The organism is Bacillus sp. N12A5, assembly GCF_026790125.1.
In the GTDB taxonomy this organism is placed as follows: domain Bacteria; phylum Bacillota; class Bacilli; order Bacillales; family Bacillaceae; genus Bacillus.
This window is the reverse complement of the sequence record NZ_JALAMR010000007.1, coordinates 193,705-281,186: the sequence shown is the minus strand read 5'-3', so window position 1 is coordinate 281,186 and position 87,482 is coordinate 193,705. Positions and strand designations below refer to the sequence as shown.

Genomic DNA, 87,482 nt, shown 5'->3' with positions numbered 1-87,482 from the left:
AGAGTAGGACGCCGCCAAGCTTTTATCTTAAATTATATCATCGCGGGGTGGAGCAGTTCGGTAGCTCGTCGGGCTCATAACCCGAAGGTCGCAGGTTCAAATCCTGCCCCCGCAACCAAATATATAAATGAAATAAGGAGTGCCCAAAGGGTGCAACCAAAATCATTTTATACAAATATGGTCCGGTAGTTCAGTTGGTTAGAATGCCTGCCTGTCACGCAGGAGGTCGCGGGTTCGAGTCCCGTCCGGACCGCCATTATTGTAAACGAAACGATCATGTTTTCGTTTTTTTTGTGTTTTCTTTTACTGTATTTTCTGCTTGGTGTCATAGCCAAGCTTTCTTTATATCGGCAGCATCTTGGATATTTCAGCAAAATTCGATACACTAGGAAGAGCAATATAGGCGTAAGTAGGTTGAAAGGAGGTTTTGGTTCATGGATGAATTTGATTTGATACATAGCATTACTCCGCGGACCATTCACCATTCTTCCGTTGATGTAGGAATAGGTGATGATGCAGCGCTCTACACTGCGAAACACGGCGTTCAGGAAATTGTTTGTGTTGATACTATGGTAGAAGACGTGCACTTCAAATTACACTATTCCTCACCTGAAGATATCGGGTATAAGGCGTTAGCCGTTAATATAAGTGATATTGCCGCGATGGGAGGCATTCCGAAATTTTATTTGGTATCAATTGCGGTACCTTCAAAATGGACGGCATCCGAAATCAAGGCGATGTATGAAGGAATGAATGAACTGGCGAAACTATATCAGATGGATCTAATTGGCGGTGATACAGTCTCTACCTCTGACAAATTAGTCGTGACAGTCACTGTAATCGGTGAAGTTGAAAAGGGACGTGCCTGTTTGCGCAGTCTGGCAAGACCGAATGATGTTGTGTTTGTAACCGGTGAAATCGGTTCATCTGCAGCAGGACTTTCTTTATTATTAGAGGAGACTCATCCTCAAAACTCTGCTATTGACACGGATTGCTTTATCAACAGGCATAAACGACCTCAGCCAAGAGTAAGTGTCGGCAGATTATGTTCGAATGTTCAGCGTGCAGCTTTAAATGATATCAGTGACGGCTTAGCTAGTGAACTGAATGAGATTGCTGAAGCCAGCTGTGTTTCAATTGAAATTGATGAAAGCATGCTACCAATTCATTCTGATTTACCTAGGCTTCATCCCAACTGGAAAGATTGGGCTTTGTTTGGCGGAGAGGATTTTGAGTTGACTGGGACGGTTTCACAGGAGGAGTGGGAAGTGTTGAAGCAGGAGTGTGAAATACGTCAACTGCCCATTACAAAGATTGGCCATGTCAGGGAAAAAACGGAATCAAACGTGATCCTAAAAACAGATCAAACATCAATGATTTTAGAGAAAAAAGGATATAATCATTTTAAATAAGACAGGTGACTCGTGTGAAGCAATTAAAGTGGAGAACTGTAAATCCTGAAGAAACAAAAGCGATTGCTAAGCTGACAGCATCGTTTGCTAAACCGGGAGACGTCCTGACATTAGAGGGCGATTTAGGTGCTGGAAAAACGACTTTTACAAAAGGTTTTGCGGAAGGACTTGGAATTACGCGTGTTGTTAACAGTCCGACTTTTACGATTATAAAAGAATATAACGATGGCGTGTTTCCTCTATATCATATGGATGTGTATAGAATGGAAGACGAAAGTGAAGATTTGGGACTTGATGAATATTTTCACGGACAAGGTGTCTGTCTCGTTGAATGGGCCCATTTAATTGAAGAACAGCTGCCGCAGGAGCGACTGCAAATTGTCATCAAAAGAGCTGGTGATGATGAGCGTGAAATCACCTTTACTGCTGTCGGGAACCGGTATGAAATGCTTTGTGAGGAGATAAGTAGACATGACAATATTAGCAATTGATACATCAAATTATACATTGGGCATTGCGCTGCTTCGAGGAGACACCGTCATAGCAGAATACGTTACATACTTGAAAAAAAACCATTCGGTAAGAGCGATGCCAGCTGTTCATTCATTGCTGAATGATTGTGATATGACACCGCAGGATCTTTCTAAAATTGTCGTTGCAAAAGGTCCTGGTTCATACACAGGAGTAAGAATAGGTGTGACGCTCGCTAAAACGCTTGCCTGGTCTTTACACATTCCGATTGCTGCTGTCTCAAGCCTTGAGGCACTTGCGGCAAATGGGCGGCATTTCGACGGTCTGATCAGCCCTATCTTTGATGCAAGACGGGGACAGGTGTATACAGGTCTTTATGAATACAAGAACGGGCTTTTGGAGCAAGTGGTTCATGATCAAAATGTGATGCTGGCAGAATGGCTGGACATGCTAAAAGAAAAGGATCGCCCTGTTTTGTTTTTAGGTCATGATACTTCTATTCACAGGCAGATGATAGAGGAAGAGCTTGGGACAAACGGAATTATTGGAGCTGCTGCTCAGAATAACCCGCGTCCTTCAGAATTGGCTTTTTTAGGCGCCGAAAAGGAAGTAGCTGATGTTCACGGGCTTGTCCCGGATTACTTGCGGCTGGCAGAAGCTGAAGCGAAATGGATTGAAAGTCAAAAGTAGGGTGATAGGATGAAAACAAAAGCAGCGGTCAGAAACATGCGGCTTGATGATATTGATCACGTATACGAAATTGAAACATCCTCCTTTACGTCTCCTTGGACGAAGGATTCGTTTTATCATGAGCTGCTGGAAAATCCGTATGCTCATTATCTCGTGATTGAAAAGGACGGCCATGTTGCTGGGTATTGCGGGATTTGGATCGTAATGGACGATGCCCAAATTACAAATATAGCGATAAAACCGGAGTATCGCGGCCAGTCTTTAGGAGAAACGCTTTTTCGCTCAGCGATTGAATTATGCAAAGAAAAAGACGCAAGGCGGCTTTCGCTTGAAGTAAGGGTTTCTAATCATCCTGCTCAAGGCTTATATAAAAAGTTCGGGATGCAGCCCGGCGGAATTAGAAAGAACTATTATACTGATAACGGGGAAGATGCGTTAATTATGTGGGTGACGATAAATGAGTGAGCAAAAAGCAATTTACATATTAGGGATTGAAACAAGCTGTGACGAGACAGCGGCAGCTATCGTAAAAAACGGGAAAGAAATCATTTCGAACGTAGTGGCCTCTCAAATTGAAAGCCATAAGCGCTTCGGAGGCGTTGTTCCGGAAATTGCTTCCAGACATCATGTTGAGCAAATCACTTTGGTTATAGAAGAGGCGTTTCGTAAAGCTGATATGACGTATAGTGATATTGACGCGATTGCAGTAACCGAAGGGCCGGGACTGGTGGGGGCACTTCTTATCGGAGTGAACGCTGCTAAAGCATTGAGCTTTGCGCATAATATTCCGTTAGTTGGCGTCCATCATATAGCCGGTCATATCTATGCGAATCGTTTGGTAGAAGAAATCGTGTTTCCGGCACTGGCATTGGTCGTTTCAGGAGGCCATACAGAATTGGTGTATATGAGGGAACATGGATCATTTGAAGTCATTGGGGAAACGCTTGATGATGCTGCAGGTGAGGCTTACGACAAAGTGGCGCGGACAATGGGACTGCCGTATCCGGGTGGACCGCAAATTGACAAGCTAGCTGAAAAAGGGAATGACAATATTCCGCTTCCTCGCGCATGGCTCGAAGAAGGCTCTTACAATTTCAGCTTCAGCGGGTTGAAGTCTGCGGTAATCAATACGCTTCATAATGCGTCTCAAAAAGGGCAAGAGATTGCTCCTGAAGATTTATCTGCAAGCTTTCAAAATAGCGTGATTGATGTCTTAGTGACCAAAACAGCGCGTGCGGCAAAGGAATATGGTGTTAAACAGGTCCTATTAGCCGGAGGAGTAGCTGCTAACAAAGGCCTCAGAGCTGCATTAGAAAAGGAATTTGCCCAGCATGAAGAGATTAAGCTTGTCATTCCTCCGTTAGCGTTATGTACTGATAATGCTGCGATGATCGCTGCTGCTGGCACAATTGCTTTTGAGAAGGGCATTCGCGGTGCCTATGATATGAACGGCCAGCCTGGCCTTGAATTGACTTCTTATCAAAGTCTCACGACATAATGGCGTGAGACTTTTTATCTGTTATTAACAGATAATTCACAATTTATCCACACATCTGTGAATAATTATGGAGACATAGATGGATAAAGGACTGAAGACACTGTTAGTAAAGTGGATAAATTCAGAATATTTTGTGGATAATGTGCATAAAGCGCTTACTTTGTTTGCTTGTAAGGTTATTTTCTGTGGATAAAAAGCACCTCTAAAAAAGAGGTGCTTGACTTTTTTAAGCTTCTTCTGTGGATAGTTCTTCCCATTCGGACAAAAGAGATTCCAGCTCCAGATTGAGTTTCTCGTTGTCTGCATGGATGGCTTGTACCTTTTCATGGTCTTGATAGACTTCAGGGTCACATAGCAATTCATCGTTGTGACTGATGTTTTCTTCAATGGTTTGAACAGCGGCTTCTATTTCTTCAATCCGCCGGAGTCGTTGGCGTTCTTTCTTTTTCCATTCTTTTTCTTCTTCATATGAACGTTTGGAGTCGGACTTTACCGCAGCTGGCGTTTTTTCAGTTTCCTCTTGCTGATTCATTTTCTCCAATTCCAACTGCTCTGCTTTTTTCTCGGTATAATAATCGTAATCTCCCAGATACTCCTCTATATGGTTTGGAGAAAGCTCCAATACTCTTGTGGCGATTCTGTTAATAAAATATCTGTCATGTGAGACAAATAACAGTGTGCCTGGATAATCAATCAGCGCGTTTTCGAGAACTTCCTTGCTGTCCAAGTCCAGATGGTTTGTCGGTTCATCAAGGATAAGAAAATTGGCTTTTTGAAGCATCAGCTTAGCAAGGGCCAATCTTGCTTTTTCGCCCCCGCTCAATGAATGGACGGGTTTCAGTACATCATCTCCGGAGAATAAGAAATTTCCGAGACAAGTTCTGATTTCTTTCTCAGGAAGACCGGGGTACTCATCCCACAGCTCATCAAGGACACGCTTAGAAGAAGTTAACTCAGCCTGCTCCTGGTCATAGTAGCCGACACTGACATTTGAGCCGTAAGAAATTGTTCCCTGATCTGGCTTTAGGGTGTCCATTAATGTTTTCAGCAATGTCGATTTACCGATTCCGTTAGGGCCGACAAGCGCAGCGCTTTCTCCTCTTGTGAGCATGAACGATACCTCTGTTAAAAGCGGCGGCTGGTTTTCATAGCTGATTGTGAGATCCTGAACGCGTAGGACCTCATTTCCGCTCTGTTTTGTAATATCAAAATGAAAGCTTGCGGATTTTTCATCGCCGAGCGGTTTTGACATGACTTCCATTCGTTCAAGCTGCTTTCGGCGGCTTTGCGCTCTTTTTGTGGTAGAGGCTCTCGCCAAATTTCGATCCACGAAGTCCTGAAGCTTTGCGATTTCATCCTGCTGCTTTTCATACATTTTCAGATCTTTTTCATACTGCGCGGCTTTTTGGTCGAGATAAGCGCTGTAGTTGCCGTGATACCTTTTGCTTTCGGCTCTGGAAACTTCGTATACTTGGTTCACCACTTTGTCCAAAAAGTAACGGTCATGCGATACGATGAGAATGGCGCCTGAATAGCCTTGCAAATAATGTTCTAGCCAGGTTAGCGTATCAATATCCAGATGGTTTGTCGGCTCATCGAGAATGAGCAAATCAGGCTGTGTTAATAGAAGCTTCCCCAGGGCCAGCCTTGTTTTCTGGCCTCCGCTGAGGCTTTGCACCTGTGTTGAATCGTCAAAATGGCTGAAGCCGAGGCCGTGAAGAACAGATCTGACATCCGCTTCATATTGGTAGCCTCCTTTATCCTTGAATTCCTGCTGAAGCCGGTCGTAGGTTTTCATGATGCTTTCCAATTCACCGGGATCAGCTGCCGCCATGTTTTCTTCCATAGCCCGCATCTCTTTTTCCATTGCTTTTAAGTGGTCAAAAACGGTCAGCAGCTCTTCTTTTATGGTAAGCTTAGAATCCAAGCCCGTATGCTGGGCAAGATATCCCATTGTAATATCTTTCGGTTTAATGATTTCGCCCTTTTCATACGAAAGCTGGCCTGCGATAATTTTAAGAAGCGTGGATTTTCCCGCGCCATTTCTTCCGACAATGGCGATGCGATCACGATTTCTGACTTCCAGCTTTATATTGTTTAAAATAGTATCAGCACCAAATGATTTGGACAGCTGATTAATTTGTAAGATCATCATATTATTTCACCTCTGCTATAATAAGTTAAGTGTAGCTTATGAACCAGAAGTCAGCAAACAATACATTGGCCATATAAGACATAGAGAAGAAAATAGTGTATGATCTGTTTAAGGAGCGTTTTAATATGAATGGATTTTCTCATTTTAATGAACAGGGCAGAGCCCAGATGGTGGATATTAGCGAAAAATCTTCGACTGTCCGTACTGCGGCGGCTGTTTCAAGCGTACACATGAAGAATGAGGTGTACGAGAAAATACAGAGTCACGATATCGGCAAAGGAGATGTACTGGCTGTCGCACAGGTGGCAGGCATTATGGCCGCAAAGCAAACGTCGAATATCATTCCGATGTGCCATCCGCTTTCATTGAGCGGGGTAGATATATCGTTTGACTGGAAAATAAAAGAAGCAGAAGTTATACTTCATATAAAAGCACAGGTCAAAACGAAAGGGAGTACAGGTGTGGAAATGGAAGCGCTCACTTCTGCATCGGTGTGCGCTCTTACCGTTTACGATATGTGCAAGGCCCTTGATAAGGGAATGGTCATCGGCCCTACTTTCTTGCTGGAGAAGACAGGCGGGAAAAACGGTGATTTCAAAAGAGAACTATCCGAGTATAATTTGGAGGACCAAAAATGAATAAGGATCAATCAAAAATTCCGCAGGCGACGGCAAAACGGCTGCCGCTTTACTATCGCTTTTTAAAGAATCTGCATGCGTCAGGAAAACAGCGTGTATCATCCGCTGAACTCAGTGATGCCGTAAAGGTTGATTCTGCCACGATTCGGAGGGATTTTTCCTATTTTGGAGCTCTTGGCAAAAAAGGATACGGATATAATGTGGATTATTTGCTGTCTTTTTTCCGAAAAACCCTTGATCAGGATGAGATGACAGACGTCATCTTGATCGGTGTCGGGAACTTGGGAACGGCATTTCTTCACTACAATTTCACAAAAAATAATAACACAAAAATTTCTATGGCTTTTGATATAAATGAGAGTAAAATAGGAACTGAGGTAGGCGGCGTGCCCGTCTATAACCTTGATGACCTTGAACAACACGTGAAAGATGAATCAGTTGCCATTCTTACAGTGCCAGCAGTTGCCGCTCAATCGATTACAGACAGATTGGTCGCGTTAGGAATCAAGGGCATTCTTAATTTTACGCCGGCCCGTTTGAATGTGCCGGAACACATTCGAATTCATCATATAGATTTAGCAGTTGAGCTTCAGTCACTGGTTTATTTCTTGAAGCATTATTCAGTTTTAGAGGAAATCGAATAGAGGGAAAGGAGGAGCCCACATATGCCGATCGGTCCTGGAAGCCTTGCTGTTATCGCAATCGTTGCTCTGATTATCTTCGGCCCTAAAAAGCTGCCTGAACTGGGGAAAGCTGCGGGAGACACACTTCGTGAATTCAAAAACGCTACTAAAGGATTAACGAGTGATGAAGAGGAAAAAAAGAAAGAAGATCAGTAAGTTAGGATGACTCGAATGAAAGTGAATCAAATGTCGCTGCTGGAGCATATTGCTGAGCTTCGAAAACGGTTGCTGATTGTAGCGCTGGCGTTTGTCGTTTTCTTTATCGCGGGATTCTTTTTAGCGAAGCCGATTATTGTGTATCTGCAAGAAACAGATGAAGCGAAGCAGCTTACGCTTAACGCGTTTAACCTGACAGACCCGCTTTATGTGTTTATGCAGTTTGCGTTTATCATCGGCATTGTCCTGACCTCGCCGGTTATTCTTTATCAGCTTTGGGCTTTTGTGAGCCCGGGCCTCTATGAGAAAGAGCGCAAAGTAACGCTCAGCTACATTCCGATCTCTATTTTGCTGTTTTTAGCGGGCTTATCTTTTTCATATTATATTTTATTTCCTTTTGTTGTTGATTTTATGAAGCGGATCTCTCAGGACTTGAATGTCAATCAGGTGATCGGAATTAATGAATATTTTCATTTTCTGCTGCAGCTGACGATTCCGTTTGGACTGCTGTTTCAAATGCCGGTCATCCTCATGTTTTTGACTAGGCTCGGAATTGTGACACCGATGTTCTTGGCGAAAATCAGAAAGTATGCGTATTTTACGCTCTTGGTGATCGCAGCCCTGATTACACCGCCTGAGCTTCTGTCCCATATGATGGTTACAGTCCCGCTTTTGATTTTATATGAAATCAGTATTCTGATATCGAAGGCCGCCTATCGGAAAGCGCAGAAAAGCAGTACAGCCGATCAGGATGTGTCTTCGGGGCAATAATAAAAAATCCATTTCTCTTGCGAGAAATGGATTCAGCGTATTGACAAACCCCTGCATTCGTTGTCAAGCCTGTGCGTTGGTGCTCACGAATGAAAACATTCGCTCCGCTCCAATGCTCGCCTTTCCTAGACTTCAAGGGTTTTCAATCACGCTGAAAATGACAAAATCCTAAAACGAAAGCCGTTTTAGGATTTAATTTGAATCCATTTCTCATTCAGAAATGGATTTTCTTTATTTTTGGTTCTTTTTGATTTTAAATGAAAAGGCGAACATCTTAAAAGAAATGCTGATGTTGTAAGCGGCGAACACCATCAGCAGGATGGAGTAAAACGACCACATGCTGCCTGGCGAGCTTGCGGCAAGATAAGTAAAGATGCATCCTACGGCAAAGTAGATCATTCCCCAAACTACCGGGTTTCTCATAAAAATAATCCTCCAATAATCAATTGCATTTGTGTGCTCTGCTGTTCAAGGTAATTCCGAACAGGCTCAAGCTGCATGATGACGACGAATGTATTCATCATTAAATGGGCGAAAATCGGCACCCATATCCGTTTTGTTCTCGCATATAAAAATGCAAAGGTAAAGCCCATCGCTGTATATAGAAGAAGATGCTTCAAATCAGCGTGAACAATACCGAAAATAACCGAGCTGATCAGTCCTGCGAAAAAGAAATTCGTTTTTTCGTACAGCGTCCCAAAAATGATTTTTCTGAAGATGATTTCTTCTAATATAGGCCCGACGATGGAAGAAACGATAATCATGAGCGGGACTGCCTGAATGACATCCAGAATCGCTTGTGTATTTTCTGATTCTCTTCCGATGCCAAAAACATAATATTCAATAGAGCCTGCTATTCCTTGAGAGAAAAGGGCAATGAAAAAACCGGCTATCGCCCAAAGGATAGAAAGTCCGATTGAGTCCTTCTGTCCGTTTCGCAGCGTTTCTTTCGGAACGGTTCTCAGAATCAGCAGAACAACAACGAGACAGGCGATAAAGCTGATGACGGACCATAATCCTTGTGCATGCAGCATATTTTCATTTGTAGGCTGTCCTCCGGCATAACCGAATTTAAATAACAAGGGAATCGCGATTAATGCGGAAAACTGCATGATGATATATGTCAAAATAATAAACCAATACTGTTTTCTCAAATGGTATGTACTCCTTTGTTAAGTGGGTTTCGTTCATCTACAGCTATTGTAACATAATCGGTACGGGGGTGAAAAAGCTAACGGAAAAGGGAGCGGAAAAGAATGATGTAAGCGTGAAAAATTTTTTATCTTATCACTTGAAATTGGAAGGGAGATTCTTTATTATAAGAATTGTGTTAGCACTCTTTAGTGCTGAGTGCTAAAATTACATATTCATACTATTGAGGAGGTTATTACATTGTTAAAGCCATTAGGTGATCGCGTTGTCATTGAACTCGTAGAATCTGAAGAAAAAACTGCCAGCGGAATTGTGTTGCCGGATTCTGCAAAAGAAAAACCGCAAGAAGGCAAAATCGTGGCAGCTGGTTCAGGTCGCGTGTTAGAAAGCGGAGAGCGCGTTGCTTTAGAAGTAAAAGAGGGCGACCGCATTATCTTCTCAAAATACGCAGGTACTGAAGTGAAATACGAAGGTACTGAATACTTAATCTTACGTGAAAGCGACATTTTAGCTGTTATCGGCTAATTCTTAAATAAACAATATTTAAAACATTTGAGGAGGTCTTGTAAACATGGCAAAAGAAATTAAGTTTAGTGAAGAAGCTCGCCGCGCAATGCTTCGCGGTGTCGATGCACTTGCTGATGCTGTTAAAGTAACTTTAGGACCAAAAGGACGCAACGTGGTTCTAGAGAAAAAATTCGGTTCTCCGTTAATCACAAATGACGGTGTAACAATCGCTAAAGAAATCGAGCTGGAAGACGCGTTTGAAAACATGGGTGCTAAGCTTGTTGCTGAAGTAGCCAGCAAAACAAACGACGTTGCCGGTGACGGTACAACAACTGCAACAGTTCTTGCGCAAGCAATGATCCGTGAAGGCCTTAAAAACGTAACAGCAGGCGCTAACCCTGTAGGCGTGCGTAAAGGGATGGAACAAGCTGTATCGGTTGCGATCGAAAACTTAAAAGAAATTTCTAAGCCAATCGAAGGAAAAGAGTCTATCGCTCAGGTTGCTGCGATCTCTGCGGCTGATGAGGAAGTCGGAAGCCTTATCGCTGAAGCAATGGAGCGCGTAGGAAACGACGGCGTTATCACAATCGAAGAGTCTAAAGGCTTCACAACTGAGCTTGAAGTTGTTGAAGGTATGCAATTCGACCGCGGATATGCGTCTCCTTACATGGTAACTGACTCTGATAAGATGGAAGCGGTTCTTGACAATCCTTACATCTTAATCACAGACAAAAAAATCACAAACATTCAAGAAATCCTTCCTGTGCTTGAGCAGGTTGTTCAGCAAGGCAAACCATTGCTTCTGATCGCTGAGGATGTTGAAGGCGAAGCACTTGCTACACTTGTTGTGAACAAACTTCGCGGCACATTCAACGCAGTGGCTGTTAAAGCTCCTGGCTTCGGTGACCGCCGTAAAGCAATGCTTGAAGACATCGCTGTCCTTACTGGCGGAGAAGTCATCACAGAAGATCTTGGCCTTGACCTGAAATCTACTCAAATCGCTCAATTGGGACGCGCTTCTAAAGTTGTCGTTACTAAAGAAAACACAACAATCGTTGAAGGCGCTGGCGAAACAGACAAAATTTCTGCCCGCGTGACTCAAATCCGCGCTCAAGTGGAAGAAACAACTTCTGAATTCGACAGAGAAAAATTACAAGAGCGTCTTGCTAAACTTGCTGGCGGCGTAGCTGTCATCAAAGTCGGCGCTGCGACTGAAACTGAACTGAAAGAGCGTAAACTTCGCATCGAAGACGCCCTGAACTCAACTCGCGCAGCTGTTGAAGAAGGCATCGTATCCGGTGGTGGTACAGCGCTTGTAAACGTATATAACAAAGTCGCTGCAGTTGAAGCTGAAGGCGATGCTCAAACAGGTATCAACATCGTGCTTCGCGCGCTTGAAGAGCCAATCCGTCAAATCGCACACAATGCTGGTCTTGAAGGATCTGTCATCGTTGAGCGCCTCAAAAACGAAGAAATCGGCGTAGGCTTCAACGCTGCAACTGGCGAATGGGTAAACATGATCGAAAAAGGTATCGTTGACCCAACGAAAGTTACACGCTCAGCTCTTCAAAACGCTGCGTCTGTAGCTGCAATGTTCTTAACAACTGAAGCCGTTGTCGCTGACAAGCCAGAAGAAAACGCTGGCGGCGGAATGCCTGACATGGGCGGCATGGGCGGTATGGGCGGCATGATGTAATTATTGCCTACTAGAAATAAAAAAAGGCAAACTTCTTTCCTGAATATAACGGATGAATTAGAGGCTTTCCATGAGTTCTTTGAACTGTTGGGAAGTCTTTTCTTCCATATTAGGGGTAATATGGTTTGAATTAATTATTACAGTAAGCCAACAAGCGGTATGAACAAGCAAATTCATCATGAAACAAAGCAATTAATATATTTAGGGGAAAATATAAAATAATCACAAAATTCCCTCTGTAAACCAAAATCTTCTTTAGACAGTAGCCCTTTTTAAATATAATATAGTTTATTTCTCTTTTGCTTTACTTATATTTGGATTATTTGATATTAGGAAATAATTTATGATTAATACATAATTGTAAAAAATAGGAGTGGGAAGATGGGTACTCATAAAGCCAAGGTTATTTCTTTTATCAACTTAAAAGGAGGAGTAGGAAAAACTTCTACAGCTATAAATGTTGCAGATGCTCTTTCACGAGAGGAACATGATGTGTTAGTAATTGACATGGATCCTCAGTTTAATGCTACACAAGCTTTGCTAAACCACCAGTTTAGGCATCACCCCAAAAAAATAGAGGCTACAATGCTAGAGGAGGTTCTCACTGAACTTAATGAGACCTATGATGAAGAAATAAGCCCGAGTTCAGGTCAAGATGAAAATAGAGATCAAGATGATGATCTAAATCAAGATGAAAATTATAGAAAAGAAATATCGTCTCAGTTAATATATAATAGATTAAAGGAAAGAGGAATGACAGTACGAACGTTGTTTACTCAAGAAGGTTTAGTTAATCCATTAGAAAATCCGTCTCTAATTTATAATATAAAAAATAGTTTAGATTTAATTCCTGGAGATTTAGATTTGTTTGAGTCTTTGTACGGAGATACCAGTGGGAAACATAATGTTTTAGAGGATCATTTCGAAACATATGAATTAAGAAAGGATTATGATTATATAATTATTGATTGTCCCCCTAACTGGACTATTTTAACTCAAGCAAGTTTATTTGCTTCTGACTATTACATAATCCCAAGTAAAATTGATTTATTTTCAAGTGTGGGTATTGGATTACTAGAGAATTTAGTTAAATCTACATTTTATGAGAAAAAGTCTGGAATATATAAAATGTATACCATGTATAGAAGAGATTTAGGTCGTAAACATATTGAATCTCTAGGAGTTTTATTTACTTTAACACACGATATGACTATTGCGAGTAAATTAAAAGAAAGACTTCAAAAGAAAATACCACAGTCTTTCTTTGAAACAGAAATACCTTATCATTCATCAGTTCCTTTGAAATTTTCTTTATATGATGAAAGTGGGAGTAAACATGATACTCTAAAAAACTCAGTTACAAGAGTTGTCTCAGAAATAACAGGGAAAATATCATCTTTGGAGGGAGTATATGAAAACAGTTGACAGTAAGAGAGATTTTAAACAAGAGCTAAGTGTAATAAATAAAAACAAATTTACTCTCCAGCAAACTAAAAGTTTGTATCTGGGGCTACTATATGAGTTGATTTCGAGTAGAGAAGTATTTTCGAAAAACAAAGATTTAGAAGATTTCTTAATAAATGTTTTCAAAAAAAAGTACAATAGTTATTTGTTTAAAGCTAGACCTTATCTAGCTTCACGACTATTAAAGGATGTATCTAAAGAGTATGATTCTTTTAGGATATCAGCGTCTATAAAACTAATTATATTGTATCTCGAAGAAAAAGATTTAAACAACCATAATAGTATCCCTAAAGAAAAAAAGTCTTCAACTAGTTTAGAAGATGATGTTATAGGTTGGTTTAATTCTGTTAACAAAGGAAGTAATGGAAATTGATGAGGTTGGAGGATATTTTTCAGCGAGAGTTTGAAAAAATGAAAAAACTAGACGGTATTAAGCAACAATTTTTGTTAACTAATGAAAATAAAATAAAAAAAATTTTTGGGTATATCTTTTCGATTAATTATTTTAAAAATAAAATCGAGACACGAAACTACTTCGGTTCAGAATTCAACATGTCTTTTTCATTACTCCTCGAATCAATATATGCTCTTTTTACAGGACAATGTAGAAGTGCCTTATTGCTACTAAGGTCTGCACAAGAAGCAAACTATAAATTTGTGTTGGAAAGAGAAAGAGAATTTATGTTAAATAATAATTCCTCTATATCATTTGACCCTTTAGATTTCCGATTTGTGGAAACTAAAAGGAAGTTTATCAATGATTTACAATATTGCTTAGATAAAAGTGATTATAAAGAATATTATAATTCGGTTGAGCGAAATTTAACTCTTTATAAACGGCTAAGTGGGATAGTTCATTCTAAATCAAAAAGTTTACCTGTAATGAGCGTTGAGTATTTTTCTAATCTTCATGAAGAAACAATTGTAAATAATGATGAATTCTTTCATTTATATTGTTCTGTGTTAAATGAAATTTTTCTTTTGAATTTCTTTTTAATCCGGGAAAGTTTAAATAAATGGGATTATTATACTCTCTATAATTTATTGAGAATCTTATATGGGGAGAAAAGGACACGAACGCTCATAAGAATTGTAAAGAAAGATAAGTAATTTTATAACTGCTGTATAAAAATCAATCGCAAAATGTGTATTTTAGAAATAGGCAAGTAACTATCCCAGCTCTAAAATGACCATAGTCTTTTTTAGAGCTGGAGTATTTTTAGAAAATGAAAATCAAACGGTAAGAACTCTTATAATACTAGAGTTTGATCGTTTATTTAATTTAAATGCATAAATACATTCTATTAGAAAGGGTTTCTTATCGGTCTGCGATAATAATTGGTGATTTTTTGTTTATAAGGTAAAGCAATAAATTCATTTGTTCCCATAATTCACCCTATATGTTACGACGATGTTTTTTAACTATTTCCTTCAAGCACCATTCTCAGCTGCTCCACCTCTCCCCGAATCCCAATCGCAGGCTCCCACGAATCAATCAAACGAATCGCCTTTTGATTAGATTCTATCGCTTTCGTTTTCTCTCCTTTACGGTACAACAACTGCGCCATCCCATAATAATAATAGATCAGCTCAACCTGATTCGCGTTATGTTTATCATAAAGCATCTGCTCAAAGGCTTCTTCCGCTTTCCCAAACCGACCACACTTCACGTAAGCGACACCCAGATTGAAATAGGCTTCTATCGTTTTTTCGCCGCCGTACGTGGAGCTAATTTCATTTGCCGTTTCGTATAATTGAATGGCTTCTTCATCATGACCTCTCGCAAAGCTTAAGTCACCGCGAACCAGTAGAACCCTGTGTTGAATCGTAGGAGAAATCGGTTGATCTTCGATTTCGTTTAAAATTGCTTCTGCTTTTTCCTGTTGCCCGGCTTTTAAAAACAGCCTTGATTGCAGTGCGAGTCCCCAAACCTTTAGATCGTGAACGTCGTGCTCTGCCGCGTCTGATTGTTCCAGAATCTTCAAGCCAGCTTCAATTTGCTGTAAGGCCCCGTCTAAATCATTGACTTCCATCAGTGCCCAGCCTGCCGTGTCGATCCGAAAGTAAGCTTCCCGCGTGTGTTCGCCTGATTGACGGGCGGCGTCGGCGGCTTTGCATCCGTATTCGATACGCAGGGGCAGGTTGATTCTGCTGAGAAAATGGCTGATGCGGGTGATGAGTTCGATTAGGATTTCTTTTTGATCGGTTTTACTTGCCCATTGGATGACCTTTAAGATGTTTGGCCATTCTTGTTTCATTTGGTCTAAGTTCCGTCCCAGCAGATAGCTCCAATAGATGGAGTTGGGCTGTTCCCGCTTTAAATGGGTTTCGGCATACTCAATATAATAGTGCGCCCAGCGGCTGCGGGCTTCTTTTTCATATTCGTGCTGTTCGGACAAGTGCTGTTCTCCGTAAGCGACAACGGTTTGGTGCGCTAAGTATTGCGTCCTGCCTTCGCTTCGTTCTGGCTGAATCAGCGCATATGACCGCATTTGCTCCATAGCGTAATGAAAACGGCGGGCGTCTAATCCGGCTGCTGCCGCCAGGCTTTTCTCATCTGGCGGCTTGCTGAAAAAGCAAAGCGTCTGCCATAGCTTTCGTGTATCTTCATTGCATCTGTCCCAGGTGCGGCCAAAGAGGAATTCAAACAATTCCAGCAGTGAGTAGCCTGCTTTTCCAAGCTCATGAATCAGCTGCTGAGCGGGAATGTCATCGTCTGACATATAGGCGATGCTGAGTGCCATGGCTTTCGGGTTTCCGGCAGTCGCTGAAATGAATTCGTTCTTCAAGTCAGGTGATAGGTGTAACAGCTGCTCCAGCTTTTCCCGTTTATTTTGAATGTTGCATGTTTGTAAGCATCGGTGCACTTCTTGCTGAAAAAAATCCAAAGCATCTGTTTGGTCAAGGCCGCTCAGCTGAATAGCTGTCATTTCTCCGAAGCTTTCCCGATAGGTTTGCTTTACGTTTTCCCGCGCTGTGAGGAGAACTTTCACGCCTTGCGGAAGGCTGGTGATAAATTCATGAATGTCACGTTCTGCAGTATCAATGCTGTCAACGATCAGCAGGATCGGTTTTTCTCTAGTGTAATTAGCTAACGCATTGCGGACGACGAATCGTTTTTCATTGATTGATTTATCGATTTGTTCTGTGCGTCCGAGCTGATAGGCGATCGTATTTAAAAAATCGCTAAAGCTCAATCCTTTCCAATCAGCGCTGACCCAAATGATACTGTTGAACGCCGGCCAATCTGAAGTATCGTCGACACAGGAATAGGCGGCTTCAAGAGCGATTGTGGTTTTACCCATACCAGCCCAGCCGGTGATTAAACAGACTGGTGACGGAGAAAGCATCCATTGCCGTATCGCTTCCATATCAAAGCTGCGTCCGATAAAGTGTCCGGACCAGCGTGACGGTAGGTTATGCGTGATAGGCTGTTCTGTAAGCGCATTCGTTTCTTGGCTTGGTTTATTAGGAAACAGCCGTTTTACTACTTTTTCAATTTCATCTTCACTTGGAGATCCGAATGGTCCGTCTTTTCTCAGCGTTTTCGCTTTTTTCAAACAAGACGCTGCCCATACAGGCAATGCGGGTTTGATAACAGGGATGGTGGTGGTTTCCAGCAGGTTGGTCAACCACTCGATATCCAAGTCGGTCTTTTCGAGAATGATCCAGATCATCCCGAACAGTTTTCCGTCGTCAATTCTTCCGGGAATGTAGTTTATCCCCATCTGTCCGATCCAGCTTTTGATCGTGTTAGAGGAGACACCCAGCTGGAGTGCGATTTTATCTATATAAGACTGTCCTGTTTTTTCGTTCTTTTTCCTTCTGACTTTATAATCAGGATGGAGCTTGAGCGATTTTACGCCAGGTGCCAGCAGTTGTGCAAATTGTTTCCGGTTTTCAAGTTCAGCCATAAGCCTGCACCTCCTATTAGTACTATTTTATCAATCCAGCGTTTTTTGTATATGAAAAAATAAAAGGACAGTGCCGCTGTCCTTTTATACAGCAGAAAAGGCTGTTGAACGTCTTGAAAAGCAGATAAAATGGGGGCAGTAATAGAGAAAACAAAAATGTATGCACTTACATTTTATTTTCTGAAGAAAGGAATTTGCCAAATGACACACACAGTACCTCAAAACATGAAAGCGGCTGTTATGCACAACACAAGAGAGATCAAAATTGAAACAGTGCCTGTGCCTGACATCAACCATGATGAAGTGTTGATTAAGGTGATGGCTGTCGGAATTTGCGGATCGGATCTGCATTACTATACAAATGGCAGAATTGGCAACTATGTTGTGGAAAAACCATTTATCCTGGGCCATGAATGTGCGGGTGAAATTGCAGCTGTCGGATCGTCTGTCGATCGATTCAAGGTGGGAGACCGCGTCGCTGTTGAGCCGGGTGTCACGTGCGGACGCTGTGAGGCGTGCAAGGAAGGGCGCTATAACCTTTGTCCGGATGTACAGTTTTTGGCTACACCGCCGGTAGACGGTGCGTTTGTTCAATATATCAAAATGCGTCAGGACTTTGTTTTTTTGATTCCAGACTCACTTTCCTATGAAGATGCGGCTTTGATTGAGCCGTTTTCTGTCGGCATTCATGCAGCGGCGAGAACGAAGCTTCAGCCCGGATCAACGATTGCGATTATGGGGATGGGCCCTGTTGGGTTAATGGCTGTTGCCGCAGCTAAAGCATTTGGGGCAGGCACAATTATCGTGACCGACTTAGAGCCGCTGCGGTTAGAGGCTGCGAAAAAAATGGGAGCGACTCATATTATTCATATTCGTGAACAGGATGCGCTTGAAGAGATTAAGACGATCACAAATGAAAGAGGCGTTGATGTTGCTTGGGAAACAGCGGGGAATCCAGCGGCATTGCAAACCGCACTGGCTTCTGTGCGCCGGGGCGGAAAACTGGCGATTGTCGGTTTGCCTTCTCAGAATGAGATTCCGCTCAATGTGCCGTTTATTGCGGACAATGAAATTGATATCTACGGGATCTTCCGTTATGCCAATACGTATCCAAAGGGAATCGAGTTTCTCGCTTCCGGCATTGTGGACACGAAGCATCTTGTAACGGACCAATATTCACTGGAGCAGACACAAGAGGCGATGGAGCGGGCGCTTCAATTTAAGAATGAATGTTTAAAAGTGATGGTGTATCCAAATCGCTGAGTGAACAGGGAGGATCTTTGTATTCTCCCTCTTGTTTACTGGAAATGAAAACGGATTCTTGGGGTGGGAAATGATGATTGAAACAGAAAAAGTAACGGCAATGAAAGTGAAGCAACAGTCAAAATCCAGCACCGGCCTGTCCTGGTTTGAACGAATCGGCTATGGATTCGGCGATATGTCGTATAATATTATCTTTCAGTTTGTAAACGCATACCTATTATTTTATTATACAGACGTCGGCGGCATTCAGCCTGCAGTGATCGCAACTTTGTTTCTTGTTGTGCGGGTGCTGGATGCTATTTTTGACCCGATCATGGGGTTGATTTTAGACAAAACGAATACAAGGTGGGGAAAAGCAAGGCCATATTTGCTGTGGGTGGCATTTCCTTTTGCGTTATTTACATTCTTATGTTTCACGACGCCTCATTTCGGTGAGACCGGGAATATGGTATATGCGTACGTCACCTATATTCTGCTTGGGATGTCCTTTAGTATGCAAACAATCCCGGTGAACAGCTTAACGGGGCGGATGACGAATTCTGTGGAGGAGCGGACGGTTCTGACCACAACCCGGATGATTTTGGTGTATATCGGCATTCTTTTATCTATTTCTTGTGCGACACCGCTTGCAACTGCTATCGGAGGAGAGAATCAGGCGTTTGGGTTTCAGATGACAGCGCTTATCTATGCGGCGGTCAGCATTATTTTGAATTTATTTAGTTTCTTTACTGTACGGGAGCGGATTCAGCCTAAAAAGAGAAAAAAACAAGGGATCAAAAAGACGTTATCCGTTTTATTCCGAAACAAGCCCTTGCTTATGTTAATTTCATCATTTTTGGCTTTTGCGATCGGGTTTAATATTAAGCTCAGCACGATGGTGTACTATTTTACGTATAACGTAAACCATAAAGAGTTCGTGTTTTTGGGTACGGTTTTATTTTTCGGAGCAGCACTGATCAGCAATCTGTTTATCCCTTACTTTTCTGAGAAGTGGGGCAGAAAACAAGTCATGATCATCACGGCAGCTCTATCGCTTATTTCTTATGCCGGCCTGCATTTTACGCCGTATTCTTCCATTACACTCATTTTCATTTGGCTTTTCGTTTCAGGATTTTTCACAACGCCTTTAAACACACTTGCTTGGGGGATGGTTGCCGATTGTGTCGATTATGCGGAATGGAAGACAGGGGTTCGTGCCGACGGAGTAGTGATTTCGAGCATGAGCTTTATCAATAAGCTGGGCGTTGCGTTAGCCGGGTCATTTTCGGCCATCTATTTAGGAATCGCAGGATATGTAGCGAATGCAGACCAGACAGTTACGTCATTGAATGCGATTAAAAACATGAATGCTTTGATTCCGGGATTTTTCATTTTGCTTTCTATTATTCTCATCGCCTTCTATCCTTTAACTGAAAAGAGATATAAGCATATCATTTCAGAGCAGGAGAAAAAGTCTGCAAAATAAATATATGTAAAATTTTTAATATTCAATGTTGTATTTATGGCAGAAAGTAATATACTGAGACTGTAATCTAGACTTTATAAATGAGTGTGATAATATGCGTAGTTATTCTGTTATTTGTATTGGAGAATTGTTAATTGATTTCTTTTGTACCGATGTTGATGTTGATTTAATGGAAGGGCGCCATTTCTTAAAAAGTGCCGGCGGTGCACCGGCGAATGTGTCAGCAGCCATTGCCAAGCTGGGCGGACAAGCTGCTTTCAGCGGAAAAGTAGGCAAGGATCCGTTTGGGTATTTTCTAAAGCAAACATTAGACGCTGTACACGTTGATACCTCTATGCTGGTCATGGATGAGAAAGCGCCTACAACGCTTGCTTTTGTTTCATTAAAGCAAAATGGAGAGCGCGACTTTGTTTTTAATAGAGGCGCGGACGCTTTGTTTACGCTGGAGGACATTGACCAGGAAAAACTAAACGAAGCGAAAATCCTTCATTTCGGCTCTGCAACGGCACTGTTATCAGATCCGTTTTGCTCAGCCTATTTACGGCTTATGTCGATTGCGAAACACAATGGGCAGTTTATTTCGTTTGATCCTAACTATCGTGAAGATTTATGGAAGGGAAGGGTCTCAGAGTTTGTAAGTGTCGCAAAAAAAGCGATCGCTGTAAGTGATTTTGTGAAAGTCAGTGACGAGGAGCTTGAGATTATCAGCGGTGTGAAGAATCATGAAAAGGGCGTTGCGATCCTTCATGAGATCGGGGCCAACATTGTCGCTGTGACACTTGGGAAAAGCGGGACTCTTCTTTCGAATGGGAAAGACCATGAAATCATTCCGAGCATTCCGGTTACATCAATCGACTCAACAGGAGCGGGAGATGCTTTTGTCGGTGCGGCTTTATATCAATTGGCAAACACGGATCACATTCAATCAGTAGAAGCTGATTTTGAGAAGCTGCGTGAAATTGTGGCGTTTGCCAATAAGGTAGGAGCCGTTGTGTGCACTAAAATTGGAGCCATTGATGCACTGCCCAGCATGGATGAGATTGAAGTTACTTTGTAAAGAGCATGGATGTTTCTTGAAAGTCTTTGGACTTTTGGGGGGCATCTTTTTTTATTTGCCTACTCTCGTATAGGCCATTTTCGAGCACCCGCTTGGATAATTCCCAGCAGCAATTGACGACGTTCCTTTATAGAATGGACGGCCATTTGAAATGTTTGCTTTGATAAAGCCGGTATGCCTGATTGTTGAAGCTTTGAGATGTCTGGTTCCGGCGGCGCTTGTTCTGCAGGATGGATATAGGCAGTATGAACGGTATCCAGGTAGTTTTTGATGCTTGAGCGTGCTTCTTTGATATGAAGCTGATTTGGCTGATATTGTTCAGGAATGCCGTATTTGAAAATGGTTAGAGCCTCATCCAATACAGCAACAGCTATAATGGATGATTCCTGATGCTGCGTGCTGTGGTAAAAATGAAGGATGGGGAAGGCGTTATGCTGAGCGGTCAGCTTTCCCAGCTCTGATGAGGCAGTGGCAAGAAGGAAATCAATGTCGTGAAAATCCTTGCCGTTCCATGCGTTCTGGACGATTTCTGTTCCGTCATGCCCTAGACTTAATACACTTTGGGCAAAGGAGCGCTTTTGATTAACTGCACTCAAGACCGAAATCAAATACGTGACAGAAAACGTGATGGTAAGCAATCCTTGAGCTGTTTCAATCACTGTGACAAGCCTCCATAGGCCTCCGTTTGGAGCGAGGTCGCCATTTCCTAATGTAAACATGACATAGCCGGAAAAATAAATTCGGTCTGACCAGGAAGCCGGTTCTTTCGATTGAGTTTCCATCAGTGAGTGAGGGTCGCTCGAGTAAATCAAAACCCACCCGCTCCAAAATAGACTGATCCATATCACTAACGTCAGGCATAGCAGCAGTGGGCCTGCCATACTTAGCACCTTTGCGTGGTCTCCGCTGATTTTGCGGCAGCCTTTCCACAGCCAAGCAGACAGACATCTAGTAATCGGGCCTGCACCGCTCTCTAACCATAACGTGGTCCATAAAAAATCAATCATCCCCGCTGTCAACAATAAAAGGCCTGCAATGACATAAACCTCGTTCAATATTGTTGCCTCCCCTATGCCAGCCATCTTTATTTTCCTTTTCTATTTCCTTTTATCTTGATTCTGAAACAATTGTATATGTTTGATAAAGGGTGATTGCTAAAATTAATAGGAGAAGTTACCCAACACTTACTCATTGTGGCGAAATTAGCAAATAAACAGAAACTCACAGGGATTTTGACTTGATTTACTCATTATTATAAAGAAAAAAGTTCATTTTCCCCTTGAATTGGTGATTTTACTTTTTTTGAGTTGAAAATTTTCAGAAATTTTTATTGACTGAAAGCGCTTTTGTAATTATGATAATATCAGATGTAACAAAAATGTCACTATCATATTACTATAATAGAACTATTAAGTGACTATAAGATAACAATACATCATGTATATGCACAAAGAATTACCCACTGTTCGTTTAGCGATAAATGAAATCGCTTCCAAAGAAATTGACATGCTGGAAAGAAGGGTAGGTTATGAGGCCATTGGAGAAAAACATAATGAACTTTTTTCTGAAGCCTGCTTACGAAATGTGAGGAAGGCAGCAGCCCTGGAATAAGTTTTTGAAATACGCATTGATTGATTTTGAAAAAGACTGGGGGAAACAGTATGAATCAACAAGGCAATCAAATGTCATTTTTACGTACCGTTATTTTAATCTCGACTTTTGGCGGGCTTCTCTTCGGTTATGATACCGGAGTGCTCAATGGCGCGTTGCCATATATGGGAGAGCCGGATCAGCTTAACCTCAATGCCTTCACTGAAGGGCTTGTCACCAGTTCACTTCTTTTTGGAGCTGCGCTGGGTGCTGTGTTTGGCGGCAGGATGTCTGATTTTAACGGCCGCCGCAAAAATATCTTGTTTCTCGCTGTTATATTTTTTATTTCAACGATCGGGTGTACGTTTGCTCCAAATGTAACGATCATGATTATCTCCCGTTTTGTGCTTGGAATTGCTGTCGGGGGAGCATCAGTAACGGTGCCTGCCTATTTAGCAGAGATGTCTCCTGTGGAAAGCAGAGGGCGGATGGTGACGCAGAATGAATTGATGATAGTATCGGGACAGCTTTTGGCCTTTGTTTTTAACGCAATCCTTGGAACAACAATGGGAGACAACTCTCATGTGTGGAGGTTTATGCTGGTCATTGCCTCACTTCCAGCCGTGTTCCTGTTTTTCGGCATGATCAGAATGCCTGAGAGCCCACGCTGGCTTGTTTCTAAAGGAAGAAAAGAAGATGCTTTGCGTGTATTGAAAAAAATCAGGGACGAAAAGCGGGCAGCAGCTGAGCTGCAAGAAATTGAATTCGCTTTCAAAAAAGAAGACCAGCTTGAAAAAGCAACGTTTAAAGATCTTTCAGTCCCATGGGTGCGCCGTATTGTGTTTATTGGGTTAGGAATTGCGATTGTACAGCAAATTACAGGTGTTAACTCCATCATGTATTATGGTACAGAAATTTTGAGAGATTCAGGATTCGAAACGGAAGCTGCGCTGATTGGGAATATTGCCAATGGTGTGATTTCTGTGCTCGCGACATTCGTCGGCATCTGGCTGCTGGGGAGAGTGGGGCGCCGGCCGATGCTGATGACAGGCTTGATCGGTACGACAACGGCATTATTGCTGATTGGGATATTTTCACTTGTACTTCAAGGATCACCGGCGCTTCCATATGTGGTTCTGTCACTAACGGTTACATTCCTAGCTTTCCAGCAGGGGGCGATTTCACCAGTGACCTGGCTGATGCTTTCTGAGATTTTCCCGCTTCGCCTTCGCGGCCTGGGAATGGGCGTCACGGTGTTCTGTCTGTGGATGGTGAATTTTGCAGTCAGTTTCACCTTCCCGATATTGCTGGCCGGCATCGGGCTGTCCACAACGTTCTTTATCTTCGTTGGATTAGGAATTTGCTCTGTTCTATTTGTGAAGAAATTTTTGCCGGAAACGAAAGGTCTTTCGCTTGAGCAGCTTGAGGAAAACTTCCGCTCTTATGATCGCGGCGAGGAGAAGAAAGAGCCCGGTGCTGAAGTGATTGGATAAATAAAAAAAGAATCCGCACCCGAGTGCGGATTCTTTTTGGTTTCAAACTAGTTAGGTCTGACAAGAATTTTGACTTGGTTTTTCTCTTTAATCAGGGCCTCGAAGCCTTCCTCGATCAAATCGTCTAACACGATTTTTTTCGTTACGAGTTTGTCAGCTGAGAAATACCCTTCTTTCATCAATGACAAGACAGCCGGGAAGATGTCACGGTATCCGATAATTCCTTTTACTGTGCGTTCTTTGATGACGATATCGTTCGGATGGATTTCAGCGCCTTTTTCCCAAATGCTGACGATAACGGTTTCACCGGCGATTGTAGTGGATTGGATCGCTTGGCGTAATACCACTGGAACGCCTGTGACTTCGAATGCTACGTCAACACCGCCGCCTGTGCGCTCTGCAATTTCAGCGACTACATCGTCTGTTTTGGACGGATCAACGATAATGGCTCCAAGCTCTTCCGCTTTTTGCTGGCGTTCAGGTGAAAGCTCAACAGCGTAAATATCAGTTGCACCGGCAGCCTTCAGCGCTTCAATGACAAGAAGCCCGATCGGGCCGCAGCCGAATACAGCCGCTTTGTCGCCGGCTTTGATTTTGCTTGAGCGGACAGCATATAAAGCGACCGCAGAAGGTTCAACGAGCGCGCCTTGTTCATATGATAATTCATCAGGCAGTTTGAACAACAGCTCTTCATCCACAGAGACGTATTCAGAGAAACCGCCGCCTCCGCCGGCTAAGCCGAGGAATCCCATTTGTTCATCAAGGTTGTAGGCGCCCTGGTGGCCGTGAGTGGCAAAAATCGGTTCGACCACAACGCGGTCTCCAACTTTATAGTTTTCAACGCCTTCTCCGACTTCAACAACTTCACCGGAGAATTCATGGCCCATTGTGACAGGTGCTGTTTCTTTCGTTAACGGATGCGGTTTGTCAACCGGAATAAAGATCGGGCCGCCCAGATATTCGTGTAAATCACTGCCGCAGATGCCGCACCATTTGACTTTGATCTTTACTTTTCCCGGTTCCGTTTTTGGCTCTTCGATATGTTCAATACGGATATCCTTTTGGTTATGCCATCTTGCTGCCTTCATGGATTACCACTCCTATAACTTTTGATGTGAGTAATTCCGCACCGGTCAATATGAACTGTTCACAAAATCGCCATTTTTAAAACCAAAAAAGAAGTAAAATTTTTATATAATATAATCTACGTTTTTTGAAAAAAGAAACTTTGGAGAAAAAAGAGTCTCGCACACTCTTTTTTCTTTATATGAGAGTATGATTCGTTTACATAGCTATGAATTTGGTTTGAACAATACGGTAATGGTTCGTTCATATTGAATGCGACAACTACTCTATCAACAATTATAACGCTAATACTGCATTTGTAATAGGATAATTTTCCATGGTTTATTTTAGCAAAGGTAACTTTCCTGACTTTGTAACATTACTGTAAGGATATTGAAATAAAAAATCCCTGGTTGATCGTGTATAATCTTCCTAGATGTTAACAAACAGGGGGACGAAATGTTGAAAAAAGTCATTTTAGCCGCTTTTATCTTAGCAGGAAGTACTTTGGGAGCTTTCAGTTTTTCATCAGATGCCAGTGCGAAACATGTGAACGGAAATATTACTTGGTATAATGGAGTCGGGAAAAAAGGCTCTTCAGGTAAGAAACTTGGACATTGGGATTGTGCGACCAAGATCGGATTTGACGTTCCTAAAAACGGAACGAAAATCAGAGCTTATGCAAAAGCGAAACCTAAAAAGGTGATTACGGTTTACAAAAATGATGTTGGCAGAATGCCTAATGCGGTATTGGATGTAAGCCCTAAAGCGTTTAAAGCGCTTGGATACCCATTAAGCAAAGGAAAAGTAGCGGGACATTACAGCTATTAATCTACATATATAATCTGTAAAGCAAGAAGTCACATTCTTGCTTTTTCTATTGGTGGAGATAAGAGATGAAAAAAAGAATCATATTAATGTTAGGAGTTATAATAGCAGCCGCTGCGGCGGGCATTGCATTTTACGTGACAAAGGATAAAGGCCATGAGAGGGCTGCTGATGTTTCAGTCAATACGGAGAGCGGTGATAAGCTGCTGGTTTCAATTACAGATACGGATTTGCTGACGAAGTATTATGAAAATGACAAGGTGATTCATGAGGAGAAGCTGACCAGCTATCCGGCATTTGTCTTGGATCAAAAAAAGCAGGTGCTCTATTATACGGGCAATAATGATCAAAATGAAATGAGGCTTTTTAAGCTGGATCTTAAGTCTCATAAAAAGACGATGCTTTATAAAGGTCCGGAGAGTGCTGACAGCCTGTTTTTATCAAAGGACCGTTCAACCATCTATTTCCGTTTAGGAAAAGCGGACGAAAGCAATTTTCGGATCGCAGCTTTTGATCTGAAAACGAAGAAGTACAAGAACCTTTATCCTGCCGCTAATGATCAGGATGACACCGTCAGCAGCTTCTTTTATAATCGAAAAAACGATTCATTTGCCTTGCTTCATTATTCTGTAGAAGAAGATTACAAGAAAACAGATGAAGCGAACGAAAAGGGAATCGATCCTGAACCGACAACGATTCATTTTGCGGCAGGAAAGCAAAACCAACTTGATGAACTGAAGAGCCTCGACCAGTTCATCAGCGATATTGCTGTTTCTGATGATGATAAACGGATTTTGTTTACATCATATACGCAGAAAGGTACAAACCAAACCGCTTCTATTCAGATGCTCAATGCGGATACGAAAAAATATGAAACCATCATTTCAAATCAAAAAGCATGTAAGCTGTTAATTGACGCACAGCCGCAGTTCTCTAAGGACGGCAAGAACATTTATTTTCTAGCCGAAGCCAAGGGGGCTAAAAAGCTGAAGGATGAAACAGGGCGTGAAGCTAAGGTGCGGACGATTTATTCCTATAATCTTGAAGATAAGACGTTCAAAAAAGTGTGGGAAAATCCAAACGGCATCATTAACAGCTTTTCTGTCATCAACTAATAAAAACCACTCGGCATGGGCTGAGTGGTTTTTTTAATGGACGAGGTGCAGGGCTAATGATCCGAGCCACTTAAAGAAATGAATCAGAGGTATCGATAAAAACAGAAGTTCAACATATGAGTTCATTGCAAGGTTCAGCTTTTTGAACACAGCTCTTTTTTTCAGGTCACTTTGCTGCTGGTTTGAGATCACATTATCAATCCTCTCGCATCCATATTATACCATTGTAAGCAAGAAAAGCCCTAAACATTTACAGTTTTGGGCTTCTTTCTAATTTACGGCCTCTTGCAATCCAGAGGCTTATTCTGAAATATAGAATTTTGTCTCCGTTCGGGGATTGTATGTTTGAAGGAGACTGTATTTGTTATTGGGAAGAACTAGCTTGTTTTCGTTTGGCTGTTGTTTTGGAGATTCACTAATGAACGGATGCCGTCGACCATTTTACTTCCGCACAAAGGGCACAATGGCGTATCACTGCTGGCAAAGTTTTTTCGGGTCCAGCCGTTACAGTCTTCTTTTGTGCATTCCCAAGTACTCACATCTTCTTTTGGCAGCGGTTCTTGATTTCGTTTGTTATAGTAAGACATAAAGTCACTTCTTCCCTCATGTATTTTACTGCACATTTCTTATTGTCTCATACTTTTCCCTAATCTCCTAATTCCTTTTTCTTTATGACTTTCCAATCAGCCCATCTAAAAAGGAGAGGAGGGTGCTGTTAAAAGCGTCCGGTTCTTCTAAAAACGGGCAATGGCTGCTTTTAGAAAAGGTAACGAGCGTCGAGTTTGGAATATGGCTGCGCAAGTGTTCTCCAGCTGCTGTAGAGAAAAATTTTCGGTCTTCCCCGAAACACAGCAATGTCGGCACATTGATGTTTTGGAGGGTGCCGCGGTAATCAGCAGCCGTTTGGTTAAATAAAATCGTGCTTGAAATGGCAGCCGGCTGTTTGAGGATTTCTGCCAGCATCCATTCTGTTTCTGTCTCGGCAGGCGGTTCGGCGAACATATTATGGATGAAGTCCTTGTAGAATGGCAGCGGGTTGGTCTGAATGGCGTGCATTGCCGTTTTTAAGCCGTCAAAATCAAATGGGCCGTGCTCCCAGCCCTCCCATTGATAATCGGAAGCTGATTGATCGATGATCACAGCGGCTTGTATGTTATCATACCCAAATTGATTGAGATAATCCCATACGACGAAAGCGCCCATTGACCAGCCGGCAAGAACGGCGCGATCGAGCTCCATTGTGTTCAGAAATTCCCTTACGTCACGGGCATATTGGGAAATAGTGTGTCCGTGAAGGACCTTGTCGGATTCGCCGTGTCCTCTAAGATCGAGACGAATACACTGATAATTGGCAGAGAGTGCTGAGAGTTGTTTGTGGAAAAACTGTCCGCTCATCAGCACCCCATGTATAAATAGGATCGGTGTACCGCTGCCGTGTGTTTCATAGTATAGGCGCGTCTGATCTTCCAATGTGATGTATGGCATGTTTCTCCTCCTCTAGTTTCCGTCATGAGAATGGCTGGCTGCTGTTGAGCTGATAATGGCAGCTGTCGCGGCTGCCTGCTGTGCCTGGATGGCGGTTTCTATGGCTGTGTACAGTCCTGATTCCATCAGCAGATTTTTCTCCATATGTTCACTGAGATATAGGCTGACAGCGATTTTGAAGTTCAATTCTTTTTTCCATTTGAATTGTTTTTCTTGGTTCAGCTCGTGTGTGATGGCCAGAACGGTTTTGATATCAGGCTCTTCCAGAAATGTGAGCAGGGCCAGATCAGGGTAATGGACATCCTTGGGTTTTTTGTGAGATTCAGTGATGGTTTGAAATAGCTTTCTGCATTGCAAAACAAGCGTTTCAGCGTCTTTTTCGGCATGCAGGGCAAGAATATGGCTGGTTTGGTGTAAATGCTGGCCTTTGCGAAATCCGTCTTTCGACAGCTGCTGGTAACACGCTTCCGCTTTATTCAGCACCTGTAATCCCTTCCCATTCCCGGCCAGCAATACAGCAAGCGGGATATTATGAGTTGACGTGAGGAAATAGTGCTGTTTTTTCATCTGCTGATAAACAGAGAGGCCCAAGCTCATCTGTTCTTTTTGATTGATCGCTTCGGACTTGCCGGTGAGTAGGATAAGAGCGGATAGGTAAGTGAAAATGTCCCGTTTGTATCCAAGCCTCACCATCTCGTTGTATCTGTCGATAAAAGCGAGAAATGCTTGTTTGGCTTCCTGCTGAAAATGAATGTCCAGAAAGGAAGCGACGGTAAAACGATGGTGTGAATTGAGTGTTGAGAAGCTGCCGATGTTTGATTTGATATAGCTGCTAAAATCATAAAAGCGCTGAAAATCAAACTCTCTTTTATTCACAATATATGCAGAAGAAATGAGCATTAATATCTGATCGTGTAAAACTTTCCACTTTAATTTTGATTTTAATTCAGCATAAATGGAAATGTATTGCTTTGTTTTTTCATGTAGGCCGTGTGTCAGCATAACAAGCAGCTCCTTTTTGCTGTTTTTACGTAATACGATAAATAGGGCCAAAAGTTTCATAAAGAAAAACTTGCCTGCAAGAGGCAAGTTTTGTCGGGTTATTTATGAGGATCTATTATATCCATCGGCCTCATCATGTCATAGTCTTCATGCTCAAGAATATGGCAGTGCCATACGTATCGTCCGCTGTACGGCCCGAATGTTGCCGCAATTCTCAGGACTTCACCGGCGTGGGATTGAATGGTGTCTTTCCAGCCCTTTTCATTTGGCGGCGGCGGAACAGCCGGGCCGGTGTAGGACAATTCCCCGCTTTCTTGATAGCGCGCGATATCAAACGGACGCCGGTCTAGCACACGGAAGGAGACCAGGTGCAGGTGGATCGGATGTGTTCCGCGCGTCGGATTGATGATGGACCATATTTCAGTTGTGCCGACTTTTGGTGCTTCTGTGACGGGATCGTGCCAGCGTTTGTTATTGAGGAGGAGGACGGGTCTGCCGTATTCGTCTTGGGTGCCTGCCAGTTTCAGTGTTCTGATGTTTTGTATTCTTTCATTCTGCACTGAAGGGTATGAGGCGAGGTACTTCGGCTTTCTGCTTTCGTCTTTTTGCGTCAATGGTTTTATGACTCTGAATTGCATAATATTCGCATCTGTTTCTGGATTAACGTCACCGTCACAGCCCTCGCTGTTTGCCAAAATGATCGATTGCCCTTCATAGGCTGTGAAGTCAATGATGATGTCATAACGTTCAGCAGGCGCAAGACTGAAAGAGTTCAGTTTAACAGAGCGAGGCAGGAGCCCTCCGTCTGAACCGATCTGAATAAATTCTCCGCCGTTATCTAGTGACAGGTTATAGGTTCTTGTATTGGAGGCATTGATGACGCGGAAGCGGTATTTCCTCGGTTCGACCTCAAAGTATGGCCATACCTTCCCGTTCACGAGTATGGTTTCTCCGCAAAAAGCCGGAACGATTGAAGGGTTAGGCACTGACGAGGAAGGGTTTTCAGGCCCGCTTGGATAAAACAAAGAACCGTCCTCATTGATCGTGCGGTCAGTGATAAGGAGCGGCACATCGTATTCGCCGGAAGGCAGCTTTAGGCGTTTTTCTTTTGGATCATGAATGATATAGGCGCCGACAAGCCCGGCATAGACATTCAGCCTGGTGAGCGCCATGGCATGATCGTGATACCACAAAATCGCACCGCGCTGCTGATTCGGATAGTGATAAACCTCTCGTTTAAAATAAGGGCCTGTTTGTTCAAAGTCTTTAGAGAACCAAGCCTCTGGATACCCGTCACTATCATCTGGCGTGACGCCTCCGTGTAAATGAACGACAGTCTTTACTTCTGGCTCTTCATGCTGGCTGTCACTGTGATGAATGGTGTGATCAATCGGTAGGAAATGCTCTGAAGGAAGGTTATTCATCCATTTCACATAAACGTTTTCATTTCTGTTGGCTTCAATGGTAGGCCCGGGAAATAAGCCGTTGTAGCCCCACAAGCGGGTTGGAGGGAGATCGCGGTGAAGCTGATGGGCGCATTCTTCCATGGTGACTTCGTAGTATGTTTTTTCTTTTGATTGCTGCACTGGCTTTAGTGTATCTGGGATTGGGAGAGCATCCACAAATTTTTCAAGTGTCATTTTCATCTGTCCTTATTTAAATTTTCCAAATTGGTACTATAGTTAATGACAATAAGGACGTGATGGTTACAAAAAAATCTGTGTGCCGCTGCCTGCAGAAGAAATAAAACATCCTAAACGGCAGACCGTTTAGGATGTGATCGGCATTAAGGCAGGATGTCGGGCTGCTGCTGTGTGACTGGTTTGGCTGCTGCTTTCTCCCTCACCTTGCGTTTTCTGAACACAAGGTAAGAAATCAGAACAATGCCCGTGATGACGCCTGTCAGAAGCAGTTCATCCCTCATGGAATCAATAAATGCCATAGATACTAAAATTCCGCAGATGGCGATGATAGTCAAGTAGGTTAGGAAAGGGAAGAGCCACATTTTGATCTTCAATGCTTCCGGGTTTGTTTTTTCGAGTTTTTTTCGCATTCTCAGCTGCGACACAGCGATGACTAGATAGACGAGCAAAGCAATTGCGCCTGATGAATTGACCAAGAATAAAAAGACAGTATCCGGTGAAAAGTAGTTCATTACAACTGCGATATAGGAGAAAAAGGTTCCGGCGACAATTGCCTGTACGGGAACACCTTTTTTGCTCAATTTCATAAAACGGCGCGGCGCCTCGTTTCTTTCTGCGAGTGAATACAGCATTCTGGATGTGGTGTACAAACCTGAATTCAGGCAAGAGAGTACGGCTGTGAGGACGATAAAGTTCATAATCTGCGCTGCGGCCGGCACGCCAATATGCTCAAGTACAGCGACGAAAGGGCTTTCTAATATATTTGCTGAATTCCAAGGCAAAAGTGCCACAACAATGGCGATAGAGCCAACGTAAAAGACGATGATGCGCCATACAACGGATCGGGTCGCTTTTGTCACGGATTCAACCGGGTTGGATGTTTCACCTGCTGCAATGGCGACAATTTCTGTACCCATAAAGGAGAAGATGACAACGACAATCCCGAGCAATACGGAGCCGACGCCTTCCGGAAAAAAACCGCCTTTGCCTGTGATATTTGAAAAACCGACTGGTTCACTGCCAGGAGCAATGCCAAAAATAAAGGCAAAACCAACGATTAAAAAAGCGATGATGGTCACAACTTTAATGAGGGAGAACCAATATTCAAACTCACCGAATGACTTAACAGAGTAGATGTTTGTCAGGGTAAGCACGATCGTCAAAATCAAACTTGTCAGCCACAGCGGAATATCGTGGTACCAGTATTGAATAATGCCGGCGCCGGCGATGGCTTCGATCGCGATGACAATCACCCAGAAAAACCAATACAGCCATCCGATTGTAAATCCTGCCCACGGTCCGATGGCATCATGAGCGTATTGAGAAAACGATCCGCTCGTCGGGTTTACCGCAGACATCTCTCCGAGCATTCTCATGATAAAAATCACTAATAATCCGGCTAACGCGTAAGAAACTATGGCACCGGGCCCGGTCGAGTGAATCACTGAACCGCTGCCTACAAATAGTCCGGCTCCGATTACGCCGGCAATCGAAATCATTGTCATATGGCGGGTCTTTAATTCTTTTTTCAATCCTGGTTGAGTCTGGTTCATAAATTACCTCCTTTAAAAATGTAATCATTACTGAATATTATGATAATTGAAACTCTATCATAAATATACAGTTTGTCGAAAATTCGTGTAAGAAAATATAACATATTATTTCAAATTTGTAGTGTTTTATTGGCGGTATTTTCAGCGAGACGCTGGAATAAAAGAAAAAATGTTCCGTTAATTATTCATTTTTGTGATTTGTCATAATTTTGAAAATATGGAAGATCGTCAGAAGTATTGGTATCATTGAAGTTGAAGCGGTTTTCGGATGAGAAAATAAATTGGCTTAGAGAAAGAGTGTTCTATTGTCACTATTTTTCTGTGGTTGGTGAATCATGTTTCTGTAGACCCACTGCGTTTCAGCTTTGTATCATAATAATAGGAAAACACGAACGGAGAGGAGGTTTTGTATGGAGAGATATGATGAACTGAAAAAGGGAGAATCCGGGGCGCTGGTCAGTATTGCCGCGTATCTTGTTCTGTCCGTGATGAAGCTGATCATCGGTTATCTTTTTCACTCTGAAGCACTGACGGCAGACGGGTTGAATAACACAACTGACATTATTGCTTCTGTTGCTGTACTGATCGGCCTCCGCATCTCACAAAAGCCTCCTGACGAAGATCATCCATACGGCCACTTCCGTGCAGAAACAATTGCATCACTTATTGCATCGTTTATTATGATGGTTGTCGGGCTGCAAGTGCTGTTCAGCGCCGGTGAGTCTATTTTTTCTGCTAAGCAGGAGACACCGGATTTGATTGCGGCTTGGACGGCAGCGGGCGGGGCAGCCCTGATGCTGCTGGTCTACCAATACAATAAAAGGCTGGCCAAAAAGGTGAAGAGTCAAGCGCTCCTTGCGGCGGCCGCTGATAATAAATCAGATGCGTTCGTCAGCATCGGCACATTTATCGGAATTATAGCCGCGCAATTCCACTTGGCTTGGATTGATACGGTAACGGCGTTTGTAATCGGCCTTCTCATTTGCAAAACGGCATGGGATATTTTTAAAGAATCATCTCACTCATTGACAGATGGCTTTGACGTAAAGGACATGTCAGCTTATAAACAGACGATCGAAAAGGTCTCCGGTGTGAGCCGTTTAAAAGACATTAAAGCGAGATACTTGGGCAGTACGGTTTACGTTGATGTGGTGGTTGAGGTATCGGCAGATTTAAATATTACGGAAAGCCACGATATTGCCAATGAAATTGAGCGGAGAATGAAGGAGGAGCATGCGATTGATTATTCACATGTTCATATGGAGCCTTTAGAACACAAATAATAAAGCTTCCTGCCATAGGAAGCTTTTTTGTGTGTTTTGGCCTGCTTTATTGGAAACAATTTGCTAGAATCGTTTTTTTATACAGATTGCTTTTTGTGGTAAAGTTAGGTTACATTATGATGAATTTTGTAGATGACTAGGAGGAAAAGAATGGCATATCAAGAAGACCTGCATCCTTTGCTGGGGAAAGCAGTTGACCATATTAATAGAGTAATGGTTGGAAAGCGAGACATCGCCATACTCAGTTTAGCAGCCATTCTTGCCAAAGGGCATGTGCTGCTTGAGGATGTGCCTGGAGTCGGTAAAACGATGATGGTCCGCGCGCTGGCAAAGTCAATCGGCGCCGACTTCAAAAGAATCCAGTTCACTCCGGATTTGCTGCCATCTGATGTCACAGGCGTATCCATCTATAATGCGAAAACGATGGAATTTGAATACCGTCCCGGCCCGATTATGGGAAACATCGTACTTGCCGATGAAATCAACCGGACCTCTCCGAAGACACAGTCTGCTTTGCTTGAAGCGATGGAAGAGGGAAGTGTAACGGTAGATGGACATACGATGCCGCTTGCCGCTCCGTTTTTTGTGATGGCAACGCAAAACCCGGTCGAATATGAAGGGACCTATCCTTTGCCGGAAGCCCAGCTTGACCGTTTTTTATTTAAGCTTCGCATGGGCTATCCGTCCTTTAATGAGGAGCTGGATGTTTTATCTCTTCAGGAAAAAAGCCATCCGATTGAGACACTTGAGCCGGTTATTACAAGAGAAGACTTCATCCGATTGCAGCAGGAAGTGCAACATGTCCGTGCCGATGACAGCATAAAAGAATATATTGTTGAACTCGTGCAGAAAACGAGACATCATGCCTCTGTTCAATTAGGCGTCAGTCCGCGCGGATCAATCGCTCTGATGAAAGCGGCCCAAGCATACGCGCTGCTGCATCATCGCGACTATGTCATTCCGGATGATATTCAATATTTGGCTCCTTTTGCGCTGCCGCACCGGATGCTGCTGCAGCCGGAGGCGAAATTTGAAGGGGTACAGGCAGAAGCGATAGTACAGGAGATCATGTCCACCGTGAAGGTGCCGGTTCAAAGGTCGTCGATCCGCTGATGAAGAAGAAATGGCAATGGCTCGTTTATGGATGGAAGCTGATTGTATTAACGTTATTGACGGCTGCTGTTTTTTCTTATGCGATGTTTCAGGGCGGCTTTGTCAGCTGGTTTTTGTTTTATGCATTTCTCCCTTTTGTGGTGTATGCCGGGCTGCTTGCGCTGTACCCGCTCCGCTCTTTTCAGGCTTCACGGCAAATGGCCAAAACACAATTGCATGCGGGGGACAGGCTGGCCGTGTTGATTACACTGAGGAGAACGCTGCCGTTTCCCCTGATGTATATGGTGATTGAAGATTGCCTGCCAGAAGGAATCGGGTCATTGAACCGAGGGGAGGCCCCGGGCAAACGGCTCGTTTTTCCTTGGTTTAAACAGAGCATGACGATGTCGTATGAATTAGCTCGGGTACCGCGCGGGGAGCATCATTTTCATGCTGTCAGGGTGCGGACCGGGGATGTTCTTGGCTTGATTGAAAAAACAGCTTTTTATGAGCTGAAAGATACTCTGTTTGTTTATCCGTCTTTTCAGCGTCTTCCTTATCAGGTGAATGAGAGGCATCAGGAAGATGGTGTAAGCGGTTCTTCTCCAGTTCATCAGCACCATTCTGCAGTCGCAGCGAGTGTGCGCAATTATCAGCCGGGAGACAGGTTTGCTGCACTAGACTGGAAGACTTCTGCACGGCGGAGCCAGCTGATGACAAAGGAATTTGAACCGTCTCGAAGCAAAAACCTGTTTCTTCTGATGGACCGTTTTCCCTCTGAAGCATTTGAAGAGGTCATTTCTGTGACAGCTTCGATTCTTCATTCTGTTTTGAAAAACGGCGCGGGGGCAGGCTTGGCCTCAGTCGGAAAGGAAAAAACAATTTTTCCTGTTCAGGAGGGTGAGCAGCATTTTAAGCACATGCTTCATCATTTAGCCGTCGCTCATTGTGATGCGGCTGACCCGGTAAGCCGCTATGTACGTGAGGAGCTGGGGAAACCGTCTGTTCGCCAGGCTGATAGAGTGCTCGTCACGGGGCAGTTCACGGAGGATTTGCTGAACATAGCAGAAATTGGGGGCGGCCGAGTTACAGTGATACTGGCAAAAGAGAAAGATGCTGAGCTTTCTCAAGCTGAAAATGTCATGATCGAACGCATGTTGAAACGCCAAATCAGAGTTCAGGTCATGAGGGGCGGCGGAGTTTCGCGTGTTGTTTAGAAAGAGAGGTGACGGGTGCACATGCCGCACGATGATCAGAAAGGAAGCCGTTTGAGCTTGCTGTTATTTTATTTTTTGGCATTTTTATTGCTGTGGGAGTGGCTCAGGCCGCTTGACAGTTTTACAGATACGAAACATACAGGCTTTTTTATTGTCTTTATCGGCTTGACGTTTCTGCTGACCTTTTTCAGGATGAGGTGGTTTGTCACCGTTCCTTTTTGTGTCTTATTTACGTTGATCTCGATACACATCCTGTTTTATCAAGGATCTCTATTTGACTTGAGCTGGGTCGGCTCTTTTTTGCAGGATGTTTATTTGAATATCATGCTGATTCAAACAGGGCAATGGAATGATATGATTCCTTCGTTTCGGACCCTGCTCTTTTTTGTGCTGCTGTGGCTGCTGGTTTATCTCCTTCATTATTGGGTGATTTACCAGAGAAGAATCTTGTTTTTCTTTATGATGACAGTAGCGTATATTACGATTCTTGATACCTTTACGCCATATGACGCCACTTTTGCCGTCATCCGTATTGTGCTGATCGGCTTTTTTATGCTGGGCCTTTTATACTTAGAACGCATCAGGCTGATGGAAAGAATTACGCTGCCAAAAGCGTCTGTTCTTCCTCTATCTGTATTCATTTTGGCTGCAGTGGGATTCGGACTTGCCGCTCCGAAATCAGATCCGGCTTGGCCTGATCCCGTGCCTTTTCTCAAAAAAATCACCAATCAGGACCGTGTGCCGGCTGGAGAAAGCAAAATCGGATACGGGAACCATGATGAATCGCTCGGCGGCCCGTTTCAGCAGGATGATACCCCTGTTTTTACATGGCAGGGAAAAGAGCGCACGTATTTCCGGGTGGAAACGAAGGATACGTATACAGGAAAAGGCTGGATTGAAACAGACACAGGCATGTCCTATCAGCTTAGCGGAGGAAAAGTTGAAAATCTGTGGTTTGACCACAAGGTTTCGACAGAGCGCAGCACTGTTCGTGTAAAGGTCGATGATCACTACGGATATAACCATGTGATGTATCCGATCGGTGCTGAAGCCATTCAGCCAAAGCGGGCTGTCTCACTCGAGATGAACGGGAATACGGAACAAATTTCTCCGATCAGTGAACAAGCTGGTAAGGTCAGAAATATGGGGAGCTATACAGTATCGTACAACTCCCCGGTCTATAAGCTGGATGAGCTGAGAAAGGTGAAAGTCAGAAATAGTGAGGAATACACATTCAGCGACCGCTATATGCAGCTGCCGGATACACTGCCTGAGCGGGTGAAAACCCTTGCGATCAAGCTGACTCAGGATCACGACAATATGTTTGATAAGGTGAAAGCGGTTGAGGACTATTTAGGATCAGATGAGTTCACATATGAGACCGAAAACGTGACCATCCCAAAGAATGATGAGGATTATGTCGATCAGTTTCTGTTTGAAACAAAGATGGGCTACTGTGATAACTTTTCTTCCTCAATGGTCGTGCTCCTGCGCTCGGCCGGCATTCCGGCCCGCTGGGTAAAGGGTTATACGTCCGGTGAATATAAAGAAGCAGGGAACAAAAACGGCAGCATCTACGAAGTGACAAATAACAACGCCCATTCCTGGGTAGAGGTGTATTTCCCGGAACAGGGCTGGGTCACATTTGAGCCGACTAAAGGGTTTACAAATCCGGCTGAATTTACTTCCTCTAATGACACAAAGGATTCCGGCAGCGAAAGCAGCTCGCAGGAGAAAACGAAGAAAGAACAGAAAGAAGAAAAAAAACAGCCGGAAAAAGAGGAGAAACAAAAGGAAAAACGGGAGCCAGCTGTTTCTAAAAAATCGACCGCTCCACACGCAAATGCCGGTGCAGGCTGGTATGCAGCACTTTCAGTCCTGATAGTCCTCCTGTTAGCAGCGGTATTGCTGTATGTTTTCCGTTCGTTATGGATGCCAGCTTTCGTTGTGAGAAAATTGAAGCGGCGCAGCGATCAGCACGTGTTTTTTGAGGCGTACGGCGCCCTCCTGAAACAGATGAAGAGAAGGGGACTGCCGAAACAAGACAGTGAAACGCTGCGTGATTATGCGAAACGAATCGATGAAAAATACGACATGGAAGACATGTCAAAGCTGACATTACGCTATGAACGGGCGTTGTACAGAAATGAAGATTCAGCGTCGCTTTGGAATGAATCAAGAGAGTTATGGGAAAATTTAATTAAAAGAAGATGGTCTTGACCGCTTATCAACGTGTTGTTAGAATTAGTGAATATTATCGGAGTCTGGGAGCGAGTTGCCTGACTCCGGCAAACGGCCTTGCCAAAGAGGGCGGAGCGTGCTTCATATCTGTCCTCGTTTTTTTCTGTGTCAAAAAACTTAGAGGAGATTAGGTGACAACCATGACAAAGTTAGTGAATGAAATGATTCTTGTCCTTGATTTCGGCAGTCAGTATAACCAGCTGATTACACGCCGTATCCGTGAATTCGGTGTATACAGCGAGCTGCATCCACATACATTGACGGCTGAAGAAATTAAAGAAATGAATCCAAAAGGAATTATTTTATCCGGCGGTCCAAACAGTGTGTATGATGAAAACTCTTTCCGCTGTGACGAGAAAATTTTCGAGCTTGATATTCCTGTTTTGGGAATTTGCTACGGCATGCAGCTGATGACTCATTACCTTGGCGGTAAAGTTGAAGCGGCAAGCCAGCGTGAATACGGAAAAGCAAACATCCGCATCGAAGGCACACCTGATTTGTTCAAAGATCTTCCGAACGAACAAGTGGTTTGGATGAGCCATGGTGATTTGGTTGTAGAAGTTCCTGAAGGCTTCACTGTTGACGCGACAAGCCATCACTGCCCGAATTCAGCGATGAGCAAAGCGGACAAAAAATGGTACGGCGTTCAGTTCCACCCGGAAGTGCGCCACTCTGAATACGGCAATGATCTTCTGAAAAACTTTGTATTCGGCGTTTGCGAATGCGAAGGCGAATGGTCAATGGAGAACTTTATCGAAATTGAAATGCAAAAAATCCGTGAAACGGTCGGAGACAAGCAGGTTCTTTGCGCGCTAAGCGGCGGCGTTGATTCCTCTGTTGTTGCTGTTTTGATTCATAAAGCGATCGGCGACCAGCTGACTTGTATCTTTGTAGATCATGGTCTTCTCCGTAAAGGCGAGGCTGAAGGTGTTATGAAAACATTCAGCGAAGGCTTTAACATGAACGTAATTAAAGTAGACGCGAAAGACAGATTCTTAAATAAACTAAAAGGCGTTTCTGACCCTGAGCAAAAACGCAAAATCATCGGTAATGAATTCATTTACGTGTTCGATGATGAAGCGGACAAGCTCAAAGGCATCGACTACCTTGCCCAAGGAACGCTTTACACGGATATCATCGAGAGCGGTACAGCAACGGCGCAAACGATCAAATCTCACCACAATGTCGGCGGGCTTCCTGAAGACATGCAGTTTGAACTGATCGAACCGTTAAACACGCTCTTCAAAGACGAAGTGCGCGCGCTTGGCACAGAGCTCGGCATTCCGGATGAAATCGTGTGGCGCCAGCCATTCCCAGGACCGGGACTCGGAATCCGTGTTCTTGGCGAAGTAACAGAAGAGAAACTTGAAATCGTTCGTGAATCAGATGCGATTTTGCGTGAAGAAATTGCAAATCACGGATTAGAGCGTGATATCTGGCAATACTTCACTGTTCTTCCTGACATCCGCAGCGTCGGTGTTATGGGTGACGCAAGAACATATGATTACACAATTGGAATCCGCGCCGTTACATCAATCGACGGCATGACATCTGACTGGGCGCGTATCCCGTGGGATGTGCTTGAAGTCATTTCGACACGTATCGTAAACGAAGTGAAGCACATTAACCGCGTGGTGTACGATATTACAAGTAAGCCGCCTGCGACGATTGAGTGGGAATAAGTAAATAACAACAATGAAAAAACGTCCCTTTTATAAAAGGGACGTTTTTTTGTTAACTTTTTGAAACCGTTTCGACAATTTTCGTATCTAACAACATAGGAGGTGGATAAGGTGAAGGAAGAAAGATTGATTACAAAGGCGAGAAAAGGAAATGCTCGGGCCTTTGAAAAGCTTATGCTGGCACATCAGGAGACTTTATATAAAACAGCTTATCTCTATTTAAGAAATAAAGAAGATGCACTTGATGCTGTACAGGAAACAGCTTATAAAGCTTTTATCAGTATAGAAAAACTAGAAGAGCCAAAGTATTTTTTAACGTGGCTTACTCGAATATTGATTAATTCCATTTTTGCCATGACTAAAAAGAAAGGAGAATTGGTTCCGTTTGAGAAACATCACGACACTGGAATCGCTCAAGGTAATATTGAGGAATATATAGACCTGCGAAATGCACTTGATACACTTGATGAACATGTTCAGCTCACGATTCAGCTATATTATTTTCAAGATTATTCAATATCAATGATAGCTGAACAAACAGGTATGGCAGAAGGCACAATTAAAACACATTTACATAGAGCGAGAAAAGCATTGAAACAGGAGCTGGAAAAGGAGGATCAAAACAAATGGACAAACACCAAGTGAAGCAGATGTATGATGACATAGCAGTGCCAAAGAAAGCACTCAAAAAGGCAATACATCAAGCTGTCGTTCGTGCTGAAAATGAAAGTAACACAAGGCGCCGTTTTAAATGGGCACGACCTATTACAAATGGAATGGCTATTGCTGCTGTGGTATGTATATTGTATTTATCATCTGGTCTTTTTCTTCCCTCTGTAAACAAAGCGATGGGAAGCATCCCCATTGTCGGACAAATTTATAAAGATTTTCAAGATAAAGTTGGTCTATCATTGTTTAAAAGCAATTTGGTCACAGCTTTAAATGAAAAAGCAGAGTCCAGGGGAATCACTGTTTCTGTAAACAGCTCCTATTACGATGCCGGACAGCTTGTTTATAACTTCACTGTTGATAACTTCCAGTCTGATGAAAAAGAGATCATGTATGATGTCGACGAAACGAGTTATAACGACAACTTTTCAATCAACTACGATTCTTTAATGCTTAAAAAATTAAATAATAAGCAATACGCAGGACAATTAAGGATTTATACAAATGGTACTGAAATAAAAAATGGGGATACCGTGCCTTTTGTGATTACTCATATTAATGAAATACAGGGGAATTGGAGATTTAAACTGCCTATTGCCAAAAGCAAAACTAGTTATTTAGAAAGCGCAAAAATTGTATCGGCTTATCATAATCGTTATCAATTTTCCAATATTCAAGTGGAGAACGGGAAACTTGGATCTGTCCTTCAATTTACAATTGATTATCAAGGTTTAGCAAAGCATGATACGGTTGAAATTAACGAAGTCAAAGATGATTTAGGAAACACATATGAGATGACATCGTCAAACATTGAACTTGGAGACCGGAAAAAAATAAATGGGAGAACGGTAAGAGCAAAAGGACAAACACAGCTAGAATCACCAATCAATCCAAAAGCGAAAAAGCTAACATTAATAGCAGATATTAGATCTGAGGCTGAGGACAGTGAAATCGTTCCGCTAAATGCAGAGATGCCGTATCGTCTTTCGGAAACAAAGCATCAAAACATAGGGATAGAAATCAATAACATTAAACAAGAAGGGAGGAAAGTATTGGTTCATTACCGTTTCACTGGAGTTGATACTTCAAATATGTCAAAAGATGACTTAGTGAATATAGGCGAAATGATTGGCCTTGGTGATATGAAAAAAATGCAATCATGGTCTGATCCAATGGCTTATTATGAAGAAGGTTATTATTTAAAATGGAATAAAGCTGAAGTGAAGAATATGGACACAGCCGAAATGGTATCAACTTTTGAATTGAATGACCTTATCTTGATAAGCTGTCTTTAAAGCATTTTGAGTTTAATGAATACGGTCTGTATATTGATAAAGGCATTTTAAATGACCTGATTCAACTAAAGCCATTCTCGTTTACTGTACCAGTGCATCAGGTGAGTCAGCCTGTAACATAAAATCATTAGTAAGTTGAAAAGCCGTATGAAGCCATGCATACGGTTTTTATCATTGTTGCCAATTTAGTCAATAGACGAATAAACCAATTTTTTTAATAAGTAATGTTCGTTATTTATATTGTCATTTCAAAATGATCTTGGTACAATAGACACAGAAATCAAATAAGATGAATTCGTATAATCGCGGGAATATGGCTCGCAAGTTTCTACCAAGCTACCGTAAATGGCTTGACTACGTAAACATTTCTTTCGTTTGATATAAATAAAACACGTTTATTTATTCAAGCTGGAATCCGTCTGTAGTCAAGCGTCCCAATATAATTGGGGCGTTTTTTATTTGGCGTTTTCAGGACAGAATAAATAGCAAAGAGTGAAGGGAGTCAAATAGCTTGAAAAAGTTTTTTCAGTTTGATGAGCTGGGCACCAGCTATCGCAATGAAATCATTGGCGGATTAACGACTTTTTTGTCTATGGCATATATTCTGTTCGTCAATCCGATTACGCTTGCTTTGGAGAGCGTGAAAGATTTTCCGGAGGCGCTGAGAATTGACCAGGGTGCGGTCTTTACAGCGACAGCGCTGGCGTCTGCAGCAGGCTGTATCTTAATGGGATTGATAGCGAGATATCCGATTGCCATCGCGCCCGGTATGGGACTGAACGCGTTTTTTGCGTTTTCTGTCGTCCTCGGTATGGGCATTTCATGGCAGGCAGCTTTGTCTGGTGTTTTTATTTCAGGTCTTATTTTCGTTGCTCTTTCTTTAACAGGTTTTCGTGAAAAAATCATCAACGCCATTCCGCCTGAGCTGAAATTGGCAGTCGGCGCGGGAATCGGACTGTTTATTACATTCGTTGGCTTACAAGGTTCAGGAATTATTACAGCGAACTCTTCTACACTTGTCACAATCGGAAACATTCACAGCGGCCCTGTGCTGTTAACGATTTTCGGTGTGATTGTAACAGTTATTTTAATGGTGCTTCGCGTGAACGCAGGCGTGTTTATCGGGATGCTGTTAACAGCGGTGGCCGGCATGATTTTCGGATTGGTTCCGGTTCCGTCTCAAATTATCGGCAGTGTGCCGAGCCTTGCGCCGACTTTCGGACAAGCGTGGATACACCTGCCGGATATTTTCTCCGTCCAAATGCTGATCGTCATTTTAACGTTCTTGTTTGTCGGATTTTTTGATACAGCGGGTACACTTGTTGCTGTGGCGACTCAAGCTGGTTTAATGAAGGAAAACAAATTGCCGCGTGCGGGCCGTGCGCTTTTAGCTGATTCATCTTCCATTGTAATCGGTGCCGTGCTTGGTACGTCTACTACAACTTCTTATGTGGAATCAAGCTCAGGTGTTGCTGCAGGTGCCCGTTCAGGATTTGCGGCTATTGTAACTGGGATTCTCTTTTTATTGGCTACATTTTTCTCACCGCTTCTATCCGTTGTTACTTCAAACGTAACAGCTCCGGCGCTGATCATTGTTGGCGCACTGATGGTGGCGCCGCTTGGCAAAATCGCTTGGGATAAGTTCGAAGTGGCCGTTCCTGCTTTCCTTACCATGATCATGATGCCGTTAACGTACAGCATTGCGACTGGGATTGCCATCGGGTTTATTTTCTACCCGATTACGATGGTGTGCAAAGGAAAAGCCAAAGAGGTTCATCCAATCATGTACGGGCTGTTTGTCATATTTATCCTGTACTTTATCTTCTTAAAATAAAGAATGAAAACCAGCTGCGGGCGCAGCTGGTTTTTTTGTTGCAAAAGGTAAAACCATTTCATACGATATACCGTCATGTAGATGTGCCGCCATGCTTTACTTAAATGGAAATGACTTGACTGTTCAGGAAGGCTTCGGTACCTTATATAAGTGTTTTATTTTCTTGCTGAATGGTATTCCGCCGTATTTTTTTGATAGGAGTTGCTGACATGACGGAAGAAAGAAAAGAAACGTTTGAGGAAGAAGTTAACCAGAGTGAAAGAATAGATGCAGATGAAGAGCCGTTATCGAGAATGTCCAGGACTGCGAGCCGGCAAAGCAAGCAGAAGCAAAAACAAAAGCAGAAACCGCACAAAGAACGCGGTGAATCAATTGCTAAAGACAAGCTTGCGTCGGTATGGGCAGCGATTAACAGATATTGCGGCTTTGCGTTCTCGATTTTAAAATCACCGGCGAAAACCGTCGTAACGGATGGTTTTTCACATTATAAGTATGGCCTGATTTCAATGCTTATCTTTAGTATCATCTTTTCAATCGGGAACTGGTTTCAGTTAAAGGCGAGCTGGAATCGGCCGCTCGGTTTCGGAGAACGACATCATGCTTTCTATGACGGGTTTTTAGTTGTTCTTGTGTATTTGCTGATCTTTTTTGCGGTAATGGTCTTTGCTATATGGGCTGTCTCCCGCTATATGATGAAGCAGAAGGTGACGTTCAGAGAAGCGGCAGCCGGTTTGGGTTCCTTGCTTGTACCGGTGATTGCTGTTTCAATCCTTTGGCTGATCTTTGCGATCGTGAATATCCCGATGCTGACAGTTCTGTTTACAGTGCTGATTTTGTTTTCAATCTTTTTTATGATGGCGCTGTATGTGCAGCGTGAGTACCAGGCGGCACAGGATGCACCGATTGACTATATCTATTGTGTATTTGCTGTGGTAGCGGTAGCGCTGCTGTTTACGGCGGTGACGTGGCCGTTTATTTCTGAATATTTCACGGCGTCGCTGATTCCGCTTTAATGAAAAAACCGGCTGCTCTTAGCCGGTTTTTTTAATGTCACACTTTTTACAAATATATCTAAAAAACATAGTTGATTTGTAGGATTAATCCATGTATGATGGGGAAAATGCTGTAAACGTCCAGCGCACAAACCTTTATGTTTAAGGAGGATGATGGACATGGCTGATGTACTTCGCCGCGCGATTAATCAAAAGAAACAATTTTTAAAAACCAAATTACTGCTTTCGGAGTTTTATCAGGGAAGAGGGGAACAACTGGCTGATTATACGCTGAGTGAGCTTGAAAAAGAATACAAGTCCCTTCAGAAAATGAAAAAAGAGATCTGACAATAGATGAGAAGAGGTAAGTCTGCTGATAAGCGGGCTTTTTTGTTTTGATTTTGAAAAGGCGAGAAAGAGGGTAAACTACTACTGTTCAACCTGTTAAAGCATGTCGAAATATTTTGCTTAAGCTTACGTGCGAAGCTGATTGTAAACGGCTCATTTCTCTAGTAGAATATGAATGCTTTGAGCAAGCTGAAGAGTAGGGGGATGAAATAAAATGATGCAAACCATCTTATCAAATGGGATAGCTATGGTACTCATAATTCTCATTATTAATATTGTCTATGTATCATTTTTTACAATAAGAATGATTTTAACACTGAAAGGCCAACGGTATTTAGCAGCGGGCATCAGTACGATTGAAATACTGGTTTATGTGACAGGATTGAGTCTGGTCCTCGATAATTTAGACCAGATTCAAAATGTGATTGCGTATGCGCTCGGTTACGGTCTTGGCGTCATTGTCGGCATGAAAATAGAAGAAAAATTGGCGCTTGGCTATATTATGGTCAATGTGATTACGAAAGAGCTCGATCTTGATCTTCCGAAGCAGCTTCGGGAAAAAGGCTACGGCGTGACGAATTGGGTGGCCGGCGGTCTTGAAGGCGACCGCACAGCTCTTCAGATTCTGACGCCGAGAAGATATGAACTCCAGTTGTATGATACGATTAAAACATTAGATTCAAAAGCATTTATTATTGCGTATGAACCAAAAACAATCCACGGCGGCTTCTGGGTCAAAGCGGTGAAGAAGAGGAGAATTAAAGAATAATGGCAAAGCCGAAGAAGAAAAAGTTTGAAGTGACAGAGCAGCAAACGATTGATGCGGTCCTTCAGCAAATGAAAGAAGAAGGATATCTGCCTGTACGGCGGATGGAAGAGCCTGTTTTTATGGAAAAGAAGGAAAATGGGTCAATTCAGATCGTTCCGTGCGGGAAAAAAATCGTATTTGAAGGGAAATTGATCTAAAACACGAACATTAGTAGAATGAATTTTTGTATCGTTCGATAATATCGTTGACATTATCCATGTCCGTTGTTAAGATAAACATGAAATCAAAACACGACCTCATATAATCTTGGGAATATGGCCCATAAGTTTCTACCCGGCAACCGTAAATTGCCGGACTATGCAGGAAAGTGATCGATAAAACTGACATGGATATATCGCAGAAGCGAACGACTGACGATACATGTACCATGCCCGGTTTGTATTGCTTCCTCATAAGTGCAATGCAGAGCGGGTATTTTTTATTTTCTGAAAACAAAAGCAGTAGAAGGTGGGGAACAGAATGCAGCCGCTAGTAGGAATCATCATGGGAAGCACTTCCGACTGGGAGACAATGAAAAACGCATGCGACATACTTGACGAACTTAATGTTCCGTACGAAAAAAAGGTCGTTTCCGCTCATCGGACGCCTGATTTGATGTTTGAATACGCTGAAACTGCCAGAGATAGAGGCATCAAGGTGATTATTGCCGGTGCCGGAGGGGCGGCACATCTGCCAGGGATGACGGCGGCGAAAACCACACTGCCGGTCATCGGAGTTCCGGTTCAGTCAAAGGCGCTGAACGGAATGGATTCGCTTCTTTCCATCGTCCAAATGCCTGGGGGCGTGCCTGTTGCGACAACAGCCATCGGCAAAGCGGGCGCTGTGAACGCAGGCCTGTTAGCGGCGCAAATTTTGTCAGCTTTTGACGAAAATCTTGCCCATCAGCTGGAAGAGAGAAGAGAAAATATAAAACAGACGGTGTTAGAAAGCAGTGATCAGCTTGTCTAAACAAATCATCAATCCGGGAGCTGTAATCGGCATTATCGGCGGCGGGCAGCTTGGAAAAATGATGGCTGTGTCCGCCAAACAAATGGGGTATAAAGTCGCTGTCGTTGATCCGGTGAAAGATTCGCCTTGCGGGCAGGTTGCGGATGTCGAAATTACCGCTCATTATAATGACCGTAAAGCGATTCGAAAATTGGCAGAAATCAGCGATATCATCACGTATGAGTTTGAAAACATCGACTATGATGCGCTGCATTGGCTAAAAGATCATGCGTATCTCCCGCAAGGAAGTGAGCTGCTGCTCATTACCCAAAACCGTGAAACAGAGAAAAAAGCAATTCAAGCCGCGGGCTGTGAAGTCGCGCCGTACAGCATCGTCAAAACAAAGGATGAACTGAAACAGGCGGTACAGGAGCTGGGGCTTCCCGCAGTACTGAAAACATGCCGCGGCGGATACGACGGCAAAGGCCAATTTGTGATCAAGGAAGAGCTGCAAATTGAGCAGGCTGCCGCTCTTTTAGAGCACGGCACTTGCATTCTTGAAAGCTGGGTTTCTTTTAAAATGGAACTGTCGGTCATCGTTGTCAGATCGGTAAACGGTGAAATTTCAACATTTCCGGCAGCTGAAAACATTCACCACAACAATATTCTTTTCCAAAGCATCGTGCCTGCACGGGTGGAGGAAGGAATTCAGCAGAAGGCTGCTGAGCTGGCCGTTAAGCTTGCAGCCGAGCTTAACCTTGTCGGACCGCTTGCTGTTGAGATGTTCCTGACAGAGGACGGAGCGCTTTTGGTCAATGAACTGGCGCCAAGACCGCACAATTCAGGCCATTATACGCTGGACCTTTGCGAGACGAGCCAGTTTGAACAGCATATCAGAGCGGTATGCGGCCTTCCGCTCGGGAAGACAGATTTGCTGAAGCCGGGCATGATGGTGAATCTTCTCGGTGATGAAGTGAAGCTTGTTGAGGAAGAACAGGAGCTTTTAAAAGAGGCAAAGCTCTATCTATATGGAAAACATGAGATCAAAAAAGGCCGCAAAATGGGGCATATTACATTTATGAAGCAGCCTGAAGACCAGTGGATTCAGGAGATCACAAATAAATGGATGAATAGAGACGGAGGACAAGCAGAATGATCGAACGTTATTCAAGACCCGAAATGTCCGCGATTTGGACGGATGAAAACAGATTTCAAGCATGGCTAGAGGTGGAGATTCTTGCCTGTGAAGCGTGGGCGGAGCTTGGCGTCATTCCAAAAGAAGACGTAAAGGCCATGCGCGAGAACGCGTCATTTGACATCAACCGCATTTTTGAAATCGAAAAGGACACGCGCCATGACGTTGTCGCTTTTACACGCGCCGTTTCCGAATCATTGGGCGAAGAAAGAAAATGGGTGCACTACGGCTTAACATCAACTGACGTTGTAGATACTGCTCTTTCTTACTTATTAAAACAGGCAAACGATATTCTGCTCAAGGACCTTGAGAGATTTGTTGACATTATAAAAGAAAAAGCGAAAGAACATAAATACACAGTCATGATGGGGCGCACACACGGCGTGCACGCTGAGCCTACAACATTCGGCTTAAAACTTGCACTTTGGCATGAAGAAATGAAACGCAATCTTGAGCGTTTCAAACAAGCGAAGGAAGGCATTGAGGTTGGGAAGATTTCCGGCGCTGTCGGCACATATGCGAACATTGACCCGTTTGTTGAGCAATATGTCTGTGAGAAGCTCGGATTGAAAGCAGCACCGATTTCAACTCAAACCCTTCAGCGTGACCGCCATGCTGACTATATGGCGACACTTGCTTTAATCGCGACAAGCATCGAGAAATTCGCAGTGGAAATCCGCGGACTGCAAAAGAGTGAAACACGCGAAGTAGAAGAATTTTTCGCGAAAGGCCAAAAGGGTTCATCTGCAATGCCGCACAAACGCAACCCGATCGGCTCTGAAAATATGACAGGCATGGCGCGCGTCATCCGCGGATACATGATGACAGCTTACGAAAATGTTCCATTATGGCATGAGCGCGATATTTCCCACTCATCAGCTGAACGGATTATTCTTCCCGATGCGACAATCGCGTTGAACTACATGCTGAACCGCTTCTCTAACATCGTGAAGAACTTAACGGTCTTCCCTGAAAACATGAAGCGCAACATGGACCGCACGCTCGGCCTTATCTACTCTCAGCGCGTGCTGCTTGCTTTGATTGACACAGGCCTGACGCGTGAAGAAGCCTACGATACAGTGCAGCCAAAAGCAATGGAAGCGTGGGAAAAACAAGTGCCGTTCCGTGAGCTTGTGGAAGCGGAAGAGAAAATCACTTCCCGTCTTTCTCCTGAAAAAATTGCCGACTGTTTTGACTACAACTACCATCTGAAAAATGTTGATCTGATCTTTGAACGTTTAGGTTTGGCATAGAAGAAGCTGTTAGGCGGCTTCTTCTATGCCGCCATCGTTTGAAAATTCCCAACATTCGGGTTAGGAGGCCTTCCGTGAATATTGTGAAGAATGAACTTTTATATGAAGGAAAAGCAAAAAAGATCTACAAAACCGATAACGAAAGCACGCTGTATGTCGTGTATAAAGACTCCGCCACTGCCTTTAACGGCGAGAAAAAAGCAGAAATCAGCGGAAAAGGGCGCTTAAATAACGAAATTTCAAGCTTAATTTTTAAACACCTTCATGCTAAGGGCATTAACAATCACTTTATTGAGCGCATTTCAGAAACGGAGCAGCTCATTAAAAAGGTAACGATTGTGCCGCTTGAAGTCGTCGTCAGAAATGTGGTGGCAGGAAGCATGTCCAAGCGTCTCGGCATTCCAGAAGGCACAGAGCTTGAACAGCCCATAATCGAGTTTTACTACAAAGATGACGAGCTGGGTGATCCGCTCATCACAGAAGATCATATTTGGCTGTTGAAAGCGGCGACTCCTGAGCAGGTAGAAGCCATTAAGTCTATTACAAAAACAGTAAATGAAGAGCTTCAAAGCATTTTTGACGATTGTCATGTCAAATTAATAGATTTCAAGCTTGAATTCGGTTTAGATGCAGAAGGGCAAGTGCTTTTGGCGGATGAAATTTCTCCTGACACGTGCCGCTTGTGGGATAAAGACACGAACGAAAAGCTGGATAAAGATTTATTCAGGCGCAATCTGGGAAGCTTAACCGACGCATATGAAGAGATTTTCAAAAGACTGGGAGGCATTCATCATGTATAAAGTAAAAGTTTATGTCAGTTTAAAAGAAAGTGTACTAGATCCACAAGGGAGCGCTGTCCAGCATGCCTTGCACAGTATGACTTATAACGAAGTTCAAGATGTGCGCATCGGAAAATACATGGAGCTAACCATTGAAAAATCTGACCGTGATCTGGACGCTCTAGTAAAAGAAATGTGCGAAAAACTTCTTGCAAACACAGTGATTGAAGATTACAGATATGAAGTTGAGGAGGTAGTCGCACAGTGAAATTTGCGGTGATTGTGTTACCCGGCTCCAACTGTGATATCGATATGTATCATGCTGTAAAGGATGAGCTCGGCCATGAAGTCGAATATGTCTGGCATGAGGAAACAAGCCTTGACGGCTTCGACGGCGTGTTAATTCCGGGAGGATTTTCTTACGGCGATTACTTAAGATGCGGCGCTATCGCCCGATTTGCGAATATTATGCCAGCTGTCAAACAGGCGGCGGCCGAAGGAAAACCTGTTCTCGGCGTCTGCAACGGATTCCAGATTTTACAGGAGCTTGGCCTACTGCCAGGCGCAATGAGACGCAACAAAGATTTGAAATTTATTTGCCGTCCGGTTGAATTAATTGTGCAGAACGATGAAACCTTATTCACATCTTCCTACGAAAAGGGCCAATCGATTACCATCCCGGTTGCCCATGGTGAAGGGAATTTCTACTGTGATGAAGAGACGCTTGCTTCATTAAAGGAAAACAATCAAATTGCTTTCACATACGGCTCTAATATTAATGGAAGTGTCAGCGACATTGCCGGTGTCGTGAATGAGAAAGGCAATGTATTAGGCATGATGCCTCACCCTGAGCGCGCGGTCGATGAACTGCTTGGAAGCGCCGACGGTCTTAAATTGTTCAAGTCTATCGTGAAAAATTGGAGGGAAACTCATGTCACTACTGCTTGAACCAAGTAAAGAACAAATAAAAGAAGAGAAACTGTATCAGCAAATGGGTGTCAGTGATGATGAGTTTGCATTGATAGAATCCATTCTTGGAAGATTGCCGAACTACACAGAAATCGGAATTTTTTCTGTCATGTGGTCTGAGCATTGCAGTTATAAAAACTCAAAGCCGATTCTGCGTAAATTCCCGACAAGCGGCGAGCGTGTGCTGCAGGGGCCGGGGGAAGGCGCCGGAATCGTTGATATCGGTGATAACCAAGCGGTTGTGTTCAAAATTGAATCACATAACCACCCATCAGCTCTAGAGCCTTACCAAGGCGCTGCTACTGGCGTAGGCGGCATTATCCGTGATGTATTCTCAATGGGTGCACGCCCAATCGCTGTATTGAACTCTCTTCGATTTGGTGAACTGACTTCACCCCGCGTGAAGTACTTGTTTGAAGAAGTAGTAGCGGGTATCGCCGGATACGGCAACTGTATCGGCATCCCGACAGTCGGCGGAGAAGTGCAGTTTGACAGCAGCTATGAAGGAAATCCGCTCGTCAACGCCATGTGCGTCGGTTTAATCAACCATGAAGACATCAAAAAAGGCCAGGCGAAGGGTGTCGGCAACACAGTGATGTACGTAGGAGCGAAAACAGGGCGTGACGGAATCCACGGCGCTACGTTTGCTTCTGAAGAAATGTCAGACTCGTCTGAAGAAAAGCGTTCTGCTGTCCAAGTCGGCGATCCGTTTATGGAGAAGCTTTTGCTTGAAGCATGTCTGGAAGTCATCCAATGCGACGCCTTAGTCGGCATTCAGGATATGGGAGCTGCCGGTTTAACAAGCTCAAGTGCAGAAATGGCAAGTAAAGCCGGTTCTGGTATTGAAATGAACCTTGACCTGATTCCTCAGCGCGAAACAGGCATGAGCGCGTATGAAATGATGCTTTCTGAATCACAAGAACGGATGCTTTTGGTTATTGAGCGCGGACGTGAGCAGGAAATCATCGATATTTTTGACAAGTACGATCTTGAAGCGGTTTCTGTCGGACGTGTGACAGATGATAAAATGCTTCGCCTCACACACAAAGGTGAGATTGTATGTGAGCTGCCTGTTGATGCTTTGGCAGAAGAAGCTCCGGTTTACCACAAGCCATCTCAAGAGCCCGCTTACTACCGTGAGTTTTTAGAAACGGACGTTCCGGCTCCGCAAATTGATGATGCGAATGAAACGCTGAAGGCCCTTCTCCAGCAGCCAACGATCGCAAGCAAAGAATGGGTTTACGATCAGTATGACTACATGGTGCGGACGAATACAGTTGTCGCTCCTGGGTCTGACGCAGGTGTTCTCAGAATCCGCGGAACGAAAAAAGCGCTGGCGATGACAACAGACTGTAACGCCCGTTATCTCTATCTCGATCCTGAAGTCGGCGGGAAAATCGCTGTCGCTGAAGCGGCGCGCAACATCATTTGCTCAGGTGCAGAACCGCTTGCCGTCACGGATAACCTGAACTTCGGAAACCCGGAGAAACCAGAAATCTTCTGGCAGATCGAAAAAGCGGCTGACGGCATCAGCGAGGCGTGCAATGTTCTCAGCACTCCGGTGATCGGCGGCAACGTATCGCTATATAACGAATCAAACGGCACGGCGATCTACCCGACACCTGTTATCGGCATGGTCGGCTTAATTGAAGATACGGCACACATTACAACACAGTATTTCAAACAAGCGGGAGATCTCGTATACGTGATCGGCGAAACAAAACCAGAGTTTGCTGGTAGCGAGCTGCAAAAAATGACAGAAGGCCGCATCTACGGCAAAGCGCCGCAAATCGATCTTGATGTAGAGCTGTCACGCCAAAAAGCATTGCTTGACGCGATTAAAAAAGGCTTTGTTCAATCTGCGCATGATGTGTCTGAAGGCGGCCTAGGCGTAGCGATTGCGGAAAGTGTCATGACGACGGAAAACCTTGGTGCTAGCGTGACTGTAGAAGGGGAAGCAGCGTTATTATTCTCTGAATCTCAATCCCGCTTCGTCGTATCTGTGAAAAAAGAGCATCAAGCAGCGTTTGAAGCAGCTGTGAAAGATGCGGTTCATATCGGTGAGGTAACGGCTGACGGAATGTTGGCGATTCAAAACCAAGACGGACAACAATTGATTCATGCGCAAACGAAAGAACTTGAGCGCGCATGGAAAGGAGCTATCCCATGCTTGCTGAAATCAAAGGCTTAAATGAAGAATGCGGCGTTTTTGGGATTTGGGGACATGAAGAAGCCCCGCAAATCACGTATTACGGCCTCCACAGCCTTCAGCACAGAGGACAGGAGGGCGCGGGTATTGTAGCAACTGACGGTGAAAAGCTGACAGCGCACAAAGGCCAAGGGCTGATTACTGAAGTGTTTCAAAATGGCGAGCTCAGCAAAGTAAAGGGGAAAGGCGCAATCGGGCACGTTCGGTACGCAACGGCTGGAGGCGGCGGATACGAAAATGTTCAGCCGCTCCTCTTCCGTTCCCAAAACAACGGCAGCCTGGCGCTTGCTCATAATGGAAATCTTGTCAATGCCACTCAGCTGAAGCAGCAGCTTGAAAACCAAGGAAGCATCTTCCAGACCTCTTCAGATACAGAGGTTTTGGCTCACTTAATCAAAAGAAGCGGCCACTTCACGCTGAAGGATCAAATTAAAAACTCGCTTTCCATGCTGAAAGGCGCCTACGCGTTTCTGATCATGACCGAAACCGAAATGATTGTCGCACTTGACCCGAACGGGCTTAGACCGCTGTCAATCGGCATGATGGGCGACGCTTATGTGGTCGCATCAGAAACATGCGCATTTGATGTTGTCGGTGCAACGTACCTTCGTGAGGTAGAACCGGGCGAAATGCTGATTATCAATGATGAAGGCATGAAATCAGAGCGTTTTTCCATGAATATTAACCGTTCCATCTGCAGCATGGAGTACATTTATTTCTCAAGGCCTGACAGCAACATTGATGGCATTAACGTGCACAGTGCCCGTAAAAACCTTGGGAAAATGCTTGCTCAGGAATCTGCAGTGGAAGCTGACGTTGTAACAGGAGTTCCGGATTCCAGTATTTCTGCGGCAATCGGCTATGCAGAAGCCACAGGCATCCCGTATGAGCTTGGCTTAATCAAAAACCGCTATGTAGGCAGAACGTTTATTCAGCCGTCTCAGGCACTGCGTGAGCAAGGCGTCAGAATGAAGCTGTCTGCTGTGCGCGGGGTTGTGGAAGGCAAACGCGTCGTCATGGTAGATGACTCTATCGTGCGCGGAACAACAAGCCGCCGGATTGTCACTATGCTCAGAGAAGCGGGTGCGACCGAGGTGCATGTGAAAATCAGTTCACCGCCGATCGCCCATCCGTGCTTTTACGGCATTGATACGTCCACACATGAAGAACTGATCGCGTCTTCGCATTCTGTTGAAGAAATCCGTCAGGAAATCGGAGCCGACACTCTCTCATTTTTAAGTGTGGAAGGGCTGTTGAAAGGCATCGGCAGAAAATACGATGACTCGAATTGCGGACAGTGTCTCGCATGCTTTACAGGAAAATATCCGACTGAAATTTACCAGGATACAGTGCTTCCTCATGTGAAAGAAGCAGTGTTAACCAAATAAAACTTGAAAATGACATAAAGGCAGCGCAGTTCGGCTGCCTTTCTCTTTCTGCCCTCGTTTGGGGAGATATTTTGAAAAGCGCCTTAAAGGAGTGAATAGGATGTCTGAAGCATATAAAAACGCAGGAGTTGACATCGAAGCCGGATATGAAGCTGTAAAACGAATGAAAAAACATGTGGAGCGCACAAAACGGCTTGGCGTTATGGGCAGCCTTGGCGGTTTTGGCGGCATGTTTGACCTGTCTGAGCTTTCTTATCAAAAACCTGTTTTAATTTCGGGGACGGACGGTGTCGGCACAAAATTAAAGCTCGCTTTTACTATGGATAAGCATGACACAATTGGCGTTGACGCTGTTGCGATGTGTGTTAATGACGTGCTGGCACAAGGTGCAGAGCCGCTGTTTTTCCTCGATTATTTAGCGGTCGGCAAAGCGGACCCTGTGAAAATTGAGCAGATCGTACAAGGTGTGGCAGACGGCTGTGAGCAGTCAGGTTCAGCCTTAGTCGGCGGCGAGACGGCTGAAATGCCGGGACTATATACAGCTGATGAATACGATATTGCCGGTTTCTCAGTCGGGGTGGCGGAAAAAGACAAAATCGTGACTGGAGAAAACATTGAGGAGGGCCATCTTTTGATCGGCCTGAGCTCCAGCGGCCTTCACAGCAACGGGTTTTCCCTTGTGAGAAAGGTACTTCTGGACGATGCGGAGCTGGATCTTGAAACAACATACGAGCCGTTTGACCGCCCGCTTGGCGAGGAGCTGCTTGAGCCGACAAGAATTTACGTGAAGCCCGTGCTAGCTGCGGTGAAAAGCGGAAAAGTCGACGGCATGGCGCATGTAACAGGCGGAGGATTCATCGAAAATATCCCGCGTATGCTTCCAGAAGGCTTAAGTGCGGAAATCGATAACGGCTCATGGCCGATCCCGCCGATTTTCTCTTTCCTGCAAGAATACGGCATGCTGAAGGAAGAAGACATGTTCAACGTCTTTAATATGGGCATCGGCTTTGTGTTGGCTGTCAAAGAAGAGCACCTGACAGATGTGATTGGCACGCTTGAAAGCCATGGCGAAAAAGCCTATTTGATCGGGCGTGTGAAACAAGGCGAAGGCGTCACATTCGGCGGTGCGGCACTTTCATGAAAAAATTTGCGGTATTTGCATCAGGAAACGGTTCGAACTTCGAAGCCATTGTCACGCGCTTGAAAGAGGAGAACTGGGATGCGTCCGTATCGCTCCTCGTTTGCGACAAACCGCAGGCGAAAGTCATCGAACGGGCGGAATCATTCCACATTCCATCCTTTGCATTTGAGCCGAAGTCTTATGAAAACAAGGCCGCATTTGAACGGGCGATTATCGAACAGCTTCATCTTCATGATGTTGAATTGATTGTTCTTGCCGGTTATATGAGGCTGATCGGTGATACGCTGCTTCAGGCATACGGAGGAAAAATCATCAATATTCACCCATCACTTCTTCCCGCGTTTCCGGGGATCGACGCAGTCGGACAGGCGTACCGCGCGGGTGTGAAGGTTGCAGGAATCACTGTGCATTATGTTGATGAAGGAATGGATACAGGCCCGATCATTGCTCAAAAGGCAATCGAAATTAACGAACATGATACATTGGAAACAATCGAACAGCGGATTCACGAGCTTGAGCATAAATGGTATCCAAGTGTAATTAAACAGCTATTAGGATTAAATAACAGAGGTGAAAAGGCATGACCATTAAACGTGCATTAATCAGTGTTTCAGATAAAACAAATCTCGTTCCTTTCGTAAAAGAACTAACAGAGCTTGGCGTTGAAGTGATTTCAACAGGCGGAACGAAAAAGCTTCTTCAAGAAAACGGTGTGAATGTCATCGGAATTTCTGAAGTGACAGGCTTTCCTGAGATTATGGACGGACGGCTAAAAACACTTCATCCGAATATTCACGGCGGTCTTCTAGCGGTTCGCGGCAATGAAGAGCATATGGCGCAGATCAATGAACACGGGATTCAGCCGATTGACCTTGTTGTTGTTAACCTTTATCCATTTAAAGAAACGATTTCAAAAGAAGATGTCACATATGAAGAAGCGATTGAAAATATCGACATCGGCGGCCCGGGCATGCTGCGTGCGGCCTCAAAAAACCATCAGGATGTGACGGTTATCGTTGATCCATCGGATTACAGCCCGGTGCTGAATCAAATCAAAGAAGAAGGCGGCGTATCACTTCAGAAAAAACGCGAGCTGGCGGCAAAAGTATTCCGTCATACTGCGGCATATGATGCTTTGATTGCTGACTATTTGACAAACGTTGCCGGTGAAAAAGAACCAGAACAATTCACTGTTACATTTGAGAAAAAACAATCGCTTCGCTACGGAGAAAACCCACATCAGGAAGCAACATTCTATCAAACTGCAATTCCTGTTAAAGGATCCATTGCGCAAGCAGAACAGCTCCACGGCAAAGAGCTTTCGTACAACAACATTAAGGATGCAGATGCGGCAGTTCAAATCGTCCGTGAATTCACTGAGCCGGCTGCGGTTGCCGTGAAGCATATGAATCCATGCGGCGTCGGAACAGGAAAATCAATTTCAGAAGCCTTCGACAGAGCATTTGAAGCGGATAAAACATCTATTTTCGGCGGCATTATCGCGCTGAATCGTGAAGTGGACAAGGCAACTGCCGAAGTGCTTCACAACATTTTCTTAGAAATCATCATTGCGCCTTCATTCAGCCAAGAAGCGCTTGAGATCCTGACTGCGAAGAAAAACCTTCGTCTGCTGACGCTTGATGTGACAGCTGCCGTTCAAAAAGAAAAACAGCTGACATCCGTTCAAGGCGGGCTGCTGATGCAAGATTTAGATATGCACGGGTTTGATGATGCGGAGATCAGCATTCCGACAGAAAGAGAACCGAACGAGCAAGAGTGGGAAGACTTGAAGCTTGCTTGGAAAGTCGTGAAGCATGTGAAATCAAATGCGATCGTTCTTGCGAAAGACAACATGACAGTCGGTGTGGGAGCGGGTCAAATGAACCGCGTCGGATCAGCGAAAATTGCCATTGAACAAGCAGGAGAAAAAGCGAAAGGCAGCGCACTTGGATCTGATGCATTTTTCCCAATGCCGGACACTGTTGAAGAAGCGGCAAAAGCGGGCGTTACGGCTATCATTCAGCCGGGGGGATCTGTACGTGATGAGGATTCCATCAAAAAAGCGGATGAGTACGGCATTGCCATGGTGTTCACCGGCATCAGACACTTCAAACATTAAGGGGATGAAAACGACGTGAATGTATTAATTATCGGTAAAGGCGGAAGAGAGCATACGCTGGCATGGAAGGTGGCGCAAAGCAGCCTCGTTGAAACGGTATTTGCGGCTCCGGGAAATGACGGCATGTCAGCTTCCGCACAGCTTGTAAACATTGAGGAAAGCGACCACGCCGGGCTTGTCTCGTTTGCAAAAGAAAATCAGGTCGGCCTGACCATTGTCGGCCCCGAGGTTCCTTTAATTGAAGGTCTGGTGGATGAATTTGAAAAAGCGGGTCTGCGCGTGTTCGGCCCGTCAAAAGCCGCGGCGATCATCGAAGGAAGCAAACAGTTCGCTAAGGATTTAATGAAGAAATACGACATTCCGACTGCAGAATACGATACGTTTACATCTTTTGAAAAGGCAAAGGCATATGTGCAGGAAAAAGGCTCTCCAATTGTGATAAAGGCAGATGGGCTTGCAGCTGGAAAAGGCGTAACGGTTGCCATGACTGAGGAAGAAGCGATCGCATGTCTGCATGACTTTCTTGAGGATGAAAAGTTCGGTGATGCGAGTGCGTCCGTTGTCATTGAAGAATACCTTTCTGGTGAAGAATTTTCTTTGATGGCCTTCGTCAAAGGAGAAAAAGTGTATCCAATGGTGATTGCCCAGGATCATAAACGGGCGTTTGACGGAGACAAAGGCCCGAATACAGGCGGAATGGGCGCTTACTCGCCAGTTCCGCAAATTTCGGAAGAAACGGTCCGCCATGCTGTAGAAACCATCGTCAAGCCCGCCGCAAAAGCAATGGTACAAGAAGGCCGTTCCTTCACTGGTGTTTTGTACGCTGGATTGATGCTTACTGAAAACGGCTCGAAGGTCATCGAATTTAATGCCCGCTTCGGCGATCCGGAAACACAGGTCGTGCTTCCGCGCATGGAATCTGATCTGGTACAGGTGCTTCTTGATCTTTTAGATGATAAAGAAGTCGGCTTAAAATGGAAGGATACCGCTGCAGTAAGTGTGGTGCTTGCTTCAGAAGGATATCCGGAAAGCTATGCAAAAGGCACGCTGATCGGCAGCCTTGCAGCGGAAACTGACCAAGTTGTGGTCTTCCATGCCGGAACGAAAGCAGAAGGCGGAGAGTTTGTTACAAATGGCGGCCGCGTCGCCAACGTGACGGCTTTTGATGAAACGTTTGAAGCAGCGAGAGACCGAGTGTACAAGGCCGTTGATGAGATCATCAAGCCGGGACTCTTTTTCAGAACAGACATTGGGGCACGCGCTTTAAAGGCTGCCCAAAAATAAGTGAAGAAAACCCGCAGATTGGCTGCGGGTTTTTTTGTTATACAAAAGCGGGATGCTGGGCAGAAGAAGAAAGCACAACGAGCGTGGTCGGTTTTCCATGGGCCATCGAAGCGTCAATAAAATCCTCAAGCGTATGGACTGATTCTGTCACTACTTTTGTCACATAGCTGTACATCCCTGTGATGCGGTGGTTTTCTGCCACATCCGGGTGCGCTGTGGCAAAGGCGGCATAGTGTTTACAGCTTTTCGGCTCCATCAGGATAAAAGCCGTGACGTGCTTATTTAGTTTTTCGTAACAGATATTCGCGCTGTAGCCGGTAATCACTCCTTTGTCTTCCAGCTTCCTGACACGTTCCGCCGCGCTTGGCGAGCTGAGTCCAACAAGCTTTCCCAGCTCAACCATCGTTAATCTGCCATTTCTCTGCAAATGCGATAGATTCTGAAGGTCTGTATCGTCCATTTGTCTGCCTCCTTTGCATGTTTAGGTAAATGAATGAAAATTCCTTTGATCATAAGGTGATGCTGTTGATTTAGCTTCATTGTAGCGTATGGATGCACACTTATTTTTTCTATAATAAAGCCATCAATCAGAGAGGGGGCATCATATTGCCAGAATTACAGCGTTCTATCACTTGGATACAAGGGACGGCATTAACGGTTGGGGCCGTTTTAGGCTGCGGGATATTAATCCTGCCGTCTGTCACCGCTGACGCAGCTGGTCCGGGTTCTTTATTCGTCTGGGTATTCATGTCTTTTTTATCTTTTCTTCTTGTCGGCACACTGGCCCGGCTTGTGAAAATAGCGCCCAGCGCGGGAGGAATCACGGCTTACGTGCAGCTGGCTTTTCAGAAAAAAGCCGGAGCGGTTTTGGGCTGGATTATGTTAGGCTCCGTTCCGATTGGCGTCCCTATTATTGCTTTGACTGGCGCGCATTACGTTAGTTACGTCACAGAGGCTTCGGATTGGCAGATTACATGGATTGCAGGGTGTATGCTGGTTGTTTCTATTTTGCTGCATATGAGAGGCATTCAACTTTCCGCAAACATCAGTACACTCGTTATTTGTATCATCGTATTTCTGCTTGTTACTTCTATTGCCGTGTCATTGCCTCACGTTAAGATAACGGAATTCAAGCTGTTTCTCCCGCATGGCTGGTCTGCCGCGGGATCTGTTTCTGTTATGATTTTTTTCTCCTTTGTAGGCTGGGAAATGATTACCCCATTGGCTGAGGAGTTTCATCGGCCTGAAAAAGACGTCCCAATCAGCTTGTTTTTGGGGGCGGCTTGTGTGGCAGGGCTGTATATCATGCTGTCATTTGTGACGATAGGGACTCATTCCTACGGAGAGAATGGAGAAATCGCATCGCTTGCGATACTCATCTCAAAAGGAGCCGGGGAGAGCGGAGTATATGTAACGGTTTGTTTAGCACTGTTTATCACATTCGCCACTGTTCATGCCAATATTGCGGGTTTTTCCAGAATGGTGTACGCATTAGCGAGGGAGGGGCACATTCCTGTATATTTCGGGAAACTCAGTGAGACAAAACATACGCCAATCCGTGTATTATCAGCGCTGGCTGCAGTGTTTGGCTTAGTGCTTGCGGTGCATGGCCTGTTTCAAATCGATTTGACGACACTGTTAAAAGGGCCGAGTGCGGCATTCATCGCATCTTACCTATGTACAATGGCAGCAGCTTTGAAGATGCTGAGCTGGAGAGATTCAGGGTGGTGGATGGCGCTCGGAGCGTTTGCGGCGTGCGCAGTGATTTACTCGTTCAGCGGCTGGGCACTTCTTTATCCGACAGCACTCGCAGCCGCAGGGTATCTCTATATGAAGACAAAGGGATGTCATGAGAAAAAGCTTGATCACGTTTCGTGATCAAGCTTTTTTGTTTACCTGTCTTGGTGGTCCTGTTCGCTATTTTCGAAAGCGCCGTTTTGAAACATGTAGGTTACAGGACAGAAGCGCAAGATCCCCGAACCTGCTTTCAAGGCTCCCATAAAGATGTAAAAGAGGTTCATTCTGCACCAGGGCTTTTTCGTAAACTTTGCGCTGGCTGCTGACATAATCGTCAGTCCGCAGGCGATTCTGAAGACGGCATTGATGAGACTGATGTTTGGCTTCATGAAAATTTGCTCCTTTTATTAAAAAAGTTTTATAATTGAACCTTCAAAAATTTGTAACGTTTTTATCGTGCGTGATGAGGAAGGATGTGATAACATGAGTCTAATACATGTAAAGGAGAGTATGTGAATGTCCGAACGCACCTTTAACTGGAAAAACAAAGACATCAGGGCACAGGTTGATGTTGTAGACTCAAAGCTGCTTCCAACGCTCCTTTTACGGAATGCTCTCGTCTTAAATCCATATGTAAAACAATGGCTGAAAAAAAACATTTGGATTTATCAGGACCGCATTGTTTATGTGGGTCATGAACTTCCGAATAGAGCCGAAGAAATTTATACGATTGATTGTGAAGGAAAATACATTGTGCCAGGGTATATTGAACCGCACGCACATCCTTTTCAAATATATAATCCCCAAACACTGGCTGAATATGTGTCTCAATACGGAACAACGACATTTGTGAACGATAACTTATTTTTGCTTTTACAAAGCGGAAAAAAGAAAGCGCTTACGATTTTGAACGAACTCAAAAAGCAGCCTGTTCAATATTTTTGGTGGTCACGCTATGACCTCCAGACTGAGGTTCTGAACGAGGATCACGTCCTTCCGTTTGACGTCAGAAAACAGTGGATTGAACATCCGGATGTCATCCAAGGCGGAGAAATGACAGGATGGCCTCGTCTGGTAGATGGTGATGATTTAATGCTTCACTGCATGCAAGCTACAAAGAAACAGCGAAAACGCATTGAAGGGCATTTTCCCGGTGCATCAGATAAAACGCTTACAAAAATGAAGCTCTTCGGAGCGGACTGTGATCATGAAGCGATGACAGGTGAGGAAGTGATGAGAAGGCTGGAACTTGGATACTATGTTTCCCTTCGGAACTCTTCCATTCGTCCTGATGTCAGAAACATATTGCAGGAGCTGCATGAGAAAGGCTTCCGCTATTATGACCACTTCTTTTATACAACAGACGGCGCGACGCCGAATTTCTATAAAGGAGGCATGACAAACGAGCTGATCCGCATCGCGTTAGAAGAAGGCGTACCGGCAATCGACGCCTACAATATGGCATCATTTAATATCGCAAAGTATTATCAAATGGATGATTATTTAGGAGTTGTCGGTCCGGGAAGACTGGCGTCGCTGAACATACTTGAAGATCCGTTAAATCCAAATCCCGTGACCGTTCTGTCAAAAGGGATCATCCTTCGTGAAGAAGGCTGTGATATGAAGGCGTTTACAAAGACGGACTGGAACAAAGGCGGTCTTGTCCCGCTTGAGCTTTCATATGATATGACGATGGATGATTTGCAGTTTTCCATGCCGATGGGCGTAAAAATGCGAAATGCGGTGATTATGGAGCCGTATATGATTGAGATCGACAATTCGCTGGAACAGCTTTCGTTTGACCATGATGAAAGTTACTTGACGATGCTTGACAAACACGGGAATTGGCGTGTTAATACAATGATAAAAGGGTTTGCCTCAAGCGTGCAGGGATTTGTAAGCTCCTTTACGACGACGGGCGATATTGTCGCGATTGGAAAAAATAAAGCGGATATGCTGCTCGCTTTCGCTCGTATGAAAGAAATTGGAGGAGGAATTGTTCTTGCGGAAAACGGGAACATACTGCATGAAATTCCGCTAGCACTGTGCGGGTGCGCCTCTTCGGAAGCGTATGAAGATGTGCTAGAGAAGGAACAAAAACTGAGAGATCTTTTGACTGAAAGAGGCTATGAGTTTTGCGATCCGATCTATACGCTGCTCTTTTTGCAAAGTACGCATCTTCCGTATATACGCATTACGCCGAGAGGAATCTTCGACGTCATGAAAAAAACTGTACTCTTTCCATCGATAATGCGTTAAAATATAAAAGAGCGGGGAGCCGACATATGAAAAAATGGATGACAGTTTGCGTGCTGTGTTTCGTGTTTTTTCTGCTGGTATCCTGCCAGCAGAAGGATGCTGTCCCGATTTCTGCAAAGAAGCCGAAAGCTCCTTTGACGGGACTTGCGACTGAACAGAAGGTGACTGAACGCCGGCCTGTTGCTGTAGTGGTGAACAATCACCCGAAGGCGAGGCCGCAGTCAGGACTGTCTAAAGCCGACATTGTCATAGAGGCGCTTGCCGAAGGACAAATTACAAGATTTCTGGCTATTTTTCAAAGCCAGATGCCTGAAACTGTCGGCCCTGTGCGGAGCGCGCGGGAATATTTCGTCACTCTCAGCAATGGCTTTGACAGCATATTTGTCCATCATGGATGGAGTCCCGGCGCTAAAGAGCAGCTGGAATCCGGAGCTGCCGATTATATGAACGGATTGGATTTTGACGGAAGCTTATTTTGGAGAGCTGATTTCAGCAAACCGCCCCACAATTCCTACACGTCCTATGATTACATAAAACAGGCGGCGGAACAAAAGGGATATAAGCTAAAGCAAAAAACAGATCCGCTGCTGTTTCAAACATCAGAAGCAAAACCTGCAAATGAATCCTACAATGTTCGGGTAGATTATGGAACAAAGAACGTTACAAATCTTGTCGAATACAACTATGATAAAAAAGCTGAAGCTTATACAAGAAGCTCTGATGGTGTCATAACGACAGACCGGGAAACCGGAAAGCCGGTTGCAATGCAAAATATTTTCATTGTTGAAGCCAGCCATCAAACTATTGATCAAGATGGAAGGCGGGACATCGACCTGGAATCAGGGGGAAAAGGTCTGTTGTTTCAGAACGGAAACGTCATTGAAACAGACTGGAAACAAGTAAACGGAAGAATTGTGCCGGTGAAAGACGGCAAATGGCTGCCGTTTGTGCCAGGAAAGACTTGGATGAATATCGTGCCTGATCTCGATGCGGCTTCCATTAGTAAAGGAGAAGGTGTGTAACGATGCAAATCGATAAATTACGCGGCAAAGAACTGGACCAGTTATTCAACTCGATCTTATCGCTGAAAGACCTGGAGGAATGTTACCGGTTCTTCGATGATCTTTGCACAATTAACGAAATTCAATCGCTGGCTCAGCGCCTTGAAGTGGCGCGCATGCTTCGCGAAGGAAACACATACCATAAGATTGAAACAGAAACAGGCGCTTCCACGGCTACGATTTCCCGTGTGAAACGCTGCTTAAATTACGGAAATGACGCTTATGAAATGGCGCTTGACCGTGTGAAGGAGACGGAAACCGAGTCTTCTTCAAAATAACAGAGACCGCCCTGCCGTTCGGCAAGGGCGGTTTCTTTATGAAACAAATTGGTGAATCAGGTGGTCGATGTCGACGATGCTGCCGTCTTCTTTTCGATAGACAACGTGCTCCTTGGAAAAGCGGACCGGCGAATTGATCCCGGCTGCAGCAGCGAGGTTAAACAGCCCCTCGCGCAGCGAAATAACGTAGTTGCAGACACGATGCTGTTTTTCCTCAACGCTCAGTGCTTTTTGCAATTTTGGATCTGTTGTCGCCACGCCTACCGGGCATGTGTTCGTGTGGCAGACGAGAGCACGGATGCAGCCGACCGAAAACATCATCCCGCGTGCAATGTTGACAAAGTCAGCGCCGAGGGCTAAGGCGACCGCAATTTTGTCAGGAGTCAGGAGCTTTCCGGAAGCAAAGATTTTCAGCTGGCTGCGCAAGCCATATTGTCTAAGCAGCGTATCAACGATAGGCAGCGCTGTCATAATCGGAAGGCCGACTGTGTCAGCAAGCTCGTAAAAGGAAGCGCCGGTACCGCCTTCGCTCCCATCGATCGTGATAAAATCCGGATGCTTTCCGCTTTTCTGCATATAAGAGAAAAGCTCGTGCAATTCATCAGGGTGCCCTGCGACAAGTTTGATCCCGACTGGCTTTTGGCCGACATCTCTAAGTGTTTCAATAAAGTCGAGCATCTCAGGGGCGCTTGAAAATTCATGAAAGCGGTTCGGGCTGTCAATCGATTTTCCGGGTTCGACATTCCGGATGTCTGCCACTTCTTCAGATACTTTGGCGCCATCCACATGGCCGCCGCGTGTTTTCGCGCCTTGCGCCAGCTTCAGCTCAAACGCTTTAATTTGGTCGAGCCTGCTTTTGCGTTTAAACTCCTCCAACGAAAATTCCCCGTTTCTTTTGCGCACGCCAAAAAGACCAGGCCCGATTTGGCAAATGATATCAGCACCGCCTTTTAAGTGATACTCAGATAATCCCCCTTCACCGGTATTCATCCAAGTGCCGCCTGCCTGATGAAGCCCTTTTGATAGCGCCGTAATCGCCCGTTCTCCAAGAGAACCGTAGCTCATGGCAGACTGGCCGACTAATCCTTTCACATAAAAAGGCTTCTCGCATGTATGCTCACCGATTACCTGTATATCATCAGGATGGAGAAAAAATGGATCTGCCTTGATGCGTTCGGCGTGCTCCTTGCGTTTGAACAGATTGTCAGCATCTAGTTTATAGATTTTGGTTTCAATTTTAGGCGTTTGATTGACGTGCATTTCTTCTTTTAGTTTTGGAAACATAGCGTTACGGATATAGTAGCCCGGTTTATCAAAATCTTTTACAGAACCAAAGCCTATCATTCTGCTTTTGTATTTGCCCGAGATAACCGTTTGCTCATATTCCTTTCGTGAAAAAGGCTGCTCTTCATTATCATTGCTGTATAAATACTGCCTGAGCTCCGGCCCGATTTTTTCCAGGATATATCGCAACCTTCCGATGACGGGATAGTTGCGGAGAATCGAATGCTCCTGCTGTTTTTCATCCTTTATGTAGATCCAGACAAACAAAATGATGGGAATGGCAATGATCCCGATGATAAATGCGATGAGTGCGATGATGATGGTTTCCATCTGTCAGCCTCCCTTTTTTATGTAACCATTTCCACACTTGAACGCTTTCCAAACAATAACAGTTTGTGCGGGAGGAAATATGACGAAAATTGGGTTTTTTTGAAGAACTTAATGTGCGAGTGCATCAGCATGTTAGACCTAACGCTTTCTTTTTTATGAAAAAAGAATCAAAACACCTTTTTCAGTGAATAACGAGATTAACGGCTTTTTCCGTTTTTCCGTGCTATGTGAATTTGTTATAATGTTTAAATGGTAACAAACGAATGGAGGAACGTATGACGTGTACGATGTAACAGAGTGGAAGCATGTCTTTAAACTCGATCCAAATAAAGATTTGCCTGATGAACAGCTGGAGATTCTTTGCGAATCAGGAACGGATGCGGTCATTATCGGAGGAAGCGATGGTGTGACAGAGGACAATGTCCTGCGGATGATGTCTAAGGTGAGACGGTTTTTGGTGCCGTGTGTCCTTGAGGTGTCAGCAATTGAAGCAATCGTTCCCGGCTTTGACTTATATTTTATTCCAAGTGTATTAAACAGCAAAAACGCGGACTGGATTGTTGGCATGCACCAGAAAGCCATGAAGGAATACGGAGAACTGATGTCTGTGGAAGAAATCGTGGCGGAAGGCTACTGCATCGCTAATCCTGATTGCAAAGCGGCGGCACTGACTGAAGCGGATGCCGATCTGAGTATTGACGATATTGTCGCCTATGCGCGTGTGTCTGAGCTGCTTCATCTTCCCATTTTTTATTTGGAATACAGCGGCATGCTTGGAGACATAGAAGCCGTGAAGAAAACGAAGGCTGTATTGGAAACGTCCACCTTGTTTTACGGCGGCGGCATCAAGGATGCGGAAACGGCCAAACAGTATGCAGAGCATGCGGACGTGATCGTTGTAGGCAATGCGGTATATGAAGATTTTGACCGTGCTTTGAAAACAGTAGCGGCTGTGAAAGGCGAGTAGTAAATTGTACGGATTTGGTTTATGATAGAACATATGTTTTGTATAGGCGGGTGAACAAATTTTGAATTATATTAGCAATCAATTACTAAGCGGTTTAAATCCCGTTCAGCAGGAAGCTGTCAAAACAACGGACGGGCCTCTTTTGCTGATGGCGGGAGCGGGAAGCGGAAAGACGCGTGTCCTGACACACAGGATCGCTTATTTAATGGCAGAAAAGCATGTGGCGCCGTGGAACATTTTGGCGATCACATTTACAAATAAAGCGGCACGGGAAATGAAAGAACGTGTAGAAAGCATTCTCGGACCGGGCGCGGACGATATCTGGATTTCCACATTCCACAGCATGTGCGTGCGGATTTTGCGCAGAGATATCGACCGGATCGGGATCAACCGCAATTTCTCCATCCTTGATACAGCGGACCAGCTTTCGGTCATCAAAGGGATTTTGAAGGAACGCAATCTTGATCCGAAAAAATTTGATCCGAGAAGCATCCTCGGCACGATCAGCAGTGCGAAAAACGAATTGACCGAACCGGAGGAATTCTCTAAAGTTGCGGGCGGCTACTACGATCAAGTGGTCAGCGATGTATATGCTGATTATCAGAAGAAGCTATTGAAAAACCAATCGCTCGATTTCGACGATTTAATTATGACGACGATTAAACTGTTTGAACGTGTGCCGGAAGTGCTCGAATTTTATCAGCGCAAATTCCAGTACATCCACGTCGATGAGTATCAGGATACAAACAGGGCACAATACATGCTCGTTAAGCAGCTTGCAGAGCGTTTCCAGAACCTTTGCGTTGTCGGGGACTCTGACCAGTCGATCTACAGATGGCGCGGGGCGGATATCACCAACATCCTTTCTTTCGAAAAAGATTATCCGAATGCTAGTGTCATTTTGCTGGAACAAAACTACCGTTCAACTAAACGGATTTTGCGCGCGGCTAACGAGGTCATCAAAAACAACTCTAACCGCAAACCGAAAAATTTATGGACGGAAAACGACGAAGGCATCAAGATTTCCTATTACCGCGGAGATAATGAGTTCGGCGAAGGGCAGTTTGTGGCCGGTAAAATCCATCAGCTTTACAGCTCAGGCAAGCGGAAGCTGTCGGATATCGCCATTTTGTACCGGACAAATGCACAGTCCCGTGTGATTGAGGAAACGCTTCTCAAAGCGGGCTTGAACTATAACATTGTCGGCGGCACAAAGTTCTATGACAGAAAAGAAATTAAAGACATTCTCGCCTATCTTCGACTCGTATCCAATCCGGATGACGATATCAGTTTCACGCGCATTGTCAATGTGCCGAAACGCGGAGTCGGCGCGACATCACTTGAAAAAATTGCTTCATATGCGGCGATGAACGGCCTGTCATTTTTCCAAGCGATTCAGCAGGTTGATTTTATCGGCGTCAGCGCCAAGGCAGCCAATGCGCTTGACAGCTTCAGGCAGATGATTGAGAACCTGACCAATATGCAGGATTACTTATCCATTACAGAGCTGACGGAAGAAATTCTGGATAAGACCGAATACAGGGAAATGCTGAAGGCTGAGAAATCGATCGAGGCCCAAAGCCGTTTAGAAAACATCGACGAGTTCCTGTCTGTCACGAAAAACTTTGAACAGAAAAGCGAAGATAAGACACTCGTTGCGTTCCTGACAGACTTGGCGCTGATTGCAGATATCGATCAGCTTGACCAGCAGGAGGAAGAGTCCGGCGGCAAGGATGCAATCACCCTGATGACACTGCACGCCGCAAAAGGACTGGAGTTCCCGGTTGTTTTCTTGATGGGGCTTGAAGAAGGCGTCTTCCCGCATAGCCGTTCTCTCATGGAGGAAGCGGAAATGGAAGAAGAACGCCGCCTTGCGTACGTTGGGATTACAAGGGCAGAGCAGGAACTTTATCTGACAAACGCTAAAATGCGCACTTTGTTTGGCCGAACGAATATGAACCCGGAATCTCGCTTTATAGCTGAAATACCGGATGATTTATTGGAAAACCTAAATGAGAAAAAAGAAACGAGAGCGCCGTCTGCGAGAAAAATGCAGCCGAGACGCGGCCCTGTTTCACGTCCGGTATCCTACGCCAGCAAAACAGGCGGCGACACTTTAAATTGGGCAGTCGGAGATAAGGCTGGCCATAAAAAATGGGGAACAGGAACTGTCGTCAGTGTGAAAGGCGAAGGAGAAGGGACAGAGCTCGATATTGCCTTCCCGAGCCCTATCGGCGTGAAACGCCTGTTAGCGGCCTTCGCTCCTATTGAAAAGCAGTAATTGAAGAGGAAAGGAAGAAGCAGATGGACAAAGAAACAGCGAAGCAGCGGGCAGAAGAACTGCGCCGCACCATCAATAAGTATAGCTATGAATATTACACCTTAGATGAACCGAGCGTCCCTGATGCCGAATACGACAGATTGATGCAGGAGCTGATTGCGATTGAGGAGGAGCATCCAGACCTCAGAACGCCTGACTCTCCTACGCAGCGTGTCGGCGGAGCCGTGCTTGAAGCGTTTCAGAAAGTCACCCACGGCACGCCGATGCTCAGTCTGGGCAACGCCTTTAATGCTGATGATCTCCGTGATTTCGACCGCCGGGTGCGTCAGGCCGTCGGCGACGATGTGGCGTATAATGTGGAGCTGAAAATAGACGGTCTTGCTGTTTCTCTCCGTTATGAAGACGGCTATTTTGTCAGAGGAGCCACAAGAGGTGACGGAACGACGGGAGAGGATATTACGGAGAATCTGAAGACGATCCGCAATATCCCGCTGAAAATGAAACGTGATTTGTCGATAGAAGTGCGCGGCGAGGCGTATATGCCAAAGCGTTCGTTTGAAAAGCTCAATGAGGAACGGATCAAAAACGAGGAAGAACCGTTCGCCAATCCGCGAAATGCCGCCGCGGGATCACTCAGACAGCTCGATCCGAAAATTGCTGCGAAACGAAATCTTGATATCTTCGTCTACAGTATAGCGGAGCTTGACGAGATGGGTGTGGAGACGCAAAGCCAAGGGCTTGATTTTCTCGACGAAATCGGATTTAAAACGAACCAGGAACGAAAAAAATGCGGCAGCATAGAAGAAGTCATAGAGCTGATTGACGAGTTTCAGTCAAAGCGCGCTGACCTTCCGTATGAAATTGACGGCATCGTGATTAAAGTTGATTCTCTTGATCAGCAGGAGGAGCTTGGTTTTACGGCGAAAAGCCCGCGCTGGGCCATCGCATATAAATTTCCTGCTGAAGAGGTTGTCACGAAGCTTCTCGATATCGAATTAAATGTCGGCAGAACGGGTGTGATTACGCCGACCGCGATTCTTGAGCCGGTAAAAGTTGCCGGCACAACGGTCTCAAGAGCATCCCTTCATAACGAAGATTTAATTAGAGAGAAGGACATTCGGATCTTGGATAAAGTTGTCGTCAAAAAAGCGGGCGATATCATTCCGGAAGTCGTGAACGTCCTCGTTGAACAGCGCACAGGGGAAGAAAAGGAATTCAGTATGCCGACGGAATGTCCTGAATGCGGCAGTGAACTCGTCCGTATTGAAGGAGAAGTGGCGCTGCGCTGCATTAACCCTGAATGCCCGGCGCAAATCCGGGAAGGGCTGATCCATTTTGTTTCCCGCAATGCCATGAACATTGACGGGCTTGGTGAACGAGTCATCACACAGCTGTTCGAGGAGAATCTTGTCCGCAATGTGGCAGATTTATATAAACTGACAAAGGAACAGGTCATCCAGCTTGAACGCATGGGCGAAAAGTCCACTGAAAACCTGATCAGCTCCATCCAAAAATCAAAAGAAAATTCGATAGAGCGCCTGCTGTTCGGACTCGGCATTCGCTTTATCGGATCAAAGGCTGCAAAGACGCTTGCCATGCATTTTGAAAGCCTGGAGAACCTGAAAAAAGCCTCTAAAGAGGAGCTTCTCGCGGTAGATGAAATCGGTGAAAAAATGGCTGACGCGGTCATTACTTATTTTCATAAAGAAGAAATGCTGGAACTCCTGGATGAACTGCAGGAGCTGGGCGTAAACACACTCTACAAGGGCCCGAAAAAAGTAAAAGCAGAGGACAGCGATTCTTACTTTGCCGGTAAAACAATTGTTCTGACAGGAAAGCTGGAAGAACTGTCAAGAAACGAAGCCAAAGCGCAGATCGAAGCGCTCGGCGGAAAGCTGACTGGAAGCGTCAGCAAAAACACAGACTTGGTCATCGCCGGAGAAGCGGCGGGAAGCAAGCTGGCAAAAGCACAAGAGCTGAACATTGAAGTGTGGAATGAAGAACAGTTAATGGGAGAGCTAAAGAAATAAGAGGAGTGTTTTCTATTGAAAAAGACGTTGGCATTGGCGGCAACGGCGGCAGTGTTAATGCTGTCTGCCTGCTCGTCAGGTTTTGGGGGGGAGAAGGAGGAAGAGATTACGCAAAAGACGGCGAAATCGTCAGAAAAAGCGATTGTCCCGAAATATAATATCTCTGATTCCTATTATAAAATGGTGCTGCCGTTTAAGGCGGGAAAAGCGCGCGGCTTGACAACGGAACAGCTGAATACAAGATTGGACATTGATGAGTTCGAAACAGGGCTGATGCGTCTTGCCCAGGACTCCTTCTCGACTGACGATTATCTGTTCCAAGAAGGGCAATATTTAGATGAAGATACAGTATTAAGCTGGCTGGCACGGAAAAAAACAGGCTCTGATCTGAAAAAAGCCGAAAAAGAAGATAAAAACTTCAAAAATGAAGGCTTGAACCCGGCGCTCCCGAGCTCCGGCTCAACAGAAGAAAAGAACGAAAGCAGCCCGGTTTATTTAGCTTCCATGCTGGAGCACGATTATTTAGTCAGAAAAGACAAGAATTCCATCCAGCTTGGCGGCGTGATGATCGGATTGGCGTTAAACTCCGTGTATTACTATCGTGAAAAAACAGGCGACCCTCAAAAAGAAGTGGAGATTAAGGACAGCACGCTCCGCCAGCAGGGAGAAAAAATCGCACAGGAGGTCATTAACCGTCTCCGTAAAAAAGACAACCTGAAGAATGTGCCAATTACGGTCGCACTCTACAAGCAGGCGTCAAAAACTTCGATTGTGCCTGGGAACTTCATCGCCAAAACAGAAGTCAAGGCTGGTTCCACGGATATCTCAAACTGGGATGACATAAATGAAAAGTATGTATTCTACCCGGCGGATACAGCCACAGCGGAAAAATACCCGGATGACACCGAGGTCTTTAAGCGGTTTAAAAACTCAATTGAAGAGTATTTCCCGAACTATACAGGTGTTGTAGGTACAGCGCTATATGAAAATAATGAAATGACGAAAATGAAGATTGACATTCCAATGCAATTCTACGGAAAAAGTGAAGTCGTCGCGTTTACCCAGTTCTTAACGGGTGAAGTGATGGACTACTACTCCAAGAGCTCAGTTGATGTTGAAGTCAATATCACGTCCTCAGACGGGCAGGAAGCGGTCATTATCCGCAATGCCGGAGATAAAGAACCGACTGTCCACATTTATGACTGATAAACAAAGCAGAACCCTTGTGCCATATTGGCACAAGGGTTTTTTATGTTACAATTAACAGGAAAAGGAAAAACAATTTCGCTTCTGCCGAAACACAAAACAAAGGGAGGTATGTTGATGCTGGCACTCGTGTGAAAATAATCCATTTCAAATCGATAGCGAAGAAAGGGAGTTAGTTATGCATAAAGAAATCAAAGACATATTTCGTGAAGACCAGGTTTTGGCAGAGGCTGCAGAGAGATATGGTTTTGCAAAAAATCAGGTTCGTTTTCTGGCTGATGCGGAAAACTATGTATATGAATGTATGAAAGACAATTACTCTTATATTTTAAAGATCACCCATACGATTCGGAGATCTTCTGATTACATTATGGGAGAGATGGATTGGCTCCGTCACCTGGCAGAAGGCGGAATGTCAGTTGCCAAACCGCTCCTGTCGCTGAGCGGGAAAAAGGTTGAAGAGGTGCCCGACGGAAACGGCGGGGCATTTTTATTGAGAGTGTATGAGAAAGCACCGGGACAAAAAGTGAATGAATCGGACTGGAATGAAACACTATTTTATAAGCTTGGCAGGTACACAGGGAGCTTGCACAGCCTCACAAAAAGCTATACACTAAGCAATCCCGCTTTTAAAAGACAGGAATGGGATGAAGAGGAGCAATTAAAGCTGAGAAAGTATGTTCCTGAAGATCAGGAAAAGGTGTTTCAGCAAGTTGATTTGCTGATGAATAAATTGCGGCGGCTGCCGAAGAACCCGGACAGCTACGGCTTGGTGCACGCGGATCTGCATCATGGCAATTTTCATTGGGACCATGGCAAAATTACAGCATTTGATTTTGATGATATCGGCTACAATTGGTACATTAACGATATCAGCATTCTTCTTTACAATGTGCTGTGGTATCCGGTTGTTCCATATGAAGATAAAGCTGCGTTTACAAAAGAATTTATGACGCACTTTATGAAAGGGTATCGGGAGGAAAATGATCTTGATCCTGAGTGGCTGTTGTGGATACCTGATTTCCTCCGCCTTCGCCACATGCTGATTTACGGGTTGCTGCATCAGATGTTTGATCTTAACACAATAGGAGAAGAGGAAAAAGAAATGCTGGCCGGTTTCAGAAGAGATATAGAACATGGCGCACCGATTACAGCATTTGATTTTTCTTCACTGGTTAGATAGAAAAAAGCCAATGGGGTTCAATCCCATTGGCTTTTATAATGTATCACACTTCACGCCGACTACGCCTTCAATGTCTTTAATGTCATAGTAGACATCGGTTGTATATCTGTTTTTATGGACGCGGACCTTCACTTCCATAATTGGAAAATCCTTTTCGCCCAGATCATCGATTCGGACGGAGTGTGCTTTGATATCTCTTCTTTTCATTTCTTTTAAAATCTCTGTCATTTTGTCTTTATCAGAAAGCGACATTCTGATGCGGATGTCTTTTTCCTGCAGGCGGTCAGGGCCGATCTTTCTGACTACCCATGGCAGAAATTCCACGCTGATCAGGATGAACAGAAGACTGGCAAATGCTTCCTTATAAAATCCGGCTCCTGTTGCCAGCCCGAGCCCCGCAGCCCCCCAGATCATCGCCGAAGTCGTCAGGCCGGAAATGACATCGTTGCTTTTCCGCAGGATGACACCAGCTCCGATAAATCCGACGCCGGAAATGATTTGTGCCGGCAGACGCAGCGGGTCCATCATGATGCGGTAGTATTTAGGGAAATGATATGCCGCATTAATGCTGACGATCGTCAGCATGCATGAGCTGACGGCGATAACGATGCAGGTTTTTAATCCGAGCGGCTTATTTTTCAGCTCGCGCTCCAGCCCAATGACCATGCCAATCAACGTGGCAATGCCCAATTTTAATAAAATATCAGGATCAATATACCAGCTCAACAGCAAATTCCCCCTTCTCTAAGGTGTTTTTAAATAAATATGATTTTCTCACAGTATTTATAGCAAAACAAGGGCACAAAAGCCACCAAGCGGTGCTTGATGGCTTATTAATTACTTTTTGCGCTTTAACAGCTTCTCCATAACACCGAATAATCGGTAAGAGGCTTTTGCAGGACGTTTAGTGATCATGCTGACAATGATGCCGGCAATCATACTGAGAATAAACCCAGGGATGATTTCGTACACGCCGGTTGATTTTGCCAGGCCGGTTGTAATCCAGATCAACACGGTCGCAGCCCCGACAATCATCGCAGCAAGCGCGCCCCATTCGTTCATCCGCTTCCAATAGAGGCTGAGCAGAATCGCAGGACCGAAAGCTGAACCGAAGCCGGCCCAAGCATATCCGACTAAATCAAGAATGGTGCTGCTCGGATTCAATGATAAGAGAACCGCGATAACGGCAATCACTAATACAGACAGACGCCCGATCATGACCAATTCTTTATCGGAAGCCTTTCGTCTGAAATACGTCCGGTATAAATCCTCTGTCACAGCACTTGCTGTTACCAAGAGCTGTGAGGAGATGGAACTCATGATCGCAGCTAAAATAGCTGACAATAGGAATCCTGTAATTAAAGGGTGAAACAAGATTTTAGAGAAGATAATGAATATCATCTCCGGATCTTTTACAGCAACTCCGAATTTATGGGCATAAGCAACACCGATCAAACCTGTCAGCACGGAACCGAGAACTGAAATGATCATCCAGCTCATGCCGATTCTGCGTGCAGGCTTTAAATCTTTAATGTTTTTAATCGCCATAAATCGGACGATAATATGAGGCTGGCCGTAGTAGCCCAAGCCCCAGGCTAAATAGGAAATAATGCTAATGACGCTCGCGCCTTTAAAGATATCCAATAAGTGTGGGTTAACAGAGCTGATTTCATGGAAAGTCGGAGCAACGCCGCCCACGTGGGTAAAAGCAACGATCGGCACAAGCACTAGTGCTGCAAACATGATCGCACCCTGCACGAAGTCAGTCAGACTGACAGCAAGGAAACCGCCAAACAGTGTATATAACACGACTACTGCGGTAGTCAGAAACAAGCCTAATTTGTAATCCGCGCCAAAAGCAGATTCAAACAGCCGTCCGCCAGATACCATACCCGAAGAGGTATATAATGTGAAAAAGATCATGATAACCAAAGCAGATACGATTTTCAGCAGTGATGAAGAATGCTGGAATCGTTTATCAAAGAAATCAGGAATTGTAATCGCATCATCCGCCGCTTCCGTATAAGCTCGCAGTCTTGGAGCCAGCAGCAAGTAGTTTGAGTACGCCCCGATTGTAAGCCCTAAAGCAAGCCATAAGGTGGACAGCCCTGTCGCAAACATCGCGCCGGGAACACCCATCAGCATCCATCCGCTCATATCCGCCGCGCCGGCAGACAAAGCAGTGACAAACGGTCCGAGACCTCTTCCGCCAAGCATGTAATCGTTGATGTCAGTGGTTTTCTTAAATGCATACCAGCCGATTAACAGCATGGCAATAAAGTAAATTCCTAACGATATAATAATTTCAATACTCACGTTTTACCCTCTCTTCATTTCTAATAATGTTGCATCACCTCTCAAATTGATGGTGCCAGTTAAGCAGCCTGGCGCAAGTGCAAACCGAGAGAAATTTTTCTGCGGGTGCACTTGGTAACTTAACCTAACAAAGTATTCCCAGCCATTCAAGCGATGAAACATGGATCATTAGCGGGAAATACCGCTGCTAACCTAGAAGGGAATAAGAAGTAAAACGCTTTCAAAAAATAATTAAAGTAAAAATTTTCAGAAAAATATTTCGTTTCTCCTTTGCCTCTTTTTAGTATAAAATATATAGGGTATTGTCTCGAAAACACAGGCCTGTCCTAAGGCGATTTGTTGCTTTAAAGGGCTTGTTTTTGATATGATCAGTATTATATGACTTAACGGAGAAATATGTGGAGGTGGATCATATGTCACGAATTTCAATAGAAGAAGTAAAGCACGTTGCGCACCTTGCAAGACTTGCAATTACGGAAGAAGAAGCAAAAATGTTCACTGAACAGCTCGACAGCATCATTTCATTTGCCGAGGAGCTTAATGAGGTTAACACAGACAATGTGGAGCCTACAACTCACGTGCTGAAAATGAAAAATGTCATGAGAGAAGATGAAGCGGGTAAAGGCCTTCCGGTTGAGGATGTCATGAAAAATGCGCCTGACCATAAAGACGGCTATATTCGTGTGCCATCAATTCTGGACTAAAGGAGGGACACAAGAATGTCATTATTTGATCACAAAATCACAGAATTAAAACAGCTCATACATAAAAAAGAGATTAAGATTTCTGATCTGGTTGACGAATCTTATAAACGCATTCAAGCGGTTGATGATAAGGTACAAGCCTTTTTGGCATTAGATGAAGAAAGAGCGCGCGCGTACGCGAAGGAGCTTGATGAGGCGGTTGACGGCCGCTCTGAGCACGGCCTTCTCTTCGGTATGCCGATCGGCGTAAAAGATAATATCGTAACAAAAGGGCTGCGCACGACATGCTCCAGCAAAATTCTCGAAAACTTTGATCCGATTTACGACGCTACTGTGGTTCAGCGCCTTCAAGATGCTGAAGCAGTTACAATCGGAAAACTGAACATGGACGAATTCGCCATGGGATCATCTACGGAAAACTCAGCCTACAAGCTGACGAAAAACCCTTGGAACTTGGATACAGTTCCCGGCGGTTCAAGCGGCGGATCAGCGGCTGCGGTTGCTGCGGGAGAAGTTCCGTTTTCTCTTGGATCTGACACAGGCGGTTCCATCCGTCAGCCTGCATCCTTCTGCGGCGTTGTCGGATTGAAACCTACATACGGACGCGTATCCCGTTACGGGCTGGTCGCATTTGCGTCTTCATTAGACCAAATTGGGCCGATTACACGTACAGTTGAGGACAACGCATTCTTGCTACAAGCGATTTCCGGCGTAGACAAAATGGACTCTACAAGCGCAAATGTGGACGTGCCTGATTATCTTTCTTCATTAACTGGCGATATCAAAGGACTGAAAATCGCAGTTCCGAAAGAATACCTTGGTGAAGGTGTCGGCAAAGAAGCGAGAGAATCTGTTCTTGCCGCGCTGAAAGTTCTTGAAGGCCTCGGCGCTACATGGGAAGAAGTATCTCTTCCGCACAGCAAATATGCGCTTGCAACATATTACCTGCTGTCATCTTCTGAAGCGTCAGCCAACCTTGCACGCTTTGACGGCATCCGCTACGGTTACCGCACGGACAACGCGGACAACCTGATCGATCTTTATAAGCAAACGCGCGCTGAAGGTTTCGGAAATGAAGTGAAACGCCGCATTATGCTCGGAACGTTCGCTTTAAGCTCAGGCTACTACGATGCATACTACAAAAAAGCGCAAAAAGTGCGTACGTTGATTAAGAAGGACTTTGAAGACGTATTTGAGAAGTATGATGTCATTGTCGGACCGACTACACCGACACCTGCATTTAAAATCGGTGAAAACACGAAAGATCCGCTCACGATGTATGCGAACGATATCTTGACGATTCCGGTCAACCTTGCCGGCGTACCGGGAATCAGCGTGCCATGCGGATTTGCTGACGGACTTCCGCTCGGCCTGCAAATCATCGGAAAACACTTTGATGAAAGCACTGTATACCGTGTTGCTCATGCATTTGAACAAGCGACAGACCATCATAAAGCAAAACCTGAACTGTAAGGGGTGAAAAGAATTGAACTTTGAAACGGTAATCGGACTTGAAGTCCACGTTGAGTTAAAAACAAAATCTAAAATTTTCTCAAGCTCTCCAACGCCATTCGGCGCGGAGGCGAACACGCAGACTAGCGTCATTGACCTCGGATATCCGGGCGTCCTGCCTGTTCTGAATAAAGAAGCTGTTGAATTCGCAATGAAAGCGGCTATGGCGCTCAACTGTGAAATCGCAACAGATACGAAGTTTGACCGCAAAAACTATTTCTATCCGGACAACCCGAAAGCGTATCAGATTTCTCAATTTGATAAGCCAATCGGCGAAAACGGCTGGATCGAAATTGAAGTCGGCGGAAAAACAAAACGTATCGGCATCACACGCCTTCACCTTGAAGAAGATGCCGGAAAACTGACACACACAGGCGACGGCTATTCTCTTGTTGACTTCAACCGCCAAGGAACGCCGCTTGTTGAGATCGTATCAGAGCCGGATATCCGCACGCCGGAAGAAGCGTACGCGTATCTTGAAAAGCTGAAATCCATCATCCAATATACAGGCGTTTCTGACTGTAAAATGGAAGAAGGCTCACTTCGCTGTGACGCCAATATTTCTCTTCGTCCGATCGGCCAAGAGGAATTCGGCACAAAAACAGAATTGAAAAACTTGAACTCCTTTGCGTTTGTTCAAAAAGGCCTTGAGCATGAAGAAAAACGCCAGGAGCAGGTTCTTCTCTCCGGCGGCGTTATCCAGCAGGAAACGCGCCGTTATGATGAAGCAACGAAGAAAACCATTCTCATGCGTGTCAAAGAGGGATCTGACGACTACCGTTACTTCCCTGAGCCAGACCTCGTCGAGCTTTACATTGACGACGAATGGAAGGAACGCGTAAGAGCAAGCATTCCTGAGCTTCCGGATGAGCGCCGCAAGCGCTATATCGAAGAGCTCGGCTTGCCTGCATATGATGCGATGGTTCTGACGCTGACAAAAGAAATGGCTGATTTCTTCGAAGAAACCGTTCAAAAAGGCGCTGAAGCCAAACAAGCATCTAACTGGCTAATGGGTGAAGTGTCAGCTTACTTAAATGCAGAACAAAAAGAGCTTGCTGATGTTGCGCTGACACCTGAAGGCCTTGCCGGCATGATCAAATTGATAGAAAAAGGAACCATTTCTTCTAAGATCGCGAAGAAAGTGTTCAAGGAATTGATTGAAAAAGGCGGCGACGCTGAGAAGATTGTGAAAGAAAAAGGCCTCGTTCAGATTTCTGATGAAGGCGTGCTTCTGAAGCTTGTCACAGAGGCGCTTGACAACAATCCACAATCCATCGAAGACTTTAAAAACGGGAAAGACCGTGCGATCGGCTTCCTTGTCGGACAAATTATGAAAGCGTCCAAAGGACAAGCCAACCCGCCGATGGTCAACAAAATCCTGCTTGAAGAAATTAAAAAACGATAAGAAAAAAGCAGCCCGCAGCGGCTGCTTTTTTTGGTTAAATTGAGATAAAGACAGAAATCAGAGCCCGAAGCTTTTCAATTTTTTCGTCATTGGTTCCGGTTAAATTCGAGAGCATGCCTTTAATAATCGGCTTGCGCGGTTTATCCTGAGTCAGTTCTTCCTCAATGACATCCAGCGACACGATGATATCCTCAGTAAGCGTGCTGTTTTCTTTCACTTTCTGAATGTCCTTAAGCAGCTGGTCTTTCCCCGCAGGCATCGGGCTGAAAATGTCTTTAGGCACAATCGGATTGAGGGATGAACGGCTCAGCCCCTGTACAAGATCATCCAGTCTCTCAATGATAAAGGCCGAGATCTCTTCTGCATCGATGTTGAGCTCTCCGTTAAAAACCATCACATTCATATAGGAATGCACAATGCCTCTTGCCATGATGGAGAGGTCTGCGACGTACCGCTCGATTCCTTCGCCATAGGACGCCAGCAAGGCGTTCCGGTACAGTTTATCCGTCTCCATGGTTACTTTGTAAAAGTATTGCTTGATTTCTTGATTTTCCGGAATGATATTTTCGGTAAGCAAAAGAACGATAAAATCTTTATGATCACGGAAATCATTAAATTGAGCGCCAATTTGCTTTTTCAATACTTCCTTAGGCGGTTTTCCGGCGAGATCTTCTTCTATCTTCTTCATTTTTGTCATAGACATGCCAATGTAATATTCACAAGCAGATAACAGCAGCGCTTCCTTCGATTTAAAGTGCAAATAAAAAGCGCCCTTGGAGATGCCGCATTCACTGGCGATTTCCTGGATCGTCGTAGCAGCGAATCCTTTTTTCGCAAATAAATGAATGCTGGTTTTTATGATTCTCTCTTTTTTTTCATTCATGACGTGCTTCCCCTTAATCCTTGAAAAATTTAGTAAAATTTTCTGGTATATGAGTTGACGTTGTTGCGTTATAACGTTTAGTATTATATAGAATGACCAGTCAGTCAATAAAAATTGTAATGGAGGATATGATGAATCACGTTATTAATTTCGTTCTGAAAAACAAATTCGCCGTATGGCTGATGACGATTATTGTAACGGCAGCCGGCTTGTATGCGGGTATGAATATGAAGCAAGAATCCATTCCTGATGTGAATATGCCTTACTTGACGATCAGCACGACATATCCGGGCGCGACGCCAAGCCAAGTGGCTGATGAGGTGACCAAACCGGTTGAACAAGCGGTGCAGAATTTGGACGGAGTCAGCGTTGTGACGTCGACGTCCTATGAAAATGCATCGTCGGTCATGATTGAATATGACTATGAGAAAGATATGGACAAAGCGAAAACAGAAGCGGCTGAAGCATTAGAAAACGTCAGCCTGCCTGAGGACGCGAAGGATCCGGAGATTTCACGCTACAGCTTGAATTCCTTCCCGATTCTGACGCTTAGCGTGTCCAGTGATAAAGAGAATCTGCAAGAGCTGACAAAACAAGTGGAAGACAGCCTCGTTTCTAAGCTTGAAGGCATAGAAGGCGTTGCTTCAGTCCAAGTTTCAGGCCAGCAGGTGGAAGAGGTTGAATTCTCTTTCAAAGAAGACAAACTGAAAGAATACGGCCTTGATGAAGATACAGTCAAGCAAGTGATTCAAGGTTCAGATGTGACAACTCCGCTTGGATTGTACACATTCGGAAATGAAGAAAAATCTGTCGTCGTCAGCGGCGATATTGAAACAATTAAAGATTTGAAGAATATGAGAATCCCGACGGCATCTGCTTCAAGTGCAGGCAGCGGTGCGGCATCTCAAGCGGCGGCGCAGAGTGCACAAGCAGCCCAAAGCGCGCAAGCGGCAGCACAGGCGCAGCAAAGTGCAAGCACAGGTGTGCCGACGGTTAAGCTTTCTGATATTGCCACAATAAAAGATGTGAAAAAAGCTGAATCTGTTTCACGCACAAATGGCAAAGACAGCATCGGCATTAACATCGTCAAAGCAAACGATGCGAATACGGTAGAGGTGGCTGACGATGTCAAAGCTGAACTGAAGAAGTTTAAAGAAGACCATAAAGGCTTCGACTACAGTGCAACTCTCGATATGGCAGAGCCGATCACACAGTCAGTTGACACGATGTTAAGCAAAGCCATTTTCGGCGCGATTTTTGCGATTGTGATTATTCTCTTATTCTTAAGAGATATCAAATCAACATTAATTTCGGTAGTTTCAATCCCATTATCATTGCTGATCGCACTCCTTGTGCTGCAGCAGCTTGATATCACATTGAATATCATGACGCTCGGGGCAATGACCGTGGCCATCGGACGTGTGGTCGATGATTCCATCGTTGTGATCGAGAACATTTACCGCCGCATGAGACTCAAAGATGAGCCGCTCCGCGGAAAAGCCTTGGTTCGTGAAGCGACGAAGGAAATGTTTAAACCGATCATGTCATCAACGATTGTGACAATTGCGGTATTCCTGCCGCTCGCACTTGTAGGCGGACAAATCGGTGAATTATTTATTCCATTTGCCTTAACGATCGTATTTGCGCTTGCCGCATCCCTGTTGATTTCGATCACGCTTGTGCCGATGCTCGCACACAGCCTGTTCAAAAAATCATTATCGGGCGCGCCGGTCAAAGCGAAAGAACATAAACCTGGCAGACTTGCAAATATCTATAAAAAAGTATTGAACTGGGCGCTGAGCCACAAGTGGATCACGTCTATCGTCGCTGTTCTGATGCTCCTTGGAAGCTTGTTCCTCGTGCCGTTAATCGGTGCCAGCTACCTGCCGTCCGAGGAAGAGAAAACGATGCAGCTCACATACAGCCCAGAACCGGGTGAAACGAAAAAAGAAGCCGAAGCTGAAGCTGAAAAAGCGGAAAAAATCCTGCTTGACCGCAAGCATGTCGATACAGTTCAGTATTCCTTAGGCTCTGGCAGCCCGCTTGCCGGGGGAGATTCAAACGGTGCGTTATTCTATATCAAATATGAAAGCGACACGCCTGATTTTGATAAAGAAAAAGACAACGTGCTGAAGGAAATCCAAAAGCAATCTGACCGCGGAGAATGGAAGTCACAGGACTTCAGCTCTTCAGGCAATAACAACGAATTAACATACTATGTGTATGGCGATTCTGAAAACGACATTAAAGACACGGTCAAAGACATTGAAAAAATCATGAAAGATGAAAAGGATCTGAAAAATGTAAACTCAGGCCTTTCCAGCACATATGATGAGTACACATTTGTCGCTGACCAAGAAAAGTTAAGCAAGCTCGGTTTAACTGCGTCTCAAATTTCTCAAGCCTTAATGTCACAAACATCACAAGAACCGCTCACAACCGTGAAAAAAGACGGCAAAGAGCTTGATGTGAACATTAAGACAGAAAAAGACGAGTATAAGAGTGTCAAAGATTTAGAGAACAAAAAGATCACTTCTGCGACTGGCCAGGAAGTCAAAATCGGCGATGTGGCCAAAGTAAAAGAAGGATCAACATCTGATACTGTGTCAAAACGTGACGGAAAAGTCTATGCGGATGTCACAGGTGAAGTGACATCTGACAACGTGACAGCTGTATCAGTTGATGTTCAGAAGAAAATCGATAAGCTTGACCTGCCTGATAACGTATCGATTGACACAGGCGGCGTATCAGCAGATATCGCTGATTCCTTCACGAAGCTTGGTTTAGCGATGCTGGCAGCAATAGCGATCGTTTACCTCGTGCTCGTCATTACATTCGGCGGGGCACTAGCGCCATTTGCGATCCTGTTCTCATTGCCGTTCACGGTCATCGGTGCCCTGGTTGGACTTTATGTATCAGGTGAAACGATCAGTCTGAACGCAATGATCGGTATGCTCATGCTGATCGGTATCGTTGTCACGAATGCGATTGTCTTAATTGACCGCGTCATCCATAAGGAAGCGGAAGGACTGTCTACGAGAGAAGCACTCCTGGAAGCCGGCTCTACACGTCTCCGTCCGATCCTGATGACAGCCATTGCGACAATCGGCGCCTTGATTCCATTAGCACTCGGCTTCGAAGGCGGAAGCCAGGTCATTTCAAAAGGACTCGGCGTAACGGTTATCGGCGGTTTAATCAGTTCAACGCTTCTGACGCTCCTGATCGTGCCAATCGTATATGAAGTATTGGCGAAGTTCCGCAAGAAAAAACCGGGAACAGAAGAAGAGTAAAAAACAAAAAGCCTCAGCTCTGCTGAGGCTTTCAGCTTGTTGAAAAACCCTCGCATTCGTTGTCAGGTCTGCGCGTCGGTGCTCACGAATTCTACATTCGCTCCGCTCCAATGCTCCCCCTTCCTAGACTACAAAGGTTTTCAATCAAGCTGAAAGAATGTTAAGGATGACAAAAGCTCAAAACAAGAATCAGTTTTGAGCTTTTGTGCGTTTTCACCTGTAAGATTATGTACATTTTGTTGCGATTTTTTTAACTCATAGTATAATTAAAGGTTGTTAGTGTAAAAATGGATCGGATACTCTTAAGTAGGATGATGAGATAATGAAACGTGCACGCATAATATACAATCCGACTTCAGGACGGGAGATCTTTAAAAAGCATCTTGCCCAGGTCCTGCAAAAATTTGAACAAGCCGGCTATGAAACCTCCACCCATGCCACGACATGCGCAGGAGACGCAACGCACGCCGCCAAGGAAGCGGCATTGCGTGAGTTTGACTTGATCGTTGCAGCGGGCGGAGACGGAACGATCAACGAGGTCGTCAACGGGCTTGCGCCTTTAGACAACCGTCCGACACTCGGTGTGATTCCTGTCGGCACAACGAACGACTTCGCCAGAGCGCTCAATATTCCGCGCGAGGATATTTTAAAAGCGGCAGATACGGTCATTAACGGCGTTGCCCGCCCGATTGATATCGGACAGGTGAACGGCCAGTATTTTATCAATATCGCCGGCGGAGGCCGTCTGACGGAGCTGACGTACGATGTGCCAAGCAAACTCAAAACGATGCTCGGCCAGCTTGCTTATTATTTAAAGGGAATGGAAATGCTGCCTTCACTTCGTCCGACAGAAGTCGAGATTGAATATGACGGCAAGCTGTTTCAAGGTGAAATCATGCTGTTTTTGGTCACGTTGACAAACTCCGTCGGCGGGTTCGAAAAGCTCGCGCCGGATTCCAGTTTGAATGACGGCATGTTTGATTTGATGATACTAAAGAAAGCAAACCTTGCTGAATTTATCAGGGTCGCCACGATGGCGCTCCGCGGCGAACACATCAACGACCAGCACATTATTTATACAAAAGCGAACCGCGTGAAAGTCAATGTATCAGAAAAGATGCAGCTGAACCTGGACGGCGAGTACGGCGGCATGCTGCCGGGCGAATTCGTGAATCTGTATCGACACATTCACGTCGTCATGCCGAAGGAGAAAGCGGAACAGCTGGATGACTAAAAACTTGGCTTGTACAGGCCAAGTTTTTCTTTCGCTTAAAACTAGAGGTGATTATAGTTGAAAATGAAACCCCCAGTAGAAAAAAACGAATACTACGATGTGACATTTGAGGATTTGACACATGAAGGAGCGGGCGTCGCAAAGGTCCAAGGCTTCCCGATCTTCGTGCCGAACGCCCTGCCGGAGGAAAAAGCCCAAATCAAAGTCACACGTGTCAAAAAAGGCTTCGCCTTCGGCCGCCTGATTGAGCTGAAGGAAGAGAGCCCGCACAGAACCAACGCCCCGTGTCCGATTTACAAACAATGCGGAGGCTGCCAGCTTCAGCACATGACCTACGAAGGCCAGCTCTTGTTTAAACAGAAACAAGTCAAAGACGTCTTAGAACGGATCGGCAAGCTGGACCTGTCAAACGTCACCGTGCACCCGACTCTCGGCATGGAAGACCCGTGGAATTACAGAAACAAGGCGCAGGTGCCGGTAGGAGAACGGGAAGGCGGACTCGTCGCCGGATTCTATCAGCAAAGAAGCCATGACATCATCGACATGAGCGCCTGCCTGATCCAGCAATCCAAAAACGACGAAGCCGTTCAAGCCGTCAAAGACATATGCGCCAAATACGGTGTCAAAGCGTACAACGAAGAACGCCACAAAGGCTGGCTCCGCCATATCATGGTCAGATACGGCGTGGTTACAGGTGAAATGATGATCGTCTTCATCACAAGAACAATCGACTTCCCGCACAAAGCGAAGATCATCGAAGACATCACAGCGCAATTCCCGCACGTCAAATCCATCGTGCAAAACATCAACCCGAACAAAACAAACGTCATCTTCGGGAACGAAACAAACGTCATCTGGGGCGAAGAATACATCTACGACCTCATCGGAGACGTCAAATTCGCCATCTCCGCCAGATCGTTTTATCAGGTCAACCCGGAGCAAACAAAAGTGCTCTACGACAAAGCGCTGGAGTACGCAGAGCTTCAAGGGGAAGAAACCGTCATCGACGCCTACTGCGGCATCGGAACGATTTCTCTCTTCCTGGCAAAGCAAGCGAAAAAAGTGTACGGAGTAGAAATTGTACCGGAGGCAATTGAGGATGCGAAACGCAACGCCGAGCTCAACGGCATCACAAACGCAGAGTTCGCGGTCGGTGAAGCGGAAACCGTGATTCCAAAATGGTATGAAGAAGGCATCACGGCCGATACGCTAGTTGTAGACCCGCCAAGAAAAGGCTGCGACGAAGCCCTCCTGCGGACGATTGTGGAGATGAAACCGAAGCGGGTGGTGTACGTGTCCTGTAATCCTGGGACGCTTGCGAGAGACCTGCGGGTGCTTGAGGATGGCGGGTATGCGACGCGCGAAGTGCAGCCTGTGGATATGTTTCCGCATACGAATCATGTGGAGTGTGTGGCTGTGCTTGAACTTAGAGAAGGTAACTAACCCTTGGGGGGGTGTTGCCTTTTTTGGTTGTTAATGGAAACAAAGTTTTTTAAAAACAATACTTTTGGGTTACCTATAATTTAGAATGGAGTCCGTGTATTTAAAATCAATTTTTAGACTATAGTACTGTTCTAAAAAAGTTTTTATCGAGTTTCTCTTAGGGTGGGTTTCTAAGTGTTCATAAACCCAAATTGCTTTCCGCTGAGATATTGTGTATTGAGATTGGAAACATTCTCATAATCGTATTTTATTGAGAATTTTCCATTCATCTCTAGCTGAAGTGTTAAGTTGATAGTTGGTCAAGACATCCTGGTTATTTTCTGTGAACTCATCTCGTAATTTCTAAAATGAGTCAAGTAATTGTGATAATAATTCATCATAAACATCCTCACTAACACGAAATTGTTCAGGAATATTATTTGAATATATATAATCCTCACTTTGCGGAGGATTGAACAGAAGAATCGTCGATTATTTCTGCATAAAGAATGACTTTTTCCCATTCGGAAGGAATGATTTCGTTAATGCTTCGCTATTTGTTGATATAATTCACCCATTTTTCTGTTT

The 87,482-nt window shown here is 44.7% G+C and carries 75 protein-coding genes, 2 tRNA genes, 3 pseudogenes and 2 riboswitches; of the genes and pseudogenes, 61 read left to right on the top strand and 19 right to left on the bottom strand.

What is annotated here, in order from left to right; translation table 11 throughout:
• Positions 1-41 precede the first annotated feature (41 nt).
• The 7 genes from MOC09_RS09375 to tsaD all read left to right on the top strand — a co-directional run bounded on the left by MOC09_RS09375 (position 42) and on the right by tsaD (position 4,071).
• Positions 42-118, top strand: a tRNA-Met gene (locus MOC09_RS09375).
• Between the two features lie 61 nt (positions 119-179).
• A tRNA-Asp gene (locus MOC09_RS09370) sits at positions 180-256 on the top strand.
• 178 nt (positions 257-434) lie between these two features.
• Positions 435-1,412, top strand: coding sequence for a thiamine-phosphate kinase (thiL, locus tag MOC09_RS09365; RefSeq protein ID WP_268358690.1), 978 nt, complete (start codon positions 435-437; stop codon positions 1,410-1,412).
• Positions 1,413-1,426: 14 nt separating this feature from the next.
• On the top strand, positions 1,427-1,903 hold the full coding sequence (gene tsaE, locus MOC09_RS09360) for a tRNA (adenosine(37)-N6)-threonylcarbamoyltransferase complex ATPase subunit type 1 TsaE (RefSeq protein WP_268358688.1): 477 nt from the start codon (positions 1,427-1,429) through the stop codon (positions 1,901-1,903).
• A complete protein-coding gene (gene tsaB / locus MOC09_RS09355; protein WP_268370332.1) occupies positions 1,884-2,573 on the top strand; it encodes a tRNA (adenosine(37)-N6)-threonylcarbamoyltransferase complex dimerization subunit type 1 TsaB in 690 nt (229 codons plus the stop codon). Before tsaE ends, tsaB begins: the two co-directional genes overlap by 20 nt.
• Before the next feature lie 9 nt (positions 2,574-2,582).
• Positions 2,583-3,038, top strand: a complete 456-nt coding sequence (rimI, locus tag MOC09_RS09350; protein ID WP_268358683.1) for a ribosomal protein S18-alanine N-acetyltransferase — start codon at positions 2,583-2,585, stop codon at positions 3,036-3,038.
• Positions 3,031-4,071 carry a tRNA (adenosine(37)-N6)-threonylcarbamoyltransferase complex transferase subunit TsaD gene (gene tsaD, locus MOC09_RS09345; protein WP_268358681.1) on the top strand — a complete coding sequence of 347 codons (1,041 nt, stop codon included), beginning with the start codon at positions 3,031-3,033 and terminating at the stop codon, positions 4,069-4,071. The genes rimI and tsaD overlap by 8 nt, the downstream gene beginning before the upstream one ends.
• Positions 4,072-4,297: 226 nt before the next feature.
• Here tsaD and MOC09_RS09340 read toward each other — a convergent pair whose 3' ends face one another.
• Entirely contained in the window at positions 4,298-6,226 is a 1,929-nt protein-coding gene (locus MOC09_RS09340; RefSeq protein WP_268370330.1) for an ABC-F family ATP-binding cassette domain-containing protein, read from the bottom strand.
• Positions 6,227-6,351: 125 nt separating this feature from the next.
• Here MOC09_RS09340 and moaC point away from each other — a divergent pair, with 125 nt between their 5' ends.
• The 4 genes from moaC to tatC are packed head-to-tail and all read left to right on the top strand — an operon-like array spanning position 6,352 to position 8,474.
• The gene (gene moaC, locus MOC09_RS09335) at positions 6,352-6,864 is read left to right on the top strand and encodes a cyclic pyranopterin monophosphate synthase MoaC (RefSeq protein WP_003243499.1); all 513 of its coding nucleotides are present in this window, start codon (positions 6,352-6,354) and stop codon (positions 6,862-6,864) included.
• Positions 6,861-7,508: a redox-sensing transcriptional repressor Rex gene (locus tag MOC09_RS09330; protein ID WP_003234073.1), complete on the top strand. Its 648-nt coding sequence runs from the start codon at positions 6,861-6,863 to the stop codon at positions 7,506-7,508. Before moaC ends, MOC09_RS09330 begins: the two co-directional genes overlap by 4 nt.
• Positions 7,509-7,529: 21 nt before the next feature.
• Entirely contained in the window at positions 7,530-7,703 is a 174-nt protein-coding gene (tatAY, locus tag MOC09_RS09325) for a sec-independent protein translocase protein TatAY (RefSeq protein ID WP_003234072.1), read from the top strand.
• 6 nt (positions 7,704-7,709) lie between these two features.
• On the top strand, positions 7,710-8,474 hold the full coding sequence (gene tatC / locus MOC09_RS09320; RefSeq protein ID WP_268358677.1) for a twin-arginine translocase subunit TatC: 765 nt from the start codon (positions 7,710-7,712) through the stop codon (positions 8,472-8,474).
• Between the two features lie 231 nt (positions 8,475-8,705).
• On the opposite strand, the gene MOC09_RS09315 is transcribed toward tatC, so the two are convergent.
• Together MOC09_RS09315 and MOC09_RS09310 are read right to left on the bottom strand one after the other, a co-directional pair.
• The gene (locus MOC09_RS09315) at positions 8,706-8,897 is read right to left on the bottom strand and encodes a YdiK family protein (protein ID WP_003225680.1); all 192 of its coding nucleotides are present in this window, start codon (positions 8,895-8,897) and stop codon (positions 8,706-8,708) included.
• Positions 8,894-9,628, bottom strand: a complete 735-nt coding sequence (locus MOC09_RS09310) for a CPBP family intramembrane glutamic endopeptidase (protein WP_071578129.1) — start codon at positions 9,626-9,628, stop codon at positions 8,894-8,896. The genes MOC09_RS09315 and MOC09_RS09310 overlap by 4 nt, the downstream gene beginning before the upstream one ends.
• A gap of 238 nt (positions 9,629-9,866) precedes the next feature.
• Here MOC09_RS09310 and groES point away from each other — a divergent pair, with 238 nt between their 5' ends.
• The 5 genes from groES to MOC09_RS09285 all read left to right on the top strand — a co-directional run bounded on the left by groES (position 9,867) and on the right by MOC09_RS09285 (position 14,403).
• Positions 9,867-10,151, top strand: coding sequence for a co-chaperone GroES (gene groES, locus MOC09_RS09305; protein ID WP_003155970.1), 285 nt, complete (start codon positions 9,867-9,869; stop codon positions 10,149-10,151).
• Positions 10,152-10,197: 46 nt separating this feature from the next.
• Complete coding sequence (gene groL / locus MOC09_RS09300) at positions 10,198-11,829, top strand: chaperonin GroEL (protein ID WP_021481338.1); 1,632 nt, start codon at positions 10,198-10,200, stop codon at positions 11,827-11,829.
• 381 nt (positions 11,830-12,210) lie between these two features.
• Positions 12,211-13,254 (top strand): ParA family protein, encoded by a 1,044-nt coding sequence (locus tag MOC09_RS09295; protein WP_166854060.1) that lies wholly within the window; start codon positions 12,211-12,213, stop codon positions 13,252-13,254.
• Entirely contained in the window at positions 13,241-13,666 is a 426-nt protein-coding gene (locus MOC09_RS09290) for a hypothetical protein (protein WP_109566746.1), read from the top strand. Before MOC09_RS09295 ends, MOC09_RS09290 begins: the two co-directional genes overlap by 14 nt.
• 38 nt (positions 13,667-13,704) lie before the next feature.
• Complete coding sequence (locus tag MOC09_RS09285) at positions 13,705-14,403, top strand: hypothetical protein (protein ID WP_268370322.1); 699 nt, start codon at positions 13,705-13,707, stop codon at positions 14,401-14,403.
• 308 nt (positions 14,404-14,711) lie between these two features.
• Here the strand turns inward: MOC09_RS09285 and MOC09_RS09280 are convergent, their stop codons facing one another.
• Positions 14,712-17,207, bottom strand: coding sequence for a tetratricopeptide repeat protein (locus MOC09_RS09280; protein WP_268370320.1), 2,496 nt, complete (start codon positions 17,205-17,207; stop codon positions 14,712-14,714).
• A gap of 201 nt (positions 17,208-17,408) precedes the next feature.
• Here MOC09_RS09280 and gutB point away from each other — a divergent pair, with 201 nt between their 5' ends.
• The 3 genes from gutB to MOC09_RS09265 all read left to right on the top strand — a co-directional run bounded on the left by gutB (position 17,409) and on the right by MOC09_RS09265 (position 20,992).
• Positions 17,409-18,470 (top strand): sorbitol dehydrogenase, encoded by a 1,062-nt coding sequence (gene gutB, locus MOC09_RS09275; protein ID WP_268370318.1) that lies wholly within the window; start codon positions 17,409-17,411, stop codon positions 18,468-18,470.
• Between the two features lie 73 nt (positions 18,471-18,543).
• Positions 18,544-19,935, top strand: a complete 1,392-nt coding sequence (locus MOC09_RS09270; RefSeq protein ID WP_268362769.1) for an MFS transporter — start codon at positions 18,544-18,546, stop codon at positions 19,933-19,935.
• A gap of 94 nt (positions 19,936-20,029) precedes the next feature.
• Positions 20,030-20,992, top strand: coding sequence for a carbohydrate kinase family protein (locus tag MOC09_RS09265; protein ID WP_268362772.1), 963 nt, complete (start codon positions 20,030-20,032; stop codon positions 20,990-20,992).
• A gap of 59 nt (positions 20,993-21,051) precedes the next feature.
• Here MOC09_RS09265 and MOC09_RS09260 read toward each other — a convergent pair whose 3' ends face one another.
• A complete protein-coding gene (locus MOC09_RS09260) occupies positions 21,052-22,047 on the bottom strand; it encodes a potassium channel family protein (protein WP_268362774.1) in 996 nt (331 codons plus the stop codon).
• A gap of 606 nt (positions 22,048-22,653) precedes the next feature.
• On the opposite strand from MOC09_RS09260, the gene iolT reads away from it, so the two are divergent.
• Complete coding sequence (iolT, locus tag MOC09_RS09255; protein WP_268362776.1) at positions 22,654-24,075, top strand: myo-inositol transporter IolT; 1,422 nt, start codon at positions 22,654-22,656, stop codon at positions 24,073-24,075.
• 47 nt (positions 24,076-24,122) lie between these two features.
• On the opposite strand, the gene bdhA is transcribed toward iolT, so the two are convergent.
• Complete coding sequence (bdhA, locus tag MOC09_RS09250; RefSeq protein WP_268362779.1) at positions 24,123-25,163, bottom strand: (R,R)-butanediol dehydrogenase; 1,041 nt, start codon at positions 25,161-25,163, stop codon at positions 24,123-24,125.
• Positions 25,164-25,599: 436 nt separating this feature from the next.
• Here bdhA and walM point away from each other — a divergent pair, with 436 nt between their 5' ends.
• Positions 25,600-25,971 (top strand): cell wall metabolism protein WalM, encoded by a 372-nt coding sequence (gene walM / locus MOC09_RS09245; RefSeq protein WP_268362782.1) that lies wholly within the window; start codon positions 25,600-25,602, stop codon positions 25,969-25,971.
• A gap of 65 nt (positions 25,972-26,036) precedes the next feature.
• A complete protein-coding gene (locus MOC09_RS09240; RefSeq protein WP_268367205.1) occupies positions 26,037-27,083 on the top strand; it encodes a hypothetical protein in 1,047 nt (348 codons plus the stop codon).
• Between the two features lie 33 nt (positions 27,084-27,116).
• Here MOC09_RS09240 and MOC09_RS09235 read toward each other — a convergent pair whose 3' ends face one another.
• The 6 genes from MOC09_RS09235 to gabP form a co-directional block, all read right to left on the bottom strand.
• On the bottom strand, positions 27,117-27,275 hold the full coding sequence (locus MOC09_RS09235; protein ID WP_268370316.1) for a hypothetical protein: 159 nt from the start codon (positions 27,273-27,275) through the stop codon (positions 27,117-27,119).
• 185 nt (positions 27,276-27,460) lie between these two features.
• A complete protein-coding gene (locus tag MOC09_RS09230) occupies positions 27,461-27,670 on the bottom strand; it encodes a cold-shock protein (protein ID WP_003234008.1) in 210 nt (69 codons plus the stop codon).
• Between the two features lie 82 nt (positions 27,671-27,752).
• Entirely contained in the window at positions 27,753-28,568 is an 816-nt protein-coding gene (locus MOC09_RS09225; protein WP_268370313.1) for an alpha/beta fold hydrolase, read from the bottom strand.
• A 12-nt stretch (positions 28,569-28,580) separates the two neighbouring features.
• Positions 28,581-29,570, bottom strand: coding sequence for a DUF4003 family protein (locus tag MOC09_RS09220; protein WP_268370312.1), 990 nt, complete (start codon positions 29,568-29,570; stop codon positions 28,581-28,583).
• A 98-nt stretch (positions 29,571-29,668) separates the two neighbouring features.
• Complete coding sequence (gene cotA, locus MOC09_RS09215; RefSeq protein ID WP_268370310.1) at positions 29,669-31,210, bottom strand: outer spore coat copper-dependent laccase CotA; 1,542 nt, start codon at positions 31,208-31,210, stop codon at positions 29,669-29,671.
• A gap of 146 nt (positions 31,211-31,356) precedes the next feature.
• The gene (gene gabP, locus MOC09_RS09210) at positions 31,357-32,766 is read right to left on the bottom strand and encodes a GABA permease (protein WP_268358733.1); all 1,410 of its coding nucleotides are present in this window, start codon (positions 32,764-32,766) and stop codon (positions 31,357-31,359) included.
• A 410-nt stretch (positions 32,767-33,176) separates the two neighbouring features.
• Here gabP and mneS point away from each other — a divergent pair, with 410 nt between their 5' ends.
• The 24 genes and pseudogenes from mneS (at position 33,177) to purD (ending at position 59,512) form a co-directional block, all read left to right on the top strand.
• On the top strand, positions 33,177-34,049 hold the full coding sequence (gene mneS, locus MOC09_RS09205; RefSeq protein WP_268370308.1) for a manganese transporter MneS: 873 nt from the start codon (positions 33,177-33,179) through the stop codon (positions 34,047-34,049).
• 150 nt (positions 34,050-34,199) lie between these two features.
• The gene (locus tag MOC09_RS09200) at positions 34,200-35,162 is read left to right on the top strand and encodes an AAA family ATPase (protein WP_268358738.1); all 963 of its coding nucleotides are present in this window, start codon (positions 34,200-34,202) and stop codon (positions 35,160-35,162) included.
• Positions 35,162-36,358, top strand: coding sequence for a DUF58 domain-containing protein (locus tag MOC09_RS09195; RefSeq protein ID WP_268370307.1), 1,197 nt, complete (start codon positions 35,162-35,164; stop codon positions 36,356-36,358). The genes MOC09_RS09200 and MOC09_RS09195 overlap by 1 nt, the downstream gene beginning before the upstream one ends.
• 21 nt (positions 36,359-36,379) lie before the next feature.
• The gene (locus MOC09_RS09190; protein WP_268370306.1) at positions 36,380-38,578 is read left to right on the top strand and encodes a transglutaminaseTgpA domain-containing protein; all 2,199 of its coding nucleotides are present in this window, start codon (positions 36,380-36,382) and stop codon (positions 38,576-38,578) included.
• Positions 38,579-38,739: 161 nt separating this feature from the next.
• On the top strand, positions 38,740-40,281 hold the full coding sequence (gene guaA, locus MOC09_RS09185) for a glutamine-hydrolyzing GMP synthase (protein WP_268358744.1): 1,542 nt from the start codon (positions 38,740-38,742) through the stop codon (positions 40,279-40,281).
• Positions 40,282-40,392: 111 nt separating this feature from the next.
• A complete protein-coding gene (locus MOC09_RS09180) occupies positions 40,393-40,926 on the top strand; it encodes a sigma-70 family RNA polymerase sigma factor (protein WP_268370304.1) in 534 nt (177 codons plus the stop codon).
• A pseudogene (locus MOC09_RS09175) lies at positions 40,908-42,367 on the top strand (DUF4179 domain-containing protein). The gene MOC09_RS09180 and the pseudogene MOC09_RS09175 overlap by 19 nt, the downstream one beginning before the upstream one ends.
• A 153-nt stretch (positions 42,368-42,520) precedes the next feature.
• Positions 42,521-42,622: riboswitch (purine riboswitch) on the top strand.
• A gap of 134 nt (positions 42,623-42,756) precedes the next feature.
• On the top strand, positions 42,757-44,079 hold the full coding sequence (gene pbuG, locus MOC09_RS09170; protein WP_268358749.1) for a hypoxanthine/guanine permease PbuG: 1,323 nt from the start codon (positions 42,757-42,759) through the stop codon (positions 44,077-44,079).
• A 209-nt stretch (positions 44,080-44,288) separates the two neighbouring features.
• Positions 44,289-45,092, top strand: a complete 804-nt coding sequence (locus MOC09_RS09165) for a hypothetical protein (RefSeq protein WP_268358751.1) — start codon at positions 44,289-44,291, stop codon at positions 45,090-45,092.
• 159 nt (positions 45,093-45,251) lie between these two features.
• On the top strand, positions 45,252-45,419 hold the full coding sequence (locus MOC09_RS09160; RefSeq protein WP_003244066.1) for a Fur-regulated basic protein FbpA: 168 nt from the start codon (positions 45,252-45,254) through the stop codon (positions 45,417-45,419).
• Positions 45,420-45,633: 214 nt separating this feature from the next.
• A complete protein-coding gene (locus MOC09_RS09155; protein WP_009966729.1) occupies positions 45,634-46,188 on the top strand; it encodes a DUF2179 domain-containing protein in 555 nt (184 codons plus the stop codon).
• The gene (locus MOC09_RS09150; RefSeq protein WP_148963482.1) at positions 46,188-46,385 is read left to right on the top strand and encodes an NETI motif-containing protein; all 198 of its coding nucleotides are present in this window, start codon (positions 46,188-46,190) and stop codon (positions 46,383-46,385) included. The genes MOC09_RS09155 and MOC09_RS09150 overlap by 1 nt, the downstream gene beginning before the upstream one ends.
• A gap of 79 nt (positions 46,386-46,464) precedes the next feature.
• A riboswitch (purine riboswitch) is annotated at positions 46,465-46,566 on the top strand.
• A gap of 141 nt (positions 46,567-46,707) precedes the next feature.
• A complete protein-coding gene (gene purE / locus MOC09_RS09145) occupies positions 46,708-47,196 on the top strand; it encodes a 5-(carboxyamino)imidazole ribonucleotide mutase (RefSeq protein WP_268358753.1) in 489 nt (162 codons plus the stop codon).
• Entirely contained in the window at positions 47,189-48,331 is a 1,143-nt protein-coding gene (gene purK, locus MOC09_RS09140; RefSeq protein ID WP_268358755.1) for a 5-(carboxyamino)imidazole ribonucleotide synthase, read from the top strand. Before purE ends, purK begins: the two co-directional genes overlap by 8 nt.
• On the top strand, positions 48,328-49,623 hold the full coding sequence (gene purB, locus MOC09_RS09135) for an adenylosuccinate lyase (protein WP_268370302.1): 1,296 nt from the start codon (positions 48,328-48,330) through the stop codon (positions 49,621-49,623). The genes purK and purB overlap by 4 nt, the downstream gene beginning before the upstream one ends.
• 74 nt (positions 49,624-49,697) lie before the next feature.
• On the top strand, positions 49,698-50,423 hold the full coding sequence (gene purC, locus MOC09_RS09130; protein WP_268370300.1) for a phosphoribosylaminoimidazolesuccinocarboxamide synthase: 726 nt from the start codon (positions 49,698-49,700) through the stop codon (positions 50,421-50,423).
• The gene (purS, locus tag MOC09_RS09125; RefSeq protein WP_003155758.1) at positions 50,416-50,670 is read left to right on the top strand and encodes a phosphoribosylformylglycinamidine synthase subunit PurS; all 255 of its coding nucleotides are present in this window, start codon (positions 50,416-50,418) and stop codon (positions 50,668-50,670) included. The genes purC and purS overlap by 8 nt, the downstream gene beginning before the upstream one ends.
• Positions 50,667-51,350: a phosphoribosylformylglycinamidine synthase subunit PurQ gene (gene purQ / locus MOC09_RS09120; RefSeq protein WP_268370299.1), complete on the top strand. Its 684-nt coding sequence runs from the start codon at positions 50,667-50,669 to the stop codon at positions 51,348-51,350. The genes purS and purQ overlap by 4 nt, the downstream gene beginning before the upstream one ends.
• Complete coding sequence (purL, locus tag MOC09_RS09115) at positions 51,334-53,562, top strand: phosphoribosylformylglycinamidine synthase subunit PurL (RefSeq protein ID WP_268370297.1); 2,229 nt, start codon at positions 51,334-51,336, stop codon at positions 53,560-53,562. The genes purQ and purL overlap by 17 nt, the downstream gene beginning before the upstream one ends.
• Positions 53,538-54,968 carry an amidophosphoribosyltransferase gene (gene purF / locus MOC09_RS09110; protein WP_003233947.1) on the top strand — a complete coding sequence of 477 codons (1,431 nt, stop codon included), beginning with the start codon at positions 53,538-53,540 and terminating at the stop codon, positions 54,966-54,968. Before purL ends, purF begins: the two co-directional genes overlap by 25 nt.
• A gap of 100 nt (positions 54,969-55,068) precedes the next feature.
• Complete coding sequence (gene purM, locus MOC09_RS09105; protein WP_268370296.1) at positions 55,069-56,109, top strand: phosphoribosylformylglycinamidine cyclo-ligase; 1,041 nt, start codon at positions 55,069-55,071, stop codon at positions 56,107-56,109.
• Positions 56,106-56,693, top strand: a complete 588-nt coding sequence (gene purN / locus MOC09_RS09100; RefSeq protein WP_268370294.1) for a phosphoribosylglycinamide formyltransferase — start codon at positions 56,106-56,108, stop codon at positions 56,691-56,693. Before purM ends, purN begins: the two co-directional genes overlap by 4 nt.
• A complete protein-coding gene (purH, locus tag MOC09_RS09095; RefSeq protein WP_268370292.1) occupies positions 56,690-58,228 on the top strand; it encodes a bifunctional phosphoribosylaminoimidazolecarboxamide formyltransferase/IMP cyclohydrolase in 1,539 nt (512 codons plus the stop codon). The genes purN and purH overlap by 4 nt, the downstream gene beginning before the upstream one ends.
• Before the next feature lie 15 nt (positions 58,229-58,243).
• Entirely contained in the window at positions 58,244-59,512 is a 1,269-nt protein-coding gene (gene purD / locus MOC09_RS09090; protein ID WP_268370290.1) for a phosphoribosylamine--glycine ligase, read from the top strand.
• Between the two features lie 37 nt (positions 59,513-59,549).
• Here the strand turns inward: purD and MOC09_RS09085 are convergent, their stop codons facing one another.
• Positions 59,550-59,972 carry an Lrp/AsnC family transcriptional regulator gene (locus MOC09_RS09085; RefSeq protein ID WP_268370288.1) on the bottom strand — a complete coding sequence of 141 codons (423 nt, stop codon included), beginning with the start codon at positions 59,970-59,972 and terminating at the stop codon, positions 59,550-59,552.
• 143 nt (positions 59,973-60,115) lie between these two features.
• Here MOC09_RS09085 and MOC09_RS09080 point away from each other — a divergent pair, with 143 nt between their 5' ends.
• Positions 60,116-61,390 (top strand): amino acid permease, encoded by a 1,275-nt coding sequence (locus MOC09_RS09080; protein ID WP_268361826.1) that lies wholly within the window; start codon positions 60,116-60,118, stop codon positions 61,388-61,390.
• Positions 61,391-61,404: 14 nt separating this feature from the next.
• Here MOC09_RS09080 and MOC09_RS09075 read toward each other — a convergent pair whose 3' ends face one another.
• Positions 61,405-61,638 (bottom strand): YgaP family membrane protein, encoded by a 234-nt coding sequence (locus tag MOC09_RS09075; RefSeq protein ID WP_268370286.1) that lies wholly within the window; start codon positions 61,636-61,638, stop codon positions 61,405-61,407.
• A 127-nt stretch (positions 61,639-61,765) separates the two neighbouring features.
• Here MOC09_RS09075 and MOC09_RS09070 point away from each other — a divergent pair, with 127 nt between their 5' ends.
• Genes MOC09_RS09070 through MOC09_RS09060 form a run of 3 tightly spaced genes read left to right on the top strand, consistent with a single transcriptional unit; the run spans position 61,766 to position 64,847 of the window.
• Positions 61,766-63,508, top strand: a complete 1,743-nt coding sequence (locus MOC09_RS09070) for an adenine deaminase (protein ID WP_268361803.1) — start codon at positions 61,766-61,768, stop codon at positions 63,506-63,508.
• A gap of 26 nt (positions 63,509-63,534) precedes the next feature.
• Positions 63,535-64,530, top strand: a complete 996-nt coding sequence (locus MOC09_RS09065; RefSeq protein WP_268370284.1) for a DUF3048 domain-containing protein — start codon at positions 63,535-63,537, stop codon at positions 64,528-64,530.
• Positions 64,531-64,532: 2 nt separating this feature from the next.
• Positions 64,533-64,847, top strand: coding sequence for a YerC/YecD family TrpR-related protein (locus MOC09_RS09060; RefSeq protein WP_003219429.1), 315 nt, complete (start codon positions 64,533-64,535; stop codon positions 64,845-64,847).
• Between the two features lie 36 nt (positions 64,848-64,883).
• Here the strand turns inward: MOC09_RS09060 and MOC09_RS09055 are convergent, their stop codons facing one another.
• Positions 64,884-66,461: an FMN-binding glutamate synthase family protein gene (locus tag MOC09_RS09055; RefSeq protein WP_268370283.1), complete on the bottom strand. Its 1,578-nt coding sequence runs from the start codon at positions 66,459-66,461 to the stop codon at positions 64,884-64,886.
• 280 nt (positions 66,462-66,741) lie between these two features.
• On the opposite strand from MOC09_RS09055, the gene MOC09_RS09050 reads away from it, so the two are divergent.
• The 5 genes from MOC09_RS09050 to MOC09_RS09030 all read left to right on the top strand — a co-directional run bounded on the left by MOC09_RS09050 (position 66,742) and on the right by MOC09_RS09030 (position 74,128).
• Positions 66,742-67,428 carry a heptaprenylglyceryl phosphate synthase gene (locus tag MOC09_RS09050; RefSeq protein ID WP_268361810.1) on the top strand — a complete coding sequence of 229 codons (687 nt, stop codon included), beginning with the start codon at positions 66,742-66,744 and terminating at the stop codon, positions 67,426-67,428.
• Between the two features lie 61 nt (positions 67,429-67,489).
• Positions 67,490-69,709, top strand: coding sequence for a DNA helicase PcrA (gene pcrA / locus MOC09_RS09045; RefSeq protein ID WP_268370281.1), 2,220 nt, complete (start codon positions 67,490-67,492; stop codon positions 69,707-69,709).
• A gap of 23 nt (positions 69,710-69,732) precedes the next feature.
• Entirely contained in the window at positions 69,733-71,739 is a 2,007-nt protein-coding gene (ligA, locus tag MOC09_RS09040; RefSeq protein ID WP_268370279.1) for an NAD-dependent DNA ligase LigA, read from the top strand.
• A 15-nt stretch (positions 71,740-71,754) separates the two neighbouring features.
• Positions 71,755-72,945, top strand: coding sequence for a CamS family sex pheromone protein (locus tag MOC09_RS09035; RefSeq protein ID WP_268361816.1), 1,191 nt, complete (start codon positions 71,755-71,757; stop codon positions 72,943-72,945).
• A 178-nt stretch (positions 72,946-73,123) separates the two neighbouring features.
• Positions 73,124-74,128 (top strand): phosphotransferase enzyme family protein, encoded by a 1,005-nt coding sequence (locus tag MOC09_RS09030; protein ID WP_268370277.1) that lies wholly within the window; start codon positions 73,124-73,126, stop codon positions 74,126-74,128.
• 33 nt (positions 74,129-74,161) lie between these two features.
• Here the strand turns inward: MOC09_RS09030 and MOC09_RS09025 are convergent, their stop codons facing one another.
• Together MOC09_RS09025 and opuE are read right to left on the bottom strand one after the other, a co-directional pair.
• The gene (locus tag MOC09_RS09025; protein ID WP_268361819.1) at positions 74,162-74,860 is read right to left on the bottom strand and encodes an MgtC/SapB family protein; all 699 of its coding nucleotides are present in this window, start codon (positions 74,858-74,860) and stop codon (positions 74,162-74,164) included.
• A gap of 105 nt (positions 74,861-74,965) precedes the next feature.
• The gene (opuE, locus tag MOC09_RS09020) at positions 74,966-76,444 is read right to left on the bottom strand and encodes a proline transporter OpuE (protein ID WP_268370276.1); all 1,479 of its coding nucleotides are present in this window, start codon (positions 76,442-76,444) and stop codon (positions 74,966-74,968) included.
• Positions 76,445-76,857: 413 nt separating this feature from the next.
• Here opuE and gatC point away from each other — a divergent pair, with 413 nt between their 5' ends.
• Genes gatC through gatB form a run of 3 tightly spaced genes read left to right on the top strand, consistent with a single transcriptional unit; the run spans position 76,858 to position 80,065 of the window.
• Positions 76,858-77,148 (top strand): Asp-tRNA(Asn)/Glu-tRNA(Gln) amidotransferase subunit GatC, encoded by a 291-nt coding sequence (gene gatC / locus MOC09_RS09015; protein WP_003219442.1) that lies wholly within the window; start codon positions 76,858-76,860, stop codon positions 77,146-77,148.
• Positions 77,149-77,163: 15 nt separating this feature from the next.
• Entirely contained in the window at positions 77,164-78,621 is a 1,458-nt protein-coding gene (gene gatA, locus MOC09_RS09010; protein WP_268361822.1) for an Asp-tRNA(Asn)/Glu-tRNA(Gln) amidotransferase subunit GatA, read from the top strand.
• Positions 78,622-78,634: 13 nt separating this feature from the next.
• A complete protein-coding gene (gene gatB / locus MOC09_RS09005) occupies positions 78,635-80,065 on the top strand; it encodes an Asp-tRNA(Asn)/Glu-tRNA(Gln) amidotransferase subunit GatB (protein ID WP_268370275.1) in 1,431 nt (476 codons plus the stop codon).
• A 15-nt stretch (positions 80,066-80,080) separates the two neighbouring features.
• Here gatB and MOC09_RS09000 read toward each other — a convergent pair.
• Positions 80,081-80,948: pseudogene (locus tag MOC09_RS09000) on the bottom strand (TetR/AcrR family transcriptional regulator); the annotation flags it as partial.
• 131 nt (positions 80,949-81,079) lie between these two features.
• Here MOC09_RS09000 and srfP point away from each other — a divergent pair.
• From srfP to rlmD, 3 genes are all read left to right on the top strand, one after another.
• The gene (gene srfP, locus MOC09_RS08995) at positions 81,080-84,238 is read left to right on the top strand and encodes a surfactin resistance protein SrfP (protein WP_268370273.1); all 3,159 of its coding nucleotides are present in this window, start codon (positions 81,080-81,082) and stop codon (positions 84,236-84,238) included.
• 322 nt (positions 84,239-84,560) lie between these two features.
• On the top strand, positions 84,561-85,472 hold the full coding sequence (locus tag MOC09_RS08990) for a diacylglycerol kinase (protein WP_003219448.1): 912 nt from the start codon (positions 84,561-84,563) through the stop codon (positions 85,470-85,472).
• A 57-nt stretch (positions 85,473-85,529) separates the two neighbouring features.
• Positions 85,530-86,915: a 23S rRNA (uracil(1939)-C(5))-methyltransferase RlmD gene (gene rlmD, locus MOC09_RS08985; RefSeq protein WP_268370270.1), complete on the top strand. Its 1,386-nt coding sequence runs from the start codon at positions 85,530-85,532 to the stop codon at positions 86,913-86,915.
• Between the two features lie 69 nt (positions 86,916-86,984).
• Here rlmD and MOC09_RS08980 read toward each other — a convergent pair.
• Positions 86,985-87,472: pseudogene (locus MOC09_RS08980) on the bottom strand (immunity protein YezG family protein).
• Between the last annotated feature and the right edge of the window lie 10 nt (positions 87,473-87,482).

Excerpts from the sequence above, each read along its gene's own strand:
- purB (WP_268370302.1), top strand. The coding sequence starts at position 48,328 with ATGATCGAACGTTATTCAAGACCCGAAATGTCCGCGATTTGGACGGAT.
- MOC09_RS09030 (WP_268370277.1), top strand. The coding sequence starts at position 73,124 with ATGCATAAAGAAATCAAAGACATATTTCGTGAAGACCAGGTTTTGGCA.
- MOC09_RS09055 (WP_268370283.1), bottom strand. The coding sequence starts at position 66,461 with ATGGAAACCATCATCATCGCACTCATCGCATTTATCATCGGGATCATT.
- gatA (WP_268361822.1), top strand. The coding sequence starts at position 77,164 with ATGTCATTATTTGATCACAAAATCACAGAATTAAAACAGCTCATACAT.
- ligA (WP_268370279.1), top strand. The coding sequence starts at position 69,733 with ATGGACAAAGAAACAGCGAAGCAGCGGGCAGAAGAACTGCGCCGCACC.
- MOC09_RS09190 (WP_268370306.1), top strand. The coding sequence starts at position 36,380 with ATGCCGCACGATGATCAGAAAGGAAGCCGTTTGAGCTTGCTGTTATTT.
- bdhA (WP_268362779.1), bottom strand. The coding sequence starts at position 25,163 with ATGAAGGCAGCAAGATGGCATAACCAAAAGGATATCCGTATTGAACAT.
- MOC09_RS09220 (WP_268370312.1), bottom strand. The coding sequence starts at position 29,570 with ATGCTGACACACGGCCTACATGAAAAAACAAAGCAATACATTTCCATT.
- tsaB (WP_268370332.1), top strand. The coding sequence starts at position 1,884 with ATGACAATATTAGCAATTGATACATCAAATTATACATTGGGCATTGCG.
- purN (WP_268370294.1), top strand. The coding sequence starts at position 56,106 with ATGAAAAAATTTGCGGTATTTGCATCAGGAAACGGTTCGAACTTCGAA.
- MOC09_RS09270 (WP_268362769.1), top strand. The coding sequence starts at position 18,544 with ATGATTGAAACAGAAAAAGTAACGGCAATGAAAGTGAAGCAACAGTCA.
- tatC (WP_268358677.1), top strand. The coding sequence starts at position 7,710 with ATGACTCGAATGAAAGTGAATCAAATGTCGCTGCTGGAGCATATTGCT.
- guaA (WP_268358744.1), top strand. The coding sequence starts at position 38,740 with ATGACAAAGTTAGTGAATGAAATGATTCTTGTCCTTGATTTCGGCAGT.
- moaC (WP_003243499.1), top strand. The coding sequence starts at position 6,352 with ATGAATGGATTTTCTCATTTTAATGAACAGGGCAGAGCCCAGATGGTG.
- MOC09_RS09155 (WP_009966729.1), top strand. The coding sequence starts at position 45,634 with ATGATGCAAACCATCTTATCAAATGGGATAGCTATGGTACTCATAATT.
- cotA (WP_268370310.1), bottom strand. The coding sequence starts at position 31,210 with ATGACACTTGAAAAATTTGTGGATGCTCTCCCAATCCCAGATACACTA.
- purS (WP_003155758.1), top strand. The coding sequence starts at position 50,416 with ATGTATAAAGTAAAAGTTTATGTCAGTTTAAAAGAAAGTGTACTAGAT.
- MOC09_RS09280 (WP_268370320.1), bottom strand. The coding sequence starts at position 17,207 with ATGGCTGAACTTGAAAACCGGAAACAATTTGCACAACTGCTGGCACCT.
- MOC09_RS09195 (WP_268370307.1), top strand. The coding sequence starts at position 35,162 with ATGAAGAAGAAATGGCAATGGCTCGTTTATGGATGGAAGCTGATTGTA.
- MOC09_RS09265 (WP_268362772.1), top strand. The coding sequence starts at position 20,030 with ATGCGTAGTTATTCTGTTATTTGTATTGGAGAATTGTTAATTGATTTC.
- iolT (WP_268362776.1), top strand. The coding sequence starts at position 22,654 with ATGAATCAACAAGGCAATCAAATGTCATTTTTACGTACCGTTATTTTA.
- MOC09_RS09150 (WP_148963482.1), top strand. The coding sequence starts at position 46,188 with ATGGCAAAGCCGAAGAAGAAAAAGTTTGAAGTGACAGAGCAGCAAACG.
- walM (WP_268362782.1), top strand. The coding sequence starts at position 25,600 with ATGTTGAAAAAAGTCATTTTAGCCGCTTTTATCTTAGCAGGAAGTACT.
- MOC09_RS09060 (WP_003219429.1), top strand. The coding sequence starts at position 64,533 with ATGCAAATCGATAAATTACGCGGCAAAGAACTGGACCAGTTATTCAAC.
- purM (WP_268370296.1), top strand. The coding sequence starts at position 55,069 with ATGTCTGAAGCATATAAAAACGCAGGAGTTGACATCGAAGCCGGATAT.
- MOC09_RS09200 (WP_268358738.1), top strand. The coding sequence starts at position 34,200 with ATGGCATATCAAGAAGACCTGCATCCTTTGCTGGGGAAAGCAGTTGAC.
- MOC09_RS09165 (WP_268358751.1), top strand. The coding sequence starts at position 44,289 with ATGACGGAAGAAAGAAAAGAAACGTTTGAGGAAGAAGTTAACCAGAGT.
- MOC09_RS09240 (WP_268367205.1), top strand. The coding sequence starts at position 26,037 with ATGAAAAAAAGAATCATATTAATGTTAGGAGTTATAATAGCAGCCGCT.
- MOC09_RS09085 (WP_268370288.1), bottom strand. The coding sequence starts at position 59,972 with ATGGACGATACAGACCTTCAGAATCTATCGCATTTGCAGAGAAATGGC.
- tatAY (WP_003234072.1), top strand. The coding sequence starts at position 7,530 with ATGCCGATCGGTCCTGGAAGCCTTGCTGTTATCGCAATCGTTGCTCTG.
- MOC09_RS09230 (WP_003234008.1), bottom strand. The coding sequence starts at position 27,670 with ATGTCTTACTATAACAAACGAAATCAAGAACCGCTGCCAAAAGAAGAT.
- MOC09_RS09160 (WP_003244066.1), top strand. The coding sequence starts at position 45,252 with ATGGCTGATGTACTTCGCCGCGCGATTAATCAAAAGAAACAATTTTTA.
- groL (WP_021481338.1), top strand. The coding sequence starts at position 10,198 with ATGGCAAAAGAAATTAAGTTTAGTGAAGAAGCTCGCCGCGCAATGCTT.
- MOC09_RS09340 (WP_268370330.1), bottom strand. The coding sequence starts at position 6,226 with ATGATGATCTTACAAATTAATCAGCTGTCCAAATCATTTGGTGCTGAT.
- tsaD (WP_268358681.1), top strand. The coding sequence starts at position 3,031 with ATGAGTGAGCAAAAAGCAATTTACATATTAGGGATTGAAACAAGCTGT.
- purF (WP_003233947.1), top strand. The coding sequence starts at position 53,538 with ATGCTTGCTGAAATCAAAGGCTTAAATGAAGAATGCGGCGTTTTTGGG.
- MOC09_RS09290 (WP_109566746.1), top strand. The coding sequence starts at position 13,241 with ATGAAAACAGTTGACAGTAAGAGAGATTTTAAACAAGAGCTAAGTGTA.
- MOC09_RS08990 (WP_003219448.1), top strand. The coding sequence starts at position 84,561 with ATGAAACGTGCACGCATAATATACAATCCGACTTCAGGACGGGAGATC.
- srfP (WP_268370273.1), top strand. The coding sequence starts at position 81,080 with ATGAATCACGTTATTAATTTCGTTCTGAAAAACAAATTCGCCGTATGG.
- purH (WP_268370292.1), top strand. The coding sequence starts at position 56,690 with ATGACCATTAAACGTGCATTAATCAGTGTTTCAGATAAAACAAATCTC.
- MOC09_RS09070 (WP_268361803.1), top strand. The coding sequence starts at position 61,766 with ATGTCCGAACGCACCTTTAACTGGAAAAACAAAGACATCAGGGCACAG.
- MOC09_RS09295 (WP_166854060.1), top strand. The coding sequence starts at position 12,211 with ATGGGTACTCATAAAGCCAAGGTTATTTCTTTTATCAACTTAAAAGGA.
- purE (WP_268358753.1), top strand. The coding sequence starts at position 46,708 with ATGCAGCCGCTAGTAGGAATCATCATGGGAAGCACTTCCGACTGGGAG.
- gutB (WP_268370318.1), top strand. The coding sequence starts at position 17,409 with ATGACACACACAGTACCTCAAAACATGAAAGCGGCTGTTATGCACAAC.
- mneS (WP_268370308.1), top strand. The coding sequence starts at position 33,177 with ATGGAGAGATATGATGAACTGAAAAAGGGAGAATCCGGGGCGCTGGTC.
- thiL (WP_268358690.1), top strand. The coding sequence starts at position 435 with ATGGATGAATTTGATTTGATACATAGCATTACTCCGCGGACCATTCAC.
- MOC09_RS09315 (WP_003225680.1), bottom strand. The coding sequence starts at position 8,897 with ATGAGAAACCCGGTAGTTTGGGGAATGATCTACTTTGCCGTAGGATGC.
- gatC (WP_003219442.1), top strand. The coding sequence starts at position 76,858 with ATGTCACGAATTTCAATAGAAGAAGTAAAGCACGTTGCGCACCTTGCA.
- rimI (WP_268358683.1), top strand. The coding sequence starts at position 2,583 with ATGAAAACAAAAGCAGCGGTCAGAAACATGCGGCTTGATGATATTGAT.
- MOC09_RS09075 (WP_268370286.1), bottom strand. The coding sequence starts at position 61,638 with ATGAAGCCAAACATCAGTCTCATCAATGCCGTCTTCAGAATCGCCTGC.
- purL (WP_268370297.1), top strand. The coding sequence starts at position 51,334 with ATGTCACTACTGCTTGAACCAAGTAAAGAACAAATAAAAGAAGAGAAA.
- gabP (WP_268358733.1), bottom strand. The coding sequence starts at position 32,766 with ATGAACCAGACTCAACCAGGATTGAAAAAAGAATTAAAGACCCGCCAT.
- MOC09_RS09065 (WP_268370284.1), top strand. The coding sequence starts at position 63,535 with ATGAAAAAATGGATGACAGTTTGCGTGCTGTGTTTCGTGTTTTTTCTG.
- MOC09_RS09285 (WP_268370322.1), top strand. The coding sequence starts at position 13,705 with ATGAAAAAACTAGACGGTATTAAGCAACAATTTTTGTTAACTAATGAA.
- MOC09_RS09225 (WP_268370313.1), bottom strand. The coding sequence starts at position 28,568 with ATGCCATACATCACATTGGAAGATCAGACGCGCCTATACTATGAAACA.
- MOC09_RS09330 (WP_003234073.1), top strand. The coding sequence starts at position 6,861 with ATGAATAAGGATCAATCAAAAATTCCGCAGGCGACGGCAAAACGGCTG.